At 33.7% G+C, this 115,343-nt stretch carries 100 protein-coding genes (2 of these 100 only partly in view); 69 read left to right on the top strand and 31 right to left on the bottom strand.

The window, feature by feature from the left end:
- From ACHRVX_RS03555 to argH, 7 genes are all read left to right on the top strand, one after another.
- A protein-coding gene (locus tag ACHRVX_RS03555) for a hypothetical protein (RefSeq protein WP_395329276.1) crosses the window boundary here: on the top strand, positions 1 to 291 show its end. 315 nt of this gene lie to the left of the window's left edge; the window shows 291 of its 606 coding nt (coding positions 316–606); its start codon lies beyond the left edge, outside the window; the stop codon is at positions 289 to 291.
- A gap of 29 nt (positions 292 to 320) precedes the next feature.
- Positions 321 to 1,514, top strand: a complete 1,194-nt coding sequence (locus ACHRVX_RS03560) for a glutamate-5-semialdehyde dehydrogenase (RefSeq protein WP_395329279.1) — start codon at positions 321 to 323, stop codon at positions 1,512 to 1,514.
- Positions 1,515 to 1,706: 192 nt separating this feature from the next.
- Positions 1,707 to 2,468, top strand: coding sequence for a glutamate 5-kinase (proB, locus tag ACHRVX_RS03565; RefSeq protein WP_395329282.1), 762 nt, complete (start codon positions 1,707 to 1,709; stop codon positions 2,466 to 2,468).
- Between the two features lie 88 nt (positions 2,469 to 2,556).
- Positions 2,557 to 3,504, top strand: coding sequence for an N-acetylornithine carbamoyltransferase (locus tag ACHRVX_RS03570; RefSeq protein WP_395329285.1), 948 nt, complete (start codon positions 2,557 to 2,559; stop codon positions 3,502 to 3,504).
- Between the two features lie 87 nt (positions 3,505 to 3,591).
- Positions 3,592 to 4,368 carry an acetylglutamate kinase gene (gene argB / locus ACHRVX_RS03575; RefSeq protein WP_395329288.1) on the top strand — a complete coding sequence of 259 codons (777 nt, stop codon included), beginning with the start codon at positions 3,592 to 3,594 and terminating at the stop codon, positions 4,366 to 4,368.
- Positions 4,369 to 4,583: 215 nt separating this feature from the next.
- Entirely contained in the window at positions 4,584 to 5,654 is a 1,071-nt protein-coding gene (locus ACHRVX_RS03580; RefSeq protein ID WP_395329291.1) for a M20 family metallo-hydrolase, read from the top strand.
- A gap of 236 nt (positions 5,655 to 5,890) precedes the next feature.
- Positions 5,891 to 7,171, top strand: coding sequence for an argininosuccinate lyase (gene argH / locus ACHRVX_RS03585; protein ID WP_395329294.1), 1,281 nt, complete (start codon positions 5,891 to 5,893; stop codon positions 7,169 to 7,171).
- A 607-nt stretch (positions 7,172 to 7,778) separates the two neighbouring features.
- On the opposite strand, the gene ACHRVX_RS03590 is transcribed toward argH, so the two are convergent.
- Complete coding sequence (locus tag ACHRVX_RS03590; protein ID WP_395329297.1) at positions 7,779 to 8,837, bottom strand: polysaccharide lyase family 1 protein; 1,059 nt, start codon at positions 8,835 to 8,837, stop codon at positions 7,779 to 7,781.
- Between the two features lie 214 nt (positions 8,838 to 9,051).
- Between ACHRVX_RS03590 and ACHRVX_RS03595 the strand changes: the two genes are divergently transcribed.
- Both ACHRVX_RS03595 and ACHRVX_RS03600 read left to right on the top strand, forming a co-directional pair.
- Positions 9,052 to 10,053, top strand: coding sequence for a DUF2157 domain-containing protein (locus ACHRVX_RS03595; protein ID WP_395329299.1), 1,002 nt, complete (start codon positions 9,052 to 9,054; stop codon positions 10,051 to 10,053).
- The gene (locus ACHRVX_RS03600) at positions 10,050 to 11,225 is read left to right on the top strand and encodes a hypothetical protein (protein ID WP_395329302.1); all 1,176 of its coding nucleotides are present in this window, start codon (positions 10,050 to 10,052) and stop codon (positions 11,223 to 11,225) included. Before ACHRVX_RS03595 ends, ACHRVX_RS03600 begins: the two co-directional genes overlap by 4 nt.
- 94 nt (positions 11,226 to 11,319) lie before the next feature.
- On the opposite strand, the gene ytxJ is transcribed toward ACHRVX_RS03600, so the two are convergent.
- Entirely contained in the window at positions 11,320 to 11,709 is a 390-nt protein-coding gene (gene ytxJ / locus ACHRVX_RS03605) for a bacillithiol system redox-active protein YtxJ (RefSeq protein ID WP_395329305.1), read from the bottom strand.
- 204 nt (positions 11,710 to 11,913) lie between these two features.
- Between ytxJ and clpB the strand changes: the two genes are divergently transcribed.
- The 7 genes from clpB (at position 11,914) to ACHRVX_RS03640 (ending at position 20,062) form a co-directional block, all read left to right on the top strand.
- A complete protein-coding gene (gene clpB, locus ACHRVX_RS03610) occupies positions 11,914 to 14,517 on the top strand; it encodes an ATP-dependent chaperone ClpB (RefSeq protein WP_395329308.1) in 2,604 nt (867 codons plus the stop codon).
- Between the two features lie 147 nt (positions 14,518 to 14,664).
- Entirely contained in the window at positions 14,665 to 15,156 is a 492-nt protein-coding gene (locus tag ACHRVX_RS03615; RefSeq protein ID WP_395329310.1) for a T9SS type A sorting domain-containing protein, read from the top strand.
- 21 nt (positions 15,157 to 15,177) lie between these two features.
- Complete coding sequence (locus ACHRVX_RS03620) at positions 15,178 to 16,218, top strand: hypothetical protein (RefSeq protein ID WP_395329312.1); 1,041 nt, start codon at positions 15,178 to 15,180, stop codon at positions 16,216 to 16,218.
- 447 nt (positions 16,219 to 16,665) lie between these two features.
- Positions 16,666 to 17,553 carry a DUF808 domain-containing protein gene (locus ACHRVX_RS03625; RefSeq protein ID WP_395329314.1) on the top strand — a complete coding sequence of 296 codons (888 nt, stop codon included), beginning with the start codon at positions 16,666 to 16,668 and terminating at the stop codon, positions 17,551 to 17,553.
- Positions 17,554 to 17,891: 338 nt separating this feature from the next.
- Complete coding sequence (locus ACHRVX_RS03630; RefSeq protein WP_395329315.1) at positions 17,892 to 18,302, top strand: hypothetical protein; 411 nt, start codon at positions 17,892 to 17,894, stop codon at positions 18,300 to 18,302.
- Between the two features lie 318 nt (positions 18,303 to 18,620).
- Complete coding sequence (locus ACHRVX_RS03635; protein ID WP_395329317.1) at positions 18,621 to 19,094, top strand: DUF6169 family protein; 474 nt, start codon at positions 18,621 to 18,623, stop codon at positions 19,092 to 19,094.
- Positions 19,095 to 19,174: 80 nt separating this feature from the next.
- Positions 19,175 to 20,062, top strand: a complete 888-nt coding sequence (locus ACHRVX_RS03640) for a carbon-nitrogen hydrolase (protein WP_395329319.1) — start codon at positions 19,175 to 19,177, stop codon at positions 20,060 to 20,062.
- 141 nt (positions 20,063 to 20,203) lie between these two features.
- Here ACHRVX_RS03640 and ACHRVX_RS03645 read toward each other — a convergent pair whose 3' ends face one another.
- Both ACHRVX_RS03645 and ACHRVX_RS03650 read right to left on the bottom strand, forming a co-directional pair.
- Positions 20,204 to 21,469, bottom strand: coding sequence for an OmpA family protein (locus ACHRVX_RS03645; protein WP_395329321.1), 1,266 nt, complete (start codon positions 21,467 to 21,469; stop codon positions 20,204 to 20,206).
- 220 nt (positions 21,470 to 21,689) lie between these two features.
- On the bottom strand, positions 21,690 to 23,213 hold the full coding sequence (locus ACHRVX_RS03650) for a choice-of-anchor I family protein (RefSeq protein WP_395329323.1): 1,524 nt from the start codon (positions 23,211 to 23,213) through the stop codon (positions 21,690 to 21,692).
- A 186-nt stretch (positions 23,214 to 23,399) separates the two neighbouring features.
- On the opposite strand from ACHRVX_RS03650, the gene ACHRVX_RS03655 reads away from it, so the two are divergent.
- Complete coding sequence (locus tag ACHRVX_RS03655) at positions 23,400 to 24,440, top strand: agmatine/peptidylarginine deiminase (RefSeq protein WP_395329325.1); 1,041 nt, start codon at positions 23,400 to 23,402, stop codon at positions 24,438 to 24,440.
- 230 nt (positions 24,441 to 24,670) lie between these two features.
- Positions 24,671 to 25,855, top strand: a complete 1,185-nt coding sequence (locus ACHRVX_RS03660; RefSeq protein ID WP_395329327.1) for an endonuclease/exonuclease/phosphatase family protein — start codon at positions 24,671 to 24,673, stop codon at positions 25,853 to 25,855.
- A 67-nt stretch (positions 25,856 to 25,922) separates the two neighbouring features.
- Here the strand turns inward: ACHRVX_RS03660 and fahA are convergent, their stop codons facing one another.
- On the bottom strand, positions 25,923 to 27,206 hold the full coding sequence (gene fahA, locus ACHRVX_RS03665; protein ID WP_395329329.1) for a fumarylacetoacetase: 1,284 nt from the start codon (positions 27,204 to 27,206) through the stop codon (positions 25,923 to 25,925).
- A gap of 108 nt (positions 27,207 to 27,314) precedes the next feature.
- Here fahA and glyA point away from each other — a divergent pair, with 108 nt between their 5' ends.
- The 6 genes from glyA (at position 27,315) to ACHRVX_RS03695 (ending at position 32,000) form a co-directional block, all read left to right on the top strand.
- Entirely contained in the window at positions 27,315 to 28,589 is a 1,275-nt protein-coding gene (gene glyA / locus ACHRVX_RS03670) for a serine hydroxymethyltransferase (RefSeq protein WP_395329331.1), read from the top strand.
- Between the two features lie 136 nt (positions 28,590 to 28,725).
- Positions 28,726 to 29,319, top strand: coding sequence for a tRNA-(ms[2]io[6]A)-hydroxylase (locus tag ACHRVX_RS03675; RefSeq protein ID WP_073393768.1), 594 nt, complete (start codon positions 28,726 to 28,728; stop codon positions 29,317 to 29,319).
- A 289-nt stretch (positions 29,320 to 29,608) separates the two neighbouring features.
- Positions 29,609 to 30,649, top strand: coding sequence for a GMP reductase (locus ACHRVX_RS03680; protein WP_395329333.1), 1,041 nt, complete (start codon positions 29,609 to 29,611; stop codon positions 30,647 to 30,649).
- Positions 30,650 to 30,673: 24 nt separating this feature from the next.
- Positions 30,674 to 31,171, top strand: a complete 498-nt coding sequence (locus tag ACHRVX_RS03685) for a GNAT family N-acetyltransferase (protein WP_395329335.1) — start codon at positions 30,674 to 30,676, stop codon at positions 31,169 to 31,171.
- A gap of 43 nt (positions 31,172 to 31,214) precedes the next feature.
- Positions 31,215 to 31,688: a nucleotidyltransferase substrate binding protein gene (locus ACHRVX_RS03690; protein ID WP_395329337.1), complete on the top strand. Its 474-nt coding sequence runs from the start codon at positions 31,215 to 31,217 to the stop codon at positions 31,686 to 31,688.
- A 3-nt stretch (positions 31,689 to 31,691) separates the two neighbouring features.
- Positions 31,692 to 32,000 (top strand): nucleotidyltransferase domain-containing protein, encoded by a 309-nt coding sequence (locus ACHRVX_RS03695; RefSeq protein WP_395329339.1) that lies wholly within the window; start codon positions 31,692 to 31,694, stop codon positions 31,998 to 32,000.
- A gap of 17 nt (positions 32,001 to 32,017) precedes the next feature.
- On the opposite strand, the gene ACHRVX_RS03700 is transcribed toward ACHRVX_RS03695, so the two are convergent.
- On the bottom strand, positions 32,018 to 32,596 hold the full coding sequence (locus ACHRVX_RS03700; RefSeq protein ID WP_395329341.1) for a pentapeptide repeat-containing protein: 579 nt from the start codon (positions 32,594 to 32,596) through the stop codon (positions 32,018 to 32,020).
- A 336-nt stretch (positions 32,597 to 32,932) separates the two neighbouring features.
- On the opposite strand from ACHRVX_RS03700, the gene ACHRVX_RS03705 reads away from it, so the two are divergent.
- The 5 genes from ACHRVX_RS03705 (at position 32,933) to ACHRVX_RS03725 (ending at position 38,251) form a co-directional block, all read left to right on the top strand.
- Positions 32,933 to 34,198: a BamA/TamA family outer membrane protein gene (locus ACHRVX_RS03705; protein WP_395329343.1), complete on the top strand. Its 1,266-nt coding sequence runs from the start codon at positions 32,933 to 32,935 to the stop codon at positions 34,196 to 34,198.
- Positions 34,199 to 34,373: 175 nt separating this feature from the next.
- On the top strand, positions 34,374 to 35,048 hold the full coding sequence (locus ACHRVX_RS03710) for a response regulator transcription factor (RefSeq protein ID WP_395329345.1): 675 nt from the start codon (positions 34,374 to 34,376) through the stop codon (positions 35,046 to 35,048).
- A gap of 1 nt (position 35,049) precedes the next feature.
- Entirely contained in the window at positions 35,050 to 36,453 is a 1,404-nt protein-coding gene (locus ACHRVX_RS03715) for an ATP-binding protein (RefSeq protein ID WP_395329347.1), read from the top strand.
- A gap of 77 nt (positions 36,454 to 36,530) precedes the next feature.
- Positions 36,531 to 37,253, top strand: coding sequence for a hypothetical protein (locus ACHRVX_RS03720; RefSeq protein ID WP_395329349.1), 723 nt, complete (start codon positions 36,531 to 36,533; stop codon positions 37,251 to 37,253).
- 47 nt (positions 37,254 to 37,300) lie between these two features.
- Complete coding sequence (locus ACHRVX_RS03725) at positions 37,301 to 38,251, top strand: bestrophin family protein (RefSeq protein WP_395329351.1); 951 nt, start codon at positions 37,301 to 37,303, stop codon at positions 38,249 to 38,251.
- A 190-nt stretch (positions 38,252 to 38,441) separates the two neighbouring features.
- Here the strand turns inward: ACHRVX_RS03725 and ACHRVX_RS03730 are convergent, their stop codons facing one another.
- On the bottom strand, positions 38,442 to 39,860 hold the full coding sequence (locus ACHRVX_RS03730; protein ID WP_395329353.1) for a PLP-dependent aminotransferase family protein: 1,419 nt from the start codon (positions 39,858 to 39,860) through the stop codon (positions 38,442 to 38,444).
- A 103-nt stretch (positions 39,861 to 39,963) separates the two neighbouring features.
- On the opposite strand from ACHRVX_RS03730, the gene ACHRVX_RS03735 reads away from it, so the two are divergent.
- Positions 39,964 to 40,881: an EamA family transporter gene (locus ACHRVX_RS03735; protein ID WP_395329355.1), complete on the top strand. Its 918-nt coding sequence runs from the start codon at positions 39,964 to 39,966 to the stop codon at positions 40,879 to 40,881.
- 481 nt (positions 40,882 to 41,362) lie between these two features.
- The gene (locus ACHRVX_RS03740) at positions 41,363 to 43,639 is read left to right on the top strand and encodes an acyl-CoA dehydrogenase (protein WP_395329356.1); all 2,277 of its coding nucleotides are present in this window, start codon (positions 41,363 to 41,365) and stop codon (positions 43,637 to 43,639) included.
- A 341-nt stretch (positions 43,640 to 43,980) separates the two neighbouring features.
- On the opposite strand, the gene ACHRVX_RS03745 is transcribed toward ACHRVX_RS03740, so the two are convergent.
- Positions 43,981 to 44,325 (bottom strand): 5-carboxymethyl-2-hydroxymuconate Delta-isomerase, encoded by a 345-nt coding sequence (locus ACHRVX_RS03745; protein WP_395329358.1) that lies wholly within the window; start codon positions 44,323 to 44,325, stop codon positions 43,981 to 43,983.
- Positions 44,326 to 44,497: 172 nt separating this feature from the next.
- On the opposite strand from ACHRVX_RS03745, the gene ACHRVX_RS03750 reads away from it, so the two are divergent.
- The 4 genes from ACHRVX_RS03750 to ACHRVX_RS03765 all read left to right on the top strand — a co-directional run bounded on the left by ACHRVX_RS03750 (position 44,498) and on the right by ACHRVX_RS03765 (position 50,731).
- Positions 44,498 to 46,141, top strand: coding sequence for a DUF6377 domain-containing protein (locus ACHRVX_RS03750; protein ID WP_395329360.1), 1,644 nt, complete (start codon positions 44,498 to 44,500; stop codon positions 46,139 to 46,141).
- Positions 46,142 to 46,352: 211 nt separating this feature from the next.
- On the top strand, positions 46,353 to 48,569 hold the full coding sequence (locus tag ACHRVX_RS03755) for a glycoside hydrolase family 3 C-terminal domain-containing protein (protein WP_395329362.1): 2,217 nt from the start codon (positions 46,353 to 46,355) through the stop codon (positions 48,567 to 48,569).
- 268 nt (positions 48,570 to 48,837) lie between these two features.
- Positions 48,838 to 49,488: a DUF1349 domain-containing protein gene (locus ACHRVX_RS03760; protein ID WP_395329364.1), complete on the top strand. Its 651-nt coding sequence runs from the start codon at positions 48,838 to 48,840 to the stop codon at positions 49,486 to 49,488.
- A 124-nt stretch (positions 49,489 to 49,612) separates the two neighbouring features.
- Positions 49,613 to 50,731 carry an acyltransferase family protein gene (locus ACHRVX_RS03765; protein WP_395329366.1) on the top strand — a complete coding sequence of 373 codons (1,119 nt, stop codon included), beginning with the start codon at positions 49,613 to 49,615 and terminating at the stop codon, positions 50,729 to 50,731.
- Positions 50,732 to 51,212: 481 nt separating this feature from the next.
- Here ACHRVX_RS03765 and ACHRVX_RS03770 read toward each other — a convergent pair whose 3' ends face one another.
- Both ACHRVX_RS03770 and ACHRVX_RS03775 read right to left on the bottom strand, forming a co-directional pair.
- Complete coding sequence (locus ACHRVX_RS03770) at positions 51,213 to 52,319, bottom strand: NADH:flavin oxidoreductase (protein WP_395329368.1); 1,107 nt, start codon at positions 52,317 to 52,319, stop codon at positions 51,213 to 51,215.
- 6 nt (positions 52,320 to 52,325) lie between these two features.
- Positions 52,326 to 52,628 (bottom strand): helix-turn-helix transcriptional regulator, encoded by a 303-nt coding sequence (locus ACHRVX_RS03775; protein WP_055097872.1) that lies wholly within the window; start codon positions 52,626 to 52,628, stop codon positions 52,326 to 52,328.
- Positions 52,629 to 52,864: 236 nt separating this feature from the next.
- On the opposite strand from ACHRVX_RS03775, the gene ACHRVX_RS03780 reads away from it, so the two are divergent.
- The 3 genes from ACHRVX_RS03780 (at position 52,865) to ACHRVX_RS03790 (ending at position 54,349) form a co-directional block, all read left to right on the top strand.
- Positions 52,865 to 53,359: a TlpA family protein disulfide reductase gene (locus ACHRVX_RS03780; RefSeq protein WP_395329370.1), complete on the top strand. Its 495-nt coding sequence runs from the start codon at positions 52,865 to 52,867 to the stop codon at positions 53,357 to 53,359.
- Between the two features lie 75 nt (positions 53,360 to 53,434).
- Positions 53,435 to 53,839, top strand: a complete 405-nt coding sequence (locus ACHRVX_RS03785) for a lysozyme inhibitor LprI family protein (RefSeq protein ID WP_395329372.1) — start codon at positions 53,435 to 53,437, stop codon at positions 53,837 to 53,839.
- Positions 53,840 to 53,863: 24 nt separating this feature from the next.
- The gene (locus tag ACHRVX_RS03790; protein ID WP_395329374.1) at positions 53,864 to 54,349 is read left to right on the top strand and encodes a hypothetical protein; all 486 of its coding nucleotides are present in this window, start codon (positions 53,864 to 53,866) and stop codon (positions 54,347 to 54,349) included.
- A gap of 53 nt (positions 54,350 to 54,402) precedes the next feature.
- On the opposite strand, the gene ACHRVX_RS03795 is transcribed toward ACHRVX_RS03790, so the two are convergent.
- Positions 54,403 to 54,786 carry a hypothetical protein gene (locus tag ACHRVX_RS03795; protein ID WP_395329376.1) on the bottom strand — a complete coding sequence of 128 codons (384 nt, stop codon included), beginning with the start codon at positions 54,784 to 54,786 and terminating at the stop codon, positions 54,403 to 54,405.
- 296 nt (positions 54,787 to 55,082) lie between these two features.
- Between ACHRVX_RS03795 and galA the strand changes: the two genes are divergently transcribed.
- Entirely contained in the window at positions 55,083 to 57,911 is a 2,829-nt protein-coding gene (galA, locus tag ACHRVX_RS03800; RefSeq protein WP_395329378.1) for a beta-galactosidase GalA, read from the top strand.
- A 199-nt stretch (positions 57,912 to 58,110) separates the two neighbouring features.
- Here the strand turns inward: galA and ACHRVX_RS03805 are convergent, their stop codons facing one another.
- Together ACHRVX_RS03805 and ACHRVX_RS03810 are read right to left on the bottom strand one after the other, a co-directional pair.
- A complete protein-coding gene (locus tag ACHRVX_RS03805; RefSeq protein ID WP_395329380.1) occupies positions 58,111 to 59,091 on the bottom strand; it encodes an SMP-30/gluconolactonase/LRE family protein in 981 nt (326 codons plus the stop codon).
- A 233-nt stretch (positions 59,092 to 59,324) separates the two neighbouring features.
- Positions 59,325 to 59,909, bottom strand: coding sequence for a Crp/Fnr family transcriptional regulator (locus tag ACHRVX_RS03810; protein ID WP_395329382.1), 585 nt, complete (start codon positions 59,907 to 59,909; stop codon positions 59,325 to 59,327).
- 366 nt (positions 59,910 to 60,275) lie between these two features.
- Here ACHRVX_RS03810 and ACHRVX_RS03815 point away from each other — a divergent pair, with 366 nt between their 5' ends.
- From ACHRVX_RS03815 to ACHRVX_RS03825, 3 genes are all read left to right on the top strand, one after another.
- Positions 60,276 to 61,148, top strand: coding sequence for a helix-turn-helix domain-containing protein (locus ACHRVX_RS03815; RefSeq protein ID WP_395329384.1), 873 nt, complete (start codon positions 60,276 to 60,278; stop codon positions 61,146 to 61,148).
- Between the two features lie 186 nt (positions 61,149 to 61,334).
- Positions 61,335 to 61,748 carry a cupin domain-containing protein gene (locus ACHRVX_RS03820; RefSeq protein WP_395329386.1) on the top strand — a complete coding sequence of 138 codons (414 nt, stop codon included), beginning with the start codon at positions 61,335 to 61,337 and terminating at the stop codon, positions 61,746 to 61,748.
- 96 nt (positions 61,749 to 61,844) lie between these two features.
- Positions 61,845 to 62,255, top strand: coding sequence for a cupin domain-containing protein (locus tag ACHRVX_RS03825; protein ID WP_395329388.1), 411 nt, complete (start codon positions 61,845 to 61,847; stop codon positions 62,253 to 62,255).
- A gap of 328 nt (positions 62,256 to 62,583) precedes the next feature.
- Here ACHRVX_RS03825 and ACHRVX_RS03830 read toward each other — a convergent pair whose 3' ends face one another.
- Positions 62,584 to 63,171: a DUF4142 domain-containing protein gene (locus ACHRVX_RS03830; RefSeq protein ID WP_395329390.1), complete on the bottom strand. Its 588-nt coding sequence runs from the start codon at positions 63,169 to 63,171 to the stop codon at positions 62,584 to 62,586.
- Positions 63,172 to 63,372: 201 nt separating this feature from the next.
- On the opposite strand from ACHRVX_RS03830, the gene ACHRVX_RS03835 reads away from it, so the two are divergent.
- From ACHRVX_RS03835 to ACHRVX_RS03860, 6 genes are all read left to right on the top strand, one after another.
- Complete coding sequence (locus tag ACHRVX_RS03835) at positions 63,373 to 66,618, top strand: fibronectin type III domain-containing protein (protein ID WP_395329392.1); 3,246 nt, start codon at positions 63,373 to 63,375, stop codon at positions 66,616 to 66,618.
- A gap of 4 nt (positions 66,619 to 66,622) precedes the next feature.
- Entirely contained in the window at positions 66,623 to 67,012 is a 390-nt protein-coding gene (locus tag ACHRVX_RS03840) for a hypothetical protein (protein WP_395329394.1), read from the top strand.
- 277 nt (positions 67,013 to 67,289) lie between these two features.
- Complete coding sequence (locus tag ACHRVX_RS03845; RefSeq protein WP_395329396.1) at positions 67,290 to 67,736, top strand: hypothetical protein; 447 nt, start codon at positions 67,290 to 67,292, stop codon at positions 67,734 to 67,736.
- A gap of 101 nt (positions 67,737 to 67,837) precedes the next feature.
- Positions 67,838 to 68,287: a hypothetical protein gene (locus ACHRVX_RS03850; protein WP_395329398.1), complete on the top strand. Its 450-nt coding sequence runs from the start codon at positions 67,838 to 67,840 to the stop codon at positions 68,285 to 68,287.
- 207 nt (positions 68,288 to 68,494) lie between these two features.
- The gene (locus tag ACHRVX_RS03855) at positions 68,495 to 68,770 is read left to right on the top strand and encodes a hypothetical protein (protein ID WP_395329400.1); all 276 of its coding nucleotides are present in this window, start codon (positions 68,495 to 68,497) and stop codon (positions 68,768 to 68,770) included.
- Between the two features lie 29 nt (positions 68,771 to 68,799).
- Complete coding sequence (locus ACHRVX_RS03860) at positions 68,800 to 69,204, top strand: hypothetical protein (protein WP_395329402.1); 405 nt, start codon at positions 68,800 to 68,802, stop codon at positions 69,202 to 69,204.
- Positions 69,205 to 69,416: 212 nt separating this feature from the next.
- Here ACHRVX_RS03860 and ACHRVX_RS03865 read toward each other — a convergent pair whose 3' ends face one another.
- The gene (locus tag ACHRVX_RS03865) at positions 69,417 to 69,650 is read right to left on the bottom strand and encodes a hypothetical protein (RefSeq protein WP_395329404.1); all 234 of its coding nucleotides are present in this window, start codon (positions 69,648 to 69,650) and stop codon (positions 69,417 to 69,419) included.
- A gap of 429 nt (positions 69,651 to 70,079) precedes the next feature.
- Here ACHRVX_RS03865 and ACHRVX_RS03870 point away from each other — a divergent pair, with 429 nt between their 5' ends.
- The 4 genes from ACHRVX_RS03870 (at position 70,080) to ACHRVX_RS03885 (ending at position 72,555) form a co-directional block, all read left to right on the top strand.
- On the top strand, positions 70,080 to 70,319 hold the full coding sequence (locus ACHRVX_RS03870) for a Rho termination factor (RefSeq protein ID WP_395329406.1): 240 nt from the start codon (positions 70,080 to 70,082) through the stop codon (positions 70,317 to 70,319).
- A gap of 129 nt (positions 70,320 to 70,448) precedes the next feature.
- The gene (locus ACHRVX_RS03875) at positions 70,449 to 71,534 is read left to right on the top strand and encodes a DNA topoisomerase IB (protein ID WP_395329408.1); all 1,086 of its coding nucleotides are present in this window, start codon (positions 70,449 to 70,451) and stop codon (positions 71,532 to 71,534) included.
- A gap of 109 nt (positions 71,535 to 71,643) precedes the next feature.
- Positions 71,644 to 71,805, top strand: coding sequence for a DUF1328 family protein (locus ACHRVX_RS03880; protein ID WP_082421327.1), 162 nt, complete (start codon positions 71,644 to 71,646; stop codon positions 71,803 to 71,805).
- A 102-nt stretch (positions 71,806 to 71,907) separates the two neighbouring features.
- Entirely contained in the window at positions 71,908 to 72,555 is a 648-nt protein-coding gene (locus ACHRVX_RS03885) for a DUF5661 family protein (protein ID WP_395329411.1), read from the top strand.
- Between the two features lie 395 nt (positions 72,556 to 72,950).
- Here ACHRVX_RS03885 and ACHRVX_RS03890 read toward each other — a convergent pair whose 3' ends face one another.
- Both ACHRVX_RS03890 and ACHRVX_RS03895 read right to left on the bottom strand, forming a co-directional pair.
- Positions 72,951 to 73,460 carry a hypothetical protein gene (locus ACHRVX_RS03890; RefSeq protein WP_395329413.1) on the bottom strand — a complete coding sequence of 170 codons (510 nt, stop codon included), beginning with the start codon at positions 73,458 to 73,460 and terminating at the stop codon, positions 72,951 to 72,953.
- Between the two features lie 169 nt (positions 73,461 to 73,629).
- Positions 73,630 to 73,944, bottom strand: coding sequence for a hypothetical protein (locus ACHRVX_RS03895; protein WP_395329415.1), 315 nt, complete (start codon positions 73,942 to 73,944; stop codon positions 73,630 to 73,632).
- Between the two features lie 190 nt (positions 73,945 to 74,134).
- Between ACHRVX_RS03895 and ACHRVX_RS03900 the strand changes: the two genes are divergently transcribed.
- The 3 genes from ACHRVX_RS03900 to ACHRVX_RS03910 all read left to right on the top strand — a co-directional run bounded on the left by ACHRVX_RS03900 (position 74,135) and on the right by ACHRVX_RS03910 (position 76,225).
- A complete protein-coding gene (locus ACHRVX_RS03900; protein ID WP_395329417.1) occupies positions 74,135 to 74,707 on the top strand; it encodes a ferritin-like domain-containing protein in 573 nt (190 codons plus the stop codon).
- A 76-nt stretch (positions 74,708 to 74,783) separates the two neighbouring features.
- The gene (locus ACHRVX_RS03905; RefSeq protein ID WP_395329419.1) at positions 74,784 to 75,515 is read left to right on the top strand and encodes a DNA-formamidopyrimidine glycosylase family protein; all 732 of its coding nucleotides are present in this window, start codon (positions 74,784 to 74,786) and stop codon (positions 75,513 to 75,515) included.
- Positions 75,512 to 76,225: a DUF72 domain-containing protein gene (locus ACHRVX_RS03910; RefSeq protein ID WP_395329421.1), complete on the top strand. Its 714-nt coding sequence runs from the start codon at positions 75,512 to 75,514 to the stop codon at positions 76,223 to 76,225. Before ACHRVX_RS03905 ends, ACHRVX_RS03910 begins: the two co-directional genes overlap by 4 nt.
- Positions 76,226 to 76,616: 391 nt before the next feature.
- Here ACHRVX_RS03910 and ACHRVX_RS03915 read toward each other — a convergent pair whose 3' ends face one another.
- Positions 76,617 to 77,117: a pyridoxamine 5'-phosphate oxidase family protein gene (locus tag ACHRVX_RS03915; protein ID WP_395329423.1), complete on the bottom strand. Its 501-nt coding sequence runs from the start codon at positions 77,115 to 77,117 to the stop codon at positions 76,617 to 76,619.
- Between the two features lie 263 nt (positions 77,118 to 77,380).
- Between ACHRVX_RS03915 and ACHRVX_RS03920 the strand changes: the two genes are divergently transcribed.
- Positions 77,381 to 77,812, top strand: coding sequence for a response regulator (locus tag ACHRVX_RS03920; protein WP_395329425.1), 432 nt, complete (start codon positions 77,381 to 77,383; stop codon positions 77,810 to 77,812).
- Between the two features lie 8 nt (positions 77,813 to 77,820).
- On the opposite strand, the gene ACHRVX_RS03925 is transcribed toward ACHRVX_RS03920, so the two are convergent.
- Positions 77,821 to 81,027, bottom strand: coding sequence for a PAS domain S-box protein (locus ACHRVX_RS03925; RefSeq protein WP_395329427.1), 3,207 nt, complete (start codon positions 81,025 to 81,027; stop codon positions 77,821 to 77,823).
- A 223-nt stretch (positions 81,028 to 81,250) separates the two neighbouring features.
- Here ACHRVX_RS03925 and ACHRVX_RS03930 point away from each other — a divergent pair, with 223 nt between their 5' ends.
- Both ACHRVX_RS03930 and ACHRVX_RS03935 read left to right on the top strand, forming a co-directional pair.
- Positions 81,251 to 81,589 carry a hypothetical protein gene (locus ACHRVX_RS03930; protein WP_395329429.1) on the top strand — a complete coding sequence of 113 codons (339 nt, stop codon included), beginning with the start codon at positions 81,251 to 81,253 and terminating at the stop codon, positions 81,587 to 81,589.
- A 425-nt stretch (positions 81,590 to 82,014) separates the two neighbouring features.
- A complete protein-coding gene (locus ACHRVX_RS03935) occupies positions 82,015 to 82,845 on the top strand; it encodes a hypothetical protein (RefSeq protein ID WP_395329431.1) in 831 nt (276 codons plus the stop codon).
- A gap of 282 nt (positions 82,846 to 83,127) precedes the next feature.
- Here the strand turns inward: ACHRVX_RS03935 and ACHRVX_RS03940 are convergent, their stop codons facing one another.
- On the bottom strand, positions 83,128 to 83,388 hold the full coding sequence (locus ACHRVX_RS03940; protein WP_395329433.1) for a SemiSWEET family sugar transporter: 261 nt from the start codon (positions 83,386 to 83,388) through the stop codon (positions 83,128 to 83,130).
- Between the two features lie 202 nt (positions 83,389 to 83,590).
- The gene (locus ACHRVX_RS03945) at positions 83,591 to 84,439 is read right to left on the bottom strand and encodes an SDR family oxidoreductase (RefSeq protein ID WP_395329435.1); all 849 of its coding nucleotides are present in this window, start codon (positions 84,437 to 84,439) and stop codon (positions 83,591 to 83,593) included.
- A 298-nt stretch (positions 84,440 to 84,737) separates the two neighbouring features.
- Here ACHRVX_RS03945 and ACHRVX_RS03950 point away from each other — a divergent pair, with 298 nt between their 5' ends.
- From ACHRVX_RS03950 to ACHRVX_RS03970, 5 genes are all read left to right on the top strand, one after another.
- Complete coding sequence (locus ACHRVX_RS03950; protein WP_395329437.1) at positions 84,738 to 85,952, top strand: response regulator; 1,215 nt, start codon at positions 84,738 to 84,740, stop codon at positions 85,950 to 85,952.
- A gap of 107 nt (positions 85,953 to 86,059) precedes the next feature.
- Positions 86,060 to 89,632 carry a response regulator gene (locus tag ACHRVX_RS03955; protein WP_395329439.1) on the top strand — a complete coding sequence of 1,191 codons (3,573 nt, stop codon included), beginning with the start codon at positions 86,060 to 86,062 and terminating at the stop codon, positions 89,630 to 89,632.
- Positions 89,633 to 90,146: 514 nt separating this feature from the next.
- On the top strand, positions 90,147 to 90,512 hold the full coding sequence (locus tag ACHRVX_RS03960) for a response regulator (RefSeq protein ID WP_395329441.1): 366 nt from the start codon (positions 90,147 to 90,149) through the stop codon (positions 90,510 to 90,512).
- A gap of 7 nt (positions 90,513 to 90,519) precedes the next feature.
- Positions 90,520 to 91,329 (top strand): CheR family methyltransferase, encoded by an 810-nt coding sequence (locus ACHRVX_RS03965; RefSeq protein ID WP_395329443.1) that lies wholly within the window; start codon positions 90,520 to 90,522, stop codon positions 91,327 to 91,329.
- Positions 91,311 to 91,895 carry a chemotaxis protein CheB gene (locus ACHRVX_RS03970; protein WP_395329445.1) on the top strand — a complete coding sequence of 195 codons (585 nt, stop codon included), beginning with the start codon at positions 91,311 to 91,313 and terminating at the stop codon, positions 91,893 to 91,895. The genes ACHRVX_RS03965 and ACHRVX_RS03970 overlap by 19 nt, the downstream gene beginning before the upstream one ends.
- A gap of 3 nt (positions 91,896 to 91,898) precedes the next feature.
- Here ACHRVX_RS03970 and ACHRVX_RS03975 read toward each other — a convergent pair whose 3' ends face one another.
- Positions 91,899 to 92,672 carry a porin family protein gene (locus ACHRVX_RS03975; RefSeq protein WP_395329447.1) on the bottom strand — a complete coding sequence of 258 codons (774 nt, stop codon included), beginning with the start codon at positions 92,670 to 92,672 and terminating at the stop codon, positions 91,899 to 91,901.
- Positions 92,673 to 92,682: 10 nt separating this feature from the next.
- Positions 92,683 to 93,804 (bottom strand): hypothetical protein, encoded by a 1,122-nt coding sequence (locus tag ACHRVX_RS03980; RefSeq protein ID WP_395329449.1) that lies wholly within the window; start codon positions 93,802 to 93,804, stop codon positions 92,683 to 92,685.
- A 730-nt stretch (positions 93,805 to 94,534) separates the two neighbouring features.
- Between ACHRVX_RS03980 and ACHRVX_RS03985 the strand changes: the two genes are divergently transcribed.
- The 6 genes from ACHRVX_RS03985 (at position 94,535) to ACHRVX_RS04010 (ending at position 104,588) form a co-directional block, all read left to right on the top strand.
- Positions 94,535 to 94,858 carry a DUF6660 family protein gene (locus ACHRVX_RS03985; protein ID WP_395329451.1) on the top strand — a complete coding sequence of 108 codons (324 nt, stop codon included), beginning with the start codon at positions 94,535 to 94,537 and terminating at the stop codon, positions 94,856 to 94,858.
- A 188-nt stretch (positions 94,859 to 95,046) separates the two neighbouring features.
- Positions 95,047 to 98,166 carry an efflux RND transporter permease subunit gene (locus ACHRVX_RS03990; protein ID WP_395330282.1) on the top strand — a complete coding sequence of 1,040 codons (3,120 nt, stop codon included), beginning with the start codon at positions 95,047 to 95,049 and terminating at the stop codon, positions 98,164 to 98,166.
- 196 nt (positions 98,167 to 98,362) lie between these two features.
- Positions 98,363 to 99,646 carry a TolC family protein gene (locus ACHRVX_RS03995; protein ID WP_395329453.1) on the top strand — a complete coding sequence of 428 codons (1,284 nt, stop codon included), beginning with the start codon at positions 98,363 to 98,365 and terminating at the stop codon, positions 99,644 to 99,646.
- A 1-nt stretch (position 99,647) separates the two neighbouring features.
- Positions 99,648 to 100,895, top strand: a complete 1,248-nt coding sequence (locus ACHRVX_RS04000) for an efflux RND transporter periplasmic adaptor subunit (protein ID WP_395329455.1) — start codon at positions 99,648 to 99,650, stop codon at positions 100,893 to 100,895.
- 430 nt (positions 100,896 to 101,325) lie between these two features.
- Positions 101,326 to 103,326, top strand: a complete 2,001-nt coding sequence (locus tag ACHRVX_RS04005) for a heavy metal translocating P-type ATPase (RefSeq protein ID WP_395329457.1) — start codon at positions 101,326 to 101,328, stop codon at positions 103,324 to 103,326.
- A 185-nt stretch (positions 103,327 to 103,511) separates the two neighbouring features.
- Entirely contained in the window at positions 103,512 to 104,588 is a 1,077-nt protein-coding gene (locus tag ACHRVX_RS04010) for a BamA/TamA family outer membrane protein (protein WP_395329459.1), read from the top strand.
- 4 nt (positions 104,589 to 104,592) lie between these two features.
- On the opposite strand, the gene ACHRVX_RS04015 is transcribed toward ACHRVX_RS04010, so the two are convergent.
- From ACHRVX_RS04015 to ACHRVX_RS04050, 8 genes are all read right to left on the bottom strand, one after another.
- A complete protein-coding gene (locus ACHRVX_RS04015) occupies positions 104,593 to 104,991 on the bottom strand; it encodes a tautomerase family protein (RefSeq protein ID WP_395329461.1) in 399 nt (132 codons plus the stop codon).
- A gap of 154 nt (positions 104,992 to 105,145) precedes the next feature.
- The gene (locus ACHRVX_RS04020) at positions 105,146 to 105,799 is read right to left on the bottom strand and encodes a VOC family protein (RefSeq protein ID WP_395329463.1); all 654 of its coding nucleotides are present in this window, start codon (positions 105,797 to 105,799) and stop codon (positions 105,146 to 105,148) included.
- A 389-nt stretch (positions 105,800 to 106,188) separates the two neighbouring features.
- On the bottom strand, positions 106,189 to 107,331 hold the full coding sequence (locus tag ACHRVX_RS04025) for a cytochrome-c peroxidase (protein WP_395329465.1): 1,143 nt from the start codon (positions 107,329 to 107,331) through the stop codon (positions 106,189 to 106,191).
- Positions 107,332 to 107,644: 313 nt separating this feature from the next.
- Entirely contained in the window at positions 107,645 to 109,132 is a 1,488-nt protein-coding gene (locus ACHRVX_RS04030; protein ID WP_395329467.1) for a hypothetical protein, read from the bottom strand.
- Positions 109,119 to 110,576 (bottom strand): RagB/SusD family nutrient uptake outer membrane protein, encoded by a 1,458-nt coding sequence (locus ACHRVX_RS04035; RefSeq protein WP_395329469.1) that lies wholly within the window; start codon positions 110,574 to 110,576, stop codon positions 109,119 to 109,121. Before ACHRVX_RS04035 ends, ACHRVX_RS04030 begins: the two co-directional genes overlap by 14 nt.
- A 4-nt stretch (positions 110,577 to 110,580) precedes the next feature.
- Complete coding sequence (locus ACHRVX_RS04040) at positions 110,581 to 113,850, bottom strand: SusC/RagA family TonB-linked outer membrane protein (protein WP_395329471.1); 3,270 nt, start codon at positions 113,848 to 113,850, stop codon at positions 110,581 to 110,583.
- A 97-nt stretch (positions 113,851 to 113,947) separates the two neighbouring features.
- Positions 113,948 to 115,051: a FecR family protein gene (locus tag ACHRVX_RS04045; protein ID WP_395329473.1), complete on the bottom strand. Its 1,104-nt coding sequence runs from the start codon at positions 115,049 to 115,051 to the stop codon at positions 113,948 to 113,950.
- A gap of 67 nt (positions 115,052 to 115,118) precedes the next feature.
- Positions 115,119 to 115,343, bottom strand: partial view of an RNA polymerase sigma-70 factor gene (locus tag ACHRVX_RS04050; protein ID WP_395329475.1) — the 3' end only. It continues 375 nt past the right edge of the window; 225 of the gene's 600 nt are visible here — the last part of the coding sequence; its start codon lies beyond the right edge, outside the window; it ends in the stop codon at positions 115,119 to 115,121.

Raw genomic sequence — 115,343 nt, forward strand, 5'->3', positions numbered from 1 at the left:
ATAAGATTTTATAAAAATGAGGCAAGAAATGATATTAAAAAAGGAAAAATTAAACAATTTTCCGTAGGCCTATTATTGCCACCAAGAGATAAAATTGAATATATAAAATTTCAAAAAAAAGATTCTATAAGAAAGAAGTATGGTCTTGTTATTTCAAGTAATTGCATAGTTTCTGAAAGTATGGAGATTTCGAAAGAAGAATATAGAAAAATCTCTGAGCCATATCTCGAAAAAAGAAACGGGAAAAATTGGAGACAGAGAATGAAAAAGGAGATTGATGCTATAAAGTAAACAACCAAAAAAACAACCAACTACAAATTATGAACCCATTATCAATCGAAAAACGCAATCTCGTTTTGCATGCTATGGCAAAACTAGTCGAGCAGGAGCGGAGTCAAATAATCCTCACCAATCAGGAAGATTTATTGGCTTACGACGGTTCAGATTTAGCGATGGAGGAACGTTTGAAAGTAGATGAAAAAAAAGTCGACGAGATGATTTTATCTTTGAACCAATTAGCTTCACAAGAAGATCCTGTTGGAGTAGAGCGTTTTCACTTTGTTCATGATAATGGAATTAAAGTAATCAATAAAACGGCAGCTTTTGGTACGATATTAATCATTTACGAATCTCGTCCAGACGTTACAATTGAAGCGGGCGGAATTGCTTTTAAATCCGGAAATAAGATTTTATTAAAAGGAGGAAAAGAATCCTTAAAATCAAATTTGAAAATTGTTGATCTATGGCATCAGGCTTTAGAAGAAAATAGAGTGTCGAAAGATTGGGTGGAGTATTTGAATTATAATCGCGCAGAAACTCAGGCTTTTTTAGAAAAACCAACTCAAAAAGTAGATTTAATTGTACCACGAGGAGGAGAAAAATTAATTGAGTTTGTAAAAGCGCACGCGACTTGCCCGGTTATCGTAAGCGGACGCGGAAATAATTTTGTTTACGTTCATCAAAATGCAGATACAGATTTGGCTTTAAAAGTAATTTTGAATGCTAAAACCTCTAAAATATCTGCTTGTAATGCTTTGGATAAAGTTCTAATCGATTCAAGATTACCCAATTTTGAAGGTTTTACAGCTGTTTTAATTGAAACTTTAATTGAAAACAAAGTAGAAGTTATTGTAGATGAATCGCTAAAAAGCTTTGAAGACACAGAAACACTTCAAAACGAAGATATCTGGTATGAAGAATTTTTAGATTATAAAATCGTCATCGGAACTATTGATTCGGAAGAACATGCAATCGAAAAAATCAACAAATATTGTGGCGGACATTCGGCAGCAATAATTACAAAAGATGAAAATAGTGCAAAACAATTCATGGAATCAGTTGACGCAGCTGCAGTTTATCACAACGCCTCAACCCGTTTCACAGACGGCGGACAATTTGGTCTGGGCGGAGAATTAGCCATAAGCACAGATAAATTACATCAAAGAGGCCCAATTGGTTTACAACATCTTGTAACCAATAAATGGTACGTTTACGGAGAAGGACAAATACGATAATTAGACTTTCTTAGATTTTTAGACATCTTAGAATTTTAGATTTATTGAAATTTACTTATAGACAAAGCTTTGCGAACTTACCGTTTGTAAACACAAAGAATATAAAAAACCTTGCGCCCTTTGCGGTAAAAAGACGTTTACAATATAAAACTTAGAGCCTTAGCAACTCAGAACCTTAGCCACTTAAAAAAAATGACTAAAAAACGGATTTTATTAAAAATAGGAAGTAATACTTTAACCAAAGAAACAAATCATATTTCGCGGGGAAAGATTGAAGATATAGGCATGCAAATTGCCGCTTTAAACAAAGATTACGAATTTGTAATTGTAAGTTCAGGAGCCATTGCCGCAGCCAGGCAATTTGTAAAATTAGAAAGCAAAGGTAAAGAAATTGCATTAAAGCAAGCCTTAGCTTCAATTGGACAACCCCATTTAATGCGGATTTTCCACGAGAATTTCAGCGATTTAGGATTATTGACATCACAATGTTTGCTTTCATATTCAGATTTCGAAAAAGAGCAATCGAAAGTAAATATTGTCAATACGATTAATGTTTTGGTCGAGAACAATTACATTCCGATTATTAATGAAAACGATACAGTTGCTACGGATGAGATTCGGTTTGGAGATAACGATAAATTAGCCGCTTTAACGGCAGTACTGCTAAATGTTGATATTCTGATTATTGCGACTAATACAAACGGAATTTACACGAAAGATTCTATTCATGATGAAAATCCTAAAACGATAAAATTGGTAAACGATCTGAAAACATTAGAAAAAGAAATCGGAGAATCAAAATCATCACACGGAACAGGCGGAATGCAATCCAAAATCGAAGCAGCCGGAATCGCAAAATCTGCTAACATAGAAACCTGGATCGTCAATGGGTTAAATGATAATTTTATTTTAAAGGCGTTGAAGGATGAAATTTCGTTTACTAAAATTGTGTAGAAGTGTTTATTTGTTTAATCGTTAATTCGCTTAATCGATGAAACAAATAAACAAATAAACAAATTAACGATTAAACAATAAAAAAACAATGAACTATATTTCAATACAAGATATCGACTCATTATCAAAATGGGTAAAAAGCGCGTTGAAAATCAAAAAGCACCCGCTTAAAAATCAAGACTTAGGAAAAAATAAAACCCTAGGAATGTTATTCTTCAATCCAAGCTTAAGAACGCGTTTGAGTACTCAAAAAGCGGCTATAAACTTAGGAATGAACGTTATGGTAATGAATTTTACCAACGATGGCTGGACATTAGAATTCGAAGACGGAGCAGTAATGAATTCCGGAGCTTCGGAGCATATTAAAGAAGCTGCAGAAGTAGTATCTCAATATTGTGATATTATCGCCATTCGTGCTTTTGCAGGTTTGGCAGACAAAGAAAAAGATTATGCCGAAACGGTTATTTCGGGATTTCTGAAACATGCAACGGTGCCAATTGTGAATATGGAAAGTGCCGTTCGTCACCCAATGCAATCTTTGGCAGATGCGATTACGATGGAAGAATACAAGACAAAACACAAACCAAAAGTAGTTTTATCTTGGGCGCCGCATCCAAAAGCTTTACCACAAGCCGTTGCCAATTCATTCGTAGAAATGATGCAAATACAAAAAGACATGGATTTTGTCATCACACATCCGGAAGGTTATGAATTGAGCCCGGAAATTACAAAAGACTGCAAAATTGAATACGATCAAAACAAAGCTTTCGAAAATGCCGATTTCGTTTACGTAAAAAACTGGAGCAACTTCAATGATTACGGAAAAGTAACCAACATTGACCCTAGTTGGACAGTAAATGCTGAAAAAATGGCATTAACCAACAACGGAAAATTCATGCACTGTCTTCCTGTTCGTCGTAATGTAATTGTAACCGACGAAGTCATCGATAGCGAAAATTCTATTGTAATTCAGCAAGCGAATAACAGAACGTATTCGGCACAATTAGTTTTACAAAAGATTCTTAAAAAGTTATAAATAGAGGTACAAAGGCACAAAGTTGCAAAGGTTTTTACAAACTGAATCTAAACTTTGTCCCTTTGTTCCTCTGAACCTTCGAACCTCATGAATAAAGTTAAAGTAATAAAAATAGGTGGAAACATTATTGACAACCCCACCGAGTTAGAACAATTCTTAACCGATTTTTCTAAAATTGAAGGCTATAAAGTTTTAGTTCACGGTGGAGGAAAATCGGCTACAAAAATGGCACAAAGTATTGGTTTAGTTCCTCAAATGATTGAAGGCCGCCGAATTACAGATGCAGCAATGCTTGACGTTGTCGTAATGATTTACGCCGGACAAATCAACAAAGATGTTGTAGCGCAATTACAAGCAAAAAACAACAATGCAATGGGATTTTCCGGAGCTGACGGGAATTTGGTTCAGTCAATAAAACGAAATCATCCAACAATAGATTACGGATTTGTAGGCGATGTAAAACAAGTTAATACAAAGTTATTGGCAACTTTACTTGAAGCTGGAATAGTTCCTGTTTTCTGCGCCATTACACACGACAAAAACGGACAATTACTAAACACAAATGCCGATACAATTGCAAGCGAATTATCAATTGCATTGTCTGATGTTTTTGATGTTACGCTAACCTATTGCTTTGAAAAACAAGGAGTTTTGCAGGATTCGGAAGATGATGATTCTGTAATAAAAGAGATCAACGAAGAGCTATACAACAAATTAAAAGCCGAAAAAGTAATCCATTCCGGAATGATTCCAAAATTGGATAATTGCTTCAATAGTTTATCAAGAGGTGTTCAGAAAATCAAAATTGGGCATCATAAAATGCTTCAAAACCAAGACGTTTTGCATACAACGATTACGTTATAAAGATAAAGCCACGAATTACACAAATTTTCACGAATCAAAATTTAAAAAAATTAGCGAAAATTTGTTTGATTCGTGGCAAAAAAAATAGATTGCGGAAGACATTTTAAATATTAATTTAAGAAATTTGCGCAAATTAAAATCGTCACAAAATTGATTCAAAAAAATCAATAAAAAATTTTGTGACTTTGAGCCTTTGTGGCAGAGAACCTACACCTATGAAAAATATAGAAACGCTTACCCAGGAAGCAATTAGTTTATTAAAAAGTCTAATCGAAACCCCTTCATTTTCAAGTGAAGAAGATCAAACAGCTCTTTTAATAGAAAATTGGTTCAATCAAAACCAGATTCCTTTTAAAAGAGAAAACAATAATGTGTGGGCTTTCAACAAATATTTCAACGAAAATAAACCGACACTTTTACTGAATTCGCACCACGATACCGTAAAACCAAACCAAGCCTATACAAACGATCCGTTTAAAGCCATAGAAAAAGACGGTAAATTATTCGGATTAGGAAGTAATGATGCCGGAGGTTGTTTAGTTTCGTTGTTGGCAACGTTTGTGCATTTTTACGAAAACAAAAACCTGTCTCATAATATAGTAATTGTAGCTTCCGCCGAAGAAGAAAGCAGCGGAAAAAACGGTTTAAACAGCGTTTTACAGCATTTACCAGAATTGGATTGCGCCATTGTGGGCGAACCAACTTTAATGCAATTGGCTGTAGCTGAGAAAGGTTTGTTAGTTCTTGACGTAAAAGTAAAAGGAACCGCAAGTCATGCCGCACATCAAAACGATGATAATTCATTATACAAATCAATTCCGGTAATGGAATGGTTTAAAAACTATAAATTCGATAAAATTTCAGATGTTTTAGGTCCCGTAAAAATGACTGTAACGCAAATCAGCGCTGGAAAACAGCACAATGTGGTACCTTCAGAATGCGATTTGGTGGTTGATATTCGTGTAACCGACCGTTATTCAAATACAGAAATTCTGGAAGTTGTAAAAGCGAATGTAAATGCAGAAGTAACGCCAAGATCAATGCATTTAAATGCATCTTCTATTCCAATCGCGCATGGTTTGGTACAAGCCGGAATTGCTTTAGGAAGAACAACTTACGGCTCGCCAACACTTTCAGATCAATCCGTTTTGAGTTGTCAGTCTTTAAAACTGGGACCAGGAGAAACATTGCGTTCACATTCAGCAGACGAGTTTATTTTCATCAACGAAATCGAAGAAGGAGTTGACCTGTATATTAAAATACTAACCGATTTCTTTAAATTATAATTATAATCCTTGTCATCCTGAGCGAAGTCGAAGGATTAGGAGCTATTTCCCGCTATCCGTTTCAATCTTTTCCTGGCTAAAGAAGCCAGAAAAAGGATTTCCACTACTATCGGGGCTAGAAACACCAACAATATAAACAACTACATTAGAATACATTAGAACATATAAACATCATAAGATCCAAAAATCTAAGAAGTCTAACAATCTAATAATCTAAGAAGTCTAAAAATCTACCTATGAAACTTTGGGAAAAAGGAATACCTACAGACAAACAAATCGAACATTTCACAGTTGGTAACGATCGTGAACTGGATTTGGTTCTCGCAAAATACGATGCTTTAGGATCTATTGCACACGCCAAAATGTTGGGTCAAATTGGTTTATTGACGCAAGATGAAACAACTTCTTTAGTTGATGCTTTAAACGAAATCATAGCTGATATTGTCATTGGAAATTTCGAAATTGAAGACAGTTTTGAAGACGTACATTCTAAAATAGAATATTTATTGACTGTAAAATTGGGCGATGCCGGAAAGAAAATCCATACGGCGCGATCGCGTAATGATCAGGTATTGGTAGATGTTCATTTGTATCTAAAAGACGAGTTAAAAGCCTTAAAAGAACAAGTACAAACATTATTTGATTTATTGATGGAATCGGCAGAAAGGCACCAAAATGTTTTATTGCCGGGATATACACATTTACAGATCGCAATGCCGTCGTCATTCGGCATGTGGTTTTCTGCTTACGCCGAAAGTTTTATTGATGATGTTACGATGTTAAATGCTGCTTTAAAAATTGTAGATCAAAACCCGTTAGGTTCTGCGGCAGGTTACGGAAGTTCATTTCCAATCAACAGAACTTTTACCACTCAGGAACTAGGTTTTGAAACGTTGAAATTCAATGCTGTTGCAGCCCAGATGAGCCGTGGAAAAGCAGAGAAAACAGTGGCATTTGCCATGAGCAGTGTTGCAGCAACTTTATCAAAATTTGCAATGGATGTTTGTTTGTATATGAGTCAGAATTTTGATTTTATCGGTTTGCCGGCACACCTTACAACAGGTTCGAGCATTATGCCTCACAAGAAAAACCCCGATGTATTTGAATTAATCAGAGGAAAATGCAACAAAATTCAGGCACTTCCATATGAAATTACTTTGATAACCAATAATTTGCCAAGCGGTTATCACAGAGATTTACAGCTTTTAAAAGAAGGACTGTTTCCAGCACTTCAAAACCTGAAAGCGTGTCTTGATATTGCGATTTTCTCTGTAAAAGATATTACAGTAAAAGACAATATTTTGAAAGATAAAAAATACGATTATTTGTTTACAGTAGATACTTTGAACGAAATGGTGGTTGCCGGAATGCCTTTTAGAGATGCATACAAAGCAGTTGCAGAACAATTAGAAGCCGGAACGTATCAATCGCCAAAAGAAACAAAGCACACACACGAAGGAAGTATCAATAACTTATGTTTAGATGCTATTAAGGATAAAATGAAAGCAGCTTTTTAAGTTATTTTCAATCAATAAAAAAACCGATTTGTACTAATGTTCAAATCGGTTTTTTTATAAAATTCAAATTGCGGTCTAACAATTCAATGAATAGTTTATCTAAAAAAATGTAATCCCTACGGGATATTTTCATGGTGTTTTTTTTATTAATTCTACCCATATTTAACTCCTAACGGAGTAATAAAAAAATATCTCGGAGAATTACGTACTGGTAATTTTTATGATGTGTTTTTCATTAATTCTACCAACATTTAACTCCTAACGGAGTAATAAAAATATCTCGGAGAATTACATACTGGTAATTTTTATGGTATGTTTTTCATTAATTCTACCAATATTTAACTCCTAGCGAAGTAATAAAAAAATATCTCGGCGAATTACAGACTGGTAATTTTTATGGTGTGTTTTTTATTAATTCTACCAATATTTAACTCCTAATGGAGTAATAAAAATATGTCGCAGAGTGACATACTGGCAATTTTATGGTGTATTTTTCATTAATTCTACCAACATTTAACTCCTAACGGAGTAACAAAAAATATCTCGGAGAGATTACATATTGGTAGAAAATCAATTTATTTTGTGTCCCGTAGGGACTACACCTTTGTTAACTTTTATTACAAGTTGTTGAGATTAAACCCGTAGAACTCACTTGTAACGTAGCTCCCGCACCACAGGATTTATTGGTAACATATTCTTCTACTTTGCTAACTTGAAGAGTTGTGTATTTATAGGGAGGCTTATTCACAGGTGTGCCAAAATCCATTGGACCTTTACGACAGTTTGAAAATGCAATTCCAACAGTTCCGCTATCGGTAGTAATATAATCCTTAAACACCTTATCTACTGTTGCAAAATCAGTTCCTTCAACATAACAAGTTGAATTTTTAACTCCTCCGCCTAAACCAATTGCCAAAGAACCTGATTCTGATGTATTGTAATAACAATTTAGGATATGAATTTCGGCATTCCTTGCGCGTGGCATTCTTTGTTTGCAACCTTTTGCCCAATAGCAATTTTTGAAGGTAATACTATAATGTCCATCTGCAGGAAAATCATTTTTGCCTGAACCAATTAAATTACTGAAACTATGATCATCAGCTCCTCCTGAACCTCCTGATTTTGGTGCTTTTAAATAGGTAAACTTACACCAGGAAATGGTGACATTATCAGCTTTTCCTTTATTGTCAAAATTTCCATCCTGACCATCCTGAAACTCACAATGATCTACCCAGAGATTTGTACAATCGGCAGTCAAATTATCTTGTCCGTCAATATCATAAGATCCGGGGCCAATAAAGACCAAATTTCGGATAATAACATTATTTGAACCCGTTTTGAGATATAAAATTCCGGCTCCGGGATTAGATTGGTTTTCGTTTACAAGTTTTGCGCCCGGTAATCCAATAATAGATTTGTCTGAGACAACTTGTTGTATAGGTTTTCCACTAGGGATTGTAATTGTTCCGGAAACTAAAATAACCTCAGGAGTATTACTTTTAATTTTAGCTAATAATTCCTCATACGTATTTACTGCAACAGGAGTTGCGTTTCCTCCGCCAGTTGTTTTCTCGCCAAATCCTTCGGGAGATCGCATATAGTAGTTTTGTGCAGAAAGATTTGTGATACTCCATAATAAAAAGAGCAGGATTATATTTTTTTTCATTTAAATTTTTTTGGTTTATGGTTAAGATAGTTAATGTAATCGATTGCACGAATTTAATTTATAAAATCATATGAGCAATAATTTTAGTAAAATATTATAATTAGTCATTTAAAAAAAAGATCCATCTGTATGTTTAGTAAGTATTTATTTACTGCTAAATTTTTATTCAAACAAAAAAGACTATTTTTGATTAGTACACATCTAAATACAAAATATGAATAAGTTTGATGAACACGCTACAAAAGCACTTTTCGATAAAAACCTAATAACAGAACATCAATATCAGGAAATCGCTTCTTATCGAAATTTGAATATTTTTTCCTTAAACGCAGAATTAAAATTGTTCCTTTATTTGTCTATCTTATTATTTACCACAGGAATAGGCGTTTTAATTTATAATAATATTGATAGCATTGGTCATATCGCAATTCTGTCGCTTTTGCTAATTGTTATAGGAGTTTGTTTTTATTTCTGTTTTAAAAATTCAAAAGGATTCAGTAAATCAGAAACTGCTTTTGAACATCCTGTTTTAGAATATTTAGTTTTAGCCGCCAATATTCTCACTTGTATATTTATAGGATATTTGCAATTTCAATATCAGCCTTTTGGAACACATTACGGATTAGCAACTTTAATCCCTACAGCTGTGAGTTTCTTTTGTGCGTATTATTTCGATAATAAAAGTGTCTTAACCATTGCTATTACCGGATTAGCGGCTTATGTTGGACTTTCGGTAACACCGCAGGATTTATTGAATAACATTAATTTTTACCAACATCAGACTTTAAGTTACTCAGCAATAGTGCTGGGAATTTTACTTATTTTATGGACGATTTACAGTAAACGGATTCAATTAAAAACACATTTTAATATCATTTATCTAACATTTGCTTTGCATATTATCAGCATTGCAACAATTAGTAGTCTTGTAGAGTATTTCGAAAATGGAATCTGGTTACTTTTTGTAGTTGTTTTAGCACTATCTTCGTATTATTTCTATAAAATTAGCTACGAACTCAAGGCAATTTCATTGTATGTTTTTATGATTATCTATGCTTATATTGGACTAAATATTTTCATTATCAGAATTTTCGAAAATATTAATTTCTCAGATGTCTGGATGTTATTTATTATGTTACTTCCAGTATATTTTATTGGCTCTATAATAATGTTTATAAAATTGATTAAAACCTTCAATAAAGAAGTTGCAGCATGATAGTATACGATAAAAATTTATTAGACAATTTAGCTTTAGTTGAGGAAGCAAATTCTTTACAATCTGCCGGATTTATTAGTAAAGAGCAAAGGAATTTAATCAAGAAAGAACTGCCTGCTTTTAAACGACAAAGTAATCTTTTGGTACGATTGGGATTTTTTCTACTAGGGGCATTTTTATATTTGTCTGTTTGTGGTGTAATTGCCTTATTAGGATTGACCGGTTCCAATTCTGAAAATACTTTTTTTAAGATTTGCTGTTACATTTTTGCCGTTGTTGGTTTTGCAGGAGCAGAAATTCTGGCTAATAATAAATATTACGGACACGGTTTAGATGATGCTTTTATTTTAGGTGCTATTTTAAATATGGGAATATCAATTGCTTTAACAACCGAAGGTTACGAATTACAGATTGCACTTTTTACAGCAATCGCGTCTTTTGTAATGTATAGGCGATATTTACATTTATTGTCATTGCTGGTTTTCTGTCTAGCAGCATCTGCAGTTTTATTTTACGGAATGTTTGAGTTTGGCGAGATTGCAAAATCTATTTTGCCATTTGTGGTTATGGTGGTTTCGGCTGGATTTTATTTTTTCACGAAAAGAATATTAAATACACTTAAACAAAATTATTATTATAATGGTGTTTTATTAGCCAATAGTTTTTGTTTGATATTGTTTTATCTTTCCTGTAATTATTTAGTAGTCAGAGAACTTTCGGTACAACTTTTAGGAAATGAAATTCTTCCGGGAACTGATATTCCGTTTGCTATTTTCTTTTATGCTTTTACTTCTATCGTTCCGGTGGTGTATTTGGTTCAGGCTTTAAAAACTAAAGACAGAATAATGCTTTGGATTAGTTTTTTAGCTGTCGGATTTTCGATTTATACAATACGATTTTATTATTCGGTTTTACCAATAGAAGTAGCTTTAACCATTGGCGGATTAGTTTTATTCGCAATAGCGTATTTTTCGATTAGAAAACTAAAAGGCAATGAATCAGGTATGACATTTAAACCGGACAGAATCAATAATTCTAATGCCATTTTAAATGCCGAAGCTTTAATAGTTGCCTCAACATTTGGCATAAAACCAGAAGTAAAAGCACCAGCTTCACCAATGGATTATGGTGGAGGAGGATTTAGCGGTGGAGGTTCAGAAGGAAATTTTTAGAATTGTAAATTGTGATTCGTAGAATGTAGAATGTAAAATGTGAATTGTGAGAAATTAAACCTCTAACAATTCACATTTTACATTTTACAAAAAACTAGATCTTAGTTTTCAATGCCTCAGCATCAATATCGCTGTGTGAAACATCATAAATAGCTTTTCCGTTTTTGATTAAAATCAATTGTGGAGATTCATGATATACACCAAATTTACTGGCAATTCCGTTAGAGATATCTCTGTGCGCAATAAGATCTAAAAAATAGGCAGCAACCGTTTCATTTAAATCATATTCACGCTCAAATTGCTTTAAAGCCATACGGCTAATGCTGCATCTTGTACTGTGTTTGAAAATAACAACAGGTTTTTCCTGAGAAATGGCTTCAATTTCATTTAATTGAATAATATCTGTTAATTCTGTCCAGTTAACATTGCTTTTTGGAGAATCTGAATTCTCTGAACTTCCGAATATTGAATTTAAAAAACTCATAATTGACTTGTTTTGTGACTTTTTGACGCTTAAAAAGAGTTAAAAACTGATTTTTAATGTCATTTTGTCTTTATTTTTACTATGGAATATGTTTTGACTAATCAGAAACAAAGTTATATCATTTAAACTTAAAAATTTAATCCAATAAATTGTAATTTTAATGGTATCGCAATTTATAAGTAAAATCAATCAAAATTTACACATATGAACATAAATAAATTCACAATCAAATCGCAGGAAGCCATTCAGCTATCACAGCAATTGGCACAACGCAACGGACAACAGCAAATAGAAAACGAACACATTTTTAAGGCTATTTTTGAAGTAGATGAAAATGTAGCGCCGTTTATTTTGAAAAAACTAAATGTAAATGTTCCGTTGTTTTTACAAATTTTAGACTCAACAATTCAAAGTTTTCCAAAAGTTTCCGGTGGAGATATTTTACTTTCCAGAGATGCTAACAAAGCGTTGAACGAAGCAGAAATTATTGCTCAGAAAATGAACGATGAATATGTTTCAATCGAACATTTAATACTGGCAATTTTTGATTCTAAAAGTAAAGTTTCCCAAATTTTAAAAGATCAGGGCGTTACCGGAAAAGGGTTGAAAGCAGCAATCGAAGAACTACGTAAAGGAGAAAGAGTAACATCATCTTCAGCAGAAGAAAACTACAATTCGTTAAATAAATATGCTAAAAACTTAAACGAGTTAGCACGAAACGGAAAACTGGATCCGGTTATTGGTCGTGATGAAGAAATACGTCGTGTATTACAGATTTTGACACGAAGAACAAAAAACAACCCAATGTTAGTGGGAGAACCGGGAGTTGGTAAAACCGCCATTGCCGAAGGTTTGGCACATAGAATTGTAGATGGCGATGTGCCGGAAAACTTAAAAGATAAAATCGTTTTTTCACTTGATATGGGAGCGTTGATTGCCGGCGCGAAATTCAAAGGAGAATTTGAAGAACGTTTAAAATCAGTTGTAAAAGAGGTTACAGCTGCAGAAGGTGATATCGTTTTGTTTATTGATGAGATTCATACGCTTGTAGGCGCGGGTGGAGGAGAAGGCGCAATGGACGCGGCGAATATCCTGAAACCGGCTTTGGCTCGTGGAGAATTGAGAGCAATTGGAGCTACAACCTTAGATGAATATCAAAAATATTTTGAAAAAGATAAAGCCCTGGAACGTCGTTTCCAAAAAGTTTTAATTGATGAACCGGATACTGAAAGTGCGATTTCAATTTTACGCGGAATCAAGGAAAAGTACGAAACACATCATAAAGTTCAAATTAAAGATGAGGCAATTATTGCAGCAGTTGAACTTTCGCAACGTTATATTACGAATCGTTTTTTACCGGATAAAGCGATCGATTTGATGGACGAAGCAGCTTCAAAACTGCGTATGGAAATCAATTCAAAACCTGAGGAATTAGATGTTTTGGATCGTAAAATCATGCAGTTAGAAATCGAAATCGAAGCCATTAAACGTGAAAAAGAAGAAAGTAAACTGAAAATTTTACGCATGGATTTGGCGAACTTAAAAGAAGAACGCAATGAAATCTATGCAAAATGGAAATCAGAAAAAGACGTTGTTGACGGAATCCAGGCTGTAAAATTAGAAATTGAAGATTTTAAATACGAAGCAGAACGCGCAGAACGTGACGGAGATTACGGTAAAGTAGCCGAAATTCGTTATGGAAAAATAAAAGAAGCCCAAGAACGCCTTGATGTTTTGCAAAAACAATTGCAGGAATATCAATTAGGAAATTCTTTGATTAAGGAAGAAGTAACCCGTGAAGATATTGCAGAGGTTGTTGCTAAATGGACAGGAATTCCAGTTATGAAAATGCTTCAGACAGAAAGAGAAAAACTTTTGCATCTGGAAGACGAATTGCACAAACGTGTTGTAGGTCAGGAAGAAGCGATTGAAGCCGTAAGTGATGCCGTTCGCAGAAGCCGTGCAGGTTTGCAGGATATGAAAAAGCCAGTTGGAACCTTCTTGTTTTTAGGAACTACAGGAGTTGGTAAAACAGAGTTAGCAAAGGCTTTAGCCGAATATCTTTTTGATGATGAAAATGCCATGACCCGTATTGATATGAGTGAATATCAGGAACGTCACAGCGTGAGCCGTTTAGTGGGTGCGCCTCCGGGATATGTGGGTTATGATGAAGGAGGTCAGTTGACAGAAGCCGTGCGTAGAAAACCTTATTCTGTAATTTTGTTGGACGAGATTGAAAAAGCGCATCCGGATACCTTCAATATTTTATTGCAGGTTCTTGACGAGGGCCGGTTGACAGACAATAAAGGGCGTCTTGCTGATTTTAAAAATACAATTATCATCATGACATCTAATATGGGAAGTCAGATTATACAAGATAAATTTGAAAACCTTAAAGGAAGTGTTGAGGCAGCAACAGAAGCGGCAAAAACCGAAGTTTTAGGATTATTAAAACAAACGGTTCGTCCTGAATTTATAAACCGTATCGACGAAATTGTAATGTTTACGCCTTTAACAGTCGAAAATATTTCTAAAATTGTTGGCTTACAGCTTAAGAGCGTCACAAAAATGCTTGCTTTACAAGGTATAATAATGGATGCAACTCCGGAAGCTATTAAATATTTATCTGATAAAGGTTATGATCCGCAGTTTGGGGCGAGACCCGTAAAACGTGTAGTTCAAAGAGAAGTCCTAAATCAATTGTCAAAAGAAATTTTGGCAGGAAAGATTACCACAGACAGCATTATTTTATTAGATGCTTTTGACGGTCAGTTGGTTTTTAGAAATCAAACACAAACCGTAGAATAATTTTGGTTTTATTTTTTTGAGAGAGAAAGCACCAGTCGAAAGGCTGGTGCTTTTTTTATGTTAGTAATTTATGATTCTCTTATTTTAAACAATGTATTTATGTAAGAATTGCTATATATTTGAATAATTAACAATTAATAAAATTATATGAAAAGAAACCAACACACTTTTTTATTTTCATTTATTGCAGGCATTTCGCTTATAACCAGTAGTTATTCACAACAAAGCGTAGTAGTTTCAGGCGGAAATGCCACTGGAACAGGAGGTTCATCGAGTTATTCAGTAGGACAAATTATTTATACAAGTTTGCCTGGATCAGAGGGATATGTTGTACAAGGTGTTCAGCAGCCTTATGAAATAGTTACATTAGGCAATGATGAATTTATTGAAATCAATCTTGTAATAACAGCTTATCCTAATCCTGCTATTGATGTACTTAACTTAATGGTGAATAATGAAAAATGGAATAACTTATCCTGCAATTTATTTGATATAACTGGCAAAACAGTTTCTCAAAATTTGAAAATAACAGCTTCAGAAACTAAAATATCAATGCAGAAACTACATCAGGGCATTTATTTTCTATCAGTAAATGATGGCAATAAAACAATAAAGACTTTTAAAATCATAAAAAAATAACATTCAAAATTGCAGAAACATATGAAAAAAATTACTCTTGCATTACTATTATTAAGCTCTTTTACAATTTTATTCGCTCAGGCTCCACAAAAAATGAGTTACCAATCGGTTATTCGTAAAGCAGATGGAACCTTGGTTGCAACTACTTTAGTAAATATAAAAATCAGTATTTTGTCAGGTTCAGCTACTGGAACTCCTTCTTATGTCGAAACTCAAAACACAACAACAAACAATAACGGATTAGTAACTTTAGAAATAGGAGCAGGGACACCAGTTACTGGAACGTTTTCGGGTATAAATTGGGGTGCCGGATCACATTTTATCAAGACAGAAATCGACCCAACAGGAGGGAGCAATTATGCTATTAGCGGAACAAGCCAACTTTTAAGTGTGCCTTACGCTTTATATGCCGGAAGTAATGAAAATAAAGGGAAACCAAGTATAATAATAACTGGAGATGTTACAGATGCAGAGGCTGTTGCACAAATAGAAGCAGAGTTTGGTCCTTATACAGAAAATATTTATGTTAATGGTACAGCAAATTTGACTACTCTAAATTTAAGTATGGTAAAAAAAATAATAAACTTAAGTATTAGTGATAATTTAAAATTAACTACTATAAATTTAAATAATCTAACTGCAATTTATAATGATCTTACTATCGTAAATAATCAAATATTAGGGTCAATATTATTTCCTGTTTTAAAAACAATAGATGGCTATGACGTTGAGATAATGTATAATCCATCTTTAGTTTCTATTTCTTTGCCTTTGTTAACGAAGGCAAAAACTATTTATTTTAGTAATAATATAATTTTGAACTCTATAGAATTACCACAATTGTCTTCAGTATATTCTAGGAATGGAAGTCTTAATTTTAATAGAAATGCATTATCAAGTTCTAAGGTTAATTTAATTATAAGCAGATTTTTAAATATTTCTCCTTCAGCAGGCAAAAATCTTCAATTACAAGGTCAGAACCCACCAGCACCTCCTACTGGACAAGGAAGTATAGATAAGGCTACGTTAATTAATAATGGTAATAATGTTACGACCGATTAAGATTTAATTTTTAATTAAAAATATATAATTTTAAAAAGCATCAACAGAAACGTTGGTGCTTTTTTATTGCAACAGTTCCAATCCGTAAATCATGAAACTTTTTTTAAAAGTCATATAAAAACTATTTCATATTAAATTATGTAATTTACATAAGTGTATAAACACAATAATAAATATATAATAAAATAAAAAACAAAAACATTATGAATAATATTTTTAGAGGATTACTAGCAGGTTACGGAGCAAAAAAATTAGGTGGAGGATGTTTTGGAACAATCTTCGTTTTTGTAATTATCTGGGTACTTTTAGGACAGTGCAGTTAATTTTTAAGATAAAAAAATAAATAAAAAAGTCTTAGATTAGCGGAGATAAATAATAAAACTGAACAATTTAATTGGATACTCAAATCCAGTGAATTACACAGTTTTTAAAAATAAAAAAGGTATAATGGCATCAGGTTTTTTTGTATTATTAGATGATATTGCTGCAATAATGGATGATGTTGCAGTAATGAGTAAAATTGCAGCAAAAAAAACAGCTGGAATTTTAGGAGATGATTTGGCAGTAAATGCAGAGAAAGCTTCTGGTTTTGCATCATCAAGAGAACTTCCGGTATTATGGGCAATCAGTAAAGGATCACTTCTTAATAAAATAATCATTTTGCCAATTGCATTTTTATTAAGCGCATTTTTACCAGATGCTATAATCGTAATTTTAGTGTTGGGAGGATTATTTCTAGCTTATGAAGGAGCCGAAAAAATATACGAATATATATTTCCCCACAGACACGAAGAATCAGCAGGAATAACTGATGAAGTATTAACGGAAGAAGAAATTCTGGAAGCAGAAAAAGGAAAAGTAAAATCAGCGATTATAACTGACTTTATTTTATCTGTAGAAATAGTAATTATTGCTTTAGGAACAGTAATAGAGGAACCTCTTGTTCAGCAAATCATTGTAACATCAATCATTGCATTAATTGCAACTATTGGAGTTTATGGTATTGTGGCAGTAATTGTGAGAATGGACGAAGTAGGACTTAAATTAATCCAACTGGGTAAAAAAGATAATAGTTTGCTTAAAAAAATCGGAAATCTACTTGTTCAGGCGCTTCCAATAGTCATCAAAGGATTAACAATTATTGGTACAATCGCTTTACTTTTAGTTGCCGGAGGAATATTTGTACATTATATTCCATTTTTTCACCATTTAGTGCCTAAAATTAATATCCCTTCCATTATAAAAGAGTTTGTAATAGGTTTATTATTAGGACTTATAGTTTTGGCATTTGTAAATCTGTTCAAAAAGATATTCTCAAAGAAAAAACAAGCTTAAAAACTTATAAATATAAAATATCAAAACACTATTCGCCGCGGTGAATGGTGTTTTTTTTTGGAGCAAAACAATCATTTTTAAAACACGATTTGTCCCGCTGTTCACTATATCTTTTTATCCGCAAAAAAACGGCCAAAAAGGATGCCGTTTCCATCGAGGCTAGTTTAGAAGTATATTTTTTATAAGAAATAACTGTTATGGCGTAATTTATTATATTATAATAAGTTTTTGATTTACAATTGTTTGGTCTTTTTAGTGAATTATTTAACAATTTCTCGAAGCAACCAAAGCAATGCATCTCCATCTTCATAGTAATTAACAATTAATTATTATTTTATATGAAAAATTTTAGATTTAAATCAGCAATTGTAGTATTATTTTTAGCAACAGCTTTAATTTCATGCAGCAATGACGACGATAAACCTGTTACAAACCCAACTACAAAAGTCGCATTCGTAACAGAAGTAAAAGGTCCTCCCACCGGAAAAGTAAATGATGAATTGAGTTATGATGTGACTTTTATTGTAGATAATGCTTGTGGAGAATTCAGTAAAATTAGCGAGACAGCAATTGGAGCAGTAAGAGGTTTACAAGTAGAGGTAAAATATCCATCAGAAGTTTGTACACAACAAGTTCCGGATCCTAAAAAGACAATTTACAAATTCAAATCAGCAACAAAAGGAACTTTTGAAATCAAATTCAAAAAATCAGAAACTGAATTTATAACAACAAAAGTCGTTATTGAATAACAAATTTTTCGTTTATAAATTTTAAGAATAAAAACCATTTTGCAAATATTAATAAGATAGAAATTTGTAAAATGGTTTTTTTTTTATTATTATTTTTGTAAGAATTTGATATTGATTTTTAAATGTAATTTGTTTAAAAATAAAAGGATGTAAAAATAATTTCTTACATTTGTTCTTTAATTTAAGTAAAATGGAAAAAACAATAAATATAAAGCCAAATCCGAAATTAGTTTCTGTCTTGAAAAAATTGGTTGATTTAAAGGAAGAACATCGTAAACACGTTATCTCAAAATTAAAGAAATAAGAAGAATAGTATTTATGTATCAATATATTTTAGAAGAGGGTCGTGACCCTCTTTTTTATTTTACCACAAAATACGGTTTAAAATATTTTGTCAGTTTTAGGAAAATGAATTTTGACAGCGATTTTTTTGAAAATTTATATTCAATTGATTTTGGAGAAACAAATAATCAGAAATTTTTTAATGATCCGGAAATAGAAATTACAATTACTACAATTATAAATGATTATCTTATTATGAATCCTACTTTGATAGTATATTATATTTGCGACAGTATTGATTTGAAACAGAACTTTAGAAAGAAACTATTTGATAAGTGGTATATCAAAACTCAAAAAAAAGAATTTTCAAAAGTTAACTTTCACTATGAAATTTCTCATGAAAATATAAATTATCATTTGGGTTTTATTTTTAAAACTGAATTTTATGAATTTCAGGAAGTTGTTGATAAAGTAAATTTTCAATTAGATGAATTTACTACTTTTAAATAATTTGATTTAATCTTTTTCTAAAATAGATTTTCTAAAATTCCTCTAAAATTTACTATTTTTGCACTTCTAAATTTTAAGTCATGCCGAAAAGAAAATATAAAATCGCCGTTATTCAGTTAAACCTAAATGACGTTGCCGAAAATAATCTTAAAAAATGTATCAGCTGGGTAAAAGATGCAGCCAATAAAGGAGCAGAAGTTATTTTACTACCAGAATTATATAGCAGCCATTATTTTTGCCAAAGTGAAGATGTAGATAATTTTGCATTAGCAGAACCACTTTACAGCACTTCGTTTATAGCCTTTAGTGCATTAGCAAAAGAATTAGGTGTAGTAATTATTGTTCCGTTTTTCGAAAAAAGAATGGCAGGAATTTATCACAACAGTGCTTATATTATTGATACTGACGGAACAGAAGCTGGTTTATACCGTAAAATGCACATTCCGGACGATCCACATTTCTATGAAAAATTCTATTTTACTCCAGGAGATTTAGGTTTTAAAGCAATTGAGACTAAAAAAGGAAAAATTGGAACATTAATTTGTTGGGATCAATGGTATCCCGAAGCAGCTCGTATCACAGCATTAAAAGGTGCTGAAGTATTGTTTTATCCTACTGCAATTGGATGGCATCCAAAAGAAAAAGAACAATATGGAGAAAACCAATACGGTGCCTGGATGAATGTAATGAAAGGTCACGCTGTTGCAAATGGAGTTTTTGTTGCCGCTGCAAACAGAATTGGTTTAGAAAAATATATAGAAGGAACAGAGGGAATTCAGTTTTGGGGAGCATCTTTTATTGCGGGACCACAAGGTGAAATTTTAGCTCAGGCATCTCACGATCAGGAAGAAATTTTAATTGCCGAAGTAGATTTAGACCTTCAGGAAAATGTACGTCAGAACTGGCCATTTTTCAGAGACAGAAGAATCGACGCTTTTGGAGATATTACAAAAAGAGCGATTGACTAATTCAGTTAATTTTATAAAAACAAAAAAGGACGAAATTTACATTTCGTCCTTTTTTGTTTTCTGTTTTATTCCTGCATTTTATAAAGCAAAAAAAATCCGCTTCAGAATTTCTGAAGCGGATTTTAAAAATATATAATAAGATTATTTCACTTGGAAAGTAACTCTTCTTACGATTTGACGAGCTTCTTTAGAATTTTTGTTCACAGAAGTATCTTCACCGTTAGCAATTACATTCAATCTTGAAGCATCGATTCCAGCATTTTCAGCTACTTTTTTCACAGCTTCAGCTCTTTTTCTTGATAATTCAGTATTGTAAGCAGAGCTTCCAATTTCGTCAGAATATCCAATGATATCTGCAGATTTACCAGGATTGTTTTTCAAGTATTTAACTAAGAAGTCAACACCAGATAAAGAAGCATTTGTTGGTTTAGAAGAGTTAAAGTCGAAATATACATTTACATAACCACCGTTAATCAATTCTTCAACAGTACTATTTGTTGCTGTTTGGCTACCTTGTTTAACATAAGTTTTGTCTAAATAGCTTTCTAATTCATCCGGAACACCATTTTGATTCGTATCAATAGATTGTCCTTTAGTATTTACAGCAACTCCAGAAACAGTATTTGGTTCTAAATCATATAGATCAGCAACACCATCTTTATCAGTATCAATTAAATTAGTTTCAATAGTTGTAACTCTGTCTTCTAATTTATTTAATCTTTCATTTTCTTCAGAATACCAGTCAGCATGTTTCGTGTTTTTACCTAGGTAAAAAGTCAAACCTACAGAAGCATTCAATAATACACCGTCTAATGAACCAGTTGTTGGAACACCTTGACCATCAAAGTTATGATTTTGTCTTCCGTTCACAATACCAGTAAGATCTCCAGTTAAAGCAACTCTGTTACTTAATCTAATTTGTCCAGTTAAACCCATGATTCCATGACCCATGTAATCTTTTCCGTCAAAACCTTCATCTGAGCTTAATTGAGAAACACCAAAACCACCATGTGCTAATAAACCAAATGTGTTTGTCCAGGTTTCAAAGTTTAAAGCTCTTCCAAGGTTAATTACCCCTTGTAAACTTGCTCTGTAATATTTGCTTTCGAATTCAGGAGTGTCATTGCGTTCCTGAAATTGATCATATCCAACATCGAATTTCAGACCAAATTTAGGATTAAACATATATCTTACACCTAAATCTGCGTGAAACGGACTAAGAGATTCAGTAGAGTAACCAGGAGTTATTGTTCTAAGCGGTTTATTTAATCCACCATTTAATTCAATAGACCATTTATTATAAGCAGGTTTTTCAATTGTAGTTTGAGCTGTCGTTGTTGCCATATTTTGTGCACCTGCAGCGAATGTTAATAATAAAAGCGATACTGAAGCTAATTTCTTTTTCATGATATCCAAATTTTTAATTTAATGTGATTATTAAGAGCCTTATTTTTAAACTCTGGAGCAAAATTATACTACGAGTTCTAAAATGTGTTCTATATGCTCTTACATAATTCCCATCTTTTGGGTTTTATTTGTGTAAATACGTTAACAGAAACAAAATATTTGGATAAAAAAATGGGCTAAATTCATCTTTAGCCCATTTTTAAAATTAGTAGTCAGGAAGTTATTTTAGATCCGGCTGATAGATTTTTATCGTTCCATCTCCCTCACTACTAACTATTAACAAACTTCTTTTAGTTGGACTTTTAGAAGCCGGAATAAATAAAATTCCTTCCGGAGCATCGCCGGTTTTTACAGTTTGCAAATATTGAGGCGCTGCAGGATTTGTTACATCATAAGTCATAAAAGAATCTGATCTTTCTAATCCAACAAACAGAATATTCTGACTTCCCATCTTAACCGCGACTACAGCTTCGGGTTCTGAGCCTTTATCATCACTGCGTTTATCATCATATGTTCCCAGTTCATTTGTTTTTTTATCGACATCATTTTTGCTGTCATAAACAATTTTTCCGGTATTTCCGTTCCAAATTGAAAAAGAACGCGCTCCAAAAGCCATCATTTCGTCAAGATCTCCGTCGCCGTCAGTATCACCCATATCAGCAATAAGATTTAATCTTCCTAAATTAGTTTCCAGTTTTAAAGTTGCAGCATCAGGAAAAACAGTTGCGTCAAGCTTCATATCTTTCATTCTTTTAATATCTGAATAAGCTGTATATTCTCTGGAATCCCCTTCATTAGCAGTAACAAAATACGGAACATTATTGGCTGAAAAATGACTAATTCCGTCAGGCATAAACATACCTTTTACTTTCCATGGGTTAAAAGCAACTTTATCATCTTTATCACTTACATCAATTGCGTTTTCGGCAGTATTAAAATCCTTAAAACCTAACGGATAAATTCCCGTAATGGTTTTAGAAGTCAAATCAACTTTTGCAACACCGTTATTTTCCTGTAAGGTTACCCAAGCCGTTTTAGAATCGTCAGAAATAGTCACATATTCAGGTTCGATATCCTGCGCAAAACTTTTTGCAAATTTCGAAATTCTAAAACCATCCTTTTGTAAAGCCGCAGCCTGTCCGCTTAAAGAAGCAAAATCTAAAGTAGTAACCGCATAATTATTCGCAACTTCAATAATAGAAATTGTACCGTTTGGATCTTGTGTGTAATCCGTATTTGGCTCTCCTTCATTAGCCGTCATAATATATTTTCCGTCAGGCGAAAAAGTCACCATATCCGGTAAAGCACCAACTGTTATTTGTTTAATCAAACTATAATCAGCAGTATTAAAAACAACCACTTTCCCGTTTCCTTGTTTGTTGATCGTTGATTCTAAAGCAACAGCTAGTTTTCCTTCATAAACAGCCACACTATTTGAGGCACCTTCATACGGAGTCAAATCTATTTTGCCAATTTTGGTAGGTTTAGCAGGATCAGTTAAATCAATAACGTCAATTTGGTTTGTTCCACTATTATTTACAGTAAAAAGCTTTTTTGTTTTCTCATCATAAGCCGTGATTTCAGCTGCGCCTTCGCCACCAATGGTAATGGAACCTATTTCCTTAAAAGTCCCCGGGTTTTCATTAACAACAACTTCAGGTTCTGTGTTGCTTGAATTTTCATCATTATTACAACTTACCATAATAGATAAAGCGGCTAATAATGAAATACTTAGTTTTTTCATTTTGATAGTTTTTAGTTTTGCCAAAAGTAATTAGCACAACTTCGGCGTATATTAAGAAGGTATTATTTAATCTTTAATTTAATTTTTATAATATGATTTAAGTTAGTTGCAATTTGATTTTAGATGTATTTTTTATAATCCTTCCGAATGTTTATCTTTGTACACTTTCAAATTTAGAATCACTTTATGTCAACAAATAATAGAAGATTTCCAGCAGAATGGGAAAAACAACAAGGTATTGTATTGTGTTTTCCGCATAATGGTAATGATTGGCCAGGAAAATATGATGCCGTTCAATGGGCTTTTGTAGAATTTATTAAAAAAGTAGCCACTTTTGAAACTGTTTTTTTGGTCGTAGCCGATGAAAAACTAAAAGAAAAAGTAGCCGAAATGTTAGAAAGAGCACGTGTAAATATTGCGAATGTTTCTTTCATTATTCATAAAACCAACAGAAGCTGGATGCGCGATTCAGGACCAATTGTTGTAAAAAATGGTTCGAAAAGAGAAGCACTGAATTTCAATTTCAACGGATGGGCAAAATACAAAAACTATCAATTAGATAAATTTGTCCCGGGCAAAATTGCTGATTTTATTGATGTTCCTTTAACACAAGTACTGTATAAAGGAAAACCTGTAATTGTAGAAGGTGGTGCAATTGATGTAAACGGAAGAGGAACTTTACTAACCTCAGAAGAATGCCTGATGCATCCATCCATTCAGGTTCGAAATAAAAATTTCACTAAAGAAGATTACGAAGCTGTTTTCAAGGAATATCTTGGAGTTACAAACGTAATCTGGCTTGGAGACGGAATAGAAGGTGATGATACTCACGGACATATCGACGACTTATGTAGATTCGTAAATGAAGATACCATCGTGACCATTATAGAAACCGATAAAAATGATGCCAACTACAAACCATTACAGGACAATTTAAAACGCTTACAGAACGCAAAGTTAGAAGATGGAAAATCGCCAACAATTGTAGCATTACCAATGCCAAAACGTGTAGATTTTGAAGATTTAAGATTACCGGCAAGTTATGCTAATTTTTTAATTCTAAACAATTGTGTTTTAGTTCCCACATTTAATGATAGCAATGATAGAGTTGCACTAAACATATTATCAGAATGTTTCCCGGACAGAGAAGTAATCGGAATAAGTTGTATCGATTTTATCTGGGGATTTGGAACCTTGCATTGTTTGAGTCAGCAAATTCCTGCCTAATAAAGCAAAAGAGTATTTTGCCACAGGTTAACAGTTATTATAATCTTTTAATCTTTGGCAAAATTATAAGCGAACGAAACATTAGGCAGAGCCTTTTTTATATTATTAAGCTGTCACTTTTATTGACAGCTTTTTTATTGACATATACTTAACATAGAGACGACAGGGCTTGCCGACAACAATCTTAAATTTGTTTAGTCAAAATGCACAAATGCAAATTCAATTTTATAATGAAAAAAATATTCTTTATCCTTTCCATTCTTTCTTCCGGAGCTGTATTCTCACAGTCTGATCTACAAAAAAACCTTGAACTTACATTTGCTACCTATAATGTTAGTATGGAATCTGAAAATTATTTTCCAAGAGGTACAAAGGGAAATTCAGAGAAAATACTGATCAATGAGCTTGAATCAGGAAATAATCTTCAAATTAAAAATATTGCCCAGATAATTCAGACCGTAAGACCGGATGTTATTCTACTTAACGAGTTTGATTACATTAAAAATCCTAAACGTGGAGTGAAAGCGTTTGTTAAAAATTATTTAAAAGTGAGCCAGGGCGGAGCAACGGCTATTGATTATCCTTACCATTATTACTCAACTGTGAATACCGGTCAGCCAAGTCCTTACGATTTGAACAATGACGGAAAGTCTGAAAATTTTGGTAGTGATGCATGGGGATTTGGCATGTATCCGGGTCAATATGCGATGATGATTTTGTCAAAATACCCTATTGATGTTCAGGCAGTTCGTACTTTTCAACATTTCAAATGGAAAGATATGCCGGAAGCATTGCTCACCAAAAAGCCGGATGGATCAGATTGGTATAGTAAAGAAGCATGGGCACAATTTCCATTATCTTCTAAATCTCACTGGGATGTTCCTGTTAAGATTGGCAATAAAACGGTTCATATTTTAGCTAGTCATCCCACACCTGCTTCCTTTGACGGTGAAGAGGATCGTAATGGAAAGAGAAATCATGATGAAATCAGGTTTTGGAGTGACTACATTTCAGACAATTCCGCTTCGTATATTTATGATGACAAAGGTGTGAAAGGCGGCTTAGCTGCGAATTCTCAATTTGTTATATTAGGTGATCAAAATGCTTCGCCGGTTGAAGGAAGCGCTATCGCAGAAGGTATAAAGTCACTACTTGCCAATACTAAAATTAACAGCGAACCTACACCTGCCAGTAAAGGTGGTGCTGAATATAGTCCTCAAAACCCTTTCGGAATTAACCATACTGCTTTTTGGAGAATGCGTGCTGATTATGTATTGCCTTCCAAACTTGGTTTCAAGGTTATCAACAGCGGTGTGTTCTGGCCTGCAAATGGTGAACCAATGTCAGAATTGGTTGAAAAACGCGAATCAAGTTCAGATCATCGTTTAGTTTGGGTAAAGGTGGTTTTGGAGTAAATATAAACATAAAAAAAGCCTTGAATAACAAGGCTTTTTTTATATTCTAACTTATTTTATTTTCTCTTCATGGTCTGATAAAAGGCGGTAACAATTGACTGCAAACCTCTCCAAAACCAAGACGTACTTCAGCATTTTCGCAGAATCCTCTAATGATAACCGTATCATTATCTTCGATAAATTTACGTTCGCTTCCATCTTTTAATTTTATCGGATTTTGTCCTCCCCAGGTCAATTCTAACATAGAACCAAAGCTATCAGGAGTAGGACCTGAAATCGTTCCTGAACCCATCATATCACCAGAATTTACGCGACAACCATTTGAAGTATGATGTGCTAATTGCTGTGCCATTGACCAATATAAATATTTGAAATTTGATTTAGAAACAATAGTTTCTTCGGCTTCCTCAGGTTTAATCGAAACTTCTAAATGAATATCAAAAGCCTTTTTTCCTTTAGTCTGTAAATAAGGCAGCGGCGACGGATCTTGTTTTGGACCTTTAGTTCTAAAAGGTTCAAGAGCATCCATAGTCACAATCCACGGAGAAATTGATGTAGCAAAGTTTTTAGCTAAAAATGGTCCAAGTGGCACATATTCCCATTTTTGAATATCGCGTGCGCTCCAGTCATTTAGTAAAACCATTCCGAAAATATAATCTTCGGCTTCATAAGTTGGGATGTTTTCTCCCATTATATTAACGTCGGTCGTAATAAAAGCAGTTTCCAATTCAAAATCTACCAGACGAGACGGACCAAAAACAGGATATTTTTCTCCATTTGGTAAAGTTTGCCCCATTGGTCTGTGAACCGGAATCCCTGATGGAACAATAGTAGAACTTCTTCCGTGATATCCTACAGGTATATGTAACCAGTTTGGTAATAAAGCATTTTCAGGATCACGAAACATTTTTCCTACGTTCGTTGCATGCTCTTTGCTGGAGTAAAAGTCAGTATAATCACCTATTAACACAGGTAATTGCATTTCGACATCATCAATTTGAAAAATAACAATATCCCGATCTTTTGTTGAATCTCTTAGTTGCGGATTTGTTTCGTCGAATATCTCGGAAATGCGATTTCGAACTAAACGCCATGTTTTTTTTCCATCAGAAATAAAATCATTAAGCGTGTCCTGCATGAACATATCATCAGTTAAATCTATTCCTGCAAAATAGTTTAATTGTTGTAAAGCCCCTAAATCTATAGCGTAATCGCCAATTCGTGTTCCTACTGTAACGACATTTTCTTTAGTAAGAAATACACCGAAAGGAATATTTTGAATAGGGAAGTCGCTATTTTCTGGCACTTCTAACCATGATTTTCTTTTGGTATCGTTAGCGGTTATTGGCATGTGAATGTTAATTATTTGTTGAAAAATTCTATGTCAAATATATCATAATCTAACAGTTTGACAAACGTTTTTTTGTATTTTTGCAGGAAATTAACGAAAAACGAAAAAATGCAACGCGACGAACAAATTTTTGACCTTATACTAGAGGAACAAGACAGACAAATTCACGGATTAGAACTTATCGCTTCAGAGAATTTTGTAAGTGATGAAGTAATGGAAGCAGCTGGTTCTGTTTTAACTAATAAATATGCCGAAGGATATCCTGGCAAAAGATACTACGGCGGTTGCGAAGTAGTAGACGTTATTGAGCAAATTGCAATTGACAGAGCTAAGGAATTATTTGGTGCTGAATATGCAAACGTACAGCCACACTCAGGTTCTCAGGCAAACACAGCAGTTTACCATGCATGTTTAAATCCTGGTGATACTATATTAGGTTTTGATTTATCTCACGGTGGTCACTTAACTCACGGTTCTCCGGTGAACTTTTCAGGTCGTTTATACAAGCCTGTTTTTTACGGAGTAGATGCAGAAACTGGTCGCTTAGACTATGATAAAATTCAGGAAATTGCAACTAAAGAGCAGCCAAAATTGATCATCGCAGGAGCTTCGGCTTATTCTCGTGATATGGATTTTGAGCGTTTCAGAGTAATTGCAGACAGCGTAGGAGCAATTTTATTTGCTGATATTTCTCACCCTGCGGGACTTATTGCAAAAGGATTAATGAATGATCCAATTCCACATTGTCATATTGTTTCTACAACAACACACAAAACATTACGCGGACCACGTGGAGGTTTGATCTTAATGGGAAAAGATTTCGAAAACCCACAAGGATTAAAAACCCCAAAAGGAGAAATCAGAATGATGTCGTCTTTATTAGATCTTGCAGTTTTCCCGGGAAATCAAGGCGGACCTTTAATGCATATTATCGCTGCTAAAGCCGTAGCTTTTGGTGAAGCATTAAAAGATGAATTCTTTACATACGCTATGCAATTACAAAAAAATGCAAACGCTATGGCAGATGCTTTTGTAAAAAGAGGATACAAAATTATTTCTGGCGGAACTGATAATCACATGATGCTTATTGACTTAAGAAATAAAAATATTTCTGGTAAAGAAGCTGAAAATGCATTAGTAAAAGCAGAAATCACTGTAAATAAAAATATGGTTCCATTTGATGATAAATCACCATTTGTAACTTCAGGAATCCGTGTAGGAACAGCTGCAATCACAACACGTGGTTTAGTTGAAGAAGATATGGAAACAATCGTAGCCTTAATCGACAGAGTTCTTGCTGATCATACAAACGAAGCAGTTATCGAAGAAGTAGCAAATGAAGTAAACGAAATGATGAGCGAAAGACCAATTTTCGTATATTAATAAAAAGTTTCAAGTTTAAAGTTTCAAGTTTAAAGTTTTGTGACGCGTAGAAAAACGTAAGCAAAACTTTAAACTTTTTTTGTTCCTAAAAGAACGTGAAACCTGAAACAAAAATAACAAAATAACTAAGAGAGACATGGGCGTATTAAGATTACAATTACCAACAGACCCAAGATGGGTAAATATTGTAGAAAAAAATATAGAAGAAATCCTGACAGATCACGCCTGGTGCGAGCAAAAAGCAGCAACAAACGCGATTACGATTATCACCAATAACTCAGAACATCAGGATTTGGTCAAAGATTTATTGGCTTTAGCCAAAGAAGAAATCGATCATTTTGAGCAGGTTCACAACATCATCATCAAAAGAGGATTAAAACTAGGCCGCGAACGCAAAGACGATTATGTAAATGAATTGTATTTATATATGAAGAAAAGCGGAGACGGAAGTCGGGTTTCAGGTCTTGTAGAAAGATTACTATTCTCAGCCATGATCGAAGCCAGAAGCTGCGAACGTTTCAAGGTTTTGTCTGAAAATATTCAGGACGAAGAATTGGCTGTTTTCTATAGAGATTTAATGGAAAGCGAAGCCGGACATTATGTTACTTTTATCACTTACGCCCGTAAATACGGAGTAGGAATCGACGTTGAAAAACGTTGGAGAGAATGGCTTGCTTACGAAGAATCAATCATCACGAATTACGGAAAAGGAGAAACGATTCATGGGTGATTTTTTTTAGTTTTCAGTCTCAGTTTTCAGTCTCACTCTAAAACTGTTTACTGCGACTGCGACTGAAAACTAAAACAGTTTGTCAAGTTTAGCGAAGTCGAAACGCATTCCAATTAGAAAAATTTTAGTATTCAATATAAAAAATCCGTTTAAATCTGCGTTTTCGCGATAGCGAATCCGTGTCATCCGCGTACCAAAATAAGCGCAAATTTTTCAATAATCTAAAGTCTAAAATCTACGTTCTAAAATCTAAATTTCTTACATTTGAAAGTAACCAAAATTCAAACTCATGAGAATAGAAACGGATTTAAAATTAGGGTTTAAAGATGTAATGATCAGACCAAAAAGATCCACACTAAAAAGCAGATCTGAAGTCTCATTGGAACAAAATTTTAAATTTTTGCACAGTACAAATAATTGGACAGGAATTCCAATCATGGCTGCCAATATGGATACTGTTGGAACGTTCGAAATGGCTCAGGTTTTAGCTGCAGAAAAACTTTTTACGGCCATTCACAAACATTATTCATTACAGGAATGGAATGACTTTCTAAAAAATGTAAATCCTGATTTCTACGATTATATTGCAATAAGTACCGGAACAGGAAAGGAAGATTTTAAAAAAATTGGACAAGTTATTACCGTAAATCCTTTATTGAAATTCATTTGCATTGATGTTGCAAACGGATATTCAGAACATTTTGTGCAGTTTTTAAAACAAACCCGAAAACAATACCCCGATAAAGTCATTATTGCCGGAAATGTCGTTACGGGCGAAATGGTCGAGGAACTATTATTGGCTGGAGCCGATATCGTAAAAGTTGGCATTGGTCCGGGATCGGTTTGTACAACACGCGTTAAAACAGGCGTAGGATATCCGCAGCTTTCGGCAATTATAGAATGCGCTGATGCAGCACACGGTCTTGGCGGGCATATTATTAGCGATGGCGGATGTAAAACTCCAGGAGATGTAGCAAAAGCTTTTGGCGCAGGTTCAGATTTTGTAATGTTAGGCGGAATGCTGGCAGGACATACTGAAAGTGGAGGAGAATTAATTGAAGTCAACGGCGAAAAATTCAAACAGTTTTATGGTATGAGTTCTACAACAGCAATGGACAAATATGTGGGCGGTGTGGCAGAATACAGAGCAAGCGAAGGAAAAACAGTTCAGTTGCCTTTTAAAGGTCAGGTCATTAATACAATATTAGATATTTTAGGAGGTTTGCGAAGTACTTGTACCTATGTTGGCGCTTCACGATTAAAAGAATTAACCAAACGAACCACTTTTATAAGGGTAAGCGAACAGGAAAATCAGATTTTTACAAAATAATAAAAAGCATTTTTAAAATATAATATGATTACAATTTCAGCAGCAACAATAAACGATATTAAACTAATTCAGGAAATAGCACATACAACCTGGCCCATAACTTATGGCGAAATTCTATCAAAAGAGCAGTTAGATTATATGTTGGATCTTATTTATTCTGATGAAGCTTTAAACAATCAATACAATAAAAAAGAACAATTATTTTATTTGATTTCTGAGGATGAGGTTACATTAGGTTTCATCGGAATTGAGCATAATTATAAAGGAGAATCAGTTACAAGGATTCATAAAATATATCTTTTACCTGAAACACAGGGAAAAGGAATTGGAAAAAATGTGATTGACGAAATTGAGAAATTTGCTTTAAAAAATAATTCAAGAACTTTGTCCTTAAACGTAAATAGATTTAATGCTGCTTTAGGATTCTATAAAAAAATAGGATTTGAAGTTGTTGATGAGGTAAATATTGAAATTGGGAATGGTTATTTGATGGAAGATTATGTCATGGAGAAAAGATTGTGATTTCTTTAAATTTAAAAAATACTAACTTTGTATAAAAAATAATATGGAAGATGTACGGTGGGAACAAAGATTTTCAAATTTTAATAAGGCATTACTAAAGTTAGAGGAATCCGTAAATTATATTAAACATAATTATTTAGATAGTGAAAATGAACTTGACACTGAGAATTTAGGATCGGTAGTTGAAGAGCTAATTAAAGAAGGACTTATTCAAAGATTTGAATATACTCATGAACTGGCTTGGAATGTAATGAAAGATTATGCTTTTTTTCAGGGAAATTCCACAGTTGGTGGTTCCAGAGATGCAACAAGAGAAGCTTTTAGATTACTTATAATTGAAAATGCTGAAATATGGATGGACATGATTCAGAGCCGTAATAAAACTTCACATACTTATAATGAGGAGATTGCACATGAAATATTTGCCAAAATAATTAATGATTACTTCCAGCTATTTTTAGATTTTCAAATAAAAATGGAAGAAAAAAGAAGCGGTGAACAAATTAATTTAATCTAATTTATGAGTTATTTTGGAATTTCTTCAAATTATATAACTAAGATCAATTCAGTTTTTAGTCAATATTCGAATATTGATGAAGTCATCATATTTGGCTCAAGAGCAAAAGGTAATTATAGAGATAACTCTGATATTGATTTTGCAATTAAAGGCGAATTAATTAGTTTATCAACTTTACAACAGATCGAGAATAAATTAGAAGAGTTGTATATTCCTAATTTTATTGATTTAATAATTTTTGACAAAATTGAAAATAATGATTTAATCGATCATATCAACAGAATAGGAAGGCAATTTTATAAAAGAAAGTAAGCTTCTTAGAAAATTTACTATATCACAACAATATCATGCTTAAACAGCAGACCTTTTATTTCCTTTAAAGCAAAAACTGCTTTCTTTAGTTTGGTTTTTGATGGATCAATAGTATAATTGTAGCTCGTTTTAAAATCAGCTTTATTGGCGATGGCTTTGTCAAATTCAGAACGATATAAGTCGCAATTATCAAACAAAACGCTCGTAAGATCCGTAGCCATAAAATCGACTGCAATTAGGCTGCAATTAGTAAATGTTGTTCCTTTTATCTTTAGCGTATAAAACTTCGAAAAATCCAGAATACAATCGTAAAAATGAACTTCGAAAATAAGTTTATCACACATTGCAAAATTCACTTCTTTGATCTCGCATCTGTTAAAAGTTGCTGTTCTAAAAGCAACATAATTGATTTTAGCCTCGGTAAAAATACAATCGTTAAAAATGCAGTCAATAAAAGTAACAGCTAAAAAAGTACAGTCAGAAAAATTACAATTATTAAAAGTACAACATTCAAAATCCTTAAAATTAGCATCATCTCTGCCATAAGTAATAGTTTCGTATTCTTTATCAAGGAAATATTCTGAAGCTTTTTTCAATGTTGTTTTTGATGATTGTTTGAGACCGAAAGATAATAATTAGGTCGCATTATTTAGTTACTTATTCGTGTTTAATTTTTATTTAAAAATAATATTTCTCAATAAATTAAGTCGTTTAATTTTTGAGTTTGGTAAAAAAACTTAAGGAATAGTAACGTAATTAAACCCAATTTTTGATTATGAAATTAGGACCAATATTGCAGGGAAACTTTTTATATTGATGGCTTTTTTTTGACTTAAAAGAATGTTCTTTACTATTTTAATTTTGTAAAATATTGAAAATAAGGTATATTTTTACATAGGTTGAATGTTTATTCATGAATTTAAAACTTTCAAATGATAAGATTTTTAAAAAATAAATACTTTTATCGTTATAAGATCTTAGGGTTCGTGTTATTCATTTCATTAAATTCAATAGCCCAGACTCAAAATACTTCTCCTGAAGTATGTCCGCCAAGAACAATATTGGAAATCTTTAAAAAGAAAGATTCTGTATATGTTGTGAAACCCACAAAAAACAATTTTTTCTTGGTTATTCCTGCAATTGGTTCTCAGCCCGCAACCGGATTTTTCTTTGGTGCAGTTGCACAATATACTTTTAAAGGAAAACAGGAATCTGATAAATATTCTGTGGCAAATTTGGGAATTACGTATACCACAAAAAAGCAATTACTGGTGAATGTCAAAAATAATATCTTACTCAAAAACAACAAGATTTTTTTAAGTGGCGATTATCGATTGTACATTTTCTCTCAGCCTAATTACGGATTAGGAACAAATATTATCCCTAATCATAGCCATAATGAAAATTTTAGTATTGATTCTATCGCACAACCAATGGATTATGATTATTTTAAATTTCACCAAACAGCATCTTTTGAAGTATATAAAAATTTTTATGTTGGCGGAGGAATAAATCTCGATTGGTATTCCAGTATAAAAGACAAGGATTTAGATATCGAAAACGGAAAATATACTTATCACTATAATTATAGTCAAAAACATGGATTTAATGATTTAGAATATTTCTTAAATGGTATAAGCCTAAACCTGGTCTATGATTCCAGAGACAATCAGGTCAATTCAAATCGCGGATGGTTTGCTAATATTAACTATCGTTTTAATCCCGTTTTGTTTAACAACCAAGATTACAGTAATGTTTTATATGCCGAATATCGCCATTTTATACCCGTTTCGAACAAAGATAAAAGATATATTTTAGCTATTTGGACTTACGGGCAATTTGTAACCAGAGGAAAAGTTCCTTATTTAAATTTGCCCGCAATAGGTTGGGATCAGCGCAGTCGGAGTGGAGAAGGATACACGCAGGGATTATTTAGAGGAAACGGATTGATTTACCTTTCAACAGAATTTAGATTCCCAATAACCTGCGATGAAATGATAAGCGGGACTGTTTTTACCAATTTTGTAACGGCAAGTAATGTCGATAATAAAATACCACTTTTTAACTCAGTTCAGCCTGCTGCGGGAATTGGCTTGCGAATTTTAATTGATAAAAAAACGCGCACCAATCTAATTGTTGATTATGCGTGGGGAAATAATTCGAAAGGATTTTATCTGAATGCAGGAGAATCATTTTAGAATTTCGACTAAATAATATACAGCATCAAATCATAAAAGCAAAAGTATTTATTATCATGAATGCTTTTTTGTAGTTACTAAAAGTTATTGTTCATAATTAAATCATAATTTATAACTATTGTGATTTAAATTTTTAAACTCAATCCTTATTTTTGTTATAGATACATTAATCAAAATGAAATTACTTATAGTCGAAGACGAACCAAATCTTTTGTCCATTTTACGTAAAGGATTTGCCGAAAATAATAACGAAGTTAGTGTCGCCATGGACGGTACAACAGCGCTTGAAATGCTTCATAACTATAATTTTGATGTAGTAATTCTGGATGTGATGTTGCCGGATATTAACGGAATTGAAATTTGCAGAAGGTTGCGTGCCAGTAAAAATTTCATTCCTGTTTTGCTTTTAACAGCCCTTGGAACTTCAGAAAATATTGTAACCGGACTCAATGCCGGTGCAGATGATTATTTAGTTAAACCATTTAAATTTGGAGAACTTGATGCAAGAGTAAACGCTTTGCACAGAAGAGCACATCAGGAAACCGAAAAAATTGACAGCATAACAGTTGGAGATTTAGAGATTAATGCACGCGCTAAAACAGTAAAAAGAGACGGTGAGTCCATAATTTTAACCGCCAAGGAATTTAAATTACTGTATTATTTAGCTAAAAATAGCGGAAGAATTGTTTCCAGAGATCAGATTCTGGACAATGTCTGGGACATTAATTTTGATATGAATACCAACGTTGTTGACGTTTATATCACATATTTGCGAAAAAAAATAGATAAACCTTTTGATACCAAACTCATTCATACCATGAAAGGTTTAGGTTATGTTATAAAGCCATAAAATGGATATAAGAAAAAAAATTACTTTTACTTATGTATCACTTTCCACCTTTAGTACTTTACTATTGTGTATCGTTGTTTTTGTTTTGTTTCGGGAAAATAACCGATATCACTTCTTAAAGCGATTAGAGGACAGAGCTAAAATTGTGGCTTCGATTCATTTTCAAAACGATCCTGAAAAAAGCAAGTATTACAGTGAATTAAAAAAGAACGGACTGGAAGAACTTATTGAAGAAGAAGAATTTGTTCTTAAAATAAACAGTGCTAATAGTTTTGATTATAATACCAAATTAAATTTACCAAACGAGTTTTACACCAATGTTTTAACAACTGGAGAAGACTATTTTGAAGTAAATAGCAAATATTATTTAGGACAGGTTTTTAAGGAAAACAATCAAAAATACATTGTAATAGTTGGCGCAAGAGATCGAAGAGGAAAAACTACCACTATATTTATCGCAAAAATATTAATTTTTGGAGGTTTCGGATTCATACTTTTAGCGTTCTTTTTAGGTCGTTTTCTTGCGAAACGCGTTATTAATCCAGTTGCAAGAATCACTAAAGAAGTAAATAGAATTAGTGCTTCAAACCTTCATAACAGATTGCCGCAAGTTAAAAACTCAGATGAAATTTCAGATCTTACCGAAACCTTCAATGATATGCTGGATCGTCTGGAAACTTCATTTGAAATTCAGGCGAATTTTATAAACAATGCTTCCCACGAACTAAAAACGCCAATTACCACCATTATTGCCGAGTCTGAAATTATGCTTCTAAAAGAAAGAGATGTTTCAGAATATGTAGAATCCTTAGGAAATATTTACAATCAGGCTTCAAAATTAGGAAACCTGACCGAAAGCTTATTGAAACTCACACAAACAGGTTACGATGGCAAAAAACAAGTATTGGATATTGCCAGAATCGATGAATTATTAATGGATGTAAAATCAGATCTTGATAAAATTTATCCTGACAATCGTGTGAGCATGAAATTTAATTTTGCACCCCAGGATTCCAACTTACTTTTAATTCCGTGCAACAAACCGCTTTTAGAACTTGCTATTAATAACATCGTTACAAACGGAGTAAAATATTCAGACAATAATGAAGTTTTTGTAACGCTTTCTGCCAATCAGGAATCGATTAAAATTGCTATTAATGATATTGGTATAGGAATTCCGCCAGAAGATATTCCGCATTTGTATGAACCATTTTTTAGAGGAAAAATTGCCACCAAATATATAGGATATGGTTTAGGACTTCCTCTGGCATCAAAAATTATTCGCATGCACGATGGCGAAATACAAGTACAATCAGAGCAAAACAAAGGAACAATTGTAACTATTGTTTTCAATAAATCAAAAATCAGGAAAAACAACATTAAAAAATCTAATGTTGAATCTTAGAAAGTTCTAATTTTAAATTAAGACTCTTCTAATTTTGCAGGACTTATTTTGTATGTATAAACTAAACGATTATACATATGAAAAATTTCCTAATACCTACGACTTTAAAAGATGATACTATTTGTGCTGTAAAGTCAGCAGTGGATCAGGCAAAATCATCAGGATGTGAAATCATTTTAATGATGGTTTCAGATGCTCCGGATACTTTTTCATCATCAGGATATTTGCGTGAAATGCGTACCGGACTTACTGCAAGTCAGGAAGAAGTACTTGAAACTTGTCGCTACATTATAGATCACACACCAAACTGCAAAATAAAAGTTCACAACCAGTACGGACTTTCATCTCCTATATTTAAACGTATCATTGATGTTTTCTCAGTAAAACTAATTGTTTTGACGAACTCTTACAAGCAGGAAACAAAACGAATTCATCAATATCTGATACAATTGGCAGCCAATCAAAAATGTCCAATTTTACATTTAGGAACAGAGAAATACAAGGAAGATTTTAATAAAGCACTTTACATCGAGAACGCGCGTGCCAATATGCATGTTAAGGATGTTCAGCAATTTTTGAACGATAATTTTTCATTCGAAATCGTAAGTCAGACTTCTAATTTTGATGATAACTACGAAAAATTTGCACCTTATTTATCAGAAGCCATTTCAAAATACGATATTGATTTGTTAGTTGAAACTCGCAAAGGAGAAAAAATCAAATTCAAGAAAACTAAAAAAGAAAATATAAATGACAAACTTGGACTTCCGGTTTTGTCTTTATATGAAGAAATGGCATAAGACCAAATTAGTTCCAGAAAAAGATTAGTTAATTTAAAACCGAAAATATGTTATTAAAGAAAAGAATACCAATGAAGTACGTTCTCGGGAAAATTAAAGTAGAACTATGTCTCGTATTGACTTACACTATATTATTTGAAATATTTCACAACTATTTCATCAATCTGCCAGTAGATATCCCGATTGCAATTCCAACAATGATTGGAACAATTATATCCTTATTATTAGCTTTTAAATCAAACCAGGCTTACGACAGATGGTGGGAGGCACGAATTGTCTGGGGAGCAATAGTAAATGATTCCAGAACATTAATTCGTCAGGTTTTGACATTTTACAAAGACCCTGATTTTTCTGTAGAAGCAAATGAATTCAAAGAAAATTTTGCCAAAAGACAAATTGCGTGGTGTTATAGTTTAGGACAATCTTTAAGAAATAAAGATGCCTTAAAACCGCTTGAAGGCTTGATAAGCGAAGAAGAAATGCGTTTTGTACAAAATCATCAAAACATTCCCAATGCTATTTTGCTTTTGCATGCAAGAGATCTTAGAAATGCTAAAAATGATAAACGCATCAATATGTATCAGCAAGTTGAAATTGACAATACATTATCAAGATTGTGTGATGAAATGGGTAAATGTGAGAGAATTAAGAACACTATTTTCCCCACCACATACAGTATGTATATCAGAATGACCTTGTGTTTGTTTATTATATTATTGCCTTTTGGATTAATTAGTGTTTTAAGCTGGTTTGCAATTCCGTTAATTACCGCAATTGCCGGAGCTTTCTTTCTAATCGAAAAAATGGCAATTCATTTACAGGATCCATTCGAAAACAGACCTACAGATACTCCTGTAACAACAATTGCCAATACAATTGAAAAAAATATCACACAAATGCTTAATGAATACCAAAGCGAATTTGATATCATTAATGAATTTCATCTTCAGCCGGAGGTTAAAAAAGCAGAAAAAAATAATGCTTATTATGTTTTATAATTAAATTGATTTTGGTTTCAATTTGTTAGCCGGACAACGTGTATAAAAACTGTTGTCTGGCTTTTTTTTATTACAAATAGATTTTAAACTTGTTAATAAAAATATTGATTATATACACTAATTCCAGATTAAAGAATTAAAATAATCCGCGATAATCCGTTTAACCCGTCTAATCTGTGGGCAATTTAAATTACCTATGAAGCAATTTACCTAAAATCTGTATAGATTGTCTCAGTTCATTCGTCCAGGGTAAACCAAAACTTAGTCGCATACAATTTGAAAACTGATCCTGAAAAGAGAAAATCCTGCCAGGAGCGATACTAATATTATGCTGCATTGCCAGATGATAGAATGCTGCAGTATCAATACTTTTATCCAGTTCTATCCAAAGAAAAAATCCACCTTGCGGCTGACTTACCTTCGTTCCTTTAGGAAAAGATTCCAGAACAGTATTAATATAATTGTTACAATTATGATTCAAAATCTGTCGTATTTTTCGAAGATGATTCTCATATCTGCCATTTTTAAGAAAATCCCCAACAACCTGATGCGTAATAGTAGGCGAGGAAAGCGTATGGTAAATTTTGTTGCGTAAAATTTCCTTTTTAAATTTCCCCGGCGAAACCCAACCGACGCGATATCCTGGAGCCAGAGTTTTAGAAACCGAACTGCAGCATAATACAATGCCGCTTTCATCATAGGTTTTACAATTTGTAGGTCGGCTGGAGCCAAAGTACAAATCACCGTGAATATCATCTTCAATCAGCGGAATATTATAAAATTCCATTAATTTCACCACTTCAATTTTATGTTCCGCCGGCATCATACTTCCGGACGGATTACTGAAATTACTCATCAGCAAGCACAATTTTACCTTTTTAGTCGAAAGTGCTTTTTTTAATGCATCCAGTTCAATTCCCGTCGTCATATTGGTAGGCAATTCCATGATATACAATCCCAGCGATTTAGCGAGTTGCAAAATGCCAAAATACGCAGGACTTTCAGTAATAATTGTATCTCCGGGTTTTGTTAGCGTCATTAAACAATGCGATATAGCACTTGTACAACCCGGCGTTGTAATAATATCTTCTTCTGTAAGCGATCCGCCCCAGGTAAACGACCATCTGGCAATTTCCTTTCTTAAATTCGGATTTCCTTTTACCTGCTCATAACTCGTTCCGCTATTGGGTAATTCTCGCATTGCCTGAATCATTCCCTTGTTTAATTTTGCAATAGGCAAAAGCTCATTTGACGGAAATCCTAACGAAAGCATCGTAATATTTTTATCTGTCATATTCCCGTAAACCTGATCGATCAAATCTTCACGATCAATATTCACACATTTTAAAATAGGACTGCTTGGCGAAGGTTCTGTAATAATTCGTGCCGATGTATTACTAACATAATAACCGGATTGCGGACGCGATTCAATGAGCGATCTGCTTTCTACTTCATAATACGCTTTACTTACCGTGCTCATGCTGTAGCCTGTTTCCGCACAAACTTCTCGGATTGATGGCAGTTTATCTCCAACATTTAAAACACCGGATTTTATCTGTTTTTCGATCCTGTCAGCAAATTGCAGATATAAGTAATTGGAATTTCGCATAAAAAAAAACTGTTATGGTGCAATTTACAAAAACTGTATCTGTATTGCTGTTTTATTTTTTAGAAATTTGCTTTATTAAGAAAACCAAACAAAACCAAGATTCGTGAAAACAACAAAATACTACTTAGCCGCAATAACCTGTTTTATAATCTGGGGATTTTTTAGTTTGGTTTTAAAACCAATACACGAATATCCGTCTCTTGATATTTTATTCTATCGTGTATTTAGCTGTAGTATTTTAATGTTGATTATTGCTTTTACCTTCAAAAGAAAAAGAATAAAAGAAGCAATTGCAACTTTTAAATCAATGCCGGCTTTTGAGAAACGTAAAACAGTTTTATTAAACATTGGCGGAAGCGTTTTTTTAATGGCAAACTGGTTTACATTTATTTATGTAATGAATCATGTTAGCGTAAAAGCGACTTCATTAGCCTATTTGGTTTGTCCCATTTTAACCACATTGCTGGCGTATTTTATATTGCATGAAAAACTTAGCAAAACCCAATGGATGGCTGTAGGATTAAGTATTTCCGGCTGTGTACTTTTATCGTATGCCAATATTATGGATATGTTTTTTAGTATTATTATTGGTTTTACTTATGCGTCATATTTAGTAAGTCAGCGTGTCAATAAAGGTTTTGATAAATTTATAATATTGACGTTTCACATTACATTGGCGGCTTTATTTTTAGTGCCTTTTTATCCCGCATACAGCGGTCCGGTTCCCACAGAATTTAAGTTTTATTTCTGTATAGAAACCATTGCAATTTTGTTTACGATTTTTCCTCTGTTCCTTAATTTATACGCCCTTTCCGGCATTAATTCATCAACAGTGGGAATGCTTTTAAATATAAACCCAATGATTGCTTTTCTGTTGGCAATTTTTGTGTATCACGAACCCATTGGGAACATACAAATTATAGCTTATAGCATTATTTTTCTTGCAGTATTGGTTTTTAATTCGCATCATATTTTTGCCATGAAGCAAAAGTTCACGACAATATCCAAAGATTCGAAGTAACGTTAGGTTATTATTTTTTATTGGTTTAAAATGTTAATTACCAGAATCTTTACAGGATATTCAAAACAGGAATGATATTTTCATTCCTGTTTTTTTTATGTACTCTATTGTTATGTTTTTTTTGCCACTAATTACACGAATTTTTTATTCTGTTTGGTAACAAAAATAATTCATTAATTTCTGCCAAAAGAATTAAAATTTATAGATCTGGCAAATAAAAAATTCGAGAAAATTAGTGCAATTCTTGGCAAACCTTTTTTTACTCTCAATAAACTTTAATTAAAATTACCAGAATCTTAACAGCATATGTAAGCAAGAATGAGTATTTTCATTCCTGCTTTTTTACGCAATAAAATGTAGAAAAGTTGTCAACAGATTTAGAGATTAAAATGATTTTTTAAATTATTGTAATTATTTCATCTGTAAATCCTGATAGTTATCTGGAGTGGCGAAAAAACAATACAAACAGAACTATATTTATATGAAAAATACCAAACTTCAAGCCTTTATTCCGTTATTTTATTTAGTGTGGTCGGATGATTTGCTGACTCAGAAAGAGTTTACAACCATTCAGACATTTATCAATGATTTGACCTGGCTTTCGCCCGAAGAAAAGCAACAACTTATTTCCAGATTAGATATTTCAAATCCGCCATCGCGAAATGAACTCGCGCAATGGAAATTAGATATTGAAAACAGCATTCAGAATAAAGACGATATAAAATCTATTTTTGATATTGCCGTTGCGCTTTCAGAAAAAGATCTCGATATTTCGAAATTAGAATCTGATTTTATAAAATTAGAAAATGATCTTGGAATTTTGGGCGAAGAAGCGCTTCAGAATTTCAAAACCAAAGCCCATTCTTTTACGGCAAATTCAAAAACCAACAGCGATTTTGATATTCAGAAAATAACTGACATTTTAAACGGGAAAGAAGCAGCGATAATCAACAAAGTAAAATCGGTTATTTCAAGACCTGAATTTGCTTATGAGACCTCGACAGATATTAATGTGTATCGTCAAACCGTTTACAATTGGTGTAAAATTCTCGCAGAAGAAAATCTGGGAAATATGGCATATCCTGCACGACATGGCGGAGGAGAAAACATAGCGGATTATTTTGCCATTATGGAAACCTTAAGTTACCATGATTTGAGTTTAGTGATAAAATTTGGCGTTCAGTTTGGACTTTGGGGAATGAGCGTTCAGTCCTTAGGAACCGAAAAACATTATGCCAAATACTTAAAAGATATTGGTTCTTTAAAAATACCGGGCTGTTTTGCAATGACCGAAACACATCACGGTTCAAACGTAAAAGGACTGGAAACTACAGCAACTTATAATCATAACGATCAAACGTTTACAATTCATACGCCCAATAAAAATGCGCAGAAAGAATATATTGGGAACGCAGCGATTCACGGACAAATGGCAACCGTTTTTGCTAAATTAATTATCGATGGTCACGATTATGGCGTAAATGCATTTGTTGTACCGCTAAGAGATACAAGCGGAAATACGTTAAACGGAATCACGATTGGTGATTGCGGACATAAAATGGGATTAAACGGCGTAGATAACGGAACAATTAGTTTTGATAATGTCGAGATTCCAAAAGAAAATATGCTGGATCGTTTTGCTTCGGTGAACGATAAAGGCGAATTTGAAAGCCCGATTCCAAGTGATAACAGACGTTTCTTTACCATGTTAGGTACTTTAGTTGGAGGACGAATCGGGATTCCGCGCTCCGCTTTGGCTGCAGCCAAATCAGGATTGACCATTGCCATTCGATACAGCGATCAACGTAGACAATTTGGACCGGAAGGAGGATCAGAAGTTCCGATTTTAAATTACAGAATGCACCAACGCAGATTATTTCCGCCGTTAGCAAAAACCTATGCCGTTCATTTTGCCTTGCAATATCTCACAAAACGTTTCCTGAATAAAACAGAACCGGAAATGCAGGAAATCGAAGCTCTTGCTGCCGGAATGAAATCATATTCAACCTGGTCAACAAGAGATATTTTACAGGAATGCCGCGAAGCAATAGGAGGAAAAGGATATTTATCTGAAAACAGAATCGATGCCTTAAAAAATGACACCGAAATATACACCACTTTTGAAGGGGATAATACCGTTTTGATGCAATTAGTAGCTAAAAACCGTTTATCTGAATTTAGAAAAGCGTTTGGAGAAATGGGAGCTGCAGGTATTATTAATTATGTTTACGAAAATGCCAAAACAGCCCTTACAGAAAAAAATCCTATTGCAACCCGTAAAACAGATGATGAACATTTGCTGGACGAAGAGTTTCATTTACAGGCTTTTATTCATAGAGAAAAAACAATTCTGGCTTCGGCAGCACGACGTATTAAAAAATTAGTTGATGGTGGTTTAGAATCTTATGATGCTTTTAATGTAGTTCAACACCAAATGATTGATGTCGCTCAGGCGTATTTAGAAAGGGTAATTTTAGAACAATTTCAATTAGCAATAAAAGAAGTCGAAGATATAAAATCAAAAGAAATATTGACAAAACTAAATCAGTTATACGCGCTTTCTCAAATAGAAAAAAACAAAGCGTGGTATCTTGAAGATGGTTATATGGAGGCTGTAAAGACAAAAGCAATCCGTAAAATAGTCAATCAGCTTTGTTGGGATATTCGTCCGGATGCCGTTTCATTAGTCAACGCTTTTGATATTCCGGAAAGTTGTCTGGCGGCGCCAATTGCTGTTCATTTAGAAGAAAGAGAATAGAAGAAAGAGAATAGAAGAAAGAGAATAGAAGAAAGATTTTAGATGCAAGAGAATAGATTTTACCAGAGCTTTGTCAAAGTATTAAAATTGACAAAGCTTCCCTTTTTGTTAAAAGTAAATCTGCTCAATCTGCAAAATCTGCGAGAGATAAAAAAATCCCTCATTTAAAAAAAATGATTTTATGGAAATTCGCAGGATAATCATTGGATTATTTAAAAGTAGAAAAAATCATTTCAAATCCATTTAATCAGTTGTAAAAAAAACAATAATATTCCATACAAATACTACAACACAATGACTTAGGTATAAAATTATTTATATCATTAAACTAATAAATAATCCTAAATCATAGTTTTGTTAAAATAACTCGCTTTCTCGAAATCCATTATATTGATTGAAATTACTGGAACTTCGGGAAGTATTTCATTTAGTTTAGATACAATTGCTTTTGATAATTTTGCTTTTTGATCTGTATTTCGACCTTCCATAATATATCCAAACACATGAATAAAATCGTCTAGGGAATTTCCATTATTATAATACGAAAACGGATTAATACGGACTTTAATTTCAGTCGTAATAAAAAGATCTGTTGATAATGCCGAATTAAAAACTTCCTGCATGATTTCATCTGCAGATTTTAACCGAAGCACATTTTCTGAACAATCAATGATAAAATGAGGCATTTGTATTTACTTTTTAAATTAGAAATTGAAGATACTCAAATTTAAAAATAAATTTAAAAGCTTTTCATTATAATTTCCGTGTTACGAAAATTCAAAAATTGCGACCTATAAATAATTCACATTTGTATTCACACTTTCTTATATTTGTGGGTCTCATTATATTTTAATTGTTTTGAAAAATTATCTGTCATTTATTTTGTTCGTTCTTTTAAGTAGCCCCGTTTATTCATCGGACAGCACAGATACTATTTTAGCAAAATTAAATGATGCTCTTAAAAATAAAGCACATTATGTTCGTCTTAAAGAAGAACGCATTGCGAATTTCAAAAAAATAAAATCAGAAGATTTAACGAAGGAGCAAGAGTATAATTACAACAAAACCTTATATACAGAATACCAGAAATTCAACTCAGATTCGGCTATTTTTTATGTAAAAAAGAATGCGAAAATTGCCAGCGAACTTCAGAATCAGGAATTACTCAATCTGGCAAATTTGCAATTGGTAACACTTTATTCTTCGTCAGGAAAATACCGTGAATCTGAAGCACTTTTAAAAAATATTAATAAAAATACCTTATCAAGATCCTTGCTTCAAACCTATTATATTGCATACCGAGAGTTTTTTGAGCATTATGCCGCAAATAGTTACGATATAAAATACATTCAGCAAATACGCCAATATCGCGATTCGTTAGTTACAGTTTTAGAACCCAATACGCTGAATTATCAAATTACTAAGATTCAGCAAGTAATGGCCAAGAAAAATTTTGCTCTTGCCGAAAAACAACTACTGCAATTGTTTAGTACAATAAAAGAAGATAATTCGCAATATGCCATGATTACCTATCTTTTAGGAAGTATTTATGAGGCAAAACATCAATTAGAATTGCGAAAGAAATATTACGCACTATCTGCAACTTCAGATATTAGAAATGCCAATAAAGATAATGCTTCGTTACAAGAATTGGCGTTGGTTTTTTATCAGGTTGGAGATGTTGATATGGCTTATAAACTAACACAATCAGCCATTGAAGACGCACTTTATTGCAACGTTCAGTTTCGCACCTTATTAATGTCAGAAGTTTATTCGATCATTAATACCGTTTATTTAGAAAAAGAAGCAAAGCGAAAAACCGAATTACAATTGTATCTTTTATGCATTAGTTTATTGTCGGTATTTTTGATTGTGGCAGTAATTTATGTGTACAAGCAAATGAAAAAAGTATCCAGAATTCGTGGAGAACTTTACGAAACGAGCCGGAAATTAGCCGAATTAAACAAAGACATTACAGAAACTAATAATCAGCTTCAGGAACGTAATGCACAATTATCAGAATCTAATCATATTAAAGAGGAATATATCGCGCACTTTTTCAGCCTTTGTTCCACTTATATCAATAAGCTCGAAAACTATCGCATTATCTTAAACAAAAAAGCCACTGCAAAACAATTTGATGAGATTTACAAAATGCTAAAATCAACTACTTTGGTTGATAACGAACTGGAGGAATTATACAAAAACTTTGATATTATCTTTCTGAATTTATATCCCACTTTCGTGAAAGATTTCAATGCACTTTTAATTAAGGAAGAACAAATCATTTTGAAACAAGGAGAACTTCTTAACACTGAACTTAGAATTTTCGCATTGATTCGGTTGGGAATTACCGACAGTGTAAAAATTGCAGCGTTCCTGAGATATTCTTTAAGTACGATTTATAATTACAGAACCAGAGCCAGAAATAAAGCCGCAGTTTCCAGAAATGATTTTGAGGAAATGGTCATTAAAATTGGTTTAATTTCAGTAAAAGACTAATTTTTTATTTTAAAATCACTACTTTTTTTGATCTTTAATTTTTATTAAGTAATTGATAATCATTTAATTGATTTTTTATTTCACTACTTTTTTTCATTTAAAAATCTAAGACGAACTATAACGTTTTAGCTTTACAATATTATTAAAAGGTATTTATGACTTTATACTGCCTTTTAGATTTTAAATTAAATGCTTTAATAAATTAATAGTTATGTTTAAAAACGTTAAAACAATTGTTGTTTTACTTTTGCTGAGCTCTATCGGTGTAACTGCACAGAATAAAGTTCCTGTTTATCTTGATGATAAAAAGCCCATTGATGAGCGTGTAGAAGATGCGCTTAAAAGAATGACAACGGAAGAGAAAATTGCGATGATTCATGCGCAGTCTAAATTTAGTTCACCAGGTGTAAAACGTTTGGGAATTCCGGAAAACTGGATGACCGACGGACCTCACGGAATTCGTACCGAAGTTTTATGGGACGAGTGGGATCAGGCAGGATGGACAAATGATTCTTGTATTGCATTTCCGGCTTTAACCGCACTTTCTGCAACATGGAACAAAGAGTTATCTTCGTTATACGGAAAATCTATAGGAGAAGAAGCACGTTACCGTAATAAAAACGTATTGTTAGGACCCGGAGTTAACATTTACAGAACCCCATTAAACGGTCGTAACTTCGAATATATGGGAGAAGATCCTTTCCTTACTTCAAAAATGGTGGTTCCTTATATTAAAGGAGTACAATCAAACGGAGTTGCTGCTTGTGTAAAACATTTCGCTTTAAACAATCAGGAAACAAACCGTAACTCTGTAAACGTAATTGTTGATGATCGTGCACTTTATGAAATTTATTTACCGGCTTTTAAAGCTGCAGTTCAGGAAGGTGATGCATGGGCAATTATGGGTTCATATAATAAATACAAAGGTCAGCAATGTTGCCACAACGAATTTTTACTAAACGATATTCTTCGTGGAGAATGGGGTTTTAAAGGCGTTGTAGTTTCAGATTGGGGAGGAGTTAATGATACAAAACAAGCCATTCATAACGGTTTAGATATGGAATTTGGTTCTTGGACAAACGGACTTTCATGGGGAACAAGTAATGCGTATGATAATTACTTTTTAGCCAAACCATATTCTGAAATGATCAGAAAAGGGGAAATTGGAACGAAGGAATTAGATGAAAAAGTACGTCGTATTTTGCGTTTATCATTCTTAACAACAATGGATAAAAACAGACCTTTTGGATCTTTTGGAACAGAAGAACACGCTCAGGCAGGTTTAAAAATTGCTGAAGAAGGAATCGTATTGCTTCAAAACAACAATAATATTTTACCAATCAATCTTTCTAAAACAAAGAAAATTGCTGTCATTGGTGAAAATGCAATCAAAATGATGACTGTAGGAGGAGGAAGTTCTTCTCTTAAAGCACGATACGAAATTACACCACTTGAAGGATTAAAGAAAAAAATTGGCAATCAGGCTGAAATCGTTTATGCTCGTGGTTATGTGGGAGATCCAACCAGTAATTATAACGGAGTAATAGCAAAAGTGAGTTTAGAAGAAAAACGTTCTCCTGCTGAATTAACTGCCGAAGCTTTGAAAATTGCGAAAGATGCTGATATTGTTATTTTTATTGGAGGTTTGAATAAAAGTGAAAATCAGGATGATGAGGGACACGATCGTAAAGAACTAGGTTTGCCATACGGACAGGATAAATTAATAACTGAATTAGTTAAAGTAAATAAAAATGTAGTTTTTGTAAATATCTCAGGAAATGCTGTGGCAATGCCGTGGGTAAAAGAAGTTCCAGGAATTTTACAAGGATGGTTTTTAGGTACAGAAGCAGGAAATGCTCTGGCAAATGTTTTAGTGGGAGATGTAAATCCTTCCGGAAAACTGACTTTTACTTTTCCGGTAAAATTATCTGATAACGGAGCTCACGCTTTAGGAGAATTTCCAGGTGGAGAAGATGTTACTTACAAAGAAAGCATTTTTGTAGGATACCGCTGGGCAGACAAACAAAAAGCAAAACCACTATTCTCCTTTGGTCACGGTTTAAGTTATACCACTTTTGAATACGGAAAAGTAACCGCAGATAAAAAACAAATGTCGGCTGCAGATAAGATTACATTTACAGTAAAAGTGAAAAACACAGGATCAAGAGAAGGTTCAGAGATTGTTCAGCTTTATATCAGCGATTTAAAATCTTCATTAGTTCGTCCGATAAAAGAATTAAAAGGATTTGAGAAAATTTCGCTTAAAGCCGGAGAAGAAAAAACAGTCACTTTTACAGTTGACAAAACAGCATTAAGCTTTTTTGACGATAAAAAGCACGACTGGGTTGCTGAACCGGGAGCTTTTGAAGCAATTATAGGAGCATCATCTACAGATATAAAATCTAAAGTGGGATTCTCACTTCAATAATTTCATTATTTCTAAATTGGTTGGTTGTAAAGCTGCAGGTGTAAAAAGTTGCAGCTTTGCTTTTATGAATAAGTTAGAGGTAAAATGTTAGAGGTTAGAAGTTTTTAATCTTTAAAAAAATATTTTCACCATTAAGATATTAAGTTAATAAAGCTTTGTGTTCACTATGCGTAAAAAAGCATAAAGTTAAAAGAGTTTAAAACTTAATTTTTCTTAATCTCTTAATGGTTCAAAAAATAAACACTTTATTGTTTTAAAATTAAATGATATGAAAAAAATTGTACTTGGTGTTATCACTTTATTTTTAGCACAACATATTTCGGCGCAAAGCCTTACTAAAATGCAATGGTTTAATGAACCTGAAAAATGGGAAATTAAAAATAATGCGTTGATTATGAATGTGACGGCAAATAGTGATTACTGGCGAATTTCGCATTACGGATTCACAGTTGATGACGCTCCGTTTTATTATGCAACTTACGGAGGAGAATTTGAAGCGAAAGTAAAACTAACCGGAAACTACATCGCCCGTTTTGACCAAATGGGATTAATGCTTCGAATCGATGAGAAAAACTACATTAAAACCGGAGTGGAGTTTGTCGACGGAAAATTCAATATTAGTACAGTCGTAACACACGACAAAAGCGATTGGAGCGTAACAACCCTGGAAAAAGCACCACCATTTGTATGGATAAAAGTCGTAAGACGATTAGATGCTGTAGAAGTTTTCTTTTCCTATGATGATAAAAATTATATCCTGACCAGAAATGCGCCTTTGCAAGACAACACGCCGATTATGGTAGGTTTAATGGCTGCATCGCCGGACGGGAAAGGCTTTGAAGCTAAATTTGAAAACTTTAAAGTAACCCATTTACCTGATCAACGCAGATTAGAATGGCTGAAAAAACACGATGAGTAATTTTTAATTATAAATTATTGATTGTTAATTATTAATGAAAAACCATCAAATTACAATCTGTAATTAACAACTAATAAACGACAACTAACCATTAATAACTAACCATTAATAATCAACAATTAATATGATTGATATTAAACCAAAAAAACATTATGAAATACTCGACGGCTTACGCGGAGTTGCCGCAATTTTAGTAGTTATTTTTCATATTTTCGAAGCTCACAATGGCGGAAGCCGTTTTAATCAGATCATCAATCACGGTTATCTGGCAGTGGATTTCTTTTTCCTGTTATCCGGATTTGTCGTAGCATATGCATATGATGACCGCTGGGGTAAAATGACCCAATGGGAATTTTATAAACGAAGATTGATTCGTTTACAGCCCATGGTAATTATGGGAATGATCGTTGGGGCAATATTTTACTATTTTCAGGCTTCGGGTATTTTCCCTATGATTGCGGGAATGCCAGTCTGGAAAGTGATCGTAACAATGGTTATTGGGTTTACGTTATTACCGATTCCGCCATCATTGGAAATTAGAGGCTGGGGCGAAATGCATCCGCTTAACGGTCCTGCATGGTCGCTTTTCTTTGAATATATTGCCAATATTTTATATGCGCTATTCTTTCGTAAATTCTCTAATAAAGTTCTGGCGGTCTTTGTTTTTATATTTGCCGCAATGCTTATTAATTACACCGTTTACGGACCAAAAGGCGATGTGATTGGCGGTTGGTCTTTGAATGCGGAACAATTAAATGTTGGATTTACAAGATTATTATATCCGTTTTTTGCCGGAGTTTTACTTTCACGTTTAGGAAAATTAATTCATATAAAAGGAGCGTTCTGGATTTGCAGTTTACTAATTCTGGTTCTCTTTTCAATACCAAGAATTGGCGACGAAAGCACTTTATGGATGAATGGTTTGTATGAATCAGTTGTTATCATTATTTTCTTTCCGCTAATCGTTGCAATTGGAGCAGGAGGAGAAATAAAAAATGCGCTTTCAATCAAAATATGCAAAGCTTTGGGAGATATTTCATACCCAATTTATATTACACATTATCCGCTGATTTATTGGTACACCGCCTGGGTAATTGATAATAAAGTTTCCTTAAAAGACGGTTATCTGGTAGGAATTGGAGTTTTAATTTCAAGTATTACAATAGCTTTTATCTGTTTGAAATTCTATGATGAACCTGTACGTAATTGGTTGTTGAAAAGGAGTAAAGCTTTAAAGGTATAAAGGTTCAGAAGTTCAGAGGTACAAAGGTTTCAAAGGTAAAAAGGTTCATAGGTACAAAGGTACAAAGCTTCAAAGGTTCGGAGTGAACGGAAAGCCTTTGAACATTCTAAATCTATAATTGCATATATAATAAAAAGCGATGAACATTTTGTGTTTCATCCCTTTTGTATTTGTAGAAATCTATTTACGGATTAAAAGATTAAAATGATAAAAAAATCAGTGTAAACCTGTAAAACCCGTTTAATCCGTGGGCAATTAAAAACTTTGCTCCTCTGAACCTTTGCCTCTTTGAACCTTCTAAATCTATTAGTTACAGATATAAAAAAAGGGATGAAACATTTTGTGTTTCATCCCTTTTGTATTTATAGAAATCTATTTACGGATTAAAAGATTAAAATGATTAAAAAATCTGTGTTAACCTGTAAAACCCGTTAGATCCGTGGGCAATTAAAAACTTTGTTCCTCTGAACCTTAAAAAGATTTATTCTAAAACCAATGCTCCTAAAGCTTCTTTGCTAAAACCTTTCAATTGGTCCGTTTTACCGGCTTTAATTTTTGCAACCCAATTAGGATCAGATAAAAGCGGTCTTCCTACGGCAACCAAATCAAAATCACCTCTGTCGAAACGTCTGTTTAATTCCTCTAAAGAAGTTGGTTGAGAACTTTCACCCGCAAATGCACCAAAGAAATCTCCGGAAAGTCCCACAGAACCTACAGTAATAGTTGGAGCTCCCGTAACTTTTTTAGCCCATCCTGCAAAGTTCAAATCAGATTCTTCAAATTCAGGTTCCCAGAATCTACGTTGAGAACAGTGTAAAATATCAACTCCGGCATCAACAAGCGGAGTAAGCCACGCTTCTAATTCCTGTGGATTTTTAGCCAGTTTATAATCATAATCAGAAGGTTTAAATTGAGAAAAACGCATGATTACCGCGAAATCATTACCCACTTGTTTTCTGATTTCTTTTATTACTTCAACAGCAAAACGGTTACGTTCCGGAAGTGTTTTTCCACCATAAATATCAGTACGTAAATTTGTTTCAGCTCTAAAAAACTGGTCAATTAAATATCCGTGTGCGCCATGAATTTCGATAGTATCAAAACCTAATCTTTTAGCATCGGCAGCAGCCTTTCCAAAAGCAATAATAGTATCTTCAATATCTTTTTCAGACATCGCTATACCATTTCTAAAATCTGGTCGGTTTAATCCGGACGGACCTTCAAAAGGAACCGGCGGAACCCATCCTGAATGGTGATTGTCCATAATTCCCATATGCCAGATTTGTGGTCCCATTGAACCTCCGGCAGCATGCACTTCATCGATCACTTTTTTCCAGCCGTTCAAAGCTGCTTCACCGTGAAAATGCGGCACATTAGCGTCATTTGATGAGGAAGCTCTGTCAATAACAGTTCCTTCAGATAATATTAAACCAACTTCACCTTCAGCTCTTTTTTGGTAGTAAGAAGCTACTTCATCAGTTGGAATTCCGTTTGGAGAAAATGAGCGCGTCATTGGCGCCATTACGATTCTATTTTTAAGATTTAACGTTTTTAAGTTAAATGGCGAAAACAGGTTGTTTGTACTCATAGTAATTTACAAATTAGATTGAATTAAGTTACTGAGTGCTTCAAAGGCACCTTCGTTGCGTTTATAGTAAGTCCATTGTCCAACGCGTTTTGATTCTATAAATCCTGCACGTTGTAAAATAGACAAGTATTCAGAGACAGTTGATTGTGTTAAGCCGGCTTTGGCTTGTATTTGTCCAACACAAACTCCGTGTTCAAATCCTGCATGCTGGAGTTGATCCGGAAAGTTTATTTCAGGTTCTTTTAACCATTCCAGCATTTGTAATCTGGATTTGTTAGAGAGTGCCTTAAAGATTTCTATTGGTTCCATGCCGCAAATATATCGACTTTTCCCGATATACCAATCTAAAGAAAAATATTTAGGAAAATTTTAAGATGGAGGAGTGGAACTGGGAGATTTTAATAAAGAAAATTTATATTTGCTTTGGAAAATTAATCGCGCAAAGACGCTAAGGTTCAAAGTTTAATTCTAAGTTTTAATCTTTAACTTTAAAAACTTTGCGTCTGCAACTTTTCGAGACTAAAAAATATTCAGACAATCAAACTATGAAAAAAACTTTACTTATTTTAGGATTTTTATGCTGCGTAATTACAACTTCAAAAGCTCAGGTAGTAGGAACTGATATTGGAGATATCGCTCCCGAAATCGATCTTCCGGATCCAAAAGGAAATAACGTTGTACTTTCTTCTTTAAGGGGAGAATTAGTATTAATCGATTTTTGGGCTTCATGGTGCGGACCAAGTATTAAGGAACAACCGCAATTGATAAAATTATACAATACTTATCCTGATAAATTTACGATCTACAGCGTTTCTATGGATACTAAAAAACCGCTTTGGCTTGCTGCAATTGCAAAGCAAAAATTGCCGTGGACACAAGTAAGTGATTTAAAATACTGGCAATCTCCGGTTATTGGGGATTATATGCTGCAATCTGTGCCATTGAATTTTCTGATCGATAAAAACGGAATTATCGTGGCTAAAAATATTCACGGCAACGCCCTGAACGAAATGGTAAAAAGTTTATTGACAGCGCAGTAAAATTGAAACTAATAAAAAACTTTGAGTATATTGCTGTTTCAAACAACGGGCAACAATAAAATTTCAGAGTAAATTATGATCAAAAATTCATTACTATTATTCTTTGTGGTATTGGCATTCCATTGTAATGCACAAACCATAGAAACAGTTAATAAAGTAAAATCGTCCTATCAGCAATGCTTAAATAGCGGAAGCGGCATGAAAAATTGTGCGATTGAATATTACAATCAATCGGATAGCTTATTGAATGTTGCCTACAGGAATTTAAAACTTAAACTGAGTTCAAAAGAACAATCTAAATTGAAAAAGGAACAATTAGACTGGCTGAAAAAACGCGATTTATATTTTGAAAAATTATATGCTGATACTAAAAAAGAAGGTCATTTTATAGAAGGAAGCAGCGATTTTGATATGGTTGTTTTTGATGAAAAAGCAAATTATGTTTTTTCAAGAGTAAAAGAAATTATTAAAAGAATTTAGAATTTCTTTAAAACAAATTGATAAATGCAATCAAAACTCAATATAGCTGAATTCAGAGAAAGACTAAGGAATAGTACAGAATTTGGTTCATTAAAAGTAAATTTAAGTCCTTTTAGATTATTCCCAACGTTTGGCGGAACCAAGCCTTTTTACGGATTTTTTGATGATCGAAGTTTTCATTTAACGATGAATTCAGTCAAATCACCAACATATTTTATTATAAAAGGAAAATACAAAAACGTTAATAATATACTTAAGATCGATTGTATTGTTGAATCTAACAGTAAAATCCAGTTGTTTTGGGTCAAATTTTCTCCAATAATTGGTCTAGTTGCCATTAATCTATTTTTTATTTTTTTTGGAAAAGGATTAAGAAAAGGATCTACACTTGTTAATTTATTTTTACTGGCTATAATTTTCTATTCGAGATGGAAAGAGGATCGGAAAAGGAGAAAATTAGAACAGAAGTTTATTGAAATTTTTGAGATTAAACTGGCTTCAAAAAAATAAAAAGTAATTCTAAATTAAGACCATTTTATAATACAAGAGTAAGTATTGTAAAATTAATTCAACCTGTCAGCATGATTTCTAACACCGCCAAAACTCGTTTTTAACATTTCTCTAATTTGAAATTGAGTTTTATTTCGGGTACTATTTTTCCATTCATTAAAATCAAAAATGTGAATTTCCTGCGCATTAGAGTTTGTAACAAAGGAAAGTCTTGCTATCGAATATTTATAATACTTTAATTCGTGTGAGATATGACGATCCGGAACGACAATAAGAATGGTTTCCCATTCCAGAAAGTTTTTAGGAATATCTTCTCTTTCAGTTAAACCAAGAGCTTCAAAAAAGGCAATAATCTTTTGATCATTTAGTTTGTCAATTTTTTGATCGACACGCTTAATGGTGCTCATAAGTTTATTTTCATCTTTAATAACACTCATAATACTAGTTGATTTTTGTTTTTTAAGTTAATTTCAATATAAAATTACATCAAATCATAACAATTTGATAAAAGAGGGGCAATAGAATGATTCTAAATTTTACTAATAGACTTTAAGTACTTGTATTGCTAATGATAAAAGATTTTTTTCAAAACATTTTTTAAGTAAAACAAACATGGATTTTCTTGATAAAAGACCTGAAGCAGTACTGTTCATGATTAGATTTTGATAAAATACTATTGATTTATTCCGTTTTAAAATCATATTTTTATCGCTCTTTGCTAACCAACCTATTTATGAAAACTATTTCTCACAAAGAAATTTTACTTTATTTTATTTTATTGCTCTCAATTAATTCGTTTGCCCAAAATAAATCAGATCGGGAATTACTTTTAATTGACAAAGACTGGCGTTTTTCGTTAGGTCATTTGTACGACACGCAAAAAGATTTTGGTCATGCTGAAGGTTATTTTTCCTATTTAGCAAAAACCGGTTTTGGCGATGGTCCCGCAGCACCTGGATTTGATGATCGTGCCTGGCGAAAACTAGATCTTCCTCATGATTGGGCTGTTGAACAATCGTTTAGCGAAAAAGCAAGTTATAGTCACGGTTTTAAAGTTTCCGGAAAAGGTTTTCCTGAAAAAAGCATTGGTTGGTACCGAAAAAAAATCAATATTCCGCAAAGCGATCAGGGAAAAATTATTTCACTGAAATTTGATGGTGTTTTTAGAAATTCGAAAGTCTTTTTTAACGGACATTTCCTCGGAACTGAAGAAAGCGGATACAATGGTTTTGAGTATGATATATCGGCTTATGTTAATTATGGAGGTGAAAATACAATCGTAGTTCGCGCAGATGCTTCGATGGAAGAAGGTTGGTTTTATGAAGGTGCGGGGATTTACAGACATGTTTATTTACAAAAGACAAATCCGTTGCACGTAATTCAAAACGGAACTTACGTAACATCAGAAATTCAGGATAATAACGCTGAAGTTACTGCCGAAGTTACCATTGAAAATAAAGGAAATTATAAAGGTAAGATTGAAATTTTACAGACTATTATAGATGTTTCCGGAAAAGAAATTAGGAGCGTTTCTGAAAATGCGTCGGCACCTGAATTTTATAAAACAGCAAAATTTACTTCAAAAATGAAAGTCAATAATCCGTTATTATGGAATATTGATTCGCCAAATTTATATCGTTTGCTTACTAATATCAAACAAGAAGGGAAAATTGTAGATAGTTACGAAACGAATTTCGGAATCAGAACGATTCGTTTTGACGCTGAAAACGGTTTTTTTCTTAACGGAAAATCGGTAAAATTAAAAGGAACGAATAATCATCAGGATCATGCAGGAATTGGAACTGCTTTGCCTGACGAATTACAATATTACCGCATTAAAAAGCTGAAAGAAATGGGTTCAAACGCTTATCGTTGTTCCCATCATCCGCCAACTCCGGAATTGCTTGACGCATGTGATAAACTGGGAATGCTGGTGATTGACGAAACCCGTTTAATGGGAATTAATGAATATCATTTAAACGATGTTAAGCGCATGATCGAGCGTGACCGTAATCATCCCAGTATAATTTGCTGGTCAGTAGGTAATGAAGAATGGAATATTGAAGGCGGAATCACAGGTGAACGCATTACAAATGTGATGCAGGGATTTAGCAAAAGCATTGATGCTACAAGACCTGTAACGGTGGGGATCAGTAGCGGTTTCAAGAGCGGCATATCATCCGTAGTCGAAATTATGGGCTATAATTATATGGGAAATGGCGATATCGATGCCCATAGAAATGAATTTAAAAACCAACCCGGTATGGGAACGGAGGAAGGTTCAACTTTTGCAACACGCGGGATTTATTTTACAGATGATGCCAAACATTATCAAAGTGCTTACGACAAAAAACCTCGCCCCACTTTTTTCAGTATTGAAGAAGGATGGAAGTTTTATGCCACACGTCCCTATCTGGCAGGAATGTTTATCTGGACCGGTTTTGATTATCGCGGCGAACCAACGCCTTATGGATGGCCATCAGTTACGTCTTATTTCGGAATGATGGATGTTTGCGGTTTCCCGAAAGACAATGTATTTTATCTAAAATCATGGTGGGGAAATGCACCAGTTTTGCACATCATCCCTCATTGGAACTGGAACGGAATGGAAGGAAAAGAAATCGATGTTTGGGTACATTCTAATTGTGATGAGGTCGAGCTTTTTCTCAACAAAAAAAGTCTTGGAAAAAAGAAAATGGAACAATACGGACATTTAGAATGGAAAGTGAAATATACGCCCGGAACTCTGGAAGCTATTGGATATAAAAACGGAAAAAAAATAGTAAAAGATAATCAAAAAACAACCGAAAATCTGGAAAATATTAAACTTTCTGTAGATGCTGAAAACCTTTCGAATGCAAATGTTTCAGTTATAACGGTAGAAGTTATGGATAAAAAAGGCTTACATGTGCCAACGGCAAATAACGAAATTACATTCTCAATTAAAGGTGCAAAAATTCTGGGTGTAGGAAACGGCGATCCAACATCGTTAGAAAAAGATCAGTTTATTGATACTATAAATCTTGTTCCCATTACAAATTTTGAAGAAAAGCATTTTTCAGGTGATGTTGCAAGTCAATCTGCTTTAAATGATAACAAGGAATGGAAAGAAGCTTTTAAAGACAGAGATTATAAAAATCAGGCTTCGGCATATATTTATAGGGGAAAATTTGATTTGAAAAATAATTTGCAGTCGAATATTGTCGATTTCTTTTATAAAAAAATTGGAGTAAACGAGTCGGTTTTTGTAAACGGAACTTTGGTGAATGCAAGTACAGATGATCCTCAAAAATATCATCTGGATCGAGCTGTTTTAAAAGAAGGAACCAACTTTATTATTATAAGAGCATCGCCTTTGCAAAAAGTAAAAGACTGGGATGTTATGAATACAGATCCGGGAATTATTCGTGTCATAACACCGGCAGAATCCTGGAAACGAAAATTGTTTAATGGTTATGCACAAATCATTATTCAGAAAGATGAAAATGCAAATGAAGTTGTTTTATCGGCTTCCGCCAAAGGATTAAAGTCAGGAGTTTTGACTATTAATGTAAAGAAATAGTTTGCATAGTAATGTTCATTCCGCTCCAGCTTTTGAATAAATCCAATAGCCACAGATTAAAAAGATTCGAAGATTTTTAAAAAATCCTTCATAATCTTATAAGCTGTGGCTATTTTTATTGGAATCCTTGTGAATCTTTGCGTAAAACTATGCGCTAAAATTTTTCACTCACATTTCAATCTTAAACCTGAAACAAAAACTATTTTATCTTCTGGATTGTATACGTTGACTGACTTTTATCGCCAGCCAATAATTTGCCCAGTTTTGAACTAATTACATACACATTTCCATCTGAAGCCAAAGCTGCGGTTGTAGGGAATTCCTCTTTCCCGATATTGGTTTCACTAATTTTCAGGGCACTTTTCCAATTATTATCACTTGAAAAAGTGTAGGTTTTGCCTAAAGCTAATCCGTTTTCGACCACAACTAAATTGTTCTTTTTATCTAATTCTATTCCGTCAGGCGCACTAAAATCGGTTCCGGTAACTTCGGTAATTACGGCAGGATTAGCAAGTGTTATTTTATATAATTTCGAATTATCGGTTTTTACCGCCAATAAATAACCATCAGGATGAAAAACAATTCCGTTTAGACCAAATTGATTGGGAGCAGGCTGAAATAAGTTGTTCGTAATAAATAAAGACGCAGTATAATCAGTATCAATTTTATATATATTAGGAGAAAAGGAATCGGTAATATAGATATTTCCTTTAGAATCTACCGCAACATCATTGGGACAAGAACCGGCGTTTGGCGTAAAATTTTTCAAATCAATTTCCTTGATTAAAATGCCTGAAGTCAAATTGAAAATACTGACTGTTGCAACAGATCCGGCACTTCCGGCAGTACTTTTTTGAGATATGCCCAAATCTGCGTTCGCCACAATTAATCGGTTACGGACTTCATCTGTATAAACTCCCGTGGGTAAAACCAGTTTGTTGCTCGTGGCAAAATTAGTTACTTCACCTTTTGAATTCATGGCATAAATTGCTGCTTTATACAATGAACTAAAAAGGAATCTCTCGTTTTTAGAATCGTAATCAATTCCTTCAGGGTAAAGACCAACATCTGTTATCTTGTAATTGCTCTGAAAACAAACGGGAGTTGCTGCAGGCTTTTTTTCGCTGTCACAAGCCATAAAAAAAATCGAAAATGCGGTAATTAAAATAGTATTTTTCATTTTTATGAATTAAAATTATTTGTCGGTATTGACAATGCAAATCTGGGACAGAATAATAAAAATAAAAATGAACTGGTTTAGGAAATAAGGTTGAACTGGTTTAACTTTTTAAACTTTTAAAAATGTAAAAAGGCTGAATTAAGCAATTTCAAAACCTTAAAAGGAATGTATGCGAAAGAGATGTATTTGGAAATTCATGAAACTGTTTATTTAGTGACTCAGAATGGTAGAACCTATTTAGCAATTCTTCTATTACGAATCTTGCTTAAATATTCGGTACTAAAACCAAGATACGAAGCCAGCGCATATTGGGGAACACGCTTTGCAATAGCCGAATATTTGGTCATGAATTCGTCATAGCGTTCTTCGGCTGTTTTGGTGAAGTTGGATAATAATCGTTTTTGATGAAAAGCTAAGGAACGTTGGGTAATGATGCGTTCAAATTTTTCCAGTTTCGGAATTTCTTCAAGAAATTTTTGTTCGTCTTCATATTCAATCTGAATCAGGACTGAATCTTCCAGGGCCTCAACAAACAACGTTGCAGGTTCCTGATAAATCAAACTGCTGTAATCAGAAATCCACCAGTCTTCGATTGCAAAAGATAAAGTATGTTCTTTGCCTTCATTATCGACCAGATAACCCCTGAAAGCACCTTTCACAACATAACTTTTATGCATGCACACAAAACCAGGCTGTACTATAAATTGTCTTTTTTTAACCTTTGTGATTTTTAAATAAGAAGCTAGATGAGTTTTTTCATCATCTGTTAAATCAACATATCGTGAGATATAATCTATAACGGGAAGTACGTCGTTCATGTAACAAAGATAAAAAAGTTTTTCTGTTAGGTTTCAAAGCTTTGCGAATAGATTTTAACACAGAGCTTTGTCAATAGATTTTAACACAGACTACACAAAGCTTACGCAAAGTTCGCTAAGCTATGTTTGATGCAGATTTGTGAACTTTGTGTTTATAAGCGCAAACATTATGAAAAAACTTTGCGCGCTCTGTGTTAAAATTGCCCCAGTAAAATCTTTTTGATGCAGCCTTTGTAAACTTTGTATTTATAAGCGTAAACCATTATAAAAAAAAACTTTGCGAATCTTTGCGGTAAAATTTTTCAACATGACAAAAAAACTTGAAACCTGAAACTATTTTTTATTTGATTTTCATAACTTTGCCTCATGAAAGATCAATTAGAATTTCAGAATTCAGAAAATGGTTTAAACGATTTAAAGCTTAAGGGCTTTAAAGTATATGAGGTAAATGGAGATGTGAGTAAAATCCCGACTTATAATCGCAGGGATTTTTACAAGATTTGCATCAATACAAGCAAAAGTTTGATTCATTATGCAGATAGAGGAATTGAAACCGATGGAACAATATTATTCTTTGGAAATCCACATATTCCGTATTCATGGGAAATGATTTCGCCTGATTATGGAGGTTATGCCTGCGTTTTTACCGAAGAGTTTTTAAAAGCAAATGATCGTTCCGGAAGTCTGCCTGAATCGCCTTTGTTTAAAATTGGCGGAACTCCTATTTTTACCTTATCACCTGAACAAAAAGTATTTATAGATTCATTGTTTCAAAAAATGATTGAAGAACAGGAAACGGATTATGTTTTTAAGGATGATTTAATGCGTAATTATATCAACCTGATTTTGCATGAATCGATGAAAATGCAGCCTACAGAAAACTTCTTCAAACATAAAAACGCTTCTTCAAGAATTACGTCTTTATTTTTAGAATTATTAGAAAGACAATTTCCAATAGAAACAAAAAATGAGCCATTGGCACTAAAAACGCCTCAGGATTATGCGCAAAGCCTTGCTGTACATGTAAATCATCTTAATCGTTCTGTAAAAGAAATTACCGGAAAACCTACAACAGCGCATATTACCGAAAGGATTATTGGCGAAGCAAAAGCATTGCTGCAACACACTGACTGGAGTATTTCTGACATTGGATATTCTCTTGGATTTGAATATCCCAGTTATTTTAATAATTACTTTAAAAGACTTACAGGAACAATTCCGAAATCTTTGCGAACATAAATTGTTTGAAATTCATACTTTTTTGTTTGAATATTGTTATTTCCGGTTGTGTTTGCTAAAGTACTTTTGCAGGAAAATAATTAGTATTAACCCCTATCGGTTTTTCGCTTACTAAATACAACTTCTATAAAGCGCATTCCAGCTTTCCTATTTAGTTTCCAGCACTGATATTAAAAAACAATAATTATGAAAAAATCAGAAAATCAAAATGACACCATTTTTCCAAAAGGAGATCCTGCATCAGCGGACTATTTTACCGGAAAAGCTTGGGTAAAAATGCTGGTTCCTAACGATCCAATTTTAAATACTGCAGTGGGTAATGTAGTTTTTGAAGCCGGAGCAAGAAACAATTGGCATACACATCCGGGCGGACAAATTCTGATTGTTACGCAAGGAACAGGTTATTATCAAGAAGTAGGGAAACCAATTCAGTTGCTTCAGGAAGGTGATGTAGTCAATATTCAACCTGAAGTAAAACACTGGCACGGAGCTTCTCCGGAAAGTGATTTTACACACATCGCCATCAGCACCAATACTGAAAAAGGTATCGTAGACTGGCTGGAACCAGTTACAGATGAACAATACAATAACTTTAAGTAATAAGGTTAAAAGTGTTGTTGTCAATCTAGCAATCTAAAAGTGAATGCTTTGTTAGGTCATTTTAAATAAAAAATCAATCTCAAAAAATAAATTTTTATGTCAACACTTTATACTTCTGTTATTGAAGAGGGAAAAATCCCAAACACATATATGACTGGTGATGTTTCGTATAAAAAACAAACCAGCAACATTCATCCCGAAAATACTGTAATTAAAGAAGTAGCTTTTGAGCCAGGTTCAAGAAGTGTCTGGCACATCAATTTTAGTCTGCAATTGCTTATTGCAACAGATGGAATTGGCTATTATCAGGAAAAAGGAAGTGGAATCACATTACTTCATAAAGATGAGGTTGTTACTATTTTACCCGGAATTGAACATTGGTATGGCGCAACACCGTTTAGTTCTTTTTCGCATATTTCGATTATTACAGAAATTGATAAAGGAAAAGGAATATGGCTGGAAAGCGTTACAGATGAAGAATATAACGGTTATAGTTCAATGAGATAATTTTGTAAATCGCAAAATTAGATAATTCAAAAAACTTAAAATTTGTTGTTTTTTCACGCAGATTTTACAGATTTAGGCAGGCTTAATGTATTATTTACCAAAAGAAACACATTGGTTTGCGCAGTTACTAAGAAAATTTGTTCTTTAACAGAAGACGCACTGCTGTGCGCCTCTACAATACGATCTGAGAAACTGCGAGAAAACCTTTGCCCCTTTGCAACTCAAAACCTTTGTATCTAAATCAGAACATTTGTACCTAAAAAAGAAAAAACCCCTTAAGCAATTCAACTCTTAAGGGGTTTAGTAAATAAAATAATAACCAATTAAATTATTTTTTATCTAATTCTTGTTTCAACATTTTTGCATGCTCTAAATGAGCAGTTAATCCTGCAATGTTATTTGATGCCCAAAGCTTAACATCTTGATCAGTTGCTTTTTCAGAAGCTTTTTTCAATTTGTCAATTGCTTTTTCGTGTCCGTCGATCATCATATCAGCGAACTTTTTATCAAAGTCAAGACCAGATTTTTCGTTTAGTTTGTTATATTCCTCTTTTCCATCTTCGGTAATCGAAGTAGGTAAAGTGAAGTTTTTAGCTTTTGCTAAAGCACTTACTTCAGAAGCCGATTTAGTATGCTCATCAACAAGCATTTTTCCAAATTTCTTAACCTCAGGATTGGTACTTTTTGTTTGAGCCAGTTTTCCAATTTCAATTTCAGCAAGGTTTATTTCTGCCTGATCTACTAAAAATTCCGAATCATCTTCTTTATTGTTAATAGTATCAAATTTTTCTTCGTTTGCATCTTCTGCTACTTCTTTTGGATCTTCTTGTTTTGTTTCGTTTTTACAAGAATTAAGAGAAAGCATAATTAATCCTGCTGCTAAAAATGTTTTTCCAACTAAAAGTATTTTTTTCATGATTTAAAGTTTTAATGTTATAATGTAAAATTATTCAGATTGTGTGAAGAATGCCTTACAGGATTTTTAAAGATTGTTATATGATTTGGATATTGGCTTTTGTTTTAAATATGGCTTATTCTATTATATTAATGTCTGATAAGGCATAGTTTAGGTTTTTTACAGGTTTAAATTCGGTGTAACTAACCACCACATTTAAAAATGAAAAATTTTTTCAAGCGTTCATTCTTGTTTTTTTTACTGATTATTTCAAGTTTAAGTAGTCACGCGCAACTATTTCCCGTTCAGTTAACGCCAGTTTTTAAAAATCCGTATAGTGTCAAAATCTCCGATTATGCCACAAGTATGGATAATAAAATGCAGTTAATCATAAATCCTACAGATATTATGATCTCGCAACGACAGGTTCGATTAAAACTGTTTATACAAGGCAACGGACTCAACATACAAAGCAATGATTATATACAAGGACAGCGACCATTATTAATTAATGGCGGCGAACTGCAAACCCTTACCAATATTGATATTGCAGCCTTATTCAGGTTAGAAAACCTACAAGGAATCTCAGCAGCGCAATATGCGAACGGATTACCGGAAGGCATGTTTAATTTTTGTTTTGAGATGTATGATTTTGTAACCAATCAAAAAATATCCCAAAAAAGCTGTACGGGATTGTACCTGATTTTAAACGATCCGCCATTATTAAATACGCCACAAAAAAACGAACAAGTAGCCCAAAGCGATTTCCCTAATATTATGTTCACCTGGACGCCACGCCAGACAAACGCCACTAATGTTTCGTATAAGTTTGAATTGAAACAATTGATAGATCCAGGTCTTGATCCTCAGTTTGCATTTCAAATGTCTCCAATTTTATACGAAGAGACACTTTTTGGTACAGCTTTACTCTATAATTTAAGCATGCCAATCCTGACTCCGGGTATGCGTTATGCATGGCGGGTAAAAGCAATATCAACATCAGGACTTTCAGAAAATGCAATTTTTAAAAATGACGGTTACAGCGAGATATATTCGTTTAAATACACCCAAAAATGTGATCCGCCCATATTTGCACTTTCTGAAATTATCTCGCCCACCAGTGCAAAAATAAGCTGGCAGGGAATGCCGGATCATATCAAGTATCAGGTTCAGTACAGGAAACAATCAATGACTGAAATTAATAAACGAGGCAAGGAAAAAGTAAAAACCTTTGAATGGTTTTCGACCTACAGCAAAAACAATCAGGCTTTGCTAACCAATCTTGAAGCGGAAACAACTTACGAATTCAAAGTTGGTTCTACTTGCAGTTTAGATGGTGATGGCGTACAGAGTTTTAGTTATTCAAATACCAACACGTTTACAATTTCTAAAAAGGAAAAGACAATTGCCGGTTATAATTGTGGTATAAAACCAACATTGAATATTAGTAATAAAACCCCAATTACAAATTTACTTCAAAGTGAGACTTTTACGGCAGGAGATTTTCCCGTTACAATTTTAGAATTAAAAGGCAAAGGTCCTTATTCAGGTAAAGGTTACATTATAGTCCCGTATTTAAATGAAACTAAAATTGCAGTTGAGTTCAATAATATCACAATAAATACGGATTATCAGTTAATTAATGGTGTTGTGGAGACGAGTTATAATGCCACGTGGAATAATGTTGTTGATGCACAAGAAATTATTAACGATGTAATAGCAGCAACTGACGCAATCACTGATTTATTCAAAAGGGCATATGAATTAGAAAAGCAAAAAACTGCGGGTACTATCAGCGAAGACCATTATAACAAAAACTGGACAGAAATTTATACCAGTTTAGAAAAATCACATCAACAATATAAAATACTGGTAAGTGCTCCCGATGTTCCTGAGGAAATAAAGAAAAAAATAGCTGATTTAGATCCTGTTTTCGTCGAGATGGCTTCTAATAATTATACCACGACAGGCAATCAAAATTCAGGGAATTTATTAAAGACAAATACCACTTTTGATGAATTAGAAAAATTTAAGTGCGAAACGTCATTAAAAAGTATCGTCGCATTTTTAGCCACAGAAAAAGTAAATTTCTTAAAATTATTAGCAAGCGAAACTTCAAAAAATACGGCATTAATTCCTGAAACCGGCAAAACTTATTCAACATCTGTATATGATGAAGAAAAGGGAATTTTAAAAATAACACATTATAAAGGATGGAGCAACAGTAATCCGGTTCAGAATTTATTTTTGATCGAAACAAAAGATGTAGCATTAAACAAGCAAAAAATAACAAAATTCTGGTTAAGCTACCCGCCCAATTATGTTGACGGAACTAAAACCGGAGTTGACGTTGTCGTTTATTTTAAAGATCCTGTTCCTAATCCGGCTGAACCTTTTTGTTCACAGGAAACAACCATTGCCAAAGGAGTTTCGACACAGGCGCAGTTTGCAGATGCCATGGAACAAATGGTTTTTTACGGCGCATTAGGCATGGGTTCTGTTGAAGCATTAGGCAGCATTAAGGCTACTGAATGCATATCAGGTTTTACTCTTGATGCAGGTTTTCAAATGGGGATTAATGCGATTGTCAAACAATATTTAAACGAAAGTTTTACTACTAAGCAATTAATTAAAGAGGTTTCGATACCTAGTGCAGCCACAAGTTGCGCAACAGCCGCTCTGGTAAATAAATGCGGAACGGCTTGTGCAGGAGCCAGTGGATTTACAATAGGTTTTGGCGATGATGTTTTGAACCAGCTAAAAAGCGGAAAAAATTTATCTGAAATAGAAATTAGCCAAAGTACCCTAAACGGAATAAAGCAGGGAATTTTAAATATCGTAGTGCAAAAAGTGATTACTTTTGGTATTGGTCAATTTTCTGTATGGAGAGGAAAATATACAGCAAAACAAGTTGAAGATGCTTTAGAGGATTTGCATGTGCATCCTGAAAAGTATGGGGTTGAAGAAACTGGCGAACTTGTAAGAGATGCGATACAGGAAAAGCTGGATGAAATAAACGTATTTATGAAAACTCCCGAATTTGCTAAGAAATTAGAAGATGCTCTTGGCAGATATGAAGGCAAATTAACTAGAGAAAAATGGGAAGAAAATTATAAAACGTTGTATAAAAACCGTGAAAAAGGTGCTATTACCGAAAGTAAATTTAATGAATTAATGGGTAATGATGCTACTCATTTAGAAATTCAGACAAACAATGGAAAACGTTATGTAGATAATGTTTTAAATGGAGTTGGTAAAGAGATTAAATCAGGGAAAGTAACTTGGAGTGCCTATAAAAATCAAGTTTTAAAAGATATTCTGATTATAAAAGACCAGCTTTCTGATAAAATCGATAGGATTGAATGGCATTGTTTTGATGGCATTGATGAATCTTTTGAGAAAAATGTTAAAAACGAACTAAAAAAGGCTGGCTTGAAAGAAACAGACTTTATGATTATTAAATATTAGGATTATGGAATTAAAGTTAAATAAGGAATTACAAAATAAATTGAGGTTATTTTTAGAAATTAAAGATTCAAAATTGATTGAGTTTTTAAGTCTATTGAATATAGATAAGTTTTCCTTTTTATTAGAGGAAATAAATATGCTTGAAGAAATTTATAAAAAAGATAAAAATATACGAGGGTATTTATATATATATATAGGTGAAGCAGTGATAAATGTAAGAGGAGGTTTCTGGTCTATTGGTAAATTTAGAAAAGATGAAGCATATGGTTTACCTATTATTCTTGGTTGGGGGGAAAATGAAAATAGCCCTCGTATCTGCCCTGATGTTTGGTTAAAAAGGATTGATAGTAATAGATTACGAAAATCTCTCGGAGAAATGATATATTCACTGTAGTCCAAATAGCGAGTATATGCAATCATGAGTCTTTGAAGTGTTACGGGCGGGGTTTGTGTCGCTTTTAAAACAAAAAAAGGAGTTAATTTTGTAGAGGAACTTGTTCAGGTTGTTAAGACAAAAGGAGTAAGATTTATCTAAAAAATTAGGCTTGACAAAGATTGAATGGCATTGTTTTTCTGATGTAGATCCAAAAGTAATTGATTTTGTAAAAATAGAATTAGAAGCAAACAATGTAAGTACAGATCTAATTCAATTTATAAAATATTAAGTAGACATGAAAAAAAGAATAGAACTTTTTATTAATGAAATTCCAAGTAAACTTGAGGAGTTAAAAATGTTATTAAGCGTAGATAATATTAAAATAGATAAATTTATTTATTCGTCTGATGAAATTGATGTGATAGAATTATTTATCAAGGAAAATTATAATAAAAATCAAAGCCTGTTAGATTTATTTAAAATTTATTTAGGGGAAGCTATAATTGAAAGGACAGATGGTTATTGGACTTTTCACTCTGTTAAGTCACTAATTTCTTTTGGCTTATTTGCAATAACGGGGATTAAGTCTGGTAAACACAAAGGGTATATGCCAGATTATATTCCTGATTTTGTTATTGAATATTCAATTTTTGAACCAGATGATGAGGGATTAACAATTTCCCAAAAAATAAATCAAATAACAAAATTTTCTAAAAAGCAAATGGATATTAAAAATGTGTAAATACCTAAAATGAAGTAGCATTTATGATTGATGAAATCATTAAAGATGAATAATTTAAAAGATAAAAGTCAATATTTTATAATTATAAAACATTAAAAAGTATGATTTTAAAAAGTAAAAAAGAATTGCAAAGTTTTATAGATAATCGGGAAAACTCTATTAATTATTTAATTTCAAAATTGAATGAGAATAAAGTTTCTGTAAAAAGTGTTGATGAATGTCACTTAAAAATAGATGAGATTCAAAAATTTTACGAAGATTATTTTTTAGTGACTGATATTGAAACTCAAAATAAACTTCGTGTTGCATTTTGGTCCCTTTTTTCAAAGATAATAATGGATAGATTAGGTGGAGAATTAAAAATCGCTTCTCCTACAGATTATGTAGCAGGTACTCCCCAATTGGTTAATTATGGGAATAAATATGATAAAAAAGGAAAGAAGAAATGGATTGGAATAGCTTTTGACTCGTGGTTGGAATCACATGTCAGTAAGAAAAATTTGGTGTCGATTAAGGGAAAAGTTGACAATTTAATAAAAGATTACTCATAAAGTATAGGTTTTGCTTTAATGACAAAAATTAAATAAGGGAACAAAAAAGGAATAGATTATTTATAGTTATTAAGCATTAGATTATGGAGTTAGATTAAATAAAAAAGAGTTTCAAAAATTTTTAACAAATATTGATTTTTATATAGATAGTTTGGAGAAAAAATTAAAAAATCAATTTGGAATTAAGAAAATTGATTTTTCATATGAATGTATGATGTTGGAGAAGAATATTTTTTAGCAATTGACGAAATGAGTATTAGTAATATTAATGAATTTTGGGTGTATGTTAGTGAAACAGTTAGGTTTTATGTCGGGGGAGATTACATATTGGCAGGTAAATCTGAGGATGTTGCTTTTACTCCAAGAATAGTAAACTATGGTTATAAAGAAAAATGGGAAGGAAAGTATAAAACTTTGTATAAAAACCATGAAAAGGGTGCAATTACCGAAATTAAGTTTGAGGAAAAGATACGGATTTTGTAATTATTAAATATTAAATAAAAATGGCTAAAATGAGTAAGCAACAAGAAAAAGAACTATTTTTTTTTCTATTAAATAAGCAATCATATTTTGATTTAATATTTGCAGAGTTTAAAATTAATTTTTCTAAAGAATTATCTGTTGATAATCTTATAAAATTAGAAAATGAAATAATAAAAAGAAAAAGGTTAATTAATGAAGAAATTAAAATCGCTTTTAGTTTTCTAGTAGGAGAAATTATTATAAAAGAACTCAACGGTAATTGGGCTATTTGTTCTGTCAAAAAAGATCCATCTTATAATTTACCAATTATATTGAATTGGGGAAAATCTGGGGAAGATAATATGCGCCTAAGTCCAGTAGAATGGATTGAACTTTTTATAAGTGAAAAAATAAGATTAGGAACTATCTCAGCAATGATTCTTCAAAACAAGTAGTAAAGATCAACAAATCCAAACATAAAATTTTTCAGTTTGCTTTTGCCCTTTCAGGGCAATTTCACTTCTAATTTTAATTCGTAGTGCGATGCACTACGCTAATGCTTTGTTGGCTTTCAGCCTGTTTTAAACTGTATTCAATAAAAAAGCCCTGATTTTTTAAAATCAGGGCTTTTTCGTTTTTAATTGATTCTAACTTTCCCGAATAAACTTTATTCTACATCTAGGTAGGGGTTTAGAATTTCGGCTAGTTCGTTGAGCCAGTAGAAACTGTTTTGGACGGTTGTTATTTCGGTTTGAAGGGTTTCGTGTTCCCGCATAACGCCTAACGCAACTACGTAATTTAATTGTCGTATGGCTTTTGCCATTCCTTTTGGGTCTTTTGTAGTGTTGAAGAAATCGATAAGCCTTGTTTCGGCTTCTTTTGAAAGTGTGTTTGTACTCATAACTTGACATTTAATTGAATATAAAACCCGTGTTGCAGAAGTTCGGCGCGGTTTAGAGCGTTATTATTGTTCCCAATAACCGTATTCTACCCACAAAGGCAAAGTTTATTTAATTCTTAATGTGAAGATTTAAGAACTGCAAATATAGTAATCTTTATTAAATATAATAATTTTCTTATAAAACATATTACCCTAGCCCTGATGGGAGGGAAAATCCTTTTTCTTGCTTCTTTAGCAAGAAAAAGATTGGAAGGAACAGCAGGAAATAGCTCCTGAAAATTCTAATAATAAAGGTATCAAATTGTAAAATAATCCATCCTAAAGTTAATTATGAAAATTTACGCAGGAATTATATAACGGATAATTCCTGCTTTTTGAGGAAATTTGATAAAACATTATTTCTGTTATTAACCTCAAAATTTTTCGATCATGCCAGATGCAAGAATAAATAATGAAAAACAATATCAAGCTCTTTTAGAGATAGGATATAGTAAGGAAAAAGCGGCTAGAATTGCTAATTCGCCTGATGCGGGCGAAAAAGGCGGAAATGCAAAACCGTATAATGAATGGACAAAAGACGAATTGTATCAAGAGGCAAGAAGAGTTGGGATTCAGGGACGTTCGTATATGAGTAAAAAAAATCTTATTCAGTCATTGCGTAATAACTAAAATTTAATTTAAAAATAGTTGAGCCACATAAGGAAAGAGGAATGGAATATATCGGAAAAAAATCAAATTCTTCAATCTCAAATCCCAATAATAATCGGGAGTGGCACAATAAATAAAACCAGGAATATCATGAATGCAGCAGCAAAAGCCGAAAAACTAATGAATCAATTGATCAAAACTCCACATTTGGTTATTGAAAAACTGGATTTAGTTTACATAAGCAATCAAACGCTGCCAATTGAAAGATGCAAATGCGATGAGGGTTTTATTTATAAAAAAAACGGTCGCTGCATTAAACAAAAAAGCGAATTAAAACGCATTAATAGTCTGGTTCTTCCGCCGGCATGGCAAAATGTTCAGATTTCTGATTTGCCAAACGGACATTTACAAGCCGTAGGTTTAGATGATAAAAACAGAAAACAATACAGATATCATCCAAGATGGAATTTGATCCGCAACCAGACTAAGTTTTATAAAATAGCTGAATTTGGAAGTAAATTGCCTTTGATCAGAAAAAAAGTCGACGAGGATCTGGAAGCAAAAGAATGGTCGAAGGAAAAAGTCGTGGCTTTGGTGATTCGGTTAATGGAGGAGACGCATATTAGGATTGGAAATGAAAAATATGCAAAAGACAATAAATCATACGGACTTTCGACTTTAAGAAAACGCCATATCAACATCAATAAAAATTCGCTAAAATTTGAATTTACCGGAAAAAAAGGGGTGAAGCATACGATTACAACCCGAAACAAAAAACTGGTAAAACTGGTTGGTCGCTGCGAAGAAATTCCGGGTTGGGAAGTTTTTAAATATTATGATAAAAACGGCGAAAGAAAAGTGCTGGACAGTCATATGGTAAACCAGTATTTACATGAAATTTCGGGAGAATATTTTAGCGCCAAAGATTTTAGAACCTGGGCGGCTTCGATTATATTTTTTGAAACTTTAATGGAAATTGGAACAACTCCGGACGAAAAGGAAATTAAAAAGAACATTTTAACTGCCTTTGACGCAACTGCTCAAGCACTGGGAAATACCAGAAATGTCTGCAGGAATTATTATGTTCATCCATTGTTGGTTTCCACTTATGAAGATGGTTCGATTGAGCAGTATTTTGACAGAGCAAAAAAATGCCGAAGCAACAGGGAACATTTTTCGCATAGCGAAATTGCGTTTTCAGAGTTAATACAGAACTATCAGATCAATTTAGTATAAACAGCGTTTTATCGCGCTAATAAAATATCGCTTAGAGTTAATACATCTCTTTAAAAAGTATGAAATTTGAGTAACAAACAAAATCATTATTAACTAAAATCACAAGCTTATGTTACGTTATACAGTCATTTTTATTATTCTTGCTATCATAGCCGGAATATTTGGTTTTGGTGGAATTGCTGCTGGAGCCGCAAGTATCGCTAAAGTTTTATTCTTTATATTTTTAGTCTTATTTATTATTTCATTAATAAGCGGAAGAAAAAGCATTTAAAGCACAGTAAATAAAAAATAAAAAACTCAAAACGACACATCTATTCCGATAAATGTGTCGTTTGTCATTTCAAAAACAATCAAAAAATCAAAAAAAATAATTATGGGAACTAAAAGCGGCGCTTACCAGGATGTGTATGTCAAAAGAGATGATGTTATGGTAAGTTTAAAAAACGATGTGACAGATTTTTGTGAAAAATACATAAAACCTGTTCATCCTGAAAATTGGGACTGGTCGACGCGTGATTTCGAAAATCCTGATAATGACCCAACCGTTGCCGAAGCAAGAGCAATAGGAAACGTGGTTTTTAACGATTTAAGCGAAAATAAAGAAACTGATGTTGATTTGTCTACAATGAACAATGTTGAATCGATTAAGGCATATTTAAATCCGCAAAGCAAATACGAAGCTTTTAATATGGAGGAATTTGCTTTTGCTTTAAAAGTAGAACTCGAACACGGGAAAATTAAAGACGTAAACGTAACAAACAATCATCCGTTTTTAACAGCGATGATCGCTTTGGCACACATGACCGAAAGCCTGACGTATTACAAACGATTAAAAATAATGGAAGCCGAAGGCGAGATTTATGAAATAAAGCGTAAAATCGAAAAAGTTCCATCCCAAAAAGAAGAACTTCTTGAAGAATTAGCAAAAGCCGAGGAAGAATTAAAAGAGGCAAGGGAAGGATTAACTGAACGTCTTGAAAAAATGGACGATATTCCGGTTTTGGAAATTATTGGAGATTAGGTTTTTTGAGAGGAAGGTTCAAAGGTTTTTTTGAAGGTTCAGAGGGGCAAAGGTTTTTTTTGAGGAAGGTTCAAAGGTTTTTTTGAAGGTTCAAAGGGGCAAAGGTTTTTTGAGGAAGGTTCAAAGTGGCAAAGGTTTTTTTGAGGAAGGTTCAAAGTGGCAAAGGTTCAGAGGGACAGAGGTTTTATCTGCTTTGTCATCCTGACGGAGGAAGGATCACATGAGAAATTTTATAAAGTAATTCCGTAATCTGTGTAGGATTGCATTTAAATATTTGCTTCGGCAGAATCATAATAAAAATATAACACATAAAAAAGCCGTTAATTTCTTAACGGCATAATAAAAAACTTTGAACCTTTGTTCCTCTGTACCTTTGAACCCTTTTAAAGAACCCTTTAAAATTTTCTTGGATCATTGTCCGGATATTCCACATCTTCTTCTTCCTGAACATCATCTTCGACATAATCGTTTTCTTCTTCCTCGTCGTCTATGTCTTCGAGAACCTCTTCGGTTTCATTAAAATCCTCTTCTTCTCTTTCTACAGATGCATCAGACGGATTATCAAGTTCATCTACTGCATCGACATTATTGCCGTTGTTGTCCAGTTTTTCTTCGTATAAATCCTCTGTATTGGAGTTGAGGTCGCTTTCACTGTGAAAATCGTCGGTGAGATCATCTTCGTCATCCGTAAGTTCATCCGGATTTGGCGTGTCAGGATTATGTCCGTTTCTAACTGTATAACCACGTTCTGCGATTTCGCTATTGTCGTTATCAGTTTCTTTCATATCGTCGATATCGTATAATTCTTCGTTCATAAGATTACTTTCATCGTTCGTATTTTGATTCTGATTTCTAGGATCTTTATTTCCCTTAATCATGCTGTTATTTTGATCTGTAGTATTCATGACTTCTAGTTTTTTAAATTTCTATATTACAAATCTAGCACGAAACAAATGGTTTCTATTATAGAATTATATCTTGTAATTGTATAATTAACAGACGATTATAAATGAATAAAAAAAAGACCGTTATCATAAAATAACAGTCTTTCTAATTTTTTGAGTTAGAACGAATCTAATTATCGTTTCTCTCTAAATCGTCATCATCAAAATGATCTTCGTCTTCAATATGTTCTTCCTCGTCCTCAAAATCGTCAGGCTGATTTAATTCGTCCTCTTCACTTTCAGTATTCGTGATATGATCGTCTTCATTTATTACTTGCTCCTCGTTTGGGATATTTTCATTTCTGGTGATATTGTCTTTTTTCAAAAGAGAATCAATTGCTCTGTCAATTAAAATTGCAGTATCAATATCTAAATGTCCCCTTTGATATTTTTGCTGAAAGTAAAGTTCAGCTTCCTGATACGTATGATCGTTATATGTTTCCATGATATATGTTTTATGATAAATTTTTCTACTACAAATCTATCTCCCAATCCAAAAAAATGTATTACAGAATTCTAAGATCTACTTGCATAATATACAGGTGTTTAGAATGCAACTTTAATAAAAAAATATATAACCGCTCTGATAATCAACACAGTAATTTTATCAAATATTAATAACAAATAATTATACCATGAAAACTACAGATAACAAAAAAGAAACTACTTCAAAACCAGAAGTAAAAAAAGGAGTTACAAAACCAAAATCAAATGCAGCGTCAGGATTGACAGAATTGTTTGAAGATGGACTAAAAGATATTTACTGGGCAGAAAAAGCTTTGACAAAAGCATTGCCTTTAATGGCAAAAAATGCAACATCACCAGAATTAATAGACGCGATAAACAATCACCTGATCGAAACAGAGGAGCAAATCGTGCGTTTAGAGCAAGTATTTGATATTATTGGTAAGAAAGCCTCAGCAAAAAAATGCGACGCCATGGAGGGCTTAATTGAAGAAGGAAAGGGAATCCTTGAAGAAACCGAAATAGGAGTAGTGCGTGATGCCGGAATTATTGCAGCAAGCCAAAAAATCGAACATTATGAAATTGCAACTTACGGTACTTTGAGACAGTTTGCAGAAACACTGGGATTACCGGACGCAGCGGCTTTGTTAGAGATGACTCTTGACGAAGAGAAAGGTGCAGATAAAAAACTAACAGAAGTTGCCGTAAATGCCGTTAATCTTGAAGCGGCAGAAGCGGATTAAGCTAAAGTAAAACAGGAAAAAAAAGTGCAGCCTGAAAAACTGCACTTTTTTTAGTTCATAATTTAAAAAACATATTATGCCCGAAGGTCCATCCATATTAATCTTAAAAGAAGATGTGCAGCAATTTACCGGTCAGAAAATACTATCTGTATCCGGCAATAGCGCAATAGATATTCAACGCCTCAATGACAAAACTTTACTTGCCTTTAAAACTTGGGGGAAAAACTTTTTAATTTGTTTTGACGATTTTTCAGTTAAAATCCATTTGCTCATGTTTGGGACTTATCGGGTCAATGACCGGAAAGAAACTGAGCCGAGATTAAGTTTAGGTTTTGATGACGGAGAAATTAATTTCTATACCTGTTCCGTTAAAATTTTAGAAGGCGACGTCAATCAATATTATGATTGGAGTGTTGATGTGATGAATGAAGATTGGGATCCGAAAAAAGCAAAGCGAAATCTAAATTTAATTCCAACCCAAATGATTTGCGATGCAGTTCTCGATCAGAATATTTTTTCAGGAGTAGGGAACATTATTAAAAATGAAGTTTTGTACAGATGCCGAATTCATCCCGAATCTTTAGTTGGAAAAATCCCATCAGAAAAACTCGATGAGCTTATCGCCGAATGTTCGATTTATAGTTTTGAATTCCTGTATTGGAAAAAGAAAAACGAACTCAAAAAACATTGGCTCGCTCATACTAAAAAAACGTGCCTGAGATGCAATCTTCCTTTTGAAAAAAAACATACAGGTAAAAAAAAGAGAAGAAGTTTTTTTTGTACTAACTGCCAACAATTACATATATGAAAAATGAAGTTCAAATAGGCTGTTCCAGTTTCAATAATCGGTTTTGGAAAGGGATTTTCTACCCTGACAACCTGTCATCTTCAAAGATGTTTGAGTTTTATTGCCAGCATTTTAGCACGTATGAGTTCAACGGAAGCTTTTACAAGTTTCCAACGGTCAGAGTGTTTCAGAATTGGTACAATAAAACGCCTGAAAATTTTATTTTTTCGGTAAAAGCACCCAAGGAAATTACCCATATCAAGAAATTTAATGATTGCCAGGACAGGATTAGCGAGTTCTATAATGTCTGTGAAACGGGTTTAAAAGAGAAATTAGGCTGCATTTTGTTCCAATTTCCACCAAGTTATCAATTTAGCATTGAAAAGCTCCATCAAATCATCGATAATCTGGATTTAAAGTTCAAAAATGTAATTGAATTTCGACATATAAGTTGGTGGAATGAGGAAGTCTGGAATGCTTTTAAAACAAACAATATTACGTTTTGCAGTGTTAGTCATCCGCAATTACCGGACACGATTTTCACAGATTTCCCCCTGATTTTTATCAGATTTCATGGAAAACCTAAGATGTTTTACTCCAGTTATTCACCTGAAGAATTACTTTATGTAAAAGATGTAATATATTCAAAATCAGCTTTTGTTTATTTTAATAACACCGCAAGTGAAGCAGGAATTCTCAATGCTTTAGAGTTAAAACATATGTTGGAATGATATTTTGTTGGATTTTTATTGAAAAATATTTTTTGAGATAATTATTATTGATTTATCATGTTGACCAAGGTAGAAATTACTCCAAATATTCGACAATAGTTTGCGGATAATTATAATTTGATCTTTCCTTTCGTCGCGATGACAAAAAATGACTTTCCACATTTAAAAGACTGTTTGTATCATTTTGACCAAAGGGAGAAATCTCATCGAATATTCGACAACAGTACGTTTAAAACTATTGTTATTTTTCCTTCGTCAGGATGACAAAAATGGCCCTACATTGGGGTTGATATTAATAAAAAAAACGCAAAGCAAACCAAGAAATAAATCTAAGTTAGCTTTGCGTTTTTTAATTTTTGAACGTTGCGGTTAAAGTATTCTTGTGGTAATTTTACAATTGCAATTTACCTTCAATACCGTCATCCATTGTTTTTCCGGTTACAAATGCGGTTGCCATTTTTGCGATTGCAACCATTTTTCCGTTTTTATTATTCCAGTAATAACCATCTTCCGGTACTACTTTTATTACGCTTAAATTGGGATCATCTTCACCTCCTGGCATCCAGACTTTCACAATTGGGTCATATAATTCTTTAATGGTTTCCCTGTCGTATTCAATACTTGCTGTTCCGTGAATCGTCAGGAATTTATCGTGTGGCTCAGAGAAAAACAATTCAACTTGTGGGTTTAAAGTAATCTCTGCGTTGTGCGTGCTGTTTCTGTCAGATAAGAACCAAAGCTGACCTAAATCATCAATTTTCTGAACTGACATTGGACGCGATTGTAATCTGTGTTCATCATATGTACAAAACATACATGTTTTTATGTTTTCTGCAAGATCTTTAATTTTATCTACTGCAAATTCGTCTGTAAGGTCTTTATGATCTCCCATGATATTATAAGTTTTTTAGTTTGTAATTATTTCCAATTAAACCTTTAAAATTCTCACTATGTGAGTTGTATAATAAACGGTTTTACTTGAAATTTTATAATAGTAAAGTTGCTGATTTTATATGTTTTTGTTTTTACATAATTAGATTTAAAAATTATGAGATTTCAATTACTAATTTTTTTTAGCATAATTTAAAAGCAATTGCTTAATCTATAATTTTGGTTATCTTTGTTAAAATAAATACCAAATTTATAAAACGCCACATGACTGATTTTACTATTTTTTATACTGATGATGATGAAGATGACTTGAGCATTTTTACTGATGCAGTAGAATCACTACCTAAAAAAATACACCTTAAAACCTATTCAGGAGGAGAAAAATTATTAAACGCCATTTATAATCCTCCGCCAACTCCACATGTAGTTTTCTTAGATTTGAATATGCCGGGGAAAAACGGATTCGATGTTTTGGCGGAACTTCGAAATTCTGAAATGAAAAACGATATTCCGGTGATTATTTTTTCGACATCAAACGAACCAAGTATAATCGAAAGATGTCGCAAATTAGGGGCTAATTACTTTATTACAAAGCCTATTTTAATGAAAGATATTGTAAGGTCAATTGAACATGCGTTAGAAATCGACTGGAAAAAATTCAATCCAACCGATAAAAACTTTGTTTACAAAACGTAATTAGAAAGCTATAATTCAGGAATATAAATGTCAAAAGTGGCGCCTTTATCTTTTTCGCCACTTGCCGTAATAAAACCTTTATGGTTTTCGACAATCTTTTTTACGATTGCCAGACCAATTCCGGTTCCTGCAAATTCGCTTTCAGTATTTAAACGCTGAAAAACCTCAAAAATACGTTCCTCATATTCGGCATCAAAACCAATTCCATTATCGGATATTTGAAGATGATAATAGATTTTGTCGGGATAATTGATATCCTGTTTTATATCGCTTCCCTTGATACTTTTAGCCTTGATTTCAATAACTGGAGCAACATTCTTTTTAGAGAATTTCAGGGCATTTCCCACTAAATTATGAAGTAATTGCCTAAACTGAAACAGAATTACAGTTGCTTCGCCCAAAGGATGAAAATTTACAACAGCATTTTTTTCCTCGATACGATCAGAGAAATCACTTAAAATTTCCTGAGCGATATCATCTAAATTTGTTCTGACAAAAACCCTTTCGGCAGAGTTGGTTCTGGAATATTCTAATAAATCCTGTATCAAAGTCTGCATTCTTTTAGCAGCAAATTCAATTCGGCTCAAATAAGTTTTGGCTTTTACCGAAATATTCTGCTCATCTAAATCAGATAATCGACTGGCAAAAGTCTGGATTTTTCGTAACGGTTCCTGCAAATCATGGCTTGAAATATAAGCGAAAGACTGCAGTTCAATATTCATATTAATAAGGTCTTTGTTCTTGAGTTCTAATTGCGAAGTTCGTTCCTGAACTTCTTTTTCAAGCTGATTGGTGAAATTTTTTTGATCCTGAATATCAGTACTTGTCCCTACCCACATTTGAATCTTTCCTTCACTATCTTTTTGAGCAATTGCCCGGCTTAATTGCCATCTGTATTCGCCATCATGCCTGCGAAAACGATGTTCTAATAAAAAATCATTTCCGGTTTTTATAGCTTCTATCCATGCATTTACATTTTCTTCACGATCATCAGGATGAACAATTTGGAGCCATCCTTTTTTTACCACATCATCAACAGAAATTCCTGAATAGGTAAAAACCGATTCATTAAAATAGTTCAAATTCCCAAGTGCATCGCTCGTCCAGATATGTTGCGGCATAGAGTCGGCGAGGAGCCTGAATTTAGCTTCACTCTCCATTAAAACCTGCTGATTATTTTTTTCATCAGTGATATCCATGATGGTACCAAGCATTTTTACTGGATTTTTATCGTCGTCATAAAATATTTTTCCATGTGCCCGTATCCATGAAACCGAATCGTCAGGCTTAATAATGCGTGATTCATACTTGTAAATCCCTGTTTTAAGCGCTGTCTGGAAAGCTTCTTTTAATATGTTTTTATCATCAGGATGAATCTGGCGGTGAATCTCCGGTCTTGTTAATTGCAATGCTTTATCATGCCCAAAAATAGTGGGTAAATTATCAGAATAAATCAAATCCTGATTGGGAACATTCAAATCCCAGGTAGCAATTTCAGCAATTTCAGCTGCTAATCGGGCTCTTTCTTCAGCATTTTCAACCTTTTTGCGAGCTTCTACTTTTGCTGTTACATCATTTACATTGACCATAACGCCAGAAGCATTTCCGTCTTTTTCAAGTAATGGTGTATATTGATAATCTAAATAAAACTTGACCAGTTCACCTTTGACATTTACATAGGCAAGTGATTCGTTTTCACGAACAATTTTTTTATTCAAAACTACCTGATCCAGTAATTCAGAGTATTTCTGTTCTAATAATTCAGGGAATATTTCAAGAATAGGTTTTCCTATAGTTTCCTCTTCCTTTCTTTGCCAGATAGTTTTCATCATGGCATTATTCGCCATTTCAATAATATGATCTTTTCCTCTAAAAATGGCCATCGCAATAGGGGAGTCCATTACTAAATTACGAAAAGCCCTTTCGCTTTCAGTCAAAAGATAACGCGCATTAACAGCTTCTGTAACTTCATAAGTCACAATTATTACACCTTCAATATTATCATTTTCATCTCTTAAAGGATGAAAAACCAAATTAAAATAACAAATTTCCTGTTTGCCATGACGGTTTATAGTTACCTCTAATTCATCCGTATAATAGGGAATTCCGTCTGTATACACTTTTGCAAGCAAAGGATAAACCGCATCTTTTGCTTCTGGAACCGGGTTAAATACCGGTTTATTTAAAACTTCATCTTCGGTCTTATCAACAATTTGAAGATAAGTGGGATTCGCCATTTCAACAATTAAATCAGCACCTTTGAGAATTGCAATACCAAGCGGAAGCTGTTTTACAGTATCTCTAAAACGCTTGTCACTTTCTTCTACAACATTTCTCGCAATAACCTGCATTGTTACATCATTTGCAATTGCTACTATGCCGGAAATTGTTCCATCAGGTTCTTTTAAAGCTTCATAAACAACATTGATAAAAGTATTTTCGACCTTTCCTTTACGCGTTAATTTAACCGGAAGTTCATAAGCCATAAATCGTTCTCCGGTAGTATAAACATGTAGCAGCACATCTTCTAAACCTTGTCCTGTAACTTCAGGCAAAGCTTCAAAAATGGGTTTGTTGAGAACCTGATCTATTTTTCGTTCCCAGATTTCCAGCATTAACTCGTTTGCAATTTCAACAACATAATCCTTTCCTCTAAAGATGCACATCGCATTTGGAGTCTGTAAAATATTGTCTCTGTAACGTGTATTAACGGTTTCTAAATTCTGAACTAACTTTACTTTTTCAGTAGTTTCATCACAAATAACCAAAACTCCGGCTATTTTTCCATCGTCATTATTTACTGGACTATAACTAAAAGTCCAGTAAACATCTTCCATTTTTCCGTTACGATATATAGGTAATAGTTGATTTTCGTGCCATGTTGCTTCGCCTTCGGTAAGAACCTGATCGATTAATGGTGCTATAAAATCCCAGATTTCAGGCCAGTATTCAGCACCTCTTTGTCCTAATATTGCAGGGTGTTTTCCGTCGTTGCCGAGACTTGGGCGATAAGCATCATTATAAAAACAAATATGGTCAGGTCCCCAAAATAAAAACATGGGAAATTTTGAATTTAATAAAATACCTAAAGTGGTACGCAAACTTTGCGGCCATAATTCAACAGCGCCAATAGGTGTTTTGCTCCAGTCCTTAGCACGTGTTAATGCGCCCATTTCGCCTCCTCTTGCAAGAAAATCGTGATTTAAAGTATTCATTAAAAGTTATTTTTGCTTCTGGTAAAACAATAAAATTGATGTATAAATATAATAATTTACGCAAATAAATGGTGAGAAGTTTAAAATTAGTAAAATAAAAAACATCTCATTTGGTTTTTTTTGAATGAGGTAATTTTATAATCTATTGAGTTAATTATATCTGTTTTGATTGATGAAATTTGAATTACTAACTGATTTGAGAAAATCATAAACTCAGGAAATCATGAAAAAAGAACAAAAACACGAAACCGACTATATAAAAAAGTACCAGGACCAAGGATATATGACCAATTATTTATTTCAGGATGGATGTTTGATCGATTCAGAATCTAAATATGCGTACAAACCTGATGAAATTTTTATTGTAGCGCATCATAGATATGAAGGAATGAGTGATCCTGATGATATGTCGATCTTGTATGTAATTGAAACAAAAGACCAGAAAAAAGGAACTCATTTAATAGGATATGGTCCAACGGCGGATCTTGAAGAAGCTGAATTTTTCAAGGATATTCCAGAAGAGAATTATTCAACAAATGCCGATGTTAGTGAACTTACATAAAGAAAAATAGATTAGTATTTTTTTTATTTTGCTGGGGAGCAGTTGTTTCAGATTTATCTGGAGCAGCTGCTTTTTTTTTTGAAGGTACTGAGTTACTTAGGTTCTAAGTTTTTTTATAAAGGTTCAAAGTTTAGCAGGTTCAAAGTTTCAAAGGTTAATAGGGTTCACAGGCTCACAGGTGCAAATATATAAAGATATAAAAGGTTCAAGAGCATTAAGCCGTGAAGACCAGCTTTATCCGTAAAATCCGTGGGCTAAGGTATTATTAAAATATGCGTGCTTTTAATTATGAAATATCTTACTGAAATTGTATAAAGGTTTGATTAGTAATATGTATGAAATTTGAATTATCAAAATAAGATAAAAAACCAAATTTATATTTTGTACAATAACAAGTACAAATCAGTGTATTAAAACCAGCCATTATGAAAAAACTATACTTAAACACAGGCGGATTCAACGCCATTTTTAACGATCTTAAAGAAAGTTTTGATGGTAAATTGACCACCACTAAAAATGAATACAACCTGACATTCAAGTCAAAATGGGCAAAAGGAACTATTAGCGGGGTTTGCCTTGATAATAATATGTCACATATGTATTTTGACTTTGTTTTAAATCAGGATGTATCTATAAGTATGGAATCTTTTCAGGCTTCTCCAATACTTTTTGCTTATTGTGAAAGTGGAAAATTAGCGCATAGTTTTGGTGCAAATGGCGACAAAAAAATCATTAAAGAAAATCAAACTGGTATTTTAAGCAACACATCAGTTATAAATAGTGTTTTGTATTTTGAAAGTCATAAACACATTCAATTCTCTTTAATAGGAGTGCCAACAATGGCATTTGCTGAAGAGGAAAATTTAGAAATCATTTCTCAATTAAAGAAAAGATTCAGCAACGAAAACGGAAACTATATTTATGTAGGATCTGAAAATGTAAAAATTACGAGTAAATGGCAGGAACTTAAAAAAGTTCCGCAAAAAGGAGTTGTTAAAAACCTGCTTAAAAAAGTAATTTTAAAAGAAATTATAGAGATGGAGATTGCGCAGCATAGTTATAATTACATCAAAACATTTGATCCAATTGTAAATATGGCCACCAAACAAATTAATGAAATCAAAAGAATTTCACACATGAATATTTCTGAGGTAATTAGTGCTGCAGGATTAGTAAGTCGTAATTATCTGCCGCGTATTTTTAAAGAAAAACACCTTTTATCCTATAAGCCATACAATCAAAAACTAGCTAGCTAATAAGCAACACATACTTCTTCCTACACGAAAAAACAGCTTTTGACGAGCTGTTTTTTTATTTTATAGAATTGCCAGGAAATGAGAATGGCACACGGATGACACGGATTCGCTAAAGCGAAAACACGGATTTAAAACGGATTTTTACTCTGATTTGTTCGTCCTGAGCGAAGCGAAGTCGAATGAAACAAAGTTTTATCACAATCTTGTCATGCCGAGGAACGAGGTATCACAAAAGAGAGAACTCTGAATCTTAAAACCTTAGAACCTCAGCAACTTAGATTTTCACTCTTTCTCATAATAAATAAGGAAATAAACCATAATTAGATTCAGGCAAAAAGAAACGCTATTCGTAATTATTATAGGTAAATCATTTTTGATAATGCCGTAAATAATCCAAATTAATAGACCAAAAGTCAGAATACCAAAGGTTTTAAGCGAAATTTGCTTCACTTTTTTGGTTTTCCAAACTTTTAAAATCTGCGGAATGACTGATATTGTAACACAGGTTCCCGCAAAGAGTCCGACAACATCTATTAAATTCATTGTTTTTTTGTTTGTTTAAGTTTCTAAGTTACTAAGTGGCTGAGTTGCTAAGTTTTTTTAAGCTCATGCAAATAAAAGTTTTTTGACTTCTCGTCTTAACTAGATTTGATGAATACCCAATTCTTCAAAACCTGTGAACCTGTGAACTTTTATTGCTTTGAGCCTTTGAACCTTTGATCCTTTGAACCTATATTTAAAAAACTTATCCACCAACCAATTCACCTCCATTAATATGAATAAATTGTCCGGTGATATAACTGCTGTCTTCGCAGGCAAGGAACACATACGCAGGTCCCACTTCTGAGGGTTGACCGGCTCTTTCCATAGGATTATCTTTCCCAAAATCAGATAATTTATCAAAACTTGCCACAATAAGCGGTGTCCAGATTGGTCCTGGCGCAACACCATTTACCCGAATTTTCTTTTTGGCAAGCATCGTCGATAAAGATCTGGTAAAACTAACAATCGCTCCTTTTGTACTTGAGTAATCTGCGAGATGTTCACTTCCGCGATAAGCAGTTACTGAACTTGTATTGATAATTGAATCGCCTTCCTGCAGAAACGGAAGAGCGGCTTTTGAAATATAAAAATAAGGATATATATTCGTTTCAAAAGTTTTATGAAGTTGGGCTGATGTGATATCTTCCAGTTCAGTTTGAGGAAATTGCACCGCAGCATTATTCACCACAATATTTAGTTTTTTAAAATGAGTGTGGCATTTTTTTACCGCGCTTTTGCAGAACTTTTCTTCCTTCAAATCTCCGCTGATAATCAAACATTGTCGGCCTTCTTTCTCAACAAGTTCCTGTGTTATTAAAGCGTCTTTGTCTTCTTTTAAATATACAATGGCAATATCAGCGCCTTCTCTGGCAAAATGTACAGCAACACTTCGTCCAATTCCGCTGTCGCCACCCGTTATAAAAGCTACTTTTCCCAGCAGTTTTCCGCTTCCGGCGTAATTATCTCTTATAATTTCCGGTTCCGGATTCATTTGATGTTCATTACCAGGCAGGTTCTGTTTTTGTTCAGGAAATGTTTTAGGTTTTTTCATAACATTATTTTTTAATCAATTGACATAAGTTTAAAGTTAATTACTATTTAAAACACATATTAACCGTAAGAAATTTAAGATTATCTCAAAAAGTACGGTTGTTAAATTTCAATGTCAAACATGGGAATTATGTAACGATTTTTTTTTTGTGTAAAAGACGTTTCTGCTTTTTTTTTATAAATTTGAAGGTTTGAGTGACGCTATTTAAAGCATTATCAGATGTGATAAATAACGTTTTTCAAAGATTTTCAAACTAAAAACAAATTTCAATTCATAAAACTTTACTCCCCAACCCAGTATGGTATTAATCGTTGACGATATAAAGGCAAATATCATTGCCTTGAAGAAAACATTAGAGCTACATGACATCGATGTAGATACTGCAGAGTCTGGTGAAGAAGCCCTCAAGAAAATTTTAAAAACAGATTATTGTCTGATCATTATGGATGTTCAGATGCCGGGACTTGATGGTTTTGAAGTAGTCAAAATTCTTTCGGGCAATAAACGTACAAAGGACATTCCTGTTATATTTCTATCGGCACTAAATATCGAGAAAAAATATATTTTTAAAGGGTATGAAACCGGAGCTGTCGAATACATTACAAAACCTGTCGACAGTGATTTGCTGATTTTAAAAGTAAAAACTTTCCTTAAAATTTACGATCAGCAAAGAGAATTAAAAGGTATAAAGGAATTACTCTCAAAAGAAATTATTATACGAAAAGAAGCTCAGGATAATCTCGAAATTAAAATCGCTGAAAGAACCAAAGAACTGGTTTTGAAAAACGAAGAATTAGAGATGAAAAATCACGAACTGCAACAATTTTCCTGGGTAGTTTCGCACGATTTAAATGAACCAATCCGTAAAATCCAGATCTTTATAAAAATCATCAAAGAACTTTATCTTGCTGATGACGCAAAAGCCGTTGATTATGTAGATCGTACGATTAAATCAGCGGAAAGAATGCAGACTTTAATTACCGATTTACTAGCGTATTCAAGATTATCATCACAAGTAAAACCAGAAGTTACAGACTTAAATGAGGTTTTACAGGAAGTTCTTTCGGATTTTGATTATCTGATTGAACGAAAAAATGCTACCATAAAAACCAGCGAACTTCCTACGATAGACAGTATTCCGAGTCAGTTGAGACAGGTTTTTCAAAATTTGATTGGAAACGCCCTGAAATTCTCCAGAACTTCTCAAAATCCGTTAATCGAAATTACATCTGAATTAATTGCCGATAAATCTTTTGATAGTCCGGTTTCCTCCGAAGGGAAATTTTGCCGAATTACGGTAAAAGATAACGGAATTGGTTTTGAAGAAATTTACCTCGATCGCATTTTTATTATTTTCCAAAGTTTAAACGATCGCCAGTCTTATGAAGGAACTGGAATTGGATTAGCAATTGCCAAAAAAATCATCGAAAAACATAACGGATTAATCACCGCAAAAAGTAAGTTAGGCGAGGGCGCAAGTTTTATTATCATCCTTCCTTTAAAATATGAATAAACAATATGTGCCATTTAAGAAATTTTAAAAATCCTTTTAAATCTTATTTTGGTAAAAAAAAAATAAAAACCCCAAAAGCAACCTATAATTAAATTCACAATTGGCAAATGAAGAGTAATAATTTTAAAAGAAATTTATTAATAAGTTCGATGGTTTCGTTACTGGTTTTGATGATCAGTTCTACCGCTTCGTATCTTAGTATTAAAAGCTTATTAAATAGTAATTTCTGGGTAAATCACACTCAGGAAGTAATTTATAACCTAAACGAAGGTTCGGCAATAATCACTGAAGCGCAAACCAGTATGCGCGGTTACCTAATTACCGGCGAGGAACAATTTGTAAGCAGGTATAATGATGCAGAAATAAGATCTAATGCTTATTTTGAAAAAGTAACTGAACTAACAATTGACAATCCTTCGCAACAGGCTCAGTTAAAAGAATTAAAAACGCAGCGCATCAATTTTTTTAAATACCTGAACAATCAAATCGTAAAAAAGAGATTAGGTAAAAATTCAGTCACATTTGACCTTAATGAAGGAAGAAATATGATGAACGATCTGCGCGCTCAGATCAAGACAGTTGAAAGTACAGAGCAAAATCTTTTAAAGGAACGTAACGAAAACTCAGAACGTTACGGAACGTATAGTATTGTTTTGATTGTTGTTGCTTTTATTATTGCCTTTGTGATTTCGATTGTATTTTTAATCAGAATTTTAAAAGATTTTAACGAACGCAGCTTGCTTCAGAGTGAATTAATCAGAAAAGATAGAGAAACTGCAGACAGAATTGTAGCCATAAGCACAATTGCCAGTAATATTTCAAGCGGAAATTATGATATTCGTGTTGATGATAACCAGGCAGATGCCCTTGGTAGTGTGGGAGAATCGCTGAATAATATGGGAGTTTCCCTAAAATCATCTTTTGATTTATTATCGCAAAAAGAGTGGCTTCAAACCGGTATTGCGAGTCTTAATAATGTAATGTTAGGGGATAAAACACTGCAAAAATTATCAAAAGATGTTATTGAATTTGTATGCCAATATACCAATAGCAGCGCTGGAGTTTTATATGTTTTAGAAGAAGGTGAACTTTTTGTTTCCGGCGGATACAGTTATATCCCAAGTAAAAATAGGGAGCGAATTCAAAAAGGCGAGGGACTAATAGGACAATCCATTGTTTCAGGCAAAATTTTGGAATTAAAGACGTTATCTCCCGATGATATTCATATTAATTATGCTTTGGGCGAAATTAAACCAACTCATATTGTAGCAGTTCCTTTATTAGATACCAGAACTGAAGGTGCGATTGAACTGGCAAGTATTTATGGATTTTCAGACTTACATTTAGAGTTTTTAAAAGCTGTTGCAAACAACATTGGAATCGCAATAAAATCGACTCAAAACAGAAAACGAGTAATGGAATTGCTGGAAGAAACCAAATCTCAATCTGAAGAGCTTCAGGTACAGCACAGTGAATTAGAAGCGATTAATGCGGAGTTAGAAGCACAAACAGAAAAACTTCAGGCATCTGAGGAAGAACTTCGTGTACAACAGGAAGAGCTGGAACAAACCAATGAAGAATTATCAGAAAGAAGTGTTTTACTGGAAGAAAAAAACACTGAAATCCAGAAAAAATCAGAAGCTTTAGAACTTACAACACGTTATAAATCAGAATTCCTGGCGAATATGTCGCACGAATTAAGAACACCTTTAAATTCGATTTTACTTTTAAGCCGCTTGTTATCCGAAAACAATAACAAAAGCATGGTCGAGGAAGAAATTGAGTTTGCAAAAGTGATTCAGAGTTCCGGAAACAGCTTACTTGGATTGATTGATGAAATTCTTGATTTATCTAAAATTGAAGCCGGTAAAATGGAACTTGAGTTTTTAGATGTTTCTACAAAAGAAATTACAGATACTTTATGGAATTTATTCAATCAGGTAGCAAAAGAAAAAGGAATTAAATTAGAAATTATTTCTAAGGACGCGCCAATTGTCATTAAAACTGACAAAATGCGTTTAGAGCAAATTTTGAAAAACCTAATTTCGAATGCTATCAAATTCACCGAGAAAGGAACTGTTAGTGTAGAAATTAAAATCAATACAGATGATGATAAAATCATTTGCTTTATTGTAAAAGATACCGGAATTGGAATTCCGTTAGGAAAACAACCTCTAATTTTCGAAGCTTTTCAACAAGCTGATGGTTCTACCAAACGTAAATACGGAGGAACAGGTTTAGGATTATCCATAAGCCGTGAATTAGCAAAATTACTTCGAGGAGAAATTATATTGCACAGTACAGAAAATGTGGGAAGTACATTTACCTTATGTTTACCCGTTTTTGGATCTGCAATTCATAAAATTAATGTCGAAAAAATTTCTCCAACAGAGTTTACCGAAGTAGAAGAAGAAAAACCAGAACCGGTAAAGAACAAATATTTAAGTGCCAGTATTCCGGATGAGATTGAAGATGACAGAGATTCAATTCTCCCGGGCGATAAAGTAATATTAATTGTTGAGGATGATATTAATTTTGCAAAATCACTTTTGGCATTTACCCGTCAAAAAGGATATAAAGGAGTCGTTTCCGTTCGTGGCGATTATGCTTTAAACTTTACATTGATTTATAAACCGGTTGGTGTTTTATTAGACATTGAATTACCAATAAAAAGTGGTTGGGAAGTACTTGAAGAATTAAAAAATCATTCACAGACTAAACATATTCCGGTTCATATTATGTCATCGCACAAATTAAAACAAGAAAGTTTATTAAAAGGAGCAGTAGATTTCTTAGATAAACCAGTGGCATTTGATAAAATTCCGGATGTGTTTTTACGAATTGAACACATCATTAATAAAGAAGCTCAAAAAGTTTTAATTATAGAGGATAACCCGAAACACGCCAAAGCATTATCTTATTTTCTGGAAACCTATAATATCAATTCTGAGATAAAAAGCGAAGTTTCGCAAGGATTAGAAGCTTTGAATAAAACAGAAATAGATTGCGTAATCCTGGATATGGGAATTCCGGACAAACATGCTTATGAAATTTTAGACGGAGTTAAAAAAAGACCTGGATTAGAAAATATTCCTGTGATTGTATTTACAGGGAAAAGTTTATCCATGAAAGAAGAAGTGAAAATTAAAAAATACGCCGATTCGATTATTGTAAAAACAGCACATTCATACCAAAGAATGCTGGATGAAGTGTCGCTTTTCCTTCATCTAGTAGAAGATAAAAAAGACGGAACAGACAAAAAAGAAAGCCATAAAAAACTAAATTTATTAAATAATATTCTTCACGAGAAGAAAGTATTAATTGTAGATGACGATGTTCGTAATATTTATTCATTGACAAAAGCTTTAGAGGTTTTTAAAATGAATGTAATTACAGCTTTTGACGGAAAAGAAGCCATCAAGATTTTAGAGGAACATCCTGATACTGACATCGTTTTATTAGACATGATGATGCCAAATATGGATGGCTACGAAACGGCCGAAAAAATACGTTCGATTTCTAAATTCATTAATTTACCCCTGATTGCCGTAACAGCAAAAGCAATGACGGGCGACAGAGAAAAATGCATCAAAGCCGGAGCTTCAGATTATATCACAAAGCCGGTTGATATCGATCAGCTGCTTTCGTTATTGCGCGTTTGGTTGTACGATAAGTTATAAAGAAAAAAGTTAGCCACGAATTACCCGAATTTACACGAATCAATTTAAAATTTGTGCTAATTTGTGAAATTTGCGGTAAAAAAAGTTTCATCTGCAGCAACAGAAAAAGAAAAAAGTTAGCCACGAATTACCCGAATTTTCACGAATCAATTTTTAAAAATTTGTGCTAATTTGTGAAATTTGTGGTAAAAAAGAACAGAAAAATCAACAGGTTAGTTATAAAAAATCATTTTAATCTGTGAAATCTGTGGCGAAAAAACAGTCAAAAATTACCCCAATTACACGAATCAATTTTTAAAAATTTGTGCTAATTTGTGAAATTTGTGGCAAAAAAAGTTTTCATATGCAGCAACAGAAAAGAAAAAAGTTAGCCACGAATTACCCGAATTTACACAAATCATTTTTTTTAAAATTTGTGGCAAAAAAAAGAGAATAGTTAACAGATTAAAATCATTTATAATCTGTGGCAAAAAAAATAAAAACAAAACAAACTTAATTTTAAAAAGTGGACGAAATGAATAAAAAAAGACTCTTAATTATCGATGATGATTCTAGAAATATTTTTGCTTTAGAACACACTTTACGTGCCAAATCATTTGATTGCTTGTCTTGTTTAAGTGCTGAAGAAGCTTTGAGAATATTAAGTACAGATGAAAACATCGATGCCGTTTTAATCGATATGATGATGCCCGAAATGGATGGATACGACGCGATTCCGTTAATAAAAGCACTTCCTAACCGCAGATCGACTTTTGTTGTCGCAGTAACAGCGCAAGCTATGATTGGAGATAAAGAAAAATGTCTTGACGCAGGAGCAGATGATTATATATCAAAGCCTGTAGATGTAGATAAATTACTGCTTATACTAAGCAAAATTTGAATGAATTATGATTGAGGATATCGAATTAGAAACACTCATAAATGATGTTTATGAATATTATGGTTTTGACTTTAGCTGCTATTCCAGAGCTTCGTTAAAGAGACGTGTAAACAGAGTATTTCATTTAGATGGATTTACCCATTTTCATGAATTTCTGTCAAAAGTCAGATATGATCCGGAATACTATAAAAGAATGGTCGACGAAATCACGGTAAATGTAACCGAAATGTTTCGCGATCCGGCTTTTTATTCTGTAGTAAGAAACGAAATTTTACCATTATTAGGTACCAAACCCTTTATAAGATTATGGCACGCAGGTTGTTCTACAGGCGAAGAAGTCTATTCAATGGCAATTATGCTAAAAGAAGCAGGTTTGCTGCATAAATCCCTAATTTATGCCACAGATATAAATGCAACCGTACTTGAAACAGCCAAAAAAGGAATTTTCCCTTTACGAATGATGAAAGAATACTCAGAAAACTATCGTACTTCTGGAGGTCAGGAAGACTTTTCCAGTTATTATATTGCCAATTACGGCATTGCGAAGTTCAATGAGGAACTTGCCGAAAAAATGGTGTTTTCACAACATAATTTAGTTTCAGATACATCATTCAATGAATTTGATTTAATATTATGTCGTAACGTTTTAATTTATTTTGATAATGATCTTCAAAAAAGAGTCATTAATTTATTTGATGAAAGTTTAGCCGTTTTAGGTTTCTTAGCTTTAGGAACAAAAGAAACAATAAAATATTCTATTCCTATGAGCAAGTACAAACAGTTGGATAAGGAAAAAATATGGAGGAAGATAAAATAATATCAGGCTGTAAAGTAGTAATTATAGGAGGATCTGCCGGAAGCTTAAATGCCTTAATGCAAATCCTGCCCGAGTTACCGGACTTAAACGGTTTTGCAATAGTAATCGTGGTACATCGCAAAAGTACTGATGATCAGACTTTAGAAGATCTTATCTCCTTGAAGTCCAGTATTCCATTTAAGATAATTGAAGACAAAGTGCCGCTTGTACCAGGATTTGTATATGTTGCGCCATCAAATTATCATTTACTTTTTGAAAAAAACAAAACACTTTCATTAGACATCTCAGAGAAAATTAATTACAGTCGTCCAAGTATTGATGTTTCCTTTGAATCAGCAGCTGAAATCTACGGAAATTCGTTAGTAGGAATATTATTGTCCGGCTCAAATTCTGATGGAACCCAGGGTTTAAAAGCCATTAAAGCCGCCGGAGGAACAATTGCAGTTCAAAATCCGCTTTCTGCCGATATGCCTTTTATGCCCAACAATGCGATTCTATATACCAATCCGGATTTTGTTTTAAATATCAACGAAATCCTTAGATTCATTATTTCGATAAACAGTTAAGGTTTAATTGGTTTTTTTAGGCGCTTCGTCCTCAGGAAGCACAATTTTGTTTAATTCCTTTTCTTCTTCAGTCCTTCTTTGAGCTGCTTTTCCTTTCCCAATAGGGATTCCCGCCGTAAGATATAAAGATCTGTTGTACACATTAGGACCGTCGCCTTTCATCACAGGAACCAGTCCGTAATAATATTGAAGCGTTATGTTTAAGCCGTTTCCAACATTCATATGATAACCGGCGCCAAGAGCAACTCCGGCATCAATAACACGAATTTGATCACGGATATTTTTTTTATAAACGACATCATCTTTATTCACTTCCCTCGTAAATTCATCAAAAGCCTTCGCCAATAATCCAAACTGAGGACCGGTTTTGAGATACATATTATTCTTAAACTGATATTTAATCAAAATAGGAACATTAAAATACCTTATTTCACGATTTACACTTCCTCCGGCAAAAGCATTGTCCAGAGTTTCATCATTCAATGAGTACACCGGAATTCCGTGTGCACCCATAGGTGATTTTACAATCACTCCTGTATTAATCATCCATGAAGGATTTTTTTTGGATCTGATGTCAAAATAAAAACCCAGATTAAAACCCAAATTAGTTCCTGAACTATCCAGATCAGAAATAGTAGATAAATTCACGCCGCCATCTAAACCAAATTCAAGAAAAGGCGAATTCAATTTATCTCCAAAAATTAAGGAAATTAAAACTTGAGAGCGTGCCGGAGCGATACAAAACAATGCGATAAGTAATAATAAACCTTTTTTCATATAATTGGGTTTAAAGACCAAAACGATATTGAAGACCTGCTAAAAATTGCGTACGTGTTCCTAAAAATCCGGCTTCGACCCTAAACATATAATGTTTACTATATTGAAACTGAGATCCTACAATAAAGTTCCACATATCTTTAGGCGCTTTTTGCAATGAATATTGCACCGTTGATGATCCTGCTGTACTCAAAGCCCCGTCCATAGTTGCTAAAAAATTACCTGCCGAAGTTAATGCTCTGTTGGCAGTATTATGTTTCGCAATATTTGCCGGATTATTCTGTTGAACAGGCGTTAATCCGTCCCACCAGCTATCGACTTTTGTCTGGTTTTCGGCTACTTTATTCAAACCGGTATCTACTTTTTCCTGAGCGTTATCTAAATTGAGTACATCAGATAAAGCTATAGTGCCCTTCGTATTTCCTTCAATGTGAACCCTGAAACCACCCACCCAAACAGCAATATTCCTGTCCGGTTTAGGAAGCTTAAAAGTTTTACCTAATCTTGGACCAAAAATATAGGAGAAAGCAGGTTTGTCAAGCGCATCAACATCACTCCAGGACATATTCATGTCAAGTGCCAGCCATCCGCCGCCAATACCAATTGTAGGTGTCAATCCTAACCCAAATGTAGTAGCATCAAAATTAGCTTTTGTACTAAAACTGGCAATTTGTGACCAGTTATTATCCCCGTCAGGAATCCAGATTCCTGCATTAATTTTAGTGGTGGGTTTCGATTTTCCAAAAATTCCGTAAACATTTAAAAACGGAAGCAGCCAAATATCAGGTCGGATTGTAATTGCACCAACTTCTACAGATGATTTATCAAAACGAACAATTTCATCCAGATTATACAAAGGACCGTTATTAAAGCCAACTTGTAAATTAGTAATGTTAATTTCAGAATCCTGCCAGAAATAATTTACCGAAAGTCCTGCAGAATACGGTAATTTATATCCTTTTTGAGCGACTTTTTCTCCCCAAATAGGTAACGCGTAAGGATATTTTTCGACTTTTAGGCTGTCTTTTAATTCCTGATTTTTTTCTCCTACAATTTTTTCGGTGTAAACCTGACCAAAAATCTGTATGCTAAAAAATAATAAAGAGGCGGATATTAGTGTATTACATTTCATTGATTTTCGTGTTTATAATTGTTAAAAAATAGAACTGCGTAAAATATTTATGTAGTAATGAATTCTAAAGGGAAATCTGCGTATCTTTTTGTATTGTAGTATGATAGGAATTTTGTCTTAAAAAATAGAAACAGTTTTTATATGTTAATTATTGTTAAAGTTAAATAAATTTTCTTACTATTTATAATATTTTTTAAGAAATTGATATTTTGTGTAAAAAATATTTTCGTGGGATTTTTAATATAATAATTAGATCGATGTAATGAATCAATTCTGAATTTTTATAGTAATAATTTTTAAAGCCATAAGAGATCTGATATCCCATTCCGCTGGGATTTTGTTCACGCCTATAAAAATATAAAAGCCTACAGTTTGTGCCGTTAGGTACTAAATATTGGTAATTAAAATGAATCCGAATAAATCTAGCGTGCCGTAGGTACGCAATAGTTATCATTTTGTTGCGTACCTACGGCACACCAATGTATTTATAATCTATATTTTATCTACCGATATTTAGTGCCTAATGGCACATTTCAACTCTGGGTTATTATTTTAATTATTAAAACACTACGGCACACCAATGTATTTATAATCTATATTTATCTACCGATATTATTTAATTACCAAAAAAACTTAATTTCACATTGTCTGTCGTGATTAAATGGGTTTTCATAAATATCATTTTCAATTATTTAGATTTTATAAAAGAATTATATAGTACTTTTGTAAGGTGAAATGGATAACAATTATATTATCAATTTATTTAATGGCGCTTTCCAATATGCCTTGTGCAGATATGGAGATTGATAGTGCCGTTCACAAAACTGCACAATTTTCGTCAGAGGCAAATCATACACATGATAAGGACAACGATATGTGTTCACCGTTTTGTGCCTGTAATTGTTGCGGAGCACAGGTTTTAAGCTATCAAAATTCTTTAAGTTTTGATTTTCCTGTAGCATATTCCATTATTTCAATCCCATTACCCAATTATAATTCCGTTTTTGCTTCCAATTTCTACGGAAGCATCTGGCAGCCGCCACAAATAGCATAGTGATGCCCTTCCTAAAGATCATTTTTCTTTTACCACAAAGTTCACCAGATTTTTTTCGCACAAGAAAATAAGCTATCGAACTGTAATTGAAGTGATTTCAAAGGAATACGGGTTAGAGAATTGTGGATTTTCCACAGTATTTGACAGACAAACTCTTGTCTGATTTCTCACATCATTATACCATTAAAATGTTAGATAAAATCATACAGTTCAGTATAAAGAATAAGTTCGTTATACTACTATTTACCCTTGTATTAATAGCTTGGGGAAGCTATTCGCTCAAACAATTGCCACTTGATGCGTTACCGGATATAACCAATAATCAGGTACAGATTATCACATCAGCACCCACACTGGCAAGTCAGGAAGTCGAGCAATTAATTACATATCCGCTGGAACAAGCCGTTAAAACAGTTCCTGATATTATTGAACTTCGCAGTATTTCACGTTTCGGATTATCCGTTGTTACCGTTGTTTTCGAGGACGATGTTGATATTTACTGGGCAAGAGAACAAATATTTCAACGCTTAAAAAAAGCTGAGGAAAATATTCCCGCCTATGCCGGTTCGCCCGAATTAGCGCCCATTACAACAGGTTTAGGAGAAATTTACCAATATGATGTTTATGCCAAAAAAGGCTATGAAAACAAATACGATGCGGTAAAGTTAAGAACCATTCAGGATTGGATTATAATTCCGCAATTGCAAGGTGTTAAAGGAGTTGCAGATGTAAGTACCTGGGGCGGAAAACTAAAACAATATGAAATCGCCGTAAATCCCAATACATTAAACAGTCTTGGAGTTACAATTACTGAGATTTTTGATGCTTTAGAAAAAAACAACCAAAATACAGGTGGCGCGTATATCGAAAAAGATCAGTTGGCGTATTTTATTCGTGGTGTCGGAATGGCAAAAGACACCAAAGATTTAGGAAATGTCGTAGTCAAAAACCGAAACGGATCACCAGTTTTAGTGCGTGATGTTGCCGAAGTTCGGGAAGGAGTTGCCTTGCGTTACGGCGCATCAACAAAAGACGGAAAAGGAGAAATCGTTTCCGGAATGGTTTTGATGCTAAAAGGCGAAAACTCAAGCGCAGTAGTTCATAGCGTTAAGGAAAGAATGATCCAGATCAATAAAAGTTTACCCGAAGGCGTTGTTGCCGAAGCTTTTATTGACAGAGGAAAATTAGTCGATAATGCGATGGGAACCGTTACAAAAAACTTACTTGAAGGGGCGCTAATTGTGATTTTTGTGCTGATTTTATTTCTTGGAAATCTGCGTGCGGGTTTAATCGTCGCCTCTGTGATTCCGTTAGCCATGCTTTTTGCCATTATTTTGATGAATGCCTTTGGCGTAAGCGGAAATTTAATGAGTTTAGGCGCAATAGACTTTGGAATTATTGTCGACGGAGCCGTAATTATAGTGGAAGCTACAATGCACCATTTGCAAAAACTCAAACATAATAAGGAATTAACGCAAAGCGAAATGGATGATGAAGTCTACAATTCGGCTTCAAAAATAAGGAATAGTGCCGCCTTTGGAGAAATCATTATTTTGATTGTGTATTTACCCATTCTTGCTTTAGTAGGAACCGAAGGAAAAATGTTCAAACCTATGGCAATGACCGTTGGTTTTGCCGTTGCCGGAGCGTTTGTACTTTCGCTGACTTACGTACCAATGATGATTGCTTTATTTTTATCTAAAAACACAGAACACAAAGAAAATTTCAGTGACAGAATGATGGCTTGGCTAGAGTCTTTTTACACGCCTTTTCTAGAGAAAGCATTACGATTTAAAAAACTTGTTTTAGGCATAGCATTAGGATTATTTGTTCTGGGGATAGTAGTTTTTAATAGTATGGGAGGAGAATTTATCCCAACCATTGAAGAAGGTGATTTGTCTATCAATGCTACAATCATGACTGGAAGTTCGCTTACGCAGATGGTGGAAACCACCACAAAATACGAGCAGATTTTAAAAGCCAAATTTCCTGAAATCAAAACCATCGTAACCAAAATAGGAAGTGGTGAAATCCCAACAGATCCAATGCCTATTGAGAGCGGCGATTTGATAATTGTTTTGAAAGACAAAAAAGAATGGAGCGGAAAATATCACAATTGGGAAGATCTGGCAAATGCAATGAAAGAAGAAATGGAAATAATTCCGGGTGCCAATATTGAGATTTCACAACCAATCCAGATGCGTTTTAACGAATTAATGACCGGAAGCCGAAGCGATATTGCCATTAAAATTTTTGGTGATGATTTAGAAGTACTCGATGCAAAAGCCACAGAATTAATTTCGAAAATAAAAAGCATTGAAGGCATTGGCGATTTAAAAGCCGATAAAGTGACGGGATTACCACAAATTACAATCAAATACGATTATAATAAAATTGCTTTATACGGCTTGAATATTTCTGATATCAATCAGATAATACGATCTTCATTTGCGGGCGAAAGTGCCGGAAAAATTTATGATGAAAGTAAGAGATTTGATGTAGTGGTGAGAATGAATCAGGACAATCGCGGAGATATTACAGATGTGAGCAATTTGTTTATTCCGTTACCAAACGGTCAGCAAGTGCCGCTTTCGCAAGTCGCCACAGTTGATTATGAGCAAGGTCCGGTACAAGTTACGCGTGAAGATGGAAAACGCCGAATCACGATTGGATTAAATGTTCGTGGTCGTGATATTAAAAGCGTGGTAGAGGAAATTCAGCAAAAATTAGATAAAAACTTAAAACTTCCCGCAGGATATTACGTGACTTATGGCGGACAATTTGAGAATTTAATCGAAGCCACAAAACGACTTTCTATAGCATTACCGGTCGCTTTGGGATTAATATTAGTCTTGCTTTATTTCACTTTTAAAAGTTTCAAACAAGCCGGTTTGATTTTTACGGCAATTCCGCTTTCAGCAATTGGGGGCGTTTTTGCGCTCTGGATGCGCGGAATGCCATTTAGTATTTCGGCAGGAATTGGATTTATAGCTTTATTCGGAATCGCGGTTTTAAACGGAATCGTGTTGATATCCTATTTCAATCAACTCAAGACCGAGGGAATTTTAGATCCTTTGCAAAGAGTTTTAATAGGAACCAAAATAAGATTACGTCCTGTTTTAATGACCGCCGCCGTAGCCTCTTTAGGATTTTTGCCAATGGCATTATCAACAAGCGGAGGAGCAGAAGTTCAAAAACCGCTTGCAACCGTTGTTATAGGTGGTTTATTCTCAGCAACATTACTAACGTTGATCGTTTTACCGATTTTGTATTTGCTTTTAGAGAAGAAGTTTAACCGCAAAGAATAATTAGATAATGAGAAAATTTGATAATTAGACAATAATTACTTTGAGCAAAATGATTTTTCTCGCAGATTTTAAAAGATTTAAGCAGATAAACGCAGATTTTTAATCGTACGAAATTTATAAAACTAAATCTGCCTAAATCTGCAAAATCTGCGAGAAACAAAAAAATTATGGCAAAGAAATCAAAACATAGAAAAAAATGAATTCAAAATATAAAATCAACGTAACAGCCTTTGCGAGCTTTGCGAATCATCCTTTGCGAACTTTGCGGTTAAATAAGCTGCTATTGGCAAATAAAACCTTGTGTTTAATAGCGTTCCTATTATTAACCACATTAACATCGGCACAACAAAAGGTAACTTTAGAAAAAGCAATAGAACTTGCCAAATCAAACAACATAGATTTAAAAATTGCCGATAAAGAAATAGAAAAACAGACCGTTCTAAAACAGACCGCATTTCAGCCGGAACCGCTTCAGGTTCAATATCAGGGCGGACAATTTAATAGCGTCGATTTTGACCATAATGTTTCGGTGCAGCAGTTTTTCCCAATAGGAAACATCACAAAAGCCAACCGACAATTGCAGGAAGAACTGGTAAAACTAGCCGAGAAACGAAAAGCATTATCATCTTATGAAATAGAAAAAGCGGTAACATTAGCTTATTATCAATATTTATATGGCGTTTCGATTCAGAAACTGAACTCGGAATTAAATGATATTTATACCAAATTCCTAAAGAATGCAGAGTTGCGTTTTCAAACCGGAGAAAGCGGAAACATTGAGGTTATTAGCGCTAAAGCGAAAGTAAAAGAGATCGAAACGCAAAAAGCTCAATTAGAATATGATTTGGCGATTTATCAAAAACAGCTGCAATTTTTTATTCAGACCGATGAAAATATTATTCCTGATGAAAATACATCGTTACAATATTCCATTTTAAAAGAAGAAGGAAATTTGAATGCAGAAGGTTTATTAACTGATTATTACCAACAGCAAATTTCGGTATATCAAAAAGAAGCGAATACGTATAAAGCTTTGCGAACACCAAAATTAGGATTGGGCTATTTTGCGCAAACTATTAATACCGAATCTTTGTTTCAGGGCTTTACGGCGGGATTACAAATTCCGTTATTTGGTGGTGTCAATACGGCAAAAGCTCAGGCATCGGCAATAAGTATCTCACAATCGCAATTGGCTTTGGATAAAAATAAACTAACGCTCCATCTGCAAAAACAGGAACTGCAAAATAACTTTGCAAAGCAGCAAAAAGCATTGGATTATTATCAGAAAGAAGGTCTGCAATATGCAGATCAGATTATTAACACAGCGCAAAAAAGTTATGCAAATGGCGATATGAGTTATTGGTCGTACATCAGTTTTTTGAATCAGGCAATTGATATTAAAAAGCAATATACAGAGGCAACACATAACTTTAATCAAAGTGCCATCGAACTTCAATTTCCAACTATCAAAAACAATTAGAATGAAAAGTATAAATAATTTAACCGCAAAGTTCGCAAAGTTTTTATCGCAAAGTTCGCAAAGAAAGGCAGCTTATAGCTTACTGCTTATAGCATATAGCATCGTGTTAACGTCATGCAATGAAAAGAAAGCAGAAGAAGCACCGGAGGAAGAAAAATCAGAAACGGAAGTTGGATTAACCGAATCGCAATATAAAACGGTAGGAATTGAAACCGGATTGGTTGAAAACAGAAATCTCAACAAAGTCATAAAAGCTAACGGTTATACAACAGTTCCGCCACAAAACTCCGCCGAAGTTTCGACTTTAATAGGAGGAACGGTGAAGGATATTTTTGTTTTGGAAGGGACTTTTGTAAACAAAGGAAAAGTGCTTGCAACGATTCAGAATCTGGAAGTAATTGAAATGCAGGAAGATTACCATTCGGCTACAGCCAATATAGAATACTTGCAATTAGAATACAATCGCCAGAAAACGTTAAGCGATGAAAATGTAAATCCAAGAAAAGTTTTTCAGGAAGTAAAAGCAAAATTAGCGGCAGAAAGAGCCCGTGCACAGGCAGCAAAAAATAAATTAGATGCATTGCATGTGGGTTCGAAAGGAAGTACATCATTAGTGCCAATCGTTGCGCCAATTAGCGGTTATGTGGGAAATATAAAAATTGCAAAAGGTGCTTATGCGCAAACCGGAGTAACATTATTTGAGGTGGTTGACAACAGCCAAATGCATTTGGATCTGAATGTTTATGAAAAAGATTTAGGTTCAATTTCAGTGGGACAGGTAATTGATTTTGTATTGACAAATCAGTCGAATAAATCGATTAAAGGAAAGATTTTCGGAATCAACAAATCATTCTCGAATGAAAGTAAAACCGTCGCAGTTCATGCCAAAATTGAATCAGCAGATGCAAAAGGACTGATTCCCGGTATGTACGTTTCTGCCAATATCAACATTACAAATGCCACAGTTCCTGCCTTACCAAAAGATGCCGTGGTTCGAAATGCCGATAAATACTTTGTTTTTATTGAAGAAGAAGAACATGCAGAACATGAGGAAAAGAAAACAGGAACTCAAGCAGCTCACGAAAAAGAAATTCACTTTAAAGCTATTGAAGTCATTCCCGGAACTACAGATTTAGGTTTTACCGAAGTGAAGTTTGTAAATGAAATTCCGTCCGATGCAAAAATTGTTACAAAAGGTGCTTTTTATTTGCTTTCGGCATTGAAAGGCGGGGGAGAACATGATCATTAAAATTGTTGTTGCAGGTTTCACGTTTTCTTTATTTCAGGTTGGTTTAACTGACATCGGACGCGAAGATTTTAGCAAGGTTCACAGTTTTAGAACATGAAACCTTAAACCTGAAACAAAAAAACAAAAATTAAACTTTGCGACTTTGCGTCTTTGCGCGATTCATAAAGTTGGAGCTAAATATGCTCGCAAAGACGCAGAGGCGCAAAGTTTAACACGGAATATTATTGACAATCGTACAGCTAAAGCAGGATGCAAGTCAAAAAACTTTGCGACTTTGCATCTTTGCGCGATTAAAATAACTTAAAAAAAATTCACACAAAATCCGTAAATTTAGGCAAAGTTTGAACCTGAAACAAGGAAAACCTGAAACCTGAAACAAAGAAAACCTGAAACAATTAAAATTTAAAATATAAAAATTTGAAACTTTCCTATGGAACATATACATAAAGAAGAAAAAATAACAAAAAAGAAAATCAATCAATCCGGCTGCTGTTCCGCACATGAAGATCATGGTCACTCAGATGAGGACGGACACGATCATGACCACGATCACAGCCACGATGCCGAAGGCGGTATTTTAAAAATGTTCCTGCCCGCAATAATATCCTTTATTTTATTGCTTATTGGTATTGCGTTAGATCATTATTTTCCGCAAAACTGGTTTACGGGTTATGTCAGAATCGGTTGGTATGTTGTAGCGTATTTGCCTGTTGGACTCCCGGTTTTGAAAGAAGCGTATGAAAGTATTATGAAAGGCGATGTTTTTTCAGAATTTTTCCTGATGTGTATTGCCACAATTGGTGCTTTTGCGATAGGTGAATATCCTGAAGGTGTTGCGGTAATGTTGTTTTATACCATTGGCGAAAACTTTCAGGGATTGGCGGTAAGCCGGGCAAAATCGAATATTAAAAGTTTATTGGACCAGCGTCCTGATGAAGTAAATGTTTTACAAAATAATATTGCCACAAAAGTCAAAGCGGCCGATGTTTCTATTGGATCGATTATTCAGCTTAAAGCGGGAGAAAAATTAGGTTTGGATGGCGAATTATTGTCTGATACCGCTTCGTTTAATACTGCGGCACTAACGGGAGAAAGTAAACCTGATACAAAAGTAAAAGGAGAAGCTGTTCTTGCCGGAATGATTAATGGCAACACAATTGCATTAGTAAAAGTAACTAAAGTGTATAACGATAGTAAATTGTCCAAGATTCTGGAAATGGTACAAAATGCCACGACCAAAAAAGCACCAGCCGAATTATTCATTAGAAAATTTGCTAAAATTTATACGCCAATTGTCGTTTATCTGGCGATTGCGATTTGTGTAGTGCCAATGCTTTTTGTAGATAATTATGTTTTTAACCAATGGTTGTACAGAGCTTTGGTTTTTCTGGTAATTTCATGTCCGTGTGCTTTGGTGATTAGTATTCCCTTAGGTTATTTTGGCGGAATTGGCGCTGCAAGTAAAAACGGAATTCTGTTTAAAGGAAGTAATTTTCTGGATAGTATTTCGACGATTCAGAATGTGGTAATGGATAAAACCGGAACCATGACCGAAGGTGTTTTTAAAGTTCAGGAAGTTATTATTTCGGAAGATTTTAATAAAGAAGAAATATTGAAATTCGTCAATGTTCTGGAAAGCCAGAGTACACATCCCGTGGCAACGGCGATTCATAATCATGTGGGAGAAATCGATGCTTCAATTGAATTGAAAAATGTTGAAGAAATTTCGGGACATGGTTTAAAGGCTGAGATTAACGGAAAAGAACTGCATGTTGGGAATTTCAAACTGATGGATAAATTCAATATTAATTACGACATAGATCCCAATGAAGTCGTTTACACAACAATTGCTATTGCATACGATAAAAAATTTGCAGGATATTTAACGATTGCAGATGAAATTAAAGCCGATGCACAAGAAGCCGTAAACAAACTAAAAGCCTTAGGCGTTAAAGTAACAATGTTAAGCGGAGACAAATCAAATGTGGTTCAATTTGTTGCTAATAAACTGGGAATCGCAAATGCATTTGGAGATTTACTTCCCGAGGATAAAGTCAGTAAACTAAACGAAATAAAGGCAAAAAACGAAACCGTAGCTTTTGTAGGCGATGGTGTAAATGATGCTCCGGTTATTGCTTTAAGTACCGTAGGAATTGCGATGGGAGGTTTAGGAAGTGATGCCACAATTGAAACGGCAGATATCGTGATTCAGGACGATAAACCAAGTAAAATTGCGATGGCAATCAACATTGGAAAACAAACGAAAAAAATTGTGTGGCAAAATATTACTTTGGCTTTCGTAGTCAAAGCTTTTGTACTGATTCTTGGAGCAGGCGGATTAGCGACAATGTGGGAAGCCGTTTTTGCTGATGTTGGAGTTGCACTTTTAGCCATATTGAATGCCGTAAGGATTCAGAAGATGAAGTTTTAATCAATCGCCGCAATTTGCGGCGATTATTGTTTTTTATTACTTTCTAAAAGATCGACTATGAATGAATGCGTGAATTTTTTACTTCAAACGTGGTTTCATTTTATAATATGCAACACAACATTAATTAAATTAAATAATTGTTTTTAGGTGAAGTGGTAGTTTTGTTTCAGATCAAAAATAAAACCATGAAAAAAGTACTTTTAGTATTCATAAGCCTGATATTGAACCATTCGCAGGCGTGGACACAAACAAACATATCTGATAGTATTTCAACAGCCAAAGCAAAAACGAAACGTGTAGATTTTAACGTAATGCCGTATATCAATTATAACAGAACGCTCGATTTTATGTTTGGCACCATCCCAATGATGATGTACAAACTGGATAAAAAAGATACAATTTCGCCTAAATCATTATCCGGAATTTCAGCCGTTTATACCACGAATAAATCTTATTTTATATCCTCGTTCAATAAATGGTATTTTAAAGAAGATAATTGGCGCGCGCAGCTTTTTCTGGCAACGGGAAATCAAAATGCGCAGTTTTTTGTGGATGATATCGATGTCCCTGATTTCTATGATTACGGAACCAAAGCCAATATGATCAACTTTATTCTGCAACGCAAAGTAATCAAGGCTTTATATGCGGGCGTTGGTTATGCTTATGCGCATTACGATACAAAATACGAAGATGATATTGAGCCAGGTTCAATATCCCACACAAATGGTTTACAGTTTAATGTAATGTATGATTCGCGCGACGAAGTATATTATCCGACGAAAGGCGATAAAATAAAATTGCGATGGCTTAATTATCCTACATGGTTTGGAAACTATATTAATGCGAATAAAATGATCTCAGAATATGATAAATATTTCCCCATGCGAAACGGAACTGATGTACTTGCTGCACGTTTTTATGGTAAATTCGGTTTAGGAAATATTGCCTTTGAACAGCAAACTACAATTGGCGGAAATGACATCAGAGGATATTCTGAAGGGAAATATCGCGGAGACGGATTAATAGATTTACAGGCAGAATATCGTTATAATTTTGGTAAAAAAATGGGATTGGTCGGTTTTGTAGGTTTGGCGACTATTTATGGATCTGATACTGAAAGTTTCAACTGGAAATTATATCCCGGAGCCGGAGCCGGTTTTCGGTATCGGGCATTTAAAACAGAAAAATTTAATGTTGGCTTAGACGCTGCTGTCGGAAAAGGAGATTGGGGTCTCTATTTTAGAATCGGCGAAGCTTTTTAAATCATTATTTCTTGAGATGTTTAGGTTCCTGAATTTCCCCATTCCCAAAAGACCAGTTTTCAAGACCATTATTTTCCAATAAAACGATAATCACATTATTAATGAGGATTGCTGTGGAAGTAGAAATTCTCGTAGCAATTTGATGATATAAGTTTTTCTTTTGTTCCAAAGTTCTTCCTTGTCCGGCAGTTATCTGAACATAGATTATATCTTCAGAATGTGAAATCCCAAGGTAACTTTCAGGATATCTTATTTGATGAGGTTCCAGTTCTTCAATAACATGAAAATAATCGTCTTGCGGAATATGAAATTCGGCTATTAAAGACTGATGAATCGAGTCTGAAATATTGTTTTTTGTTTCTAATGAAAGTTTTTTGGGAAGGCTGATTCTGACGAATGGCATTTTGGTATTTTTTTATTTAGTAATCATTTACAGCAAAGATAAAAGCTCAATGCAAAGAAGATATAAATTTAAAGAAAATAAAATAAAAATATTGATATTTTCTCCTTGCGATAAATCCGACAGGTTTTCAAACCTGTCGGGTTTGAATACGTAATTAAGAAAAAGACAACTCAATTTCAGTTCCGTTATTTTCAATTTTAACCTCGGTTTTATTACTTTTAGAAGGTGTTTGAGTTGGATACCAATTTCGACCGGGCTGAACCATAATTAATAAACCTTCGTTATCACCAATTGCAGCAAAAAAATCGCTATTGGCATTTTTACTAAAGAATTCAAAACCGTGTTTTTCAATTAACTGATTGCCTAACTCTAACGGATTTTCATTCACGATTCCGATCTCGCTGATATTCAAAATCGCTTTAGAACTAAATTCTTGAGTTTGGGCATTATTGAGATCATGTCTTGCGATAAATTCTAATAAATTGCCATTATTATCATAGAAATAAATGGCGTTTGCATTCCAGTTTTCAAAATTTGTAATGACTTTTTCATCTTCTATAAAAATCAAGTTGACTTTGCTTTTACACCAGTTAATCGCTTCATCAAGTTTGTTCTCCGGAATATTAAAGGCGAAGTGATAAATAGAATCAAATTTAAGATTTTCAATGAATTCCAGAACCGAATTACCTGCCTGAATCGTAACAGAATTTTCGCTTTTTTCTATAATTGGTAATTCTAATATATCCTGATAAAAGTTAATAGTATTTTGAATATTGTTTGTCTGAATTTGGATGTGTTCTAATTTCATAATGGTATTTTTTATAAAAGAAAATGTTTCTTCCGTTTCAGACAAATTTAAAAAATGATGCTTCTGTTTTTGTTTGTGAGTCATTTTATACTTCAATGAAAGAATAGTAAATTGTGATTAGAATTTGTCTCCTATTTCGCAAAATATAATTAAAACAGAGAAACATAGATTTTTAAATATAAAATAGATGTTTTTAGAAAATCACGCTTTTTTTTTGATAGTTACGATGGGATTTATTTGAAGTGAATCGGCTTATAGATTTTTGGGCCTATGTTTCTATGTGTTAAAAAGATAGCGTAATCTCATTGAGGTTTAATAAATAAAAAGCCCGTTTCAATTAAGAAACAGACTTTATAATTTGAGAATTTTTGGGGCAATTAACAAATCATTTATTTTGGCATAGTTGGTGTCATAATTCTTCGTGTTGGCGTACTTAGCGTTTCGATAAAAGCCAGAAGATCGCTGATTTCTTCTTTGTTTAAATTCAGTTTTTTAAGCAAAGGATCCGGTTTCGGAATCAAAGAATCTCGTTCTGTTCCCAGATATTTTTTCTGAACAGGCGAGGGATTTCCCAAATTATATAATTCAACAACATCCAGTAAGGACGGAAAATGTCCGTGATGCATCCACGGTTTTGTATTGACCACTTCGCGAAGCGTTGGCGTTCTGAATTTGCCAATATCCGCTTTATCTTTAGTAACATTATAACGTCCGAAATCTTCATTTTTAGTTCCAAATAAAGTTTGTCCGTCGTTATGAAACTGATTGTCGCTAAAATAAGGTGTATTGTGGCAATTGATGCATTGTGCTTTGGTTCTGAATAAATGCAAACCTTTAACTTGTTGGTCTGTAAAAGCTTCGGATTTACCGCTCACAAACTGATCGAATTTACTTTTAGGACTGTTAATCGATCTTTCAAAAGTGGCAATTGCATATTGAATTCTTTCTAATGACACTTTTTTATCTCCAAACGCAGCTTCAAAAAGCTCGTTATATCCTTTAATTTCGGCAATTTTATCAACGGCGATCGTCAGTTTTTCATTCATTTCAAGCGGATCACCAATCGGGAATTGCGCCTGATCTTCTAAGCTTGAAGCGCGGCCGTCCCAAAATAAAGTTTTGGCATACGCCGAGTTTAAAATCGTCATTGAATTTCGTTTTCCCGTTTGGCGATCGTGACCAAAGGAACGCGTTAAATTATCTGTCCAGCCCAATTCAGGATTATGACAGGAAGCGCAGGCAATTTGTCCGCTTGTAGATAACCTCGGATCAAAAAACAAGATTTTACCCAAACTTTCTTTTTCCTTCGAATACGGATTATACGCCGGATATGGAACTGCAGAAAGCACTCCAATATCCCGGAATGCTTTTTTGTCGATACTTTTATCTAATTGTGGTGCGGGCCATGATGTGGGATCGCCACTGGAATACAGTTTACGCAATTGCTGAACATCGATATATTCTGGTTCCCCGATGCTTTTGTAAGCAGTAAGGCTTATTAAGAAGAGGAGAGGGATTATTAGTTTTTTCAATTTGTTTTTTTGTTTGATTTTTTTTGTTTGATTTGTTTCAGGTTTTTTTTGTTTCAAGTTGCAAATTCAGTGGCAGTTTTCAGTCTCGGTCTCAGTCTCGGTCTCAGTCTCGGTCTCAGTCGCATTTTTGTCATCCTGAGGAACGAAGGATCGCACAGATACTCCACACAGAAATTCGCCAATCTTTGTCGATTTTCGTGTGTGATTCTTCGTTTCTCAGGATGACAAGATTGTGTTTCTTTGTCTCAACGCGACTGAAAACTGCGACTGCGACTGAGACTAAAAACCGTGACTGTAAACTGTAAACTCAAACCTAAAGAGTAACTTCCTTAGGACAATCAGCGTTTATCGGATTAATTTTCGGATATGTTTTATTGTTGTATATTTTGTATTGTCCGGAAACAGTACCTCCAAAGAGTTTGTCATTTGTCAGTTTTAATTCGAAAGAAATTTCAAATAAACCGGTGCTAATTTCCTTGTAAGTTCCTTCGCCGGAAATGGCGATGATATGACCCGGTTTATCTTTTCCGTCGGCAGTTTTTCCTGATGGCGCAATGGTAATATCTTGCGGGATCACTAAAACTTTACCGCTGGTTTTACTGTTTCCTTTATCAGGGAAAAATTCTAAGGCTGATGTAATATTAAATCCAGGTGAGGCTGCACCTGATGTTGCCTCATTGCTAAACCATCTTTTTAGGTTGAAAGAATTGGTTGTTGACGTTCCGGTAGCCACATTAAAACCAATTTTGAAGGCATCATGATATACATCATCATTTGGGTTTGCCGTGCCTTTGTCGCTGTATAAAATGGCATTTTCATTGTCTTTTGCTACCACAACCGGAAAAGTAAATGCATTAAATGCCTGCCATGCACAAGTTCCGCTTTTGTCAAACCAGTTTTCACCATAGGTTAAATAAAACTGATTTGATAAATCGTAGAATTTAGAAGCCGGATTTGCATTAACATCTCTTGGCGATTTTATAGGTTTTGCAATCGTTAAATTAAGATTTCCCGTGGCATTATAGTTGGCAATTGAAGTAAGGGAAATTTTGGTTTCATACCGAACATCATCATTTTGAATATCTTCTAAAAGCGTTAGATGATAGGTTATCGAACTTCGGTTATCACCGTAATCATCATGGGTCAAGGAATATTCAAAACCATTTTGAAATTTAAAAATAGAAGCGTTTTCTATTTCAGAAGGGAAAAATCCATTAGGGAAATTGACTTTAAAATCGATTGTTTCGCCCATTTCTCCTTTTACAATATATTGCGTGACCGGAAAAGTATAATTGGTTGTTATGGGTGCAAGTTCAATTTTGAAAGTATCATTGGGATACGTTGTATTTAAATTTCCAATATGAATTTCAGGATCTGATACTGTTTCCAGTTTTAAGGAAATACTTTGGTCTGCAGCCCATCTTTTATCGAATGAAACAAAAATAGTATCCGTTAATTTATTTCCTTCAAATACTAATTGATTTACCGGACTTACGGTAAAACTTTCGTTATCATTAGTGGATGAAACTGCACTGAAATTTGCCGTTACCGCATTTTTTAAGGAACGCGTGGTTAGTGCAACGGGAATTTTCAAGGTTTTTACTGAACTATTTGTATAAGTAGATTTGGGAACTAAAATCCCGCTTACTGATGGATATTCTAATGGGACATTATTACTGTTTACCAAAAAATTAAACCTCAAAGAAGGATCTATTTCTGAACCTAATTTATAATCGTCTTTTGAGCATGAAGCCACTAGAAATGCGATTGAAAGTATGCTGAATATCTTAATATGATTCATTTTGCTGTAGGTTTAAATTAAGATTAATATTGTATTGTGGTATTGGTAATACGAATTTAAGTGACGGATAAGCCATGCTGCAATTTGTTGAAATACAGCCATCGTTTCTGGTAATTCCTTTGTGATGGCGAACGAGATCAAAAAATAAATGCCCCTCAAAACAAAGTTCCTTTCTTCTTTCTAAAAGTATATCCTCTTTGAGGTTTGAAGTACTTGTTAATAAAGTCGCATTAGCACGTGCACGAATCGTATTAACGTCTGCCATGGCAAGTGATGGCTGATTGTTTTCAAGAGCAGCTTCGGCACGAATCAAATACAATTCACTTAATCTAAACGCCACATATCCTGCATTATCCTGAAATTTACGTGTAAAGTTGTAAGGTGCAGAAGTCAAAACTCCGTTAACTAAAGTAGGAAGATTAACAGTAAGAAATAGTTGTTTTCTTAAATCATTATTTTCATAAAGATTAACAAGGTCGTTTGAAGCTACATATCTGGCATACGTTCCTGAATTATAACCAAAATAATTGGCCATTGATGTTGATGTGGCACTTTCTGAATCCTTTGGAACCGAAAATTCCAGCAAAGCTTCAGAAACAGGAAGATCAGGCTGTGCCCATTGTGATATTAAATCGGCAGTATTTACTAGTGTAAATCCGGAGTTTGCAATTATATCATTGGCAGTTTCGTATGCTTTTGTCCAGTCTTTTTTGTACAAATAAACTCTTGCCAGTAAGGCTTTTGTATTATTTCGGTTAAAATAGGAATAAGCAGGTCCCGACATTGCAGAGGCATCAGAATAAGAATCGATTGCAGATTTTAAATCTTCAATAATTAATGAATATGTATTTGCAAGGGTTTCTCTTTTTGGATATTTAAGCCCTGATTTTATCGATTCCTTACTGTAGATAACTCCTAAATGTGATGCATCAGGCGTGTATCCGTAATCCTGACAATAAATCTGTGATAAAATAAAATGTGCATACGCCCTAATCGTTAAAGCTTCTGCTTTTATCTGATTTTTTTCGGTTTCGGTTGCATCTGTTAGTTTCGGTGTATATTCTAAAATTAAATTAGCCTGATTAATAATGCTGTAATTACTGCTGTAAAATGAGGCAGAATTACTGGTTTCTGCGACATCTTCAAAAGAATATACTTCTCTAAGATTAACTCCCGGAGTAATTTGTCCTAAACTATTTCCTGAGGAATTGGGAGTGAATTTTATATTTCCGCCCTGCAAATCTCCATATACAGAAAAACGTTCTTCTCTTACAGTACTTTCTACACTGCGATAAAGCCCTTTTAAAGCTATTAAAACGCCTTCCTTGTTTTGCAGCAATTCGTCTATAGAAGTTTGTGTTCCGGGTTCTTGTTCCAGAAAATCACTACAGCTTTGCAATGAAAAAATCAGGAATGCCATTGTTATGTATTTTAAATAATTCATTGTCTTAAAATTTTGCATTTACACCAAGTGAAATTGTTCTTGCCTGCGGATAAGTATAACTAAACTCTCGTATTCCGTTCATTCCTTCCGGACTTTTCTCTTTGTACCAATACAATACATTTGTAGCATCTGCAAAAACAGAAAGAGTATCAAGGAAAATATTTTTTATGGGCACATTATAGCTAAGATTTACGTTGCTTAATCGCACATAAGTAGCATCATAAACGTACTTACTTAAATTTGCCGTAACCGGAACAATTGTTACTGCAGAATAGGGTACATTATCGCCTGGATTTCTCCAATGATTAGCAGCATTTACAGAAAGGTTTCGGTTTGAAGTATTCGAATATTTGTCTATAATAGCATCTGAAGCAAAGAAATCACCACCCAATTGAAAATCTCCCCTCAGGGATAAAGTCAAATTGTTGTAAAAAGTAAAACTATTATTGAATCCGCCGTAGGCTTTTGCCTGCGTGTCGCCAATAGGTTCCCAGTCGGCTATTGTAAAAAGAGATTTATAAGTAGCAAGGTCGTATGTTTGTCCGTTTTTAGTCACCAGGTCTCTTCCTGTTGCAGGATCAACGCCCACCCATTTTATTCCCCAAACGGTAGTGGTGCTGTAACCAATTTTTTGAGCCAGAGCAATTTCTGCTGTAGAGAAATCGCTTCCTAAACCTTTTAAATCCGTCACTTTACTATTTACGGTTGAAATATTAAAAGAGGTTGTCCACTTAAAATTATTGCTTTTAATCCATTTAATTCGGGTTTGAAATTCAAAACCCTCATTGTACATACTTGCAGCATTTAGCTGCATGGAACTGTAACCGGTTTCAGTAGGAATATCTCTGGTAGTAATTAAATCGCTTTTATTATCACGGTAATATTCTACAGAAAACTCTACGCGATTGAAAATATTGAAATCGATTCCGGCATTGAACTTGGTATTTTTTTCCCAACTCAAATTTCCGTTTGGTGCCGAACCCGGAGTGGCACCTGTTCCTCCATTATAATTATTTTGCTGATAATTGTACAAACCTTTTGATCGGTAAGAACCAATTCTTGAATTTCCTGTTGTACCGTAACTTGTTTTTAATTTTAAAAAGTTAAGCCAGGAATTATCGTTAAGAAAGTTTTCATTACTAATAATCCAACTCGCTCCAAGACCGCCATTATTAGCAACATCCGTATCATCGCCAAAAACAGAGCTTTGATCTCGACGGTAATTCGCCAACAAATAATATCGTTTTTTATAATTATAATTTACCTGAGAAAATAAAGAAACTCTGGAGTTATAACTAATTTCGTTTCCAACTGTCTGATTACTTTTGGATTCATCCACATCAGGAGTTAAAGGATTATCATCTTTTAAAGCATTAGCAACAGGATTAATAACATAAGGATTCACAAAACCAATGGCGGATTGATAGTCAAAATTAGTTTTATCCTCAGAAAGTTCAAAACCCACTACGCCATCAAAAGCATGGTTTTCAGCAAGTTGTTTGTTAAACAAAGCCTGTCCTTGCCAGTTCCATTTAGTGGCATTTCTTTGATTTAAAAGTCGGCGTCCCCATCTTGGATACGTTATGTTGTCTAAAACAAAAGTTCCGGCGAACTGACCGCTTTCATTTTCTGCTGAAAAATAGCGATCCTGATCTTTATCAGTATAGTCAAGACCAAACAAAGTAGAGAATTTTATAGCACTGCTTAGTTGATAGGAAAGGCTTAAACTTCCTAAAATACCGTACGTCTTTGCCTGATTTTTATTTTGTTCTATTGCTGCCAGCGGATTTCCTCGCGTCATACCGCTAACGCCTAAAAACGAGTATGATCCATCTGGGTTATAAGGAGAAAGAGTAGGCAGATAAGCAAAAGAATAAAATATATTTGGGGCATTCTTCTCTGTATAACTTGGGTTCAGCATTAAACTAATGTCCAGTTTACCAGAGTTGTATCCTAAATTAATTCCCGCATTCAATTGTTTTGTGTTATTACCCATTTGAGGTTCATCAATTTTTGTATAACTAATATTCGTGCGATAGGATATTTTTGATGTTGAGCCGGAAACATTAAAATTGTATTTATTAAAAATTCCTGATTGATTCAATAAACCAAACCAATCTGTATTTACACCATTATAAGGAGTAAGAGCAGCTCCGGGAGTAGTATTTTTTACAAATTCGTTACGGAGTTCAGTATATTGCTCTCCGTTAAGGTATTTAATTTGATTGATGGCTGATGAAACCCCAAGCTGATTAGAGAAACCAAATTGTGTTTTTCCCTTTTTTCCTTTTTTGGTTGTAATCAAAATAACGCCATTTGCTCCGTCAGCACCATAAATACCAACAGCTGCCGCATCTTTAAGAACCGAAATAGTTTCAATATTTTCCGGAGCAATTTTCATCAGTGGATTTCCGAAATTTTCAGTAGCATCCCCATTTCCACTAAAATAAGCACTGTCAATTCCGTATTCTTCTCCCATGATTACACCGTCAACAATAATTAAAGGTTGTGTCGAAGTTCCGGTTTTTGCTCCTGTTAATGAAGATAAAGTACCCTGACCGCGAATATTGATTTTTACAGGACCACCAACACCAGAAGTATTTTCGACCATTACTCCGGCAATTTGCCCCGTAATCATTTTGTCAATACTTTCTGAAGCTTGTTCTACAGCTATATCTTTAGCATTTAGCGTAGAAATACTCCCAACAATTTCTTCTTTTAGTTTTGTAGTTCCGTACGATGAGGTAATTACAACAGGATTCAGTTCATCTGTAAATTCTTCCAGATAAACCGTAAATTCTTTTTTATTATCTGCTTTTATAGTTTTGGACTGCATGCCTAAAAATCCAATTTCAAGCACCATCGTATTAATGTTATTTCCTTTTAATTCGTAAACGAATTTTCCGTTAAAGTCTGTAATAGCACCCATTCCGGTTCCTTTGATACGGATTGTTGCTCCCGCAAGCGGAAGTTTGTCTTTAGCATTATAAACCGTGCCGCTAATTAATCGTTCTTTTTCATCAGAAGATGTAGAAGTAGAAGCAGGAGCGGAGTTCGTTAATAAAACCTGCTTTTTTTGTATGTAAAACGAAATGTTTTTCCCTGCAAATAATTGCGTTAAAGTCGTTTCTAAAGTCGCATTCTGAACATTTAAATCTGCCAGTTGACCGGCATCAATTTTTCGTGCATTATAAATAATCCTAAAATCAGTTTGTTCTTCAATTGATTTAATAATCAGAGTAATAGGTTTGTTTTTTAGCTGTAATGTGATCAATTTATTCTGAGAAAAACCTTTAAAACAGGATATGAACAGGGCTAGGAAAAAAAGTATTTTCCTTAAATTGGGTATTGTAAAAGTCATGTTTATTTAGTTATGGAAGATTGGTAATGGTTATGGTATTTTGTTTAATGGAATAATTAAACGGCGTATCACGTTTTAAAAGTTCCAGTATGTTTTCGACACTCGATTCGCTAATTTTTATGGTACCTGTAAAATTCTGTTTGGCCAAAACAGCGTTTTCATTGATAATCTCAACATCATAAGTGCGCTGAATAATTTTAGCGATAGTTGAAAATGGGGTATCTTTAAAAGCAAGTTCACCTTTTGTCCATGCAGAAAAGAAAGCAGGATCAACTTCTTTTGTTGTGATTTTTTTAGAATTCTTTTGCCAGGTTGCCATTTGGTTTGGCTTCAGCAAAACAACATTTTGGTTGTTTTCAACTTCATACATTTGAATGCTTCCTTCGACTAAAGTACCGTTAACCGTTGGATTTTCAGGATAAGCGCTTACGTTGAATTTTGTTCCAAGAACTTCAATATCAACCTCATTCGCATTTACAATAAAAGGATGCTCTTTGTCTTTGGCCACTTCAAAAAAAGCTTCACCGGTCAAATACACACTTCTTTTTGAGTGGATGCCAAATTGTTCAGGATATTTTAAAGTCGTTCCTGAATTTAAACTTACAACAGTTCCGTCTGAAAGAACAAGTTTGAATTTTTTACCGTACGGAACTTTAAGTGTATTGTAAACCACTTCCTGATCCTCAACTTTTCCGAAATACACAATTTTGTTGGGAAATTTCTTTGCAATCAAATCGCCTTTATCATTTACTAATTGCGTTTGATTGTCTTTTGTAATTTTCTCTGAATGACCGTCTGCTAATTCCAAAATAATTTCTTTTGATGATTTTGATTTCTGACTCAAGTCGAGCGCAAGTTTTCCTAATCCGAATAAGACTAAAAAAACAGCAGCATATTTTAGATAATGAAGTACTTTATTTTTGGGCTGAATTGAAATAACAGGAACAGAATTGTTAGAAAGATCTTCAGAAAGACCTGAAATTGCCCAGGTTTTCTTTAGCGTTATAAAATGCTTTTTATTTTTTTCTGATGCATCAATCCATTCAAAAAGAATTTCAACTTCTTGTTCTGAAGCTTCATTAGAAAGGTATTTATAAATAATTTCGGTAATCATATTTTGGTTTTTAATCTTCCGGTTATAGTAAGTACACTTCAGAAATAAAATACCCTACCTTTTATTTTTAATTATTACAAATAAGAATAAAAACCAAGAACATATAATCGGATAATTTGGTTTTTAAAATCTTCAAAGCCTTTGTCATATGGGCTTCGACAGCTTTTAGGGTAACCTGCATTTCTTCGGCTATTTCTGCATTTTTTTTGTCTTCGAAGCGTTTCTTGATGAAAACTTCTCTGGTTTTGGGAGGTAATTCGCTTATTGATTCCTTAATTAAACGCTCTAATTC

The sequence above is a fragment of the Flavobacterium sp. FlaQc-47 genome, assembly GCF_044006475.1.
In the GTDB taxonomy this organism is placed as follows: domain Bacteria; phylum Bacteroidota; class Bacteroidia; order Flavobacteriales; family Flavobacteriaceae; genus Flavobacterium.

What these genes read in the sequence shown, in the direction of transcription:
- ACHRVX_RS03725 (WP_395329351.1), top strand. Translation starts at nt 37,301, where the DNA reads ATGTTATTAAAGAAAAGAATACCAATGAAGTACGTTCTCGGGAAAATT.
- ACHRVX_RS03805 (WP_395329380.1), bottom strand. Translation starts at nt 59,091, where the DNA reads ATGAAAAATACTATTTTAATTACCGCATTTTCGATTTTTTTTATGGCT.
- ACHRVX_RS03925 (WP_395329427.1), bottom strand. Translation starts at nt 81,027, where the DNA reads ATGAATACTTTAAATCACGATTTTCTTGCAAGAGGAGGCGAAATGGGC.
- ACHRVX_RS03675 (WP_073393768.1), top strand. Translation starts at nt 28,726, where the DNA reads ATGGGCGTATTAAGATTACAATTACCAACAGACCCAAGATGGGTAAAT.
- ACHRVX_RS03595 (WP_395329299.1), top strand. Translation starts at nt 9,052, where the DNA reads ATGAATAAGTTTGATGAACACGCTACAAAAGCACTTTTCGATAAAAAC.
- ACHRVX_RS03640 (WP_395329319.1), top strand. Translation starts at nt 19,175, where the DNA reads ATGCCGAAAAGAAAATATAAAATCGCCGTTATTCAGTTAAACCTAAAT.
- ACHRVX_RS03690 (WP_395329337.1), top strand. Translation starts at nt 31,215, where the DNA reads ATGGAAGATGTACGGTGGGAACAAAGATTTTCAAATTTTAATAAGGCA.
- ACHRVX_RS03915 (WP_395329423.1), bottom strand. Translation starts at nt 77,117, where the DNA reads ATGGGAGATCATAAAGACCTTACAGACGAATTTGCAGTAGATAAAATT.
- ACHRVX_RS04005 (WP_395329457.1), top strand. Translation starts at nt 101,326, where the DNA reads ATGGAACATATACATAAAGAAGAAAAAATAACAAAAAAGAAAATCAAT.
- argH (WP_395329294.1), top strand. Translation starts at nt 5,891, where the DNA reads ATGAAACTTTGGGAAAAAGGAATACCTACAGACAAACAAATCGAACAT.
- ACHRVX_RS03895 (WP_395329415.1), bottom strand. Translation starts at nt 73,944, where the DNA reads ATGGAAACATATAACGATCATACGTATCAGGAAGCTGAACTTTACTTT.
- ACHRVX_RS03970 (WP_395329445.1), top strand. Translation starts at nt 91,311, where the DNA reads ATGGAGGAAGATAAAATAATATCAGGCTGTAAAGTAGTAATTATAGGA.
- ACHRVX_RS03660 (WP_395329327.1), top strand. Translation starts at nt 24,671, where the DNA reads ATGAAAAAAATATTCTTTATCCTTTCCATTCTTTCTTCCGGAGCTGTA.
- ACHRVX_RS03825 (WP_395329388.1), top strand. Translation starts at nt 61,845, where the DNA reads ATGTCAACACTTTATACTTCTGTTATTGAAGAGGGAAAAATCCCAAAC.
- ACHRVX_RS03815 (WP_395329384.1), top strand. Translation starts at nt 60,276, where the DNA reads ATGAAAGATCAATTAGAATTTCAGAATTCAGAAAATGGTTTAAACGAT.
- ACHRVX_RS03995 (WP_395329453.1), top strand. Translation starts at nt 98,363, where the DNA reads ATGAATTCAAAATATAAAATCAACGTAACAGCCTTTGCGAGCTTTGCG.
- ACHRVX_RS03990 (WP_395330282.1), top strand. Translation starts at nt 95,047, where the DNA reads ATGTTAGATAAAATCATACAGTTCAGTATAAAGAATAAGTTCGTTATA.
- ACHRVX_RS03960 (WP_395329441.1), top strand. Translation starts at nt 90,147, where the DNA reads ATGAATAAAAAAAGACTCTTAATTATCGATGATGATTCTAGAAATATT.
- ACHRVX_RS03830 (WP_395329390.1), bottom strand. Translation starts at nt 63,171, where the DNA reads ATGAAAAAAATACTTTTAGTTGGAAAAACATTTTTAGCAGCAGGATTA.
- ACHRVX_RS03980 (WP_395329449.1), bottom strand. Translation starts at nt 93,804, where the DNA reads ATGAAATGTAATACACTAATATCCGCCTCTTTATTATTTTTTAGCATA.
- ACHRVX_RS03645 (WP_395329321.1), bottom strand. Translation starts at nt 21,469, where the DNA reads ATGAAAAAGAAATTAGCTTCAGTATCGCTTTTATTATTAACATTCGCT.
- ACHRVX_RS03625 (WP_395329314.1), top strand. Translation starts at nt 16,666, where the DNA reads ATGGCATCAGGTTTTTTTGTATTATTAGATGATATTGCTGCAATAATG.
- ACHRVX_RS03760 (WP_395329364.1), top strand. Translation starts at nt 48,838, where the DNA reads ATGAAAAAAATTGTACTTGGTGTTATCACTTTATTTTTAGCACAACAT.
- ACHRVX_RS03765 (WP_395329366.1), top strand. Translation starts at nt 49,613, where the DNA reads ATGATTGATATTAAACCAAAAAAACATTATGAAATACTCGACGGCTTA.
- ACHRVX_RS04030 (WP_395329467.1), bottom strand. Translation starts at nt 109,132, where the DNA reads ATGAATCATATTAAGATATTCAGCATACTTTCAATCGCATTTCTAGTG.
- ACHRVX_RS03635 (WP_395329317.1), top strand. Translation starts at nt 18,621, where the DNA reads ATGTATCAATATATTTTAGAAGAGGGTCGTGACCCTCTTTTTTATTTT.
- ACHRVX_RS03630 (WP_395329315.1), top strand. Translation starts at nt 17,892, where the DNA reads ATGAAAAATTTTAGATTTAAATCAGCAATTGTAGTATTATTTTTAGCA.
- ACHRVX_RS03965 (WP_395329443.1), top strand. Translation starts at nt 90,520, where the DNA reads ATGATTGAGGATATCGAATTAGAAACACTCATAAATGATGTTTATGAA.
- ACHRVX_RS03880 (WP_082421327.1), top strand. Translation starts at nt 71,644, where the DNA reads ATGTTACGTTATACAGTCATTTTTATTATTCTTGCTATCATAGCCGGA.
- clpB (WP_395329308.1), top strand. Translation starts at nt 11,914, where the DNA reads ATGAACATAAATAAATTCACAATCAAATCGCAGGAAGCCATTCAGCTA.
- ACHRVX_RS03795 (WP_395329376.1), bottom strand. Translation starts at nt 54,786, where the DNA reads ATGAGTGTTATTAAAGATGAAAATAAACTTATGAGCACCATTAAGCGT.
- ACHRVX_RS03850 (WP_395329398.1), top strand. Translation starts at nt 67,838, where the DNA reads ATGATTTTAAAAAGTAAAAAAGAATTGCAAAGTTTTATAGATAATCGG.
- ACHRVX_RS03580 (WP_395329291.1), top strand. Translation starts at nt 4,584, where the DNA reads ATGAAAAATATAGAAACGCTTACCCAGGAAGCAATTAGTTTATTAAAA.
- ACHRVX_RS03755 (WP_395329362.1), top strand. Translation starts at nt 46,353, where the DNA reads ATGTTTAAAAACGTTAAAACAATTGTTGTTTTACTTTTGCTGAGCTCT.
- ACHRVX_RS04035 (WP_395329469.1), bottom strand. Translation starts at nt 110,576, where the DNA reads ATGAATTATTTAAAATACATAACAATGGCATTCCTGATTTTTTCATTG.
- ACHRVX_RS03855 (WP_395329400.1), top strand. Translation starts at nt 68,495, where the DNA reads ATGTATGATGTTGGAGAAGAATATTTTTTAGCAATTGACGAAATGAGT.
- ACHRVX_RS03615 (WP_395329310.1), top strand. Translation starts at nt 14,665, where the DNA reads ATGAAAAGAAACCAACACACTTTTTTATTTTCATTTATTGCAGGCATT.
- ACHRVX_RS03810 (WP_395329382.1), bottom strand. Translation starts at nt 59,909, where the DNA reads ATGAACGACGTACTTCCCGTTATAGATTATATCTCACGATATGTTGAT.
- ACHRVX_RS03845 (WP_395329396.1), top strand. Translation starts at nt 67,290, where the DNA reads ATGAAAAAAAGAATAGAACTTTTTATTAATGAAATTCCAAGTAAACTT.
- ACHRVX_RS03710 (WP_395329345.1), top strand. Translation starts at nt 34,374, where the DNA reads ATGAAATTACTTATAGTCGAAGACGAACCAAATCTTTTGTCCATTTTA.
- ACHRVX_RS03680 (WP_395329333.1), top strand. Translation starts at nt 29,609, where the DNA reads ATGAGAATAGAAACGGATTTAAAATTAGGGTTTAAAGATGTAATGATC.
- ACHRVX_RS03905 (WP_395329419.1), top strand. Translation starts at nt 74,784, where the DNA reads ATGCCCGAAGGTCCATCCATATTAATCTTAAAAGAAGATGTGCAGCAA.
- ACHRVX_RS04000 (WP_395329455.1), top strand. Translation starts at nt 99,648, where the DNA reads ATGAAAAGTATAAATAATTTAACCGCAAAGTTCGCAAAGTTTTTATCG.
- galA (WP_395329378.1), top strand. Translation starts at nt 55,083, where the DNA reads ATGAAAACTATTTCTCACAAAGAAATTTTACTTTATTTTATTTTATTG.
- ACHRVX_RS03770 (WP_395329368.1), bottom strand. Translation starts at nt 52,319, where the DNA reads ATGAGTACAAACAACCTGTTTTCGCCATTTAACTTAAAAACGTTAAAT.
- ACHRVX_RS03940 (WP_395329433.1), bottom strand. Translation starts at nt 83,388, where the DNA reads ATGAATTTAATAGATGTTGTCGGACTCTTTGCGGGAACCTGTGTTACA.
- ACHRVX_RS03835 (WP_395329392.1), top strand. Translation starts at nt 63,373, where the DNA reads ATGAAAAATTTTTTCAAGCGTTCATTCTTGTTTTTTTTACTGATTATT.
- ACHRVX_RS03900 (WP_395329417.1), top strand. Translation starts at nt 74,135, where the DNA reads ATGAAAACTACAGATAACAAAAAAGAAACTACTTCAAAACCAGAAGTA.
- ACHRVX_RS03820 (WP_395329386.1), top strand. Translation starts at nt 61,335, where the DNA reads ATGAAAAAATCAGAAAATCAAAATGACACCATTTTTCCAAAAGGAGAT.
- ACHRVX_RS03935 (WP_395329431.1), top strand. Translation starts at nt 82,015, where the DNA reads ATGAAAAAACTATACTTAAACACAGGCGGATTCAACGCCATTTTTAAC.
- ACHRVX_RS03975 (WP_395329447.1), bottom strand. Translation starts at nt 92,672, where the DNA reads ATGAAAAAAGGTTTATTATTACTTATCGCATTGTTTTGTATCGCTCCG.
- ACHRVX_RS03785 (WP_395329372.1), top strand. Translation starts at nt 53,435, where the DNA reads ATGATCAAAAATTCATTACTATTATTCTTTGTGGTATTGGCATTCCAT.
- ACHRVX_RS03620 (WP_395329312.1), top strand. Translation starts at nt 15,178, where the DNA reads ATGAAAAAAATTACTCTTGCATTACTATTATTAAGCTCTTTTACAATT.
- ACHRVX_RS03920 (WP_395329425.1), top strand. Translation starts at nt 77,381, where the DNA reads ATGACTGATTTTACTATTTTTTATACTGATGATGATGAAGATGACTTG.
- ACHRVX_RS03885 (WP_395329411.1), top strand. Translation starts at nt 71,908, where the DNA reads ATGGGAACTAAAAGCGGCGCTTACCAGGATGTGTATGTCAAAAGAGAT.
- ACHRVX_RS03865 (WP_395329404.1), bottom strand. Translation starts at nt 69,650, where the DNA reads ATGAGTACAAACACACTTTCAAAAGAAGCCGAAACAAGGCTTATCGAT.
- ACHRVX_RS03890 (WP_395329413.1), bottom strand. Translation starts at nt 73,460, where the DNA reads ATGAATACTACAGATCAAAATAACAGCATGATTAAGGGAAATAAAGAT.
- ACHRVX_RS04045 (WP_395329473.1), bottom strand. Translation starts at nt 115,051, where the DNA reads ATGATTACCGAAATTATTTATAAATACCTTTCTAATGAAGCTTCAGAA.
- ACHRVX_RS03730 (WP_395329353.1), bottom strand. Translation starts at nt 39,860, where the DNA reads ATGCGAAATTCCAATTACTTATATCTGCAATTTGCTGACAGGATCGAA.
- ACHRVX_RS03590 (WP_395329297.1), bottom strand. Translation starts at nt 8,837, where the DNA reads ATGAAAAAAAATATAATCCTGCTCTTTTTATTATGGAGTATCACAAAT.
- ACHRVX_RS03955 (WP_395329439.1), top strand. Translation starts at nt 86,060, where the DNA reads ATGAAGAGTAATAATTTTAAAAGAAATTTATTAATAAGTTCGATGGTT.
- ACHRVX_RS03775 (WP_055097872.1), bottom strand. Translation starts at nt 52,628, where the DNA reads ATGGAACCAATAGAAATCTTTAAGGCACTCTCTAACAAATCCAGATTA.
- ACHRVX_RS03875 (WP_395329408.1), top strand. Translation starts at nt 70,449, where the DNA reads ATGAATGCAGCAGCAAAAGCCGAAAAACTAATGAATCAATTGATCAAA.
- glyA (WP_395329331.1), top strand. Translation starts at nt 27,315, where the DNA reads ATGCAACGCGACGAACAAATTTTTGACCTTATACTAGAGGAACAAGAC.
- proB (WP_395329282.1), top strand. Translation starts at nt 1,707, where the DNA reads ATGACTAAAAAACGGATTTTATTAAAAATAGGAAGTAATACTTTAACC.
- ACHRVX_RS03870 (WP_395329406.1), top strand. Translation starts at nt 70,080, where the DNA reads ATGCCAGATGCAAGAATAAATAATGAAAAACAATATCAAGCTCTTTTA.
- ACHRVX_RS03570 (WP_395329285.1), top strand. Translation starts at nt 2,557, where the DNA reads ATGAACTATATTTCAATACAAGATATCGACTCATTATCAAAATGGGTA.
- ACHRVX_RS03560 (WP_395329279.1), top strand. Translation starts at nt 321, where the DNA reads ATGAACCCATTATCAATCGAAAAACGCAATCTCGTTTTGCATGCTATG.
- ACHRVX_RS03840 (WP_395329394.1), top strand. Translation starts at nt 66,623, where the DNA reads ATGGAATTAAAGTTAAATAAGGAATTACAAAATAAATTGAGGTTATTT.
- ACHRVX_RS04015 (WP_395329461.1), bottom strand. Translation starts at nt 104,991, where the DNA reads ATGCCATTCGTCAGAATCAGCCTTCCCAAAAAACTTTCATTAGAAACA.
- ACHRVX_RS03650 (WP_395329323.1), bottom strand. Translation starts at nt 23,213, where the DNA reads ATGAAAAAACTAAGTATTTCATTATTAGCCGCTTTATCTATTATGGTA.
- ACHRVX_RS03715 (WP_395329347.1), top strand. Translation starts at nt 35,050, where the DNA reads ATGGATATAAGAAAAAAAATTACTTTTACTTATGTATCACTTTCCACC.
- ACHRVX_RS03745 (WP_395329358.1), bottom strand. Translation starts at nt 44,325, where the DNA reads ATGCCTCATTTTATCATTGATTGTTCAGAAAATGTGCTTCGGTTAAAA.
- fahA (WP_395329329.1), bottom strand. Translation starts at nt 27,206, where the DNA reads ATGCCAATAACCGCTAACGATACCAAAAGAAAATCATGGTTAGAAGTG.
- argB (WP_395329288.1), top strand. Translation starts at nt 3,592, where the DNA reads ATGAATAAAGTTAAAGTAATAAAAATAGGTGGAAACATTATTGACAAC.
- ytxJ (WP_395329305.1), bottom strand. Translation starts at nt 11,709, where the DNA reads ATGAGTTTTTTAAATTCAATATTCGGAAGTTCAGAGAATTCAGATTCT.
- ACHRVX_RS03930 (WP_395329429.1), top strand. Translation starts at nt 81,251, where the DNA reads ATGAAAAAAGAACAAAAACACGAAACCGACTATATAAAAAAGTACCAG.
- ACHRVX_RS03780 (WP_395329370.1), top strand. Translation starts at nt 52,865, where the DNA reads ATGAAAAAAACTTTACTTATTTTAGGATTTTTATGCTGCGTAATTACA.
- ACHRVX_RS03740 (WP_395329356.1), top strand. Translation starts at nt 41,363, where the DNA reads ATGAAAAATACCAAACTTCAAGCCTTTATTCCGTTATTTTATTTAGTG.
- ACHRVX_RS03600 (WP_395329302.1), top strand. Translation starts at nt 10,050, where the DNA reads ATGATAGTATACGATAAAAATTTATTAGACAATTTAGCTTTAGTTGAG.
- ACHRVX_RS03695 (WP_395329339.1), top strand. Translation starts at nt 31,692, where the DNA reads ATGAGTTATTTTGGAATTTCTTCAAATTATATAACTAAGATCAATTCA.
- ACHRVX_RS04010 (WP_395329459.1), top strand. Translation starts at nt 103,512, where the DNA reads ATGAAAAAAGTACTTTTAGTATTCATAAGCCTGATATTGAACCATTCG.
- ACHRVX_RS03705 (WP_395329343.1), top strand. Translation starts at nt 32,933, where the DNA reads ATGATAAGATTTTTAAAAAATAAATACTTTTATCGTTATAAGATCTTA.
- ACHRVX_RS03655 (WP_395329325.1), top strand. Translation starts at nt 23,400, where the DNA reads ATGTCAACAAATAATAGAAGATTTCCAGCAGAATGGGAAAAACAACAA.
- ACHRVX_RS03945 (WP_395329435.1), bottom strand. Translation starts at nt 84,439, where the DNA reads ATGAAAAAACCTAAAACATTTCCTGAACAAAAACAGAACCTGCCTGGT.
- ACHRVX_RS03790 (WP_395329374.1), top strand. Translation starts at nt 53,864, where the DNA reads ATGCAATCAAAACTCAATATAGCTGAATTCAGAGAAAGACTAAGGAAT.
- ACHRVX_RS03950 (WP_395329437.1), top strand. Translation starts at nt 84,738, where the DNA reads ATGGTATTAATCGTTGACGATATAAAGGCAAATATCATTGCCTTGAAG.
- ACHRVX_RS03860 (WP_395329402.1), top strand. Translation starts at nt 68,800, where the DNA reads ATGAGTAAGCAACAAGAAAAAGAACTATTTTTTTTTCTATTAAATAAG.
- ACHRVX_RS03910 (WP_395329421.1), top strand. Translation starts at nt 75,512, where the DNA reads ATGAAAAATGAAGTTCAAATAGGCTGTTCCAGTTTCAATAATCGGTTT.
- ACHRVX_RS03720 (WP_395329349.1), top strand. Translation starts at nt 36,531, where the DNA reads ATGAAAAATTTCCTAATACCTACGACTTTAAAAGATGATACTATTTGT.
- ACHRVX_RS04020 (WP_395329463.1), bottom strand. Translation starts at nt 105,799, where the DNA reads ATGAAATTAGAACACATCCAAATTCAGACAAACAATATTCAAAATACT.
- ACHRVX_RS03685 (WP_395329335.1), top strand. Translation starts at nt 30,674, where the DNA reads ATGATTACAATTTCAGCAGCAACAATAAACGATATTAAACTAATTCAG.